Genomic DNA, 97,628 nt, shown 5'->3' on the forward strand with positions numbered 1-97,628 from the left:
TTGCTCTTATGAGCTTTTAAATGAGTTTAAAATAGAAAAAAATAAACTTGAAGAAATATTTGATCATAAAAATAGACTTTGGGTAAATGATACTAAAGCGACTAATCTTGATGCTAGTTTAGCTGCTCTTAAACGCTATAAGGATAAAAAAATTCATCTTATCATAGGTGGGGATGATAAGGGAGTGAATTTAAGTGCTTTATTTGCTTTTATGAAAGAGCTTGATATAGAGCTTTATGCCATAGGAAAAAGCACCAATAAAATACTTGATTATGCTAAAAATGCTAATTTAAAAGCACATTTTTGTGAGTTTTTACCTAAAGCGGTAGAAAAAATCAATCAAAACTTAACTAATGATGAAGTAGCCCTACTAAGCCCTGCTTGTGCAAGCTTAGATCAGTTTAAATCTTATGAAGAAAGAGGAGAGCTTTTTAAAAAATGTATTCAAGAATTAAGCTAAATCTTTTTGAATGCAAAATTTTAAAAACTCACATAAATTTATAAATTTATTGCTTGGTTCTTTATTTTTATGATAAATCAAGCAAAGCTCTCTTGAAATTTTAAAATTTTTTAATCTTACTTCAAATAAACTTTTAGCTTCAAGCTCTTCTTTAACACTAAATTTAGGTAAAACTGCTAAAAATTTACCTTTTTTAACCAACTCTTTTATCATAGCAGTTGAGTTTAACTCATAAACCAAATTAAGCTTTACATCTTTAGGTAAAGCATTTAAAAACACTTCTTTTGCACCTGAACCTTGCTCGCGACTTAGCCATTTAAAATCCTTTAATTCATCTATGAAAAATTCTTTTTTCAAGTCATTTTTACTCACTACAATAAGCTCATCATCACAAATTTTAATCTTTTTTATATCCTTATCTTTGCAAATTCCTTCAATCAAACCTATATCTATTTCTTTATCTAAAATATCTTTGATAATATTTTGACTATTATCCAAAGACAAATTTAACTTGATATTTTCTGCCTTTTGATCTAAAAAAGTTCCTAGTAAATAAGTGCCTACATTTTGACTAACTTTCATACTTATTTCATAGCTTTGATCATCTTGCATTGCTTTTTCTATGCGTTCAAATTCTAAAATCAAAGGAGTGATTTGTTTTAAAAACACTTTTCCTTTTTCATTTAAACTTAAAAATTTAGCATTTCTATCAAAAAGCTTGGTGTTTAAACTTTTTTCAAGTTCAAATATAGCTAAAGACAAAGCAGATTGAGTTATATTTAATTCTTTAGCACAAGCTCTTAAATTTAAATTTCTACACAAGGCTTGAAAATATTTTATTTGTTTAAAAGTCATAAGCACTCTTTTGATAAATATTTTTAATCATTATATCAAATAAAATTAATTTTACTTATCACAAAAAAATCATTAAGATTACAAAAAACAAAAAAAGGAAAAATTCATGCATAAAAATATATATAAACATAGAAAATTTGAAGCTTTTTTACTGCTTTTTACTCTTGCTTTTTGTGCTTTTGCTATTTCTGAGCTTAATTTTTTTAAAAATCTTGGAATTTCAGCTTTAATCATAGCCGTGATTTTAGGAGCTTTAATAGGAAATTTAGCTCATCAAAATGCAAATTTACTCAAAAAATCAGGAGTTTTAGGCATAGCAACAAAAGAAATTTTAAGACTTGGAATTATACTTTATGGTTTTAGAATTACTTTTAATGATTTAGAAAAAGTTGGATTAAATGGGATTTTGCTAGCATTTTTAGTGGTATTTTCTACCTTTTTTATAGGGCTTTTGTTAGGAAAATTATTCAAACTTGATCTTAAAGAAAGCATACTTATAAGTAGTGGCTCAAGCATTTGTGGAGCAGCTGCTGTGATGGCTAGTGAAAGCATTGTTAAAGGTGGCTCTGCTAAAGTTGGCGTAGCAGTTTGCACTGTGGTTGTGTTTGGAACTTTAGGGATGTTTTTATATCCTTTGGCTTGGAATTTAGGTTGGTTTGATTTTTTTAATTTAAAGCAAATGGGGTATTTCATGGGAGCAAGCTTGCATGAAGTTGCACATGCTGTTGCAGCAGGTGAAGCTGTAAAAGCAGGAGATGGTGCTGTCATAGAAAAAATGATGCGTGTTTTAATGCTAGTGCCTTTTTTGATTTTCTTAAGTCTTTTTTCATTGAAATTTCTAAGTAAAAATAATGAAAAAATCTCCATTAAAGCAAATATTCCTTATTTTGCTTTGTGGTTTTTATTTGCATGTGGTATTAGCTCACTTGAAATATTAAATACAGATTTTGCGCTTAACTATATAAAACCAAGCATACAAACTATAGACACACTTTTGCTTTCTATGGCTATGGTAGCTTTAGGAGTAAATATCCATAAAAATGTTTTAAAAAATGCAGGTTTTAAACCATTTTTAATGGCATTTTTTCTTTTTATATGGTTAATCTTTATATCAATTAGTTTTATTTTATTATTAAATTTATAAATACATGAAAATTCTTCATGTATTTATTTTATAATCTTTAATCAAAATAAATTAATGTTAGCGAATCAACAATAAAGGTTTTTTAGCCTTAGTTAAAATATCATTTGTCAAACTACCAAATAAAATACTTTTTAACCAATGATGTGAATAAGCTCCCATGATCAATAAATCTATATCATTTTGCTCACCAAAATCAAATAAAGCTTGAGTAATCTCTCCATTTAAATATTGAGTTTGCACATTTAAATTTGCTTCTTTAAAAATTTGACTTACTTGAGCTAATAATTCACAAGAAGCTTTTTCATCTTTAGATACATTTACTACATAACGCTTTGCTTCTTTAAAAATAGGTCTTTTAATGGCTTGTTCTATAGCCTTTTTAGCTAAATTACTCCCATCATAAGCCATCATCACACTTTTAATCTCTTTAAAAGCAGAATTTACAAGCAAAATAGGCACATTTAAAGCTCTTACTAATTCTTCTGTATGAATACCTATTTTATTTTTCTTACCCCCGCCTTTTAAACCTGCTATGGCTAATCTTATTTGATCATTATATTCTTTTAAAACCTCTTCTAAGTCTCCATCTCTTTGCACACTAAAGCATTCTTTTACGCCTTGTTCTTTTGCATAAGCACAAAATTCTTCTAAAATTCTTTGCCCTTTTTTGCAAAGATTTTCATTTTTTTGGCTTTGCTCTTCTACTAAATCTTCAATCACACACCCACTAGCACCTATGCCAAAACTACAAGCTAATTCAGCATTAGTAAAATTTGGCTCTATAGTATATAAAAACATTAAAGGTAAATCTAGCTTTTTGGCTAAATACACCCCATAATGCAAACTTTCCCTACAAGGCTCTAAAACATCTACACAAACTAGAATTTTTTCCATTTAATATCCTTTTGTAGTATCAATCTTGCGCTTTTTGCGCTATTAAAACACCTTCTATGATTTTTTTAATATCCCCATCTAAGATATTATCAACCTGTGAAAAAGCTTCATTTGAGCGTGTATCTTTAACTTGTTGATAAGGAAAAAGTACATAAGAACGGATTTGATGACCCCAACCTATCTCACTTTTTTCACTTGAATTTGCTTCATCTTGTTGTTTCATAAGCTCAAGCTCATAAAGGCGTGATTTTAACATTTTAAAGGCTGTGGCTTTGTTTTTGTGTTGGCTTCTATCGTTTTGACATTGCACTACTATACCACTTGGCATATGAGTTATGCGCACTGCTGATTCAGTTTTATTAACATGCTGTCCACCCGCTCCGCTTGCTCTATAATAATCAATCCTTATATCTTTTTCTTCAATTTCTATTTCAATATCATCATCAAGTTCAGGTGAAACCATCACACTAGAAAAACTCGTATGGCGACGCCCTGCACTATCAAATGGAGAAGTTCTTACTAAACGATGAATGCCATTTTCAGCTTTTAAATACCCATAAGCATTTTCACCTTTTACTAAAAAGCTAACATCTTTAAGCCCTGCTTCTTCGCCTTCTTGAAAGTCAAGTGTTTCCACTTTAAAACCTTCTCTTTCACAAAATCTCAAATACATCCTATAAAGCATACTAGCCCAGTCATTACTCTCCGTTCCACCTGCTCCTGGGTGAATGGAAACTATGGCATTTTTACCATCATTTTCCCCACTTAAAAGCATAGAAATTTCAAGATTTACAATAAGATCTTCTAGCTTGTTTGCATCTTCAAATAAAGCTTCTATGGTGTCTAAATCATTTTCACTATTGGCAAGATCAAAAAGCTCGCTTGCATCATTTAAAGCATTATTTGCATTTTCATAATTTTTAAGTAAATTTGAAATTTTAGTTTTTTCTTTACCTATAACGCCTGCTTGTTTTACATCACTCCAAAAAGAAGGGGAATTTTCTAAATTTTCTATTTCTTTTAATCTTGCTTTTATCTCTTCAGGCTTAATGATAGAAGCGATATTTCCAACTTTGTTTTTTAATTTTTTTAAAAGTTCGCTGTATTCGTAATTATCCATAAAAATTTTCTTTCTAATTTTGATATAATTTAATCTTATAATTTTAGCAAAAAATAAAACATTTAAAGTGAGAAATATGCCAAAACTTTTTTTAATGTCTTTAGGTTGTAATAAAAATTTAGTTGATAGTGAAATCATGCTTGGAAGATTAAGTGATTATGAAATTTGTGATGAGCCAAGCTTAGCTGATGTTTTGATTGTAAATACCTGTGGTTTTATAGATAGTGCTAAAAAAGAAAGCATAAATGCGATTTTAGACTTACACGAGCAAAGAAAAAAGGACTCGTTGCTGGTTGTAACAGGATGTTTAATGCAGCGCTACCGCGAAGAATTAATGAAAGAACTACCTGAAGTTGATCTTTTTACCGGTGTGGGAGATTATGAAAAAATTGATGAAATGATACTTAAAAAAACTAATCTATTTTCAAATTCTACTTACTTACAAGATAAAAATACCAATCGTGTGATCACAGGATCAAACTATCATGCTTTTATCAAAATAGCTGAAGGGTGCAATCAAAAATGTTCATTTTGCGCTATACCAAGTTTTAAAGGCAAACTTAAATCAAGAAGCTTAGAAAGTATTATAAATGAAGTAAAAGAACTTGTTAAAAAAGGCTATAAAGATTTTTCTTTTATTGCTCAAGATACAAGCTCGTATTTGTTTGATCAAGGTCAAAAAGATGGACTTTTAAAGCTTATTGAAGCTATAGAAAATATCCAAGGTGTAAAGGCTGCTAGAATTTTATATCTATATCCAACAAGCATTAGTAAAGAAGTGATAGAAAAAATCATTCAGTCAAAAGTTTTTGTAAATTATTTTGATATGCCTTTGCAGCACATCAGTGATAATATGCTTAAAATCATGAAACGCGGAGCTAACAAAGCTAAATTAATCGAGCTTTTAAATTTAATGAAACAAGCTCCAAATTCATTTTTACGCACAGGTTTTATAGTAGGACACCCTGGAGAGAGTGATGAGGATTTTGAAGAATTATGCGCTTTTATAAAAGAATTTGGTTTTGATAGAATTAGTGTTTTTGCTTATTCTAAAGAAGAAGATACTGCAGCTTTTGACATGGAACAAATTCCTAGTAAAATCATCAATGCAAGATTAAAAGTGATAGAAAAAATCGTCGATGAATGCATAGAAAAAAGCTTTAATCAACAAGTTGGTAAAAAGACTTTAGCATTTTGTGAAGGTCAAAGCTCTGAAGGAGAATTTTTCATCGGTGCAAAAGATTTGCGTTGGGATAGAAATATAGATGGAGAAATTCTCATCAATGAAAGTGATTGTGGCGATTTAGAAATGGGTGAGCTTTATGAGTGTGAAATCACACAAAGTTTAGATAAAAAACTCATTGCAAAAGCCTTAAGAAAGTTTAATGATTGATAGCAAATATTTAAATCATTTAAAGCAAGGGAAAAATCTTTTAGCATTTTCACATGGGAGTGATTCTAGTGCTTTATTTTTCATACTTTTAGAAAAAAATGTAGATTTTGACCTTGCTTTTATAAACTACAAAACTCGCAAAAATAGCGATAAAGAAGAGCAAAGTGCCAAAGAATTAGCCAAGCATTTTCATAAAAAAATTTACATCAAAACTGCACCCAAGATAACAAAAAATTTCGAAGCCCATGCAAGAGCTTTGCGTTATGAATTTTTTGAAGAACTTTGCAAAAACCACTCTTATGATAATCTTTTACTAGCTCATCATTTAAATGATAAACTAGAATGGTTTTTAATGCAATTTTCCAAAGGCGCAGGACTTAGAGAATTACTTGGTTTTAAAGATATTGAAAAAAGAAAATATTTTACTATCATAAGACCCTTGCTTGAAATTCCAAAAGAAGAAATTTCAAACTACCTAAAAGACAACAATATCGCTTATTTTCATGATGAGAGTAATGACAATGAAAAATATTTTAGAAATTTCATACGCAAAAAATTTGCTAATGAGTTTTTAAAGCTTTATCCAAATGGAGTAAAAAAGAGCTTTAAATACCTAGAAAAAGACTTAAAAGAAGAAAATATTTGTGAATTTAAAAATATTTACATTACTCATAAAGATGAAAGTTTAATCGCAAAATGCTTTAAAAAACTTGGAATACTTTTAAGTGCTAAACAAAGACAAGAAGCTTTAAAAGGCGATGGAGTAATTTCGCATAAAATAGGCATTGTTTACATACAAGAAAAAGTTTTGATTTTTCCTTTTGTAAGTTGTGAGAAAATGCCAAAAGAATTTAAAGAAATTTATAGAAAAGCAAAAATCCCTAAACTCTTAAGAGCATATTTATACACAAAAAATATTGATGTAAAAGAACTTATGCAAGCTCTTTTATGATTTCTTCAAAAAGTTCTTTTACTCTTGTTTCTAAAAAGTCTTTAAATTCAGCACTTGTAGCTTCAGCACGCATGATAAGATATGGACTTGTATTAGAAGCACGCAAAAGCGCCCAGCCTTCTTTAAAGGTAATTCTAACTCCGTCAATTTTATTACAATCAAGCACATTTTCAAAAGCATTTGCTTTTACTTTTTCTTTAAATTTTTCTATGATTTGAAATTTATTTTCCTCACTAACCTTAAGCTTGATCTCTTCACTTGCATAAAGTTTTGGTAATTCTTTAACTAATTTTTCTATATCAAAACCATTTACCAAAAGCTCTAAGGTTCTTAAAAATGCATAAATTCCATCATCATAACCAAAATATCTATCTTTAAAGAAAATATGCCCACTAAGCTCTGCTGCTATGTCGATATTTTGCTCTTTCATCATTTTTTTAATATTAGAATGTCCAGTCTTACCCATCATGATAAAACCAAATTTAGCTACCTCATCAAAAAGGTTTTTAGAGCATTTTACTTCACCTAAAACTCTAGGATTTTTTATATTTTTAGCAAACAAATAGCAAAGCTCATCGCCCTTAAATACATAGTCTTTACTTGCTACTACTAAACGATCCCCATCTCCGTCAAAAGCAAAGCCCATTTTTGCATTTTCATTTTCTTTTAGCGCAACTTGCAATGCGTGTAAATTTTCAAGCTCTGTTGGATCAGGCGCGTGATTTGGGAAATTTCCATCAGGATTTTCAAATAAAATTTGCGCATTAAGATTTAATTTTTCCACCAAAGGCTTTATAATCACTCCAGTAGCTCCATTTGCACAATCAATAATGATTTTTTCTTTATAGCCCTTAAGATGTGAAAAATGTTTAGCTAAAAAGTCTATGTATAAGCTTTTAATATCATAATTTTCATATCTTAAATCATCATTGATTTCAAGTTCTAAACACTCTTGCACTTTTAAAGAAAGCTTTTTCAAATCAGCACCAAAAAAACTTTCTTTATTAATCGTTATTTTAAAGCCATTGTATTCTTTTGGATTATGCGAACCTGTTATCATGATGTTTGCATCAAAAATATCATCAAAAAACAAGCTAAAATACCCCATAGGAGTTGGTGCTAAGCCTATATTGAAAACTTGCATATTAGCTTTATTTAAACCGCTGATTAAATAGTTAAAAAGTTCATTTGCACTATATCTTGCATCATAGCCTACGCTTACTTTCTCACAACCCCTTGATTTCATTTCTAAACCCAAAGCATAGCCTATGGCTTTTACACTTTTTTCATTTAACTCACTTGGGTAAAGCCCTCTTATATCATACTCTCTAAAAATCAAATCTAACATTTTAATCCTTTTGTCTTCTAAGTTCTAATTTTGCTTGTTTTAAACTTTCTTCTATGTTTTCATTTTTGCTTGATAAACAAAGTTTAATTTCTAACTTTACATTCTGTTCTTTAAATTCAAAACAATATTTTTGCATAAAATTTTCAAGCATTTGAAGCTTGCTTTGCACAAAGGCTATATTTTCATTTTCAAATACAATAATAAAATAATCCTTATCATCTTTAAAAACCCTAGCATGTAAAGCTTTTTTTAAAATCCTAGCAAATTCATGCATTATAAACTCGCCCATTTTTGAGTCTTTTTGATGATAAATTTCATTGATATTTTTTACTTCAATCAAGGCTAAATGAAAATTTTCAAGTCCTTGGGCATATCTTCTTAAGGCCTTTAAATTTGGCAAATTGGTTAAAGTGTCAAAAAAGGCTATTTTATAAGCTTTATACACTAAAAATCCTATCAACACCAAAGAAGCAAATTCATAATAACCCAAATCAACACTATTGTAAAATAAAAATTGCACGCTCAAGCCCATATAAGCAAGTAAAAAATAAAAATCATTATTTTTAAAATATGAAAATAATAAAAATATCATTCCTACCCAAAACACACAAAAGCTTAACTCACTAATAGGCTTAAAAAATTGCGTTGAAAGGCCAAAAATTTCACTTGTAATGCTTGCATTAAAATTAGTACTTGTGCTAAGTATTAACGCTACAAAACCCATAAAGGCTAAATACGCAAATTTAATAAAATTAATTCTTTCAAAAACAAGCTTACTATCTTGCAAAAACACAAAAAGCACAAAAGAAAAAGGTAAAAATACCGAAATAAACAAATGCGCTTGATATTCACTTGCCACTAAAGATAAAGCCCTAGCGCATAAAATCAACAAAAGCAAGAAAAAAATCTTATTTTGCTTAAAAAAATAAGCTAAAAATAAAGCTAAAAATTCCAAAACAAAACTAAAAGAAGGTAAAAAAGATAATAAAACTAAACTCAATCAAATAACCTTAATTTAAAAATAATTTTAAAAATTATACAACAATTTTGAATTATTTTTTTAATACATATTATAAGTAAAATAAAAATAGAAATTAAAATAAATATGCCTGAAATATGCTTAGTAAAAAATAATGTAATTTATCTTAGATAGTTAAATTTCAAAGCAACAAATGATAACACGAAAAAACTTTTAAAATAAAACTTTATGAAATTAAAAAGCTAATAAATATATTAAAATCATTAAATTGTTTTTATTTAAATTTTGCAATTTCATCTTGTATGGTTTGATTTATCTCAAGTAGCTCTTCATAATTTTTTTTATTTTTTTCCAAAAGTTCATCAAATTTAAAGCCAAGCATAACGATGCGATATAAATTAGGTTTGTATTTTCTCCAATTATACAAAGTGCTAACATCAATATCTAATTCATATGCCATATCGCGTTTGCTCTTTTTTGCCATAAGCTACCCTAAATTTTTAAATACTTATGGGCTGATTTTACATTAAAAATTCTTTATTAAAAACAATTGAAATATTCTATGTTTTATTTAATTAATATTGATTATTTCAATATTAATTAAGCTAAATTGTGGAATAATTCAAGTTATCTTAAGTTAAGGAGCGAAAGAATGGATGCTACGAGTTTATTTTTATCAATAAAAAATAAATTACCAAAAGAATATGGATCTTTTAGAAAAAGAATAAGTCGAGGATATAAATATTCTGATCCTATTATGTCAAATGAAGATTTAAAAAAGAAATTTGAAACTTTAAGTTCTGATAAGTTGGATAAAGTATATACAAGACTTCAATACACCAAGCTCAAAAACCCAACTCTAGTCTTTTGGGTTTATAATTTTTTACTAGGTGGTTTTGGTGTTGCAAGATTTTATATAGGTCAAATTGGGTGGGGAATTTTTAGATTAGTTTTAACTTTGCTTGCTATGATAATTGGCTTTATTGCTGATTCCTCATATGATTCATTTTGGATAGCTACTTCAAATATAATCAATTATGGTAATTTTGGTATTTGGTTTATAGATTTGTTTATAGTTGGCGTATTGCTTAGAAATCAAAATCTTGAAAAAATTAACTTAATTATAGACGATATAAAATCTTAGTATATTTGTGGAAGAAAATATTCTCAATTTTTACTTATTTAAGGAGATAAAATGAATGAAAAACACGCACCTTTTGAAACAGAACCCACTTTGATTTATGAGAAAAATACTTTTAAAATTGTCGCTGGAAAAACATATACAAATAAAGATGAAAAATTTTGCATAGGTTTAAAATCAAATGATTTTCCTAAAAATTCTTATCTTATATTTCCGCCACAGCTTAGCTTAAATTTATTAAAAAATCTTTTAAGCCAAGATGGGGCTAATAATAGTGAAATTATCAAGTTTATTAAAATAATAACCAAATAAGCAATGAAAAATATTTTATTAAGTTTCATAATGGTTTTGTTATTTACAGGATGTTTTAATAATAAGCCAAAATGCGATGATGAGGTTGTTCAGCTTACATTAAAAAGTATTTTAGATGATGATGAGTGGGTTTATATTGAGTATGGGCTAAGTGAGCAGTCTTTAAAGGCCTTAAAAATAAGCTTAAATGGCATGGATATAAGGGATTTAGAGGCTATATTATCTACCGATACCATTGGAATTTTAAGAGCTCATTTAAAACCTATATTTGACTTAAAAGATTATGCTAATGAAGTGGGTTATACTTCTTTTAGTAGTTTTATAACTCAAGATAGTAATGATAAAAAAACAAGTTTTTGTAGAGCTAGTTTGAAATTAACTTACCCACAAATGCCAGATGATATGAGAGAAAATTATGCAAGAGGCACTTTAAAAGGAATTATATTTGATGGGGGAGAGCATGAAGTACAAATTTCATATAGTGCTCAATTTAGCGATGATAAAAAACAAGTTTTTGTAGAACTTTTGGATTATTAGTTTATTTTGGCAATGAAATTTTATTTTATTGCCAAGCAAAATTTATACTCAATTAATTTCAAGTCTTTTTTTGTTACAATTTCTTAAAAATTTTTATAAGTAAAAATTCTAAGGAAAATTATGGTAGAAGTAAAAAATCTCACTATGCGTTTTGCAAACCAACTTTTATTTGAAGATGTAAATTTAAAATTAAACCGTGGTGAAAGATATGGACTTATAGGTGCAAATGGCGCAGGAAAATCAACCTTTTTAAAAATTCTCTCAGGTGAAATAGAATCAAGCAGTGGAGAAATTTGCATAGATCCAAATTTAAAAATCGCAGTGTTAGGACAAGATCAATTTGCTTTTGAAAACTACACTATCAAAGATGCGGTAATGTGTGCAAATAAAAGATTATATGATGCACTAAAAGAAAAAGAAAAACTTTATATGAGTGAAGAATTTACTGATGAAATCAATGATAGATTAAGCGAGCTTGAAATCATAACAGCAGAAGAAGATCCAAACTATGATTGCGAACTTAGATGTGAAAAAATTCTTAGCTCTTTAAATATTAAAGATTTTAATGCTCTCATGAGTACTTTACAAAGTGCGGATAAATTTAAAGTTTTATTAGCTCAAGTATTATTTTTAGGTGCTGATGTATTATTTTTAGATGAACCTACAAACAACCTTGACTTAGAAGCTATTTCTTGGCTTGAAAATGAACTTTTAAGACATGAGGGAACTTTAGTAGTAATTAGCCATGATAGACATTTTCTAAATAAAGTTTGTACAAGAATTTTAGATGTGGATTTTAAACAAATACGCGATTTTGCTGGAAATTATGATGATTGGTATATGGCTTCAACCTTGCTTGCTAAACAAGCTGAACTCAAACGCGATAAAACCTTAAAAGAAAGAGAAGAATTAGAAAATTTCATACGCCGTTTTAGTGCTAATGCTTCAAAAGCCAAACAAGCTACAAGTAGAGCTAAAGCTTTAGAAAAACTTGAGCTTGAAGAGATTAAAACTTCAAGTAGGCGTGATCCTAGTATAGTTTTTAGAACAAATAGAGAAATAGGAAATGAAGTTTTAGAATTAAAAGGTATTAGCAAAGCTTATGATAAAACTTTATTTGAGAATTTAGAATTAAAATTAGAAAAAGGTGATAAAATAGCCTTAATCGGAGCAAATGGTGTTGGAAAAAGCACTTTAGCCAAAATCATTGCATCAAAATTAGAACCTGATAGTGGCCACATCCACCTTGGTGCTACCATAGAAATGGGATATTTTTCACAAGATACGACAAATTTAATCAATGAAAATTTGAAACTTTATGAATGGTTAATGAGTGAAAAATTCAAAGATTTAGATGAAATTCGCAAATGTCTTGGTAGAATGCTCTTTAGCGGAAGTGATCAAGAAAAAATGGCTTCTAGCTTAAGTGGAGGTGAAAAACACCGCTTAATGCTTTCAAGATTAATGTTAGAACGCGGAAATTTCTTGCTTTTAGATGAACCGGATAATCATTTAGATCTTGAAAGTATCATTGCATTAGGTGAAGCCTTGTATAATTTCAAAGGTTGTGTGATATGCATAAGCCACGATAGAGAGCTAATTAGTGCTTTTGCCAATCGTATATGGTTTTTAGAAGATGGGAAATTAACAGACTTTAAAGGAAGTTATGACGAATTTTTAGGAGGTTTAGAATGAATTCGTTTAAGATAAAATATGCAGCTGGTTTTGGACATTTTACTCAAAATCACAGAGGTTTTGGCCCAACTATTTATGTAGAAGAAAGTATTGATTTTCAAAGTGAAAAAGATTATTTTGACTATGTTGAATTTTATGAAAAATTCAGCAAAGAAGATGATACTTATTTTCACATTTCATTTTTAGAAGATCGCCCTTTAACTTCTCAAGAATTAGAAAGTAGAAATGCTTATAGAAAACTAAGAGATGAGCGCTGTAACAAAGCTAGAGAAGAGTTTATCAAAAACAATGAAATAGAAGCTGAATACTACCCAACTCATGGTGATTAAGGAATGATTTTTGCTTGTTTTTTCCTTGTAATATTTTGAAAGGAGAAAACATGCAAGTTAACCATGATAATTTATCGGTTAAAGAGTATGGATATGGTCAAAGTAGTGCCTATAAAAGCACTCAAGGAGCTAATGAAGACTTTATGTCTTTACTTAGTCAAAACAATAGCGAAAATTTAAACGAGCAAAGTATAAAACTTGATGAGCTTTTTTCAAAAGCCATGAGTCAAGATCAATTTAGCACAGGAATTTTTAGCTCAAATATGTCAAATATTTATAATTATCGTTTTAGAGGACAAAACGAAACTCCTATGCAAGCTAATATAGAAGAAAAACAAGAGCCCCAAAAAGATATGGTAAAAGATCTTTTAAATTCTTTATGAAAAGAAGTAAGCAAACGCTTACTTCCAAACAAGTCCGCTAAATTCAAACTCTTTTGCAAATTTTTTAAATTCCTCTTCTTCTTTTGTATTAACACTTAAAATCAATTCAACATTTTCTTGAAATTTTTTTTCATATGAAATGTTATTTTTATTTAAAAAATGCTCAAATCTTGCATAAAGATAAAAAGGAATGTTTAAACTTAAAATATTTTTAGCTTCAAATTCTAAAAGCATTGCATTTAAAATAGCTTCATTTGTAGCTTCACTATAAGCTCTTACAAGACCACCTGTACCAAGTTTAATCCCTCCAAAATAACGCACCACAATCACTGCGCAATTAATAAGCAAAGCCCCTCTTAAGACATTCAAACAAGGCGTAGCAGAAGTTCCTTTTGGCTCACCATCATCGCTTTTATCTTCTATGATTTGATCAAATTCATTTAAATACCTATAAGCATATACAAAATGCACGGCTTTTAAATGCTCATTTCTTAGCTTTTGCATTAAAGTTTGAAAATCTTCAAAAGGACATAAAAAAGACAAAAAAGTTGATTTTTTGATTTCTATTTTTGCTTGATAAATTTGATCAATAGTTTTCATTTTTTCCTTAAATTAGTTATAATATTTAAATAAAATTATAATCAAAACAACTTATAAAAATTTAAGGATAAACTATGCTTCAAACTTGTATTTTTCCTGCAGCAGGTTATGGTACTAGATTTCTACCTGCTACAAAAACTCTACCTAAAGAAATGCTACCTATACTAACTAAGCCTTTAATTCATTATGGTGTAGATGAGGCTTTAGAAGCTGGTATGGAAACCATGGGCTTTGTTACAGGGCGTGGAAAAAGAGCTTTGGAGGATTATTTTGATATTTCTTATGAACTTGAACACCAAATCGCAGGTACTAAAAAAGAATATCTTTTAAGTGAAATAAGAACACTCATAGATCGCTGCACTTTTACTTTTACAAGGCAAAATGAAATGAAAGGCTTAGGAGATGCGGTTTTAAAAGCAAAGCCTTTAGTGCAAGATGAAGCTTTTGGAGTTATTTTAGCAGATGATTTATGTGTAAATGAAGATGGGGTAAATGTCTTAGCTCAAATGGTAAAAATTTATGAAAAATACCGCTGCTCTGTTATAGCTGTGATGGAAGTTGAAGCTGATCAAGTTTCAAACTATGGGGTTATAGCAGGAAATGCTGTGGAAGAGGATTTGATCATGGTAAATTCTATGGTAGAAAAACCTGATCCAAAAGATGCTCCAAGCAACTTAGCTATCATAGGAAGATACATTCTAACGCCTGATATTTTTGGTATTTTAGAAAATACTAAAGCAGGTAAAAACGGAGAAATTCAACTAACTGATGCATTACTTTCACAAGCAACTAATAATATGGTTTTAGCTTATAAATTTAAAGGAAAAAGGTTTGATTGTGGAAGCGTAGAAGGCTTTGTTGAGGCGACAAATTATTTTTATGAGAAAAGTAAAAATGCTAAATAATACTTTATTTTTTAAAACCCAAGATTTTAAAAAAATTACCGCTTATGCAAATAGAATGAATGATGAGTTAGAAAGTGGTGATATAGGGTATTATCACTTAGTAGATACAAGCTTTGATTTAATCAAAGAAAGTAAAGAATTTATCGCAGCTAAACCTCATATAGAAAATATCGTTTTAGTGGGCATGGGTGGATCAAGTTGTGGGGTTAAAGCTTTAAAAGAGCTTTTATTTGATCAAGTAGAAGAAAAAAAACTTTTCATCATAGATAATACTTCCTCACATACTTTTACCCAAACTATGCAAAAAATAAATCCCAAAAAAACACTTTTCATCATAGCAAGCAAATCAGGTACAACTATAGAAGTGATTTCTTTATTTAAACTCATCATTGCTCATTTTGATTTTAAAAATGAAAATTTACACAAAAATTTTGTGTTTATTACTGATTTTGAGTCAAAACTTCACAAACTAGGAGAAGAATTAAACATAAAATGCTTTTTTATACCTAAAAATGTCGGTGGTAGATTTAGTGTTTTATCTGCTATTGGTATTGTTCCTTTGAGCTTTTGTGGCTATGATACTAAAGCCTTATTAGAAGGTGCAAAAGCTTGTTATGTGGATTTTTTTGAGAAAAAATGTGATCAAATTTTGCAAAAGGCTTATCATTACTGCACACATAAAAGTGCACATATTAATGTGCTTTTTTCTTATGGGGATGCTTTTAAAGGTTTTAATGAATGGTATATTCAACTAATTGCTGAAAGTCTAGGTAAAAAACAAGGCTTTAAACGCATAGGTTTAACTCCTATTGCTTTAATTGGTGCTAGAGATCAGCATAGCTTTTTACAACTTATCATGGATGGACCCAAAGATAAAACTGTTACTTTTTTAAAAATCAAAGATAGTCAAAAATCTCCTAGTATCCCAAATATAAGCTTTAATCATTTACAAAATTGTGATTTTACTAATGAAGTTAATTTACATAATCTTTTAAACGCGCAATGCGATGCAACTATGCATGCATTAATTGCTGAAAATTTAAGTGTTGATGTAATAGAACTTGAGAAATTAGATGCTTATCACTGTGGGTATTTGATGTATTATTATGAGTTATTTACTTCTGCATGTGGCATTATGCTTGGAATTAACACTTATGATCAACCTGGCGTAGAGGTGGGAAAATTAATACTCAAAAATATATTAAGTAAATAAATTTGCTTTATTGTAAAAAAAGAGTATAATGAAAATATAATAATTATTAACATTAAAATTTATTAGATAATAATAATTATTATTTAAGAATTTTATGTTATAATTTTAAAAATAAAAAAAGGAGATAACATGTCAGTAACAAAACAATTATTACAATTACAAGCAGATGCTCATCATTTATGGGTTAAATTTCATAATTATCATTGGAATGTAAAAGGTTTACAGTTTTTTTCAATTCATGAATATACAGAAAAAGCTTATGAAGAAATGGCAGAACTTTTTGATGATTGCGCTGAAAGAGTTTTACAACTTGGAGAAAAAGCTATTACTTGCCAAAAAGTTTTAATGGAAAATGCAAAAAGCCCAAAACTAGAAAATGGTAAAGATTGCTTTACTCCTGTAGAAGTTTTAGAATTTATTAGAGAAGATTATAAATATCTTTTAGCTGAATTTAAAAAATTAAATGAAGAAGCTGAAAAAGCAAGCGATACTACAACTGCAGCATTTGCTCAAGAAAATATCGCAAAATATGAAAAAGTTCTTTGGATGCTTAATTCAACTATCCAAAATACTTGCTCTATGTAAGAATTTATAATGTTTTTTGACTTACAAAGCTTTATTGCTTTAAGTCAAAAAACAAATTTAACTTCCCAAGAGAAACTACTCTTATAAAATTCCGAGTTCGCTTAAGTACTATTTTATAATTATAGTTTATAGCAACTCAATGTATTTTTAAACAAAAATATATCATTGAAAAATTATCATCACAAAATATTATTTAGATAAGTATTCAGTTCAAGCTTTTATGTAGGAATTTTCACTAAAAAAGCTAAATACTAAAAATCATTTTTACAATATCTATAGTTTAATTTAAAATCTACAACATGAGTTTTAAAATTCTTAACCCATAAGGGCTAAGAATTTAATGTAGATCTTCATTAAGTTTTACAGCTTTTTTGTTTAAAGCTGCTATCATCACTCCACTTTGAGAGTCTTGTCTAAAATGCAAGCCATTTAGCCCTGCTAATTCTAAACCTTTGTATATATCTTTGTCAAATTTAAAATCAGGATTGATTTTTTGAAGTTCTTCTTTATTTTTTAAAGCAAATTTAGTCCCTTCTAAAACAGCAATGCCTGCATCAACGATACAATTATCCCCTAAAGGAATTCCCGTAACCGAATTTGCACCCAAAAGACAAGCTTTACCAATGCTAATAGCATTACCACTTGTACCACTTAAAACACCAAGTATAGAAGCACCGCCTCCTACATCGCTACCTTCGCCCACAACAGCTGATGAACTAATACGCCCTTCTACCATACAAGCTCCAGTTGTACCTGCATTAAAATTCACATAAGCAGCCCCTGGCATTATAGTAGTACCTGCAGCTAAAACCGCCCCCATTCTTACTTTAGAACTTTCTAAAATTCTAGTATTATCCTCAGGAATAACATGAGCTAAAAATCTTGGAAATTTATCTACATAATCAATCCTTGGATACCTTCCACTCATTTTTAAATCAATCTCATTTTCTCTTAAAAAGTCCAAATCAATAGGCTTATTATCACTCCATGCAACATTTGGTAAAATCCCAAAAGCACCTGTTAAATTTAAACTCCTCAAAGGTACTTTTTTATTTGAAAGTAAGTAAAGTTTTAAATACACACTTTCTAAGCTTTTTGGTGCTTCATCTTCAAAAATACAAACAAAAGAAAAAGCATTTTCTCTAAAATTTTCCTTTGCTGCTTTGATTGCTTCTATATTTTTATGACCTTGCTCTTGTAAAAATGGCGCAAAGCATTCAAGTGCAAAGTCCAAATCCTCTTTAATCAAAGTAGCCACAAACTCACTTTCATTAAAATCAACATCAACCCCTCTTCTAAAAAAAGCTTCAAACATAACAGCTGCAGCAGCATAATTTTGCTCAAAATTAATCACACCAAAATTAGCTTGAAGTTTTTTATTAGGATCAACTTGACTTAGATCAAGTCTTGCTATAGCAAAAGCTTTAGGCTTTTTATAATTAATCCTTTGTTCGATTTGCTTGATTAAATTTAAAAATTCTTCTTTACTTTCTATTGGCATATTTTCCTCCTTATTGCGAGCACGCGCTTTTGCCATTCATTATAGGTTGAATAGCTGAATTATCTACTTTACCTTCTTGATTAACCTTTTCTATAAATTCCCAAATTTTTTCAGCAGCTTGTAAATATCTTTTTGAACTTACACTCTCAGGCATATAAAAACTTACAGGCTTACCGCTATCTCCACCTTCTCTTACACTCATTTCGATAGGAATTTGAGCTAAAACTTCACACTTATAAGCTTTTGCCATTTCTTCTGTGGTGCCTTTACCAAAGATATCATATTCTTTACCATTATCAGGACATAAAAAGCCACTCATATTTTCTATAATACCTGCAACAGGAATGTGCAATTTTTCAAACATATCTAGCGCTCTTTTGCTATCATCTAAAGACACTACTTGAGGAGTACTTACACACACACCCGCACTCACTGGTACGCTTTGAGCTAGGGTAATTTGCGCATCACCTGTTCCTGGAGGCATATCAAGCAATAATACATCAAGTTCAGGCCAAAGCACATCAGCTAAAAGTTGTTCAATCGCTTTCATGATCATAGAGCCACGCCACATTAAACCCTTGCCTTCTTCTATCAACACACCCATACTCATCATATAAACCCCATGAGATAAAATAGGACGAATTTTTTGACCTACAATTTCAGGTTTGCTTTTACTCTCACCTAGCATTCTTGGTATATTTGGTCCATAAATATCTGCGTCCAAAAGCCCTACCCTTTTACCCATTTTAGCCAAAGAAATCGCTAAATTTAAAGTTGTAGTACTTTTACCTACCCCACCTTTTCCACTTGAAATCATAAGAAAATTTTTAATTTGCGGAGCGATATTTTTACCACTTCTTGAATTGCTTTTTTCTTCAGGAATTTTTGGCTGTATGATTTCTAAATTAAGCTCTAAATTTAAATCTTTTAAAACATTTGCAATGTTTAGTCTAAGTTCTTGTGCAATTTGAGCATTAGCCGAAACGATTTCGACTACAATATGAGCTTGTTTTTCATTCAAATCAATCTTTTTTACAAAACCAAAACTTACTATATCTTTTTTAAATCCCGGATATATAACTTGTTTTAGTCTTTCTTCGATTTTTTCCTTCAATTTTTCTCCTTGTTGTTTAAAATGATTAATTCTACTAACTTAAATATAAATTTTGGCTTTTATGGTGTATAATATCGTAACATTAATAAAAAATTAAGGTGTAACAAATGTTAGATATTTCCTTGATTATGCTATCAGCAGGGGAGTCATCAAGATTTAATGCTCCAGTAAAAAAGCAGTTTTTAAGACTAGGTGAACATCCTTTATGGCTTTATGCAACTAAAAATTTAAGTTCTTTTTACCCTTTTAAACAAGTAATTGTTACTTCTGGTAATATTTCTTATATGAAAAGATTTGCACCTGAGTATCATTTTGTTAAAGGCGGTAATACAAGAGCACAATCATTACTTAATGCTTTAAATTTAGTACAAAGTGAATATGTTTTAGTTAGCGATGTTGCAAGGGTTTTGATCTCTAAAAACCTTTTTAATAATATTATAGAAAATTACGATAAAGCAGATTGTATTACACCTGTTTTAAAAGTAAGCGATACAGCAATTTATGCTCAAGAAGTTATCGACAGAGATAAAATAAAACTCATACAAACCCCTCAACTTTCGCGCACAAGTATGCTCAAAAAAGCTTTAGAGCAAAATGCAAATTTTACCGATGATAGCACAGCAATACAAGCTATTGGTGGTAAGATTTGGTATGTACAAGGTGATGAGTTAGCTAAAAAAATTACCTTTAAAGAAGATTTAAAAAGCTTAAATTTACCAAAACCATCTTGGGAAATTTTTAATGGAAATGGCTTTGATGTGCATGAATTTGGAGAGCAAAGAGCCTTACTTTTAGGCGGAGTAAAGGTACATGAAAACATGGGCTTGAAAGCTCATTCTGATGGAGATGTGCTAACTCATGCACTAATTGATGCGCTTTTAGGTGCAGCAGGACTTGGAGATATTGGAGAACTTTTTCCAGATAATGATATACAATATAAAAACGCAGATTCTATGCTTTTATTGCAAAATGCTTATACTTTGGTGCAAAATTATGGATTTGAGCTTGTGAACGCTGATATTACAATCATTGCACAAACGCCCAAGATGAAAGATTTTAAAGAAGATATTGCTTTTAATATAGCCAAAATATTAAAAGTAACACCAAATAAAATCAATATCAAAGCCACCACCACAGAGCATTTAGGTTTTGTAGGAAGAAAAGAAGGAATTGCTGTTTTAGTAAGTGCGAATTTAAAATATTTTGATTGGATGAAATTATGAAAGTTTTAATAGTAGAAAATGAATTTTATTTAGCCCAAAGCATAGGTTCAAAACTTAATTCTATAGGTTATGATTGTGATATTATTGCAAATGTTAATGAGCTTGCTCATCATGATTATGAAATCATTTTGCTTTCTACTAGTATGGCTAATTTTGAACATATTGTAGAAATTTTTAAGCATAAAATTATTATTTTACTCATATCTTATATAAGCTCAGATACAGTTTTAGCGCCACTAAAAGCCGGTGCGAGTGATTATATACAAAAGCCTTTTATGATAGAAGAATTAACGCGAAAAATCAAACATTTTCAAGAATTTAAGAAAATAAATATTTTAAATCATACTTATCAGTCTTATTTAAAACATAAATTTGAGACAGCTAAATTACCAACTTTTGATTATAAAAAATTCAAATTGCCTTTGATTTTAAAAACTAATAATCAAAATTTTGCAGATCATTTTGTATTTAACTATACCAATGAGCATAATGTCGCAAATATTTACATAGATCTTTCACATCAACAAAATTTAGATAAAATCTTTAAAGATAATTGTTTATACTATCTTGTAAATTTCCAAACTCTAAAATCATCAGACAAAGAAAAAGTGTTAAACCTTGCTTTAAAAAAAGCTGTTATTATACATACAAGTACAAATGTTGAACATAGTGATTTTCAAATTTTAGAACTGGGTGAGGATGAGAAAAACTTCGAAAGTAATGGAATTTTAACTATTGATGATTATGTTAAACATATTATCATTAGTTATCAAAATGTCTTTCCTGATACAGATTTGTCAAAAAAATTAGGAATTTCTAGAAAATCTTTATGGGAAAAAAGGAAAAAATATGGCATTACAAAGAAAAAATAGTATTACAATCTCAGAAGAAGAATACGAAGTTTTATGTTTTATCAAAGAAGGAGTTTTTGGTTCTTTTACAAAATTAATGAATCAAAAAGAAAGAGATGAAGTTATAGCCACAGGAATGATACATAAACAAAAAATTCCTTATACTCTTACCTTTGCACCTGCAAGTACAAAAGAAAATAATACTGCTTTAGAAAATGCAAAAGTTGGCGATAAAATAGACTTTATTTGCAATGATAAACCCATAGGACATATCATTTTAGAAAGCAAATTTGAAAATGATAAAAATAGCAATGATATTTTTAGACCTAATGCTTGCTTGATCCAAGATTTTGGAAAAATTTGTATAAGTGGCGAATTTGAAATTTATCACAATAATATCAAAGCCATTAAAGAAGATTTTGAAAAAATCAAAAAAAGATTAAATCCTTCTAATATCACAGCCATTGTTTCAAGTTTTGATCCTTTTCATAGAGCACATGAGAGAATTTTAAGATGGGCTATAGAACAATCTGATTTAGTGATTATTTTCCTTATAGAATCCTATGAAAACAACGGATTGAGCTTAAAACTCAAAAAGCGTTGTTTTGATGTTTTTGCGCAAAATTACTTACCATCTTCTAGGGTTTTACTTATACCTTTACATAATATCAAAATTTTTGCCTCGCATTTAAACCCTGTGCTTGAGTGTGCTTTGGCTAAAAGTTTTGATTGCAATAAACTTTTTGTAGGACAAAATCATGCAGGACTTGGGATGTATTTTAATCAAAACAGAACCTTTACCGTGCTTGATGATTTTGCAAAAGATTATAATATAGAAGTTACCATACTTCCTGAATTTGTATTTTGTGATGAATGTAAAATGGTAGTAAGTACCAAATCATGTCCCCATGGAGCTCATCATCATATGAAATACCATGGTGATTCTTTAAAAAATTTACTTAGACTTGGTATCATTCCACCAGCAGTTTTTATAAGAAGAGAAATTTCAGCTTTGATTTTATCTGAGCTTTTCCCAAATCGCTTTCATAATAAACAAAATATCTATAGTAATCTTTTCCCTACACATGGTATTTTAGAGTATCGAAGCGATAAAGAATTTTATGAGCAACTTATAAAACTTCATCAAATGTCATATATGGTGTAATCATGCAAAAATTATTTTTAACTTTTTTTTATTCAGGTAGTGTTAATAAAGCTCCAGGAACCTTTGGTACAATAGCAGCGCTAATCCCTGCTTTTTTTATTTTAAGGTATTTGGGTATAGGAACTTTGATCTTACTTGCAATTTTACTTTTTTTAATCTCTATAAAAATCATCGATCAATATGAAAAACAAACAGGCATACACGATGATAAGCATATTGTAATAGATGAAGTTGTTGGGGTATTTTTAGCCTTGGCAATTTGCGGACAGAGTGTTTTTACTTTTTTGCTTTCTTTTGTTTTATTTAGATTTTTTGATATCACAAAACCTTCTATCATAGGTAAAATTGACAAAAAAACAAAAGGTGGTTTGGGTGTAATGCTAGATGATGTTTTAGCAGGAATTTTCGCAGGATTATTTAGTGCAGTAATTTATGGAATTTTACTTAAATTTGATCTTTTATGGTTTGATATAAGCATTATGGAGATATTTTTAAACTAATAAAATACAATTGAAATATATCTTTTATTAAAAGATATATTTCTTATAAAAATTTTAGAATTTAGATATTAAACATTATCTTTAACCTGTAATTTCAATAGTAATCTGTATATCAAATATGCCACAAATAAATAAGCTAATATCTTTGGCAACAGATATACAAAGTATTCTAATGCTCCCACAAAAGAAAATCTATCCCAATCGGTTCCAAATCCATATTCGAGATAATAAGAAGGTCTATAATCATCTCTTCCTATAATCGCTTCTAAGTTGTAACCATCAGGATCATCACCAAAATAAAATATATTAGCCACACTTTGTATAAGATTTATAACACCACAAATAAAAGCACTATCAAATCCCATAGAATAGGTTCCTATATTTTCATCGGTAGTCATTCTATCTATTATATTATTCATAAGATTATCATAGCCTTGTATGGATTGTTGATACTTTTCTTGATACCTCTGTTCTTTAGCATCATAATTATTAGAACTAAAAACAACACTTATTAAAATGCATAATATTATAATTTTTTTCATTGACCAACTCCTAACATTAAATTTTCTTGATAACTAAATTGAGCAATAGAATTTTTTATTTCCATTAAGTTTTCTTGTGTTTCTTCTGTAAGAAATTTATAAATATCATCTTTAAAATTTTCCAAACAATTAAATCTAAAATTATTAAATTTCTTATCTTCTATATTTATTAGCGTAATACAAATTTCATTATTTTCAAGATATTTTATCTTCACTTCTTTTGTATTGATCGTGTCAAAAATTCTCTTTCTACCATTACTGATAATTTTCTTTATCATATTATTACCTCTTTAATTTATCCTATAGGATATATTTAAAAAAATTATATCTTTGTAAAGTTTAATTTCATATTAATCCTATAGGATAAAAAATGGAAGAGGACTTTAGCAATTCTAGCGAAGAAGAAATTTTAAATTTTTATAAAAAAGTATCATCAAATATAAGAAATTTTAGAGAGAAAAAAGGAATTTCTCAGCTTGAGTTAGCCTTAGATATAGGTATAAAATCCGTTGCATTTTATTCAAATTGTGAGTGCAATCGATATGGTAAACATTTTAATTTAGAGCACTTATATAAAATTTCTAAAAGTTTAGAAATTCCACTAAAAGATTTATTAGAATAAACACTACAACGCCAAAGGGGTGCAACCCTTTAGCTTTTTTATTTAATAAATCCGCTTGCAAGAACCAAATCTTTATCGTAAAATACTGCCATTTGCCCGCTAGCAAGTCCATAAACAGGCTCTTGTAAGATGATTTTTGCACTTTTATCTTCATTAATCAAAACTTTACATGGGGTCGATCTTGATCTATAGCGTATTTTTACTTCACAATCTAGCTCTTTAGCATCAACAAATAAATTAATATTATCAAGATTAAATTCACTTATCTTAAGTTCTTCTTTTTTACCTACTATGATTTCATTTTTTTTAGGATCAATTTTTAACACAAAATGTGGCTCATGAGCCCCGCGTACCTCAAAACCTCTTCTTTTACCTATGGTATAGTGCATATAACCTTCGTGTTTTCCTACTTCTTTACCACTACTATCTCTTACAATACCTGGAATTTTAGTATCCATAAACTGATCTAAAACTTGCACATAAGTATCTTCCACAAAACAAATTTCAGAACTTTCCTTTTGTGTTGCAAAAGATTTTAAAACATCAATTGTAGAAGCAAATTTTTTCACATCTTCTTTTCTCATCTCTCCAAGAGGGAAAATCAAATATTCCAAAGCCTCTTTCTCTGCATTTGCTAAAAAATAGCTTTGATCCTTACTCTCATCAACTGCAATTTTAATCAAACCATTTTCTATCCTTGCATAATGACCTGTGGCTAATTTCTCACAACCCAAACTCTTAGCAAATTCTAAAAGCTTGCCAAGCTTAATAAAGCGATTACACAAAGCACAAGGATTTGGCGTCTTTCCTTCTTTGTAGGTATTAACAAAAGGCATATAAACTTGATTTTTAAAATCTTCTTGTAAGTCTAAAATATGATATTTGATGTCTAAAAATTTAGCAACTTTTTCAACTTTTTGTATATTTTCTTCATGATAATTAGCTTTTCCATGAAGCTTCATATAACAACCTATAATCTCATGTCCTGCTTGCTTTAACTTATAAGCAGTTACAGTGCTATCTACACCCCCACTCATTGCAACAAGAATTTTCATCTTTTTCCTTTATCATTCTTATAATTTCATCTAAATCATCACTTATACTATACTTTAACTCATCATTTTTAGATATAGTTCCAAGTTCTAGTAAAGAAGTTTTGATAAATTCATCAAGAGGTTGCCAAAATTTTTGCCCAACTAAAATAATAGGAACATCTTTTTTAAAACTAAGTTGCTTAAGAGTAAGAATTTCAAAAAATTCATCTAATGTTCCAAAGCCGCCTGGGAAAATCACAAAAGCTAGACTCTTTTGGATAAGAGCCATTTTGCGAATGGCTAAGCTCTTAAAAGTGATATTATACTCTAAAAAGTCATTTGCTTTTTGCTCAAATGGTAAATGTATATTAAATCCAAAAGATTTCAAGTGCGAAGCTTGACTTTGCATAGCCCCGTAATTTGCAGCTTGCATAATACCACCGCCACCGCCACTGATGATGCTATAACCCTCATCAGCTAACTTTTGAGCTAATTTTGAAGTCAAAATACAATACTCATTGTCTTCTTTTAATCTTGCAGAACCAAAAAAAGTTATAGCATTTTTTAGGTTTGGCATGTTAGCAAATTTTTCTAAATCTTGGATTATTTTTTCATTCATTTTATAACCTTTAGTTAAAATAAATTCCATTCTAGCTAAATTTTTATAATAATCTTTTATGTAATTTTTAAATAATTTTCTTTTGCAAACTGCATTAAATTAGATTTTTTTAAATTTCTAAACTTTCAAATTCACACTTTTATATATTATACACACTTAATTATGAAAAGATTTTAGTAAATTCGTTATTATTTAAATCTTTACATCTATTTTAACACCAAAAAGAATTTTCAACTCATCGCTTATACTAAATTTACCTTCTAATAGTTTTTTTACAAGCTCGTTTCTTGTGCTATCATCTTTGTAAGTTTCTTTGTTTTTACTTTCTGCTTGTATAGGTTTAAAAGTTTCTTTGTTTTCTTGTATGCTAGTATCATTATTATCATTAAGTAACATTTTATCGCCCATAGCTATTTCAAATTCTTTTACAAACTCATCGTGTCTTTGTTTAAAATCAAGATATTTAGTTTTAAATTCCTCTAGAGTTAAATCTTCTTGCATAAGATTATTAAATTCTTTTCTAAAATTAGATGCTTTTTTAGTAATATCAGATCCAAGATTAAACATTTGAGAGTAAGAGGAAAAGTTCATCAATTTAATATCTTCATCTTTTATATCCCAACTATTATAATCTTTACCAAGATTTTTAAGTGAAGATTTTTCTATTTTATTTGGATCTTTTAAAGCATTTGACTTCATAAAGTTATTAAATTTTTTCATATCTTTTTTGCTAATACTTTTATCAAGTCCGAATATTTTAGAATTAAATTCAAATTTTTCCCGCGATAAATAGAATTTTCAGTCATTGTATTATTTGAAAATTTTTCATCTTCTTTCTTATTATTTAAATTTAAGATAGTGTGATGATGATTTAAATTGAAATTTATACCGTTTATCATTAACTTATCCTTTTTATTTTATAGAATAACCACCAAGAGCTAATTCCATATCATTCTTATATTTTGAACTTATTTCTTTAATTACTTTGTAATTGTTTAAAACAGTGCTCGATTTTACTCTATACCAACTACCTAATTGTTCGTTAATAACAGCTACACCATAGGAGAAATATACAAATCTTTTTCCTAAATTAGAAACACCAATATTTCTTTTTACAGTATATCCAATAAAATTGTGATAAGGATCATTTCCTACTATACTCATAGTTTCCAAAAGTCTTTGTTGATTTGTGTATGTATGTTTTCCATTAACTAAGCAATTTGTGGTATCTATACCGCACATTCCACCAAATCGGACAAGCCCTTCTCTATTCCAATAATATTGATCTCCGTTACTATCTTGAAATAAGGTTAATTCTGAAGTCCAACTAGGCTTAGCAAAAGCTAAAAGCTCATTATTCCTAACTAGCTTAAAGCTAGTTTGATACCCACCCTTAACTTGTTTCATTTCATCTACATTTAGAACTTTTACGCCTTGAGAATTATCACTTAAAGCACCATTACTAACTTTAGCTAAAAAATCCCCAGCAAAAGCAAAACTTACTAACAAAGAACCTAAAATTAAAGAACTTGCTAATTTTTTAAACATAATTTCTCTTTAATGTGATTTAAATTGTTGCATTTTCAAACTTTAATATCTATACTTTTTGGTGCAGAATTTAAAGAAAGAACTTTGTTAAATTCTCCTGCATCATCACTAAATTTCATACCAAAAAGAAGTTCTAATTCTTTACTTGTGCTAAATTTGCCTTCTAATAGTTTTTTTACAAGTTCGTTTCTTATATTATCATCTTTGTAAGTTTCTTTGTTTTTACTTTCTGCTTGTATAGGTTTAAAGGGTTTTTCTTTGTCTTCTTTTTGATTGTTTTTATTAGCTAAGAACCTATCTATATCTTCTTGAGTAAGTGACTTACCAAGTTCATTAAAAAATTGTTTTTCTCTTTGTGCCCTTTCAGCACCCCATATTTTCTCAAATTCATTCATACTTGTAAGAGTTTTTAAAAGATCAACTTTTCGTTTATGAAGTGCGGACAAATCTACGCCTTCTGTAAGATAGTCTGTGCCAAATTTATTAAGTATTTTTATTTCATCCTTGCTTAGTTTATCTTCCATATATCTTTTATATAAAGAGTTTTCTACTTCTTTTACATCAGAAGATCCATTATACCCTTGTTCTTCTTTGGTTTTTTCAGAGAAATTAAATTTTTTTATCACGGAATTAAAATAATTATCATCGTTTTTAAGCACAGATTTTTTATTGTTCGTGTTATTGCTTAGATAATTAATATTTGTATATTGAGTATCAAAATTTACCATAGAAAACCCTTTTTTTATGATATTTTATTAAAATAATCTTGGATTCCAACCACCCATGGCATCTTGTATAGAATTTTGATATTTATAAGCAATTTCTCTCATGATTGTATTATTATTTAACATAGGACTAGAATTATATTGATATATTTGTCCATTCTTTACATTATAAACACCGACTCCATAAGTAAATAAAACATAAGGCTGTCCTAAATTTGAGTATTTTATTTGTCTTTTTACCTTATATACAGGACGATATTCAGCAGGAGAATTAGCACTCGCTTGCAACCAAGAAATTAATCTATCTCTACTAGGGTTTGAGCATTTTTCATCTCCTGCACCACATAGACCCTTGTTAAGATTGCTAAGTTCGTATTCTGAAAAATCTGCAATTGCATAAACTTCTGAAATTAAATTTGGACGATCTTTAAAAAATTTAAAACCGACTAAATACCCACCCTTAACTTGTTTCATTTCATCTACATTTAGAACTTTTACGCCTTGAGAATTATCACTTAAAGCACTATTACTAACTTTAGCTAAAAAATCCCCAGCAAAAGCAGAACTTACCAACAAAGAACCTAAAATCAAAGAACTTGCTAACTTCTTTAACATAACTTCCTTTTTTAGCTATTTTTACTCTTTTTTAAAGAATATCACAAATTACATATTAAAATCAATTTGTTATTTGAAACATTTATTGTTTTAATGGAAAAAATCTAAAAATATTTAGAAAGGTAACAATGAAAAAGATTTTCTTAACATTTATGGTTTTACTTAGTTGTATTTTTGCTAGTGATGAACTAAGTATAGACAGTTTATTTAAAAAGCAAATAGGCTTAAGAAGTATCACAAGCTTTTCTTTGCTTAGTACAGGAAATGCAAATTCTTATGCACTTTATCCCAACATCATTGTAGGTAGAGATCCTACAATTTGGAATGATACAAAGCAAGTGTTTTTAACTCAAACTTTCATTTATACCCTAACACCCAAGTTCGATATACTTGTGTCAGGGAGCGGAAGTTATGCAAGAGCTGAATATACAAACTTTTTTACAAATGAGTATTCTAGTAAAAACAGAATATGTCTTGATGTTTATGGCTAGGTTTTATTTATACAGGAGATAGCATTGCAGATTTAATTCCACAAATTACCTTTCAAACTGCAGTCATTCAAAGAGAAAAAGCAATCAATCAAACCAAAAACTTTTATCTAAAATCACAAAGTCTACAAGCTAGTTTAAGGGGATATAGCGACCCTGTTGTATATAGCATTTATATCGGTTTTGGTTATAATTAATCAAGAAAATTTAAAACCCTTAAAATAGAGTATGGAAATAGTATTTATGTGGGTGGGGATTTATCTATCATACTAAGTCCTAAGATTACTTTGGATTTAGGAGCAGAGCAAAGATTTCAAACCGAGCAAAAAATCAATGGCTATCAAAATTCTGAAGTGCGTTCTATTCCAACTTTAAGTTTAGGCTCTACTTATAGCATTAATTCAGATACCGCAGTTTCTGTTAATGCTAGTTTTGGGGGAAGTTCTGCTTCGCCTGATAGTATATTTGGGATAAGCTTATGGAGAAAATTTTAAAAATTTTATTATTTTTATCCATTCTTTCTTTGAATGCAAAAGCAGAATGGGTAGTCAAGTCTTATCAAGAAATTAAAAACGAAAGAGTAATAAGACAAACTTACGAGCAATCTTGCGGGGCTTCATCTTTGGCAACTTTAATCAATATACTTGATGATAAAAAGTTTGATGAGCTTAAACTTTTACAAACCATGAGCGGACAAAAGCTTTATACGGATATGGTAAGCTTTGCAGATTTAAACGATGCAGTTAAAAAGCTAGGTTATGAAAGCAATTCCTATCAAATCAATAGAGAAAGCTTAGACAAGCTTGTAAATATTCCAATGCTTGTAAAAATTGAAGATAACCCACGCTTCCCACATTTTGTGGTAATTATTAATCACAAGGGGAATTATTTACAAGTGCTTGATCCAAGCCATGGAGAATACATAAGCTCTAAAAGTCAATTTTTTAGCATTTGGGATAGATATACTATGCTTTAATTGTTGCTCCTAAAAAAGAGTTAAAACCTTTCAAGCTAAACACTCCAAAATCTTTACATTTTGATTTTAAGCCTTTTAGCTTATATTGATTTTTATTGTTTTTTGATTAGAGAACTAATTTTTCATCTTAATTGCTCTAATCTTTCTTTTTTAGAGCCGATCTCAGTAATTTGTACTCCAAAATTTCCATCTACAATAACTACTTCCCCATAGGCAATCTTTTTATCACCTATTAAAATTTCTAAAGGATCATTAGCTAATTGATCAAGCTCGATAACTGAACCTATGTCCATAGTTAAAACATCCTTTAAAAGCATTTTTTTACTACCAATACGCACTCTTATAGGCAAACGCACATCCATAATCAAGCCGATATTTCTTAACTCTTCAACGCTTGCTAAGGTTTTATGGTCTTGAGTATGCTCTTCATGAGTTGTAACAATTTCTTCTAAATCAGTTTTAGTTAAAACTTTATAAATTTTCTCATCAAATACTAAGGAAATTTTCTCTTCTAAATCAGCTATTTTTACATTATATAAATATATTTTATGAAAGCCGCCAAGTTCTAGACTATCTGCAACAAATTCACAATTTTCTAAACTAAATTCCATTTTTGGAATTTCTTTTTGTGCACCTAAGGTTGTAGAAAATGCTGAAATGATATTTTGTATAGCTTCTTTAGCCGCGTCCATTTCATCTTCATTTAGCTCACTATTTTTAGAGATTTCTTCTTCTCCCATCATCCACTCACCAATTGCACTCATTAAAACCGCACTTGCTAAGATTTTGATTTTCATCTCATTATTGACACTAAAAGTAGCACTAACTAATGGCGGAGTCATAGAATCTTGAGAATTTACATCATACTCATAATACTCGCTAAATTCAGCACTTTTCCCTGTTAAGCCTTCTATTGTGCTTATGCACTCGTTGACAAATATGCCTAAAAAATCATTGATCATCTTCTTCCTCTTCTAATTCTTCATTTTCATCATAAGAATTTGCCTTTGCTCTTCTTTCATCTTCATATTTTTCAAGCATTTCTTTAATCTCATCTTTATCAGTTTTAATAAGTTCTAAGATTTTAATCGACTTTCTAAATCTATGAAGTCCTACTTGAGCTAAAAATACTTCTTTTTTATCTATGGCTACTATAGCTTTATCATCTGCACTTCTATCAAGTTTTAAAATATCTCCTTGTTTTAAATCTAAAAATTCATTTACATTGATAAAAGTTTTACCAAGCATAGCTTCATAAATCACTTCAGCACGACCGATCAAAGTTTTAAGTTCTTTGTTTCTTGACTTTTTAGCCGAAGTTTCACCCATCATAATATCACGATTTGCTAAACGGCTCAAAATACTTTCCAAATGCACAACTGGATAGCATATATTTACCATACCACTTGAATTTCCTATGATAATCTCCATTACCACCATGATAACAATCTCATTTTGAGAAACAATTTGCACAACATTTGGACTTGATTCTTTTGCTTCAACACTTGGATAAATTTCCGTAACATTCATCCAACTTTCTTTAAGCCTTTGCATAATAATACGCAAAATAGAATCAAGCAAGTTAAGTTCTATTTCTGTAAGCTCTCTTAAGGTGTCAAAACTTTCACCTTGACCACCTAAAAGTCTGTCTATCATAGGGAAAGCAATACTTGGATTGATCTCTAAAACACAATTTCCATCTAAAGGCTTAATAGAAAAAACATTAAAGCTTGTCGGTGAAGGTAAAGACATCAAAAATTCACCATAAGTCATTTGATCAACTGAGTGTAGTTTAATCTCAACTATACTTCTCATCATAGATGAAATTTGCGAAGCAAGATTTCTAGCTAATTTATCATGAATTCCTTTAATAGAACGAAGTTGTTCTTTTGAAACCCTATTTGGACGCTTAAAATCATATACTACAATATCTCTTTTATCTTCTATTTCTTCTAATTTTGAAGAAGCAGCACTATCATCGCTATCATCATCAACGACTTCTAAAAGAGCATCAATTTCTTCTTGGGAAAGTATTTCAGCCATTAAACTAGCCTTTCTCTAATCTTCTTAAGCAAACGCTTATGAATTTGTGAAATTCTTGACTCGCTAATCTCTAAAATCTCTGCAATTTCTTTTAAATTTAATTCTTCATAATAATAAAGCTGTATCACAAGCCTTTCTCTTTCTTTAAATTCTTCCAAAACCGCGTTGATTTTTTCTATTAATTCTTCTTTTTCTATTTGTTCTATAATATTACTATCATTAAAACAATTTAGCTGTTCATCCAAAGGCATAACAAGCGATATAGCATGAGCTGCTCTTGCTTCTTTTACCTTTTCTACTTCTAAATTTAATCTTTGTGCTAAATACTCATCATCAGGTTCTTTTTCATTTTCTTGATAAAACTCATCTATAATAGCGTCAATATCTTTGATGATTTTTCTATTGCTTCTACTCATTACATCAAGGCTTCTTAGATAATCAAGCATAGCTCCATTTACTCTTTTTCTTGCAAAACCCCAAAAATTGTCATTTTGTTCTTTATCATAGCGGCGCGAGAGTTTAATCATCTCTTCTACGCCAATACTAATTAAATCATTTACATCAATACTTGCAGGCAAACGCTCTTTAAGTCTAAAAGCCATAGCTCTTAATGCGGGCATATAAGAGATGACTAAGTCGTCTTGTTCTTTTTTTAGCGTAGAAGCATAAGCATTATGCGGCTGCATGTTTTACTTTTCTTTTTGAAGAGCTATCAAGTTTTTTAAGGTCTTCACGCTCTTCTTGAAGTTTTTCAAGCAAGTAATCCATTTTCTTTTCTCTTGCAGCTAATTCTGCTATAAAGCTATTATTTTCATTTTCATATTTTTCTTTATTAAAGCTTCTACCACTAATTTTATTTGCATCTACAAAAATCATAATTACTATATGGATTAACACATAAAATACAAAAGTAATCAAACAAGTATATACAACTATCTCTACTGCATCTTCTATATTAACTATGGTGAACATTAATCCTATAAAAAAACCGCAAACAGTAAAAAAAGCAACAAAATTTTCTGGTCTCATCTTTTTCCTTCAATCTAAAAACGATCCAAAAGCTTTTTGAAAAAACTCATAATGCTTTTATCTCCCACATTATTAAGCACTTTTTGTTCCAACCTATACAAAAGCTTAGAAGCTATGGCTTTTAACTCATCACTTGCATTTGTATCATCATCACTAAATAAAGTTCTTTTTTTAATACTAGAACTAATATCTTTACTTTGACCTAAAAATCCTAAAAATTCTAAATTTAAATTATGCTTAATGTTAATATCTGCTACTTTTTTAATATTATCAAAAATTCTTAAAGCCTCATTTTCATTTCTAACTACATTAAATACCATTAATAAATTCTCTTTAGTCTTTGAAGTAGTTTTTATAGTAGCATAAGCATCGGTAATCGCGGCAGGATCAGGTACAGTTATGACAATAACCTCATCAGACATTTCTAAGAAATTCCCTATATTGCCACCAATACCTGCTCCTGTATCAATGATTAAAAAGTCTAAATCATCTAAAATACTTGTTTGATTTAAAAATCTCTCATAAATATTTTTATCATTGTATTTTAAAATTTCATCGCCACTCTCACCTGGGATAAGCCATAAATTTGGCTTGACTTCTATTAGAATATCTTCTAGTGAGCATTCACCTTTTAAAACATGTAAAAGGTTTTTTTCTACACGCACATTTAAAATCACATCTAAATTTGCAAGCCCTATATCTGCATCAAAAAGCCCTACTTTATATCCATTTTTAGCTAGGATGTTGCCCAAATTTGCACTAAAAGTACTTTTTCCAACCCCACCTTTACCGCTAGTAACTGCGATAAAATGGGTATGTTTTACATTTGAGTTTTCATTTTTTACTAGATCTTTTAATTTTTCTGCTTGATTACTCATTTTCATCCCTTCTAAAACCTTCTAACACACAACGCACCAAAAAGTCGCTATTTGCTACTTCTATATCATCAGGCACTTCTTGACCTATGGAAAAAAAGCTCATCGGAGTGCTAGTTTCATAAAGCAAAGAAAACACATTTCCAAATACTTTTGTTTCATCAAATTTTGTAATGATTAAAGTGTCTATATTTAAAAATGAAAAATTATTATAAGTTTCTAATAAATCTTCATATTTTGTATTTGCTGAAAGCACTAAATTCACATCAATTTGCGCATTAGAATGCGATAAAAATTCTTTTGTTTTTTCAAGTTTTGCCTTATCATACTGTGAATTTCCGGTTGTATCTACTAAAATAACCTCACAAGTATTTAAACTTCTAATCGCATCATCTAAGTCATTTGGCTCTATACTATCAATAATAGGAAGTTTCATCATCTTAGCATATTGAAAAAGCTGCTCTACTGCGCCTATTCTATAAGTATCAAGAGTTATAATACCGGTTTTATAGCGTCTATCTCCATAAGCATAGCGAAAAGCAAGCTTTGCTAAAGTTGTAGTTTTACCTACTCCTGTTGGACCTACTAACATCATGATTTTTTGCTTTTTAATTTCACTTTCTAAACGACATGGAAGCATATTACGCAAAAGTGAGTAAAAATACCTTTGCACTGCTTCTTGATTTGCTTTCATAGTGCTTGGCATATTTTCAATAGTTGCTTTCATAATCGCTTCTAAATGCGCTTCTTGCATACCACTTGCTTTAGCTTGCTTATAAATACTTGCAAACTCAGGTGGTATAGCTAATTCTTTGCGTAAATCTGCCTTATCATCCCACATCATATCCACAAGCAAATTCATTTTATCATTAAGCTTGTTCATTTGTTTTTCAAAAGCTTCTATTTTTTTATCATAATTTGGATTTGGCATAGAAAAATCTTGATAGTTTGAAACCTTGCTAATTTCTGAACTAACTTGAGAAAGTTTGTTTTTTAAATTTAAAAAATTATCATCTTTTTTGCTTGTATTTAAATAAGGATTAATAGGTTTTTGCTTAGCTTTCGAAGAAAAATCAAGCACTACATCTTCTTCTTTTTTTTCATCTTCAAGTTTTGGAGCTTGAATTTTAGCCTCAGGAAAACTTGCTGTGTTTGGTTTTTTCTTTGGTGGCATAGGCAAATTATTTTGTTTTAAATGCTCTTCATAATCAGCTTCTTCAATCGCCACTATAACCTCATACAAAGGCTTTTGATTGATAGTTTTTGGACGAATTTGCTTATTAGTTACTATCAAAGCCTTATCGCCATAATCTTGCTTGACCTTAGGTATAATCTCATCTGTGCTTTCAACCGTAAAAGTATGAATCAATTGTCCCATATTTTTCCTTATCTTAACAAGCCCAAAGGCAAAGTTACGCTAATTCTATCATTTACCCCCACATGGGGCACTATGCAATACTCATCTTTACGCGCTTTTTTTGAAAAATACAACAAATCCAAATCAAGCGTTCTAGGAGCATTTTTAAAAGTTCTTTTTCTTTTGAATTTAAACTCATAAAAAAACAAAACTTTTAAAAGTGCTCTTGCATGCAAACTTGTGCTTACAACCATCACTGCATTAGTAAAGTCTTTTTGCTCTTCAAAGCCAAAAGCTTTATTAATCAAAAATGGCGATGTTTGCAATACTTGCAAGCGTTTATCTTGCATTAAAAGCCTAAATAAACCCCGAAAGCGTTTTTTTTCATCTTCTATATTGCTTCCAAGTCCTATAATGGCTATGTATTTTCCTTTTTTATCAGCCTTTGAATAAAAAGGAAAAAAACGAATTTTTTCTAACCTTCTAGCCCCTTTAATCAGCAAGTTATAACACCACTGCCTTTTCTTTATCAAGATAGACCATATCTTCTATCCTAATGCCAAGTTTATCTTTGATATAAATTCCAGGTTCAATGGTAAATACCATACCTTCTTTTAGCTCATAATCACTTCTTGGACTAATATTTGGCAACTCATGTATATCAAGCCCCACTCCATGCCCTAAGCTATGAATAAATTCTTTTTCAAAACCTGCGTTTTTAATCACTTCTCTTGCGATAAAATCAAGCTCACTTGATCTCATACCAACGCGTGCTTTTTCTATAGCTTGAAGTTGAGCTTGCTTAACCACTTCATAAATTTGCATAATTTCTTTATCTTTAAAATTTGGCTTATTTTTATCAAAAACTATACCATTCTCATCAAAACAAGCCGTTCTTGTGCGATCAGAACAATACCTTTGATAAACCACACCCGCATCAACTAATAACAAATCTCCATATTCTAAACATTTATCACTAGGTAAAGCATGTGCTTTAGCCGCATTTTCATTAATAGCTACAATAGGTGAAAAAGAAAGTTCTAAAGCACCTTTTTTTTGAAAAATTTCACATGCTTTAAAATGTAATTCTTTTTCGCTTTTTCCATGGCCTTCTTGGCTGATAAATTTAGCAAATTCTTCAAAACATTCTTTACCAAAATTTACAGCCTTTTGCAAAAGCTGTAATTCCTTGGCATTTTTTATAATGCGTTTGTTTTTACTTAAGTCTAATTTTTCTTCAAAAACGATATTTGCACTTTTACTAAGTTCTTTAAATTCAAAATAACTAAAGTCTTTTGGGTCAAAACACACCCTATCAATTCCTGCTTTTTCTAAAAGCTCTCTAGCACTAGCAAAAAGATCTTGTGCTAAAACCACCTTAGCATTTTTTATCATTTCGCTAGCTTCAAAGCTATATCTTGCATCAGTGATGAAAAAAGCTTTATCTTCAAGTTTTAAAAACAAAGCATTATCGCAAGAATAGCCACACTCATAAAAAAGTGCATTTTCGTTTTTTAAGATAAAATTCATTGATTTGCTTGTTGTGCTTTTGCTTGAGCTGCTTTATATGCATTGATTTGATCAAAAATTTGGAAAAGCCCCATTAGAGCCATATGATAACCAAAAGGACCAAAACCTACCACGCTACCTGCACAAACTGGTGCTATCATGCTTTTTTGTCTGAATTCTTCTCTTCTGTAAGTATTGCTAATATGCACTTCAATCACAGGCATATTAATCGCTGCGATCGCATCGCGGATTGCTATAGAAGTGTGTGCATAAGCAGCTGGATTAATAATCACTCCATCTACACTGCCTAAGCATTCTTGAATTTTATCAACTAACTCACCTTCAAAATTACTTTGAAAAAACTCAATCTCCACATTAGCTTGTTTTGCGGCTTGTTTCATTTGCTCGTGGATATCTTCCATTTTCATATTACCATAAATGTGAGTTTCTCTTACACCAAGCATATTAATGTTTGGTCCTTGTATCACCATAACTTTCATAATCTAACCTTTATTTAGTAAAATTTACTATATTATAACACTTTAAAGCTAAATTTTAGCTACAATTTACCTTTTTAAAGGATGGAAAATGTTTATAATAGCACCCAAAATCATCCTAACTTGTGATGATAAATTTAGTATTTTAGAAAAAAAAGCTATTCTTTTTGATGATAATATTTTAGAAATTGATAGCTTAGAAAATTTACAAAAATCCTATCCGAAAGCCAAGCTTATACCAACTCCAAAAGATACCTTACTTTTACCTGCTTTTATCAATCCACACACGCATTTAGAATTTAGTGCAAATAATGGAAATTTAGTCTTTGGAGACTTTTTAAAATGGCTTGATAGTGTTTTTAATAACCGCGAGCAATTAAACGAAAAAGCCAAAGAAAAATTAATCTCACAAAATATTCATAAAATGCTAAAAAGTGGCACTGCTACTATAGGAGAAATTTCAAGCTTTGGGGGCGATTTAAACCCTTGTGTAAATTCACAAGCTAGAGTGATATTTTTTAATGAAATTTTAGGTTCAAATGAAAATTTTATCCAAGCAAAAAAAGAGGAATTTTTAACTCGTTATGAAAAAAGCATGAGCTTTAAAACTTCTAAATTTATCCCTGCTATTTCAGTGCATGCACCCTACTCAACCCACCCAGAGCTTGCTAAATTTGCTATAAAACTTGCTAGAGAAAATGATCATTTACTAAGCACACATTTTCTTGAAAGTAATCATGAAAACAACTGGCTAAGATTTAAAAAAGGTGGTTTTAAAAAGAGCTTGGCTAAATTTAGCAAAAATCCTATGCCACTTTACACTCCGCAAAGCTTTTTAGAACTTTTTAAAGATCAAAGGACTTTATTTACACATTGCGTGTATTTTAAAGAATGGAATTTGCTAGATAAAAATCTGCACTCAATCACGCATTGTGCTTTTTCAAATAGGCTTTTGAGTAAAAATACTTTTAAATTAAAATCTGCTTTAAAAAATGGTATTAATATCCATCTAGGAACCGATGGCTTAAGTTCAAATACTTCTTTAAGCATGCTTGATGAAATGAGAGCAAATTTACTTATACATGATGATTTAGAGTTAGAAAATTTTGCCAAAATGTTACTTTTAATGGCAACAAATAAAGCCGCAAAAGCCTTAAATTTAAACCTAGGTCAAATTCAAAAAGGCAAAATAGCTGATTTTAGTCTTTTTGCTTTACCAAATAGTGCAAATTTAAAACAACTTCCTTTGCAATTTATCTTACAAAGCAAAGAAGTGTTAAAACTTTTTATAGAAGGAAAAGAAATAATATAAATATCTTAAACAAGAGTTTCTAATCAAAATTAAAATATTTCTGTTATACTTAAAAATTATAAGAATCTTTAATAAAATTTAAGAAAGTCATATGAAAAAATATTTAATAATATTTATTTTTATAACTCAAATTTTAGCTTTAAATGATTTTGAAGTTATTAATGTTCATAAAGCACACGATCTTAATATCACAGGAAAAAATATAAATGTAGGTATTATAGATTCTGCTTTTAATGCAAATCATCCTAGTTTGCAAGGACAAATCATAGAGCAACAATACTCAACAGTAAATAATAAACCTTATACTCCTGATCTAACAGTAGACACTCACGGATCACATGTAGCAGGAATTATACTTGGTAATTTTAAAAACATTAAAGAACCATATGGGATTGCTTACAATGCGAAAATGTATGGAATTCAAATTTTTGGCTATAACAATGGAAGTCAAAAAATAATTCCTTATAATATTTATGATTATTTTAAAGATAAAGAAATAAAAATAATCAATAATAGTTGGAATACGCAATTATATCCAATAGTAGGAATGAGTCAGCTCGGGTGGTATGTATCAGATCTTAAAAAGCAAAATTCTAATTATTTTTTAAATTTAGCAAACAACAATAAACCGCTTGATGGGATTATAAAGTTAGCAAAAGAAAAAAACATTCTAATACTATTTGCAGCTGGAAATGAGGGTATAGTATCACCTGGATTTAATGCTACTCTTCCTTATTATGATGAAAATTTAAGATCATGGCTTAGCATTGGAGCCATTGATTCTTCTAAAATTACAAAAGATGAAAATGGAAAACTTATATTATCCTCTAAAGCTATAGCATCGTATAGCAATGGATTAAAAGGAGTTGAAAATTTTTCATTAGTAGCACCTGGAAGTTTTGTTAATTCAGTTAATGCTGCTTATAATATACAACCCATTTTTGGAAGACCTGATAAAAATTTATATGTTAAAATGAGTGGTACTTCTATGGCAACTCCTATGGTAAGTGGAGCTGCTGCTTTAGTGTCAGAAAAATTCCCTTTTTTAAATGGAAAACAAATAGCTGATGTTTTATTAAGTACAGCAAATAAAAATTACAAAACTCCAAAACTAACAGTAAAAGAAACTCAACTTCTTAATACTTCCAATGGAAGAAAACAATCCTATTATACTATTATTTATATAGATACGCCTATCCCTGATGATAAAAATAAAATAAAACAAGATTTGATAGATGCTGGATATTGGAGTTTTGAAGCAGATAAGATATTAAACAATCTAATCGACAAATATCCACTTATGCAAAATGCCAATGAAGACTACAAAGGAATACAAACTCTCAAAAAAGAACAAATCTTAGGACAAGGCATTCTAGACATTGAAAAAGCCGTAAATGGTATAGGAATTTTAGATGCAAATAGATTAAATTCACAAGATATTACCGATACTTATGGCGAAAAAGAAGCTTACTATACTATAAATACTCAAGGATATAACGCGACTTTTAGCAATGACATATCTCAAAAAAAATGGGATGATAGTTTACATAGACTCGATGCTTTAAATTCTCCAAAAGATGAAATACAAAATTTAAATATTGGATTTATCAAAGATGGTCAAGGGAGGTTAATTTTAAGTGGAGAAAATACTTATCTTGGTAAAACTATAGTAAAAGAAGGTGAGCTTTCCCTAATAAAAACACAAAATAATAAAGGAATTATAAGTGGGGAGGTTAAAGTTTTAACTAATGGTAAATTTAGCGGAAATGGTTTAATAAAAAATAATTTATACAATCAAGGAATTGTGAGACCTGGAAATCAAGACTTAAGCGATTTAATTGTAGAAGGTCTATATAACCAAAAAAACAATGCTATTTTGCAGCTTGATTTTGGAAATAATGGTAATTCTAAACTTATAGCAAATTCTTATCAAATAGAAGGTGGTAAATTACAATACATACCATTACCTATGTTTTACACTAGTGGCAATATAATTACTATAAATTTAGCTGGATTAAAAAATAATATAAATGACTTTGAAAAAGTTGAAATATCAGGAAACAATAGTATTGATTTTGTTGCTGTATTAGATGAAGATAAAGTTAGTATTAATAAGCCCGCGCCTGAACCAAAACCTGAACCAAAACCTGAACCAAAACCTGAACCAAAACCTGAACCAAAACCTGAACCAAAACCTGAACCAAAACCTGAACCAAAACCTGAACCAAAACCTGAACCAAAACCTGAACCAAAACCTGAGCATGATAACTCTCAAATAATAGTCAAGCCTATTATAAAAAACAATGCATATAATACTCAAAATAGCACCATAGGACAAGCATTAAGAAGCATTAGAATGATGGATAACTTAAATGAAAACTATAAAAATTATTTTATTTTACTAGATAATGCAGATAAAAAAATCGTTCAAAGTAGTCTAAAAAGCTTGGAATCAAATGATTATTTATCCAATTCAATCCAATTATTAAACACCTACAGTAATTTCGGACAAAATAACATGCTCTCGACTCTTAATCCAACTTTCATAAATACACCTATGGAGGATATTAGATTAGCTAGTAATACTTATCCGACAAATTTATTATATCAAAGTGATGTAGCTAATTTTAATTTTTATGATAATCAAACATATATCTTCCAAATGGGACCTAGTTTTAAAAAAATATATGGTAATGATTTTCATGGAAGCTCCTATGGACTCAATCTTAGCGTAGGAAAAGAAATTAATTCTTCAATGTTCGTAACGCATTTAAGTACTTCATATTCTAATGTTGATTTTTCAACATCTAATATCAAAACAAAAAACGCAAATTTATCAAGCAATTATATTTTGAATTTAGAAAATTTTAAAATTTTAAGCGGTATTGGCATAGGATTATACTCAAGCAACATGCAAAGATATATACTAAATTCAGATACTTTAAAAGGAACATATAATGGATTGATAACTTCTACCCAATTAGGTGTAGCAAAAGAATTTAGTTATAATAAAAATTTAAATTTAACTCCTTTGGTATATTTTAATTACAATTATTTTCAACAAAATGCATTTAGTGAAAGCGGTGGAATTTTTTCAAAATCTTACGATAGCATAAAACACAACAGCACATCTTTAGTTTTAGGGATTACTTCTTCTTATGTATTACCAAATTTAGATAAAAATAAAAATACTATAACAGGTTCTATATTGTATGAAAAAAGATTAACAGGAAAAAAGATAAGCAATAATGCAAATTTTATTGATTTTAAAAATCAAAAATTTAAACAATACTATGATTTAGATACTAACTTACTCAACATTAACCTTGGACTAAATTTCAAACCAAATAAAACATTCTTTTTTGATATAAAATTATTAAATGAAATTTATAAAAATCAGTATAATGTTAATTTGGTGTCAAATTTTGGATTTAATTTTTGATTAAACAACTTAAAAAGGAAAAGAATGCAGATTATAAAATCATTTTTTAAAGGAATCGGAAAAACCATTTCTTATATCAACACTTATTTTAAAACCTTTGTGTTTTTATTTATCGTGTTTTTAATCCTTACTCCAAGCGGGGATAATGCCAAACTTTCTAATGCAAACCTAGCTCAAATTAATCTTAAAGGCGAAATTAGTGATGCGAGCAATCTTTTAGAACAAATTTACAAAGCCAAAGACGATAAAGCTATAAAAGGAGTTTTGCTTTTTATAGATAGCCCTGGTGGAGCTTTTGCACCAAGCATGGAAATAGCTTTAGCTATACAAGATCTTAAAGCTAAAAAACCTGTGGTAGTCTATGCAGGTGGAACTATAGCAAGCGGAAGCTACCTAAGCGCGGTGGGAGCTGATATGATCATCGCTAATCCTGCTAGCTTTGTAGGATCTATTGGGGTAATTATGCAAGGTTTTGAAGTAAGTGAGCTTGCACAAAAACTTGGTATAAATGAGCAAACCATCAAAGCAGGAAGCTATAAAGAAGCAGGAACTTTCATGCGTAAATGGAGTGAAGATGAAAAAAACTTTTTGCAAAATTTAGCCAATCAAAGCTATGAACTTTTCACACAATTTGTCGCTAAAAATCGCAAGCTAGACTTAAACCAAACAAGCTCATGGGCTGATGCGAAAGTATTTTTAGCAAATGAGGCTTTAAAATTAAAACTCATTGATAAAATAGGCAATTACGAGCAAGCCAAAAAAGAGTTAGAAAAACTAGCCAAAGTGCAAAACCCTATCTGGCAAAAAGAAGATGCTATAGATAAGTTTTTAAAACGATTAGAAGAGCAAAGTGCTAGCTTTTTTGCTAACACTTTAGCGCAATTTTTCACACAAGTAAGCTCACAAAAAATCTACTAAGATTTAATAATCTCATAAAACCCATAAGTATCATTTTCTAAAAAGCCTTTGTATAAAGGCTTTAGCTTTAAATCTAACTTAACATTTTCAAAGGTATTTAAATTCGAGCTTGAAAAAATCAAAAGCATATCTAACTCATCTTTAAAGGCTTTTAAAAAGTTCTCCCCACCCTCATACATGATGAGCTTAGCTTCACTAGGAATGCTTGTAAAAATTTCTCTTTTGGGCACGCTAAATAAAGGAATGTTTAAATCAAAACTTTCTAAATTTTGACGGCTTAGTATGCATAAATTTGGTGCTTTAGCTTGAACTAACCTTGCATCTAAAATAGGCCTATCATGCCTTATAGTTTCTCCACCTACTACTAGCAAATCAAGCTTTGAGCGCAATGCATGAGCGTAAGTTCTACTTGCTTTAGAACTTACGATTTTGCCATAAGCAGAGCCATTTAAAGAAAGAGCTAGTTTAAAAATTTTAAAACTTGATTTTTGCCATTTTAAAAAAGGCTTTAAAAGCTCTTTGGCTCTTTGCTCACAAATTCCCATGTGAACTTTTATGCCCTGATCTTTTAAAAACTCTGCCCCACCACTTGCAAGCTTATGCTCATCCTTAGTAGCGATAAAAACTTCACTAAAACCAAGTGTGCTAAAAAGCTTTGCACAAGGTGGGGTTTTACCCTGATGATTACAAGGTTCTAAACTCACATAAGCACTAGCGCCTTTTAACAACCCCTGATGATTTTTGCAAATAAACTCATGCAAATCGTTTGCATTTTGTGGTAAATCTAAATTTGGATTAAGCACTTTTAAGGCTTTACTCACTGCTTCAAGCTCTGCATGAGCCTTACCTGCTTCTTTATGCGCTTCTATACTTAAGATTTTGCCATTTTTATCTAAGATCACACAGCCTACGGCTGGGTTTGGGTAGGTTAAAAGTTGATATTTCCAAGCTTTATCTATAGCTAAATTCATATAAAATTCGTGATTCATATTACTTCCTAAAAAGGTAAAGGTGCAAAAAATACCTTAAGCTTTACATGTTCATCGCAAGCTTTTAAAAAACCTTGTGCTAAAAACTTAATATCTTTAGTTTTTAATTTCTCTCTTAAGTCAAAAGTTCTCTCACATAGAGGATAAATAAGATAAATTTCCTTTATCTCGTATTTATTTGCATAAGCAAACATTTGGTATAAATCGCTTTGCGATATGCCATGCTTTTTCTCATCTTCACTATCATCTGGAATTTTCCATTTGGCATCCAAGATCATTTTATTTTCTATATATAAATCAGGCTTTAACATAAAACATTTTTCATCATTTTTTGAGATTAAATACTTTCCACTACTTTGGGTTTTTATATTTTCACTAGGATTAGCAAGTTTAAACATATAAGCCACATAGTTTTCAAAAAGTTTTTCCATAGGAAAAAGTAAAGCAAAGGCTTCGTTTTTGCCTTTATATGGAGCAAAACTTTGATTTTGCAAAAATATCTTACACCAAGAAAGTATATTTTCATAATAATCAAAATGTCTTGAAATTTTAAAACTAAAATCTTTTTCATAATTTGTAGAAAATTCTACCTCATCAAGCATTTGCATAGCTTTGATGATTTTAAATTTATTCAAGCTTGTTTTGGATTTTAAAAAATTTAATGTTGATTTTATCAAACGATTTGGTGCTATGTCTAAAACAAATTCATCGCTACTTGTGAAAAATCTTTCTATGTGTATTAAATTTGATTTTATATGCTCATTGAATAGTAATTTTCCTTTTAAGAAAGCTCTGTTTTCTTCGCTACTTACATAAGATCTCATCAAACCTTTTTTATACACACTATCAAATTCATCTAAAAACATCGTAATAAACACTTCAAACAAAGGTATTTTAGCAATTTGCAAAGATGAAATTTGAGACTTTTTAAAGGGAGAATTTTTTAAGGTTTTTAGCATGTTGATTAAAAGAATACTAGGATCATTTTTAAGATCTTCTTCACTAGAATCATCATTTTTAGAGATATTTTCTAATTCGTAGTATTTTTTTAATTTTTCTTTATCATAATTTGAGGATTTATCTTCTTTTTTATAGCTATCCAAATTCGTACATTTTGGCAAGATTTCTAAAACACCGTTTTTAGTCTGTATAATGCCGACATAATTTTTAGCTTTTAAGGTATTTTTGTTTTTAAAGCCTAGAAGACTTTCATTGTTTTTTGCGAAGTCTTCTAGCTCTTTATAAAATATTTCAGCTTTTTCTTTGAAAATTTCTTTTAAATCTTCTTTAGAAAAATCTTGGTATTCGATGATAGAAAAGGTGTTATTCATTTTCGTTTTTTGTTTTATTTGTTATTTTATCATCATATATTGCTTGATATGTTTTTATATCGTTCCAAATTTCATCATCAAATGGAGCGATAGTATAAATATTTCTCTCATTATCAACATTATATAAATTCTTTATTTTTTGAATATATATATCATCTTTTTTATCTTCAAAAATCATACCATTATCATTTAAAACTGCATTTATCAAAGCATAATCATTGTAAAAATACTCTTGCAATAGCGGGATAATTTTATTTTGAAAAATACTTTTTAATTTTGAAATACTCAAAACATACCAATCTTCTTTATATTTACCTGGTTTGATCCAATTATTTTTATCAAATTTAACAGCTTCACTTATAAAAAATGCATGCCCTATCGTTTTTTCTCTATCTAATAAAAACTCAATTCTCTTGTTTATACTTATCAAGATTTTTTGAAGTATTTCTGCATCGCCTTCTGTTTTACGATCATCGCCCAAATAATCTTCATCTTTATTTGGATTTTCAACATTTTTACACACAAATATATTATAAAGCAAATTAGGTTTAGGCATCATCTCTACAAATTCAAAGCGTCTTCGCAAAGCTGTATCAAGAGAAGTTATGCTTCTATCAGCTGTATTCATAGTGCCGATGATATAAACATTTTTAGGCACTCCAAATTTTTCACCGCTACAAGACAAAGTAACTTTTAATCCCTCGCTTTCACCTATTCTTTTGCTAGGTTCTATTAAAGTGATAAGCTCACCAAAAATCTTACTTACATTTCCACGATTAATCTCATCTATGATGATTATGTAAGGTTTTAGAGAATTATCGTTGTTTTTCTTGTTTTCATTCTTTGCGGTTGATTGTTTTTCATATGCTTTAAATTTTTTCACTAAATTAAAATAATAAGTATGAGTTCTATCGGTATAGTCTCTATCAAATACTTTTTTAAACATTTCAGCAGCATTATTAAATTCATCTTTATGTTTTAATAACTCCGTAAATATAGATATACTTAAATTAAAATTTCCATCAAATCTCTCTACTCCTTCACTATAAATCATAACCGTTTTATCATTGATATCAACAACAAAGAAATTTCCACCCTTTGTTTTACTAATAGGCTCATTTGTTTCCAAAAGCCAATTTAAAAAATTTTCAACTTTTTCCTTTAATTCCATTTTTTTATTTAACTCATCTGTATTTAAGATACTATTCTCATAATTATCTAAAGCTTTTTCACAAAGTTCTTTAAAAATTCCCTTTTCTATTTTATATTTTACTTCTTGAAAATTTTCCGCTGTTTTATTGATATCAGGCTTTATACCTTCTACAAATTCTTCATATCCATAGCTTTGATGAAAAGTAGTAAAAACTATTTGCCCTTTTTTTACATATTCATCAAATAATTCTTTTCTATTTTTTCTATCATCTTTGCTTGGAATTTGTATTTTTTCTACTTTTGATATAATCTCTAAAGTCTTATCTATCGTATGATAAGTTTTTCCTGTCCCTGGAGGCCCATAAAGAATTTGATTTAAATGTGGATTTTGATTTTCAAAATTTAATTGTTGATTTTGTATTTTATTGCTTTCATTAATTTCAAAATCACTTTCATTTAAAGAATTAAAATAACTCATCATTTCTAAAAAATCTTTTACTAATTTATCTTTTTCGTTTAAATTATAGGTAAAATTAAACTTTTGCAGATATCCTTCATGCTCCATTTTATCTACTGCTAAACATCTAGATTTGTTTATATTATTATCTGGAAAATCAAAATATATTTTCAAATGTTTTTTATTATCAAAATATCCACTATATCCTATAAATATATAAATACCTTTTTTGGCAGTAAATTTTTCACTATTAATGTAATTTTTATTTAGCAATTCTTTTCTAACAAATATAATCCATGCATCTTTACTTAAAGTTCCACCTGAATTTCCTATTTGTTGTTTAAAAAGATAATTGTATTTTTCTTTAAGAAATTTCAAATTACTTTCAATTATTTTACAGGTAGTTCCTTTGCTGCTGATCTTTCCATTTTTAGTTTTTTTATTTCTATCAATACAATCATCTACCTGCTTTATTAATTCATCTATTGCTTTTATAAAATTTTCTCTTTCCTCATTAGAAAATTCAATCATGATAAAACCTTCCTAATCCACAATTGCAAAAAATTTACAATTTTTATAATATCTATGAAAATATTCTCCATCTTTGTGCATATTTTTTAAATAACCAAAAATAGGAATTTTCCATTTATAACCTCGACTTTTTGTATGAAATTCATCTATTAACTTATCATCTTGATAAACATACACACTCATGCCACCATTTTTTACAACCGCTTCTTTAAACTCATCGCTATCTTTTGGAAAATGATAATACACATTGCCATTTTTGTCTGCTTTACTGATTTTATAATCATATCTATTTTCAAGCATTATACGCCTTTTTATTTTCGTATTTAAATTTAATTATACAAAAGATGAGTAAAAATTTAGATTTCTAAATTTTTACCATTGTATGAAAGTTTTAGCTTTTCTTATGTCGCTAAAATTTAAAGTAGTTTTTTCTTGAGTTTCTAAATTTTCTAAAGTGATATTTTCATCATCTACGGCGATAATTTTTGCTTCGATTTTTTCTTTTTCACTAGTTGTGATTTTTACAAGTTCGTTAATGCTTTTTGCAAAATGCTCAATTTTGCTAAGTTTTCTCTCAAGCCCACAGCTTGATACTTCTAAAAAATACTCCCCGCCCACAGGTGGCTCTACATCAAAAATAGGTGATAAAATCTCACTAAGCTTAGCACAATCATCAAGATTTACCCCGCCTTCTTTTTGCACATAAATTCTATAAATCTTTCTACCATTTTCACTTACTAGCTCATCATCATAAAAGCTAAGCCCTGCTTCTTTACAAAGTGCTTCAAGATTCATTTTGTTCCTTTTTGATTTTTTCAAATAAAGCATCCATATGATTTTGATACTCTAATCTATCATCAAATTTAAAGTGAAAATTCGGACATCTATACCACCCTTGCTCACTCATGCAGTAATTTTGCAAAGCACGGGCGGCTTTTTTGAGTTGGTTGAGTATGATTTCTTGCTCTTGGGTATTAAAAAACATTTTATCTAAATACACAAAAGCATCATATCTGCCTTTTTTACACTCCACATCCACTACGCACAAATTTTTTAAAGCTTCGTTGTCTAAATTTGCTAAAGCTTCTGGTATAAGTTCTTTTAAAATGCTTTCTGTGCGTAGCTTTTTGATTTCGGCTGAGTTCATAGGCTTACTTGTTCCTCAACTTCTTTGTAACTTTCTATATAATCCCCCACTCTCATATCATTACAACCTTCTATGCCTACACCGCATTCATAGCCTTTTGCAACTTCTCTTACATCATCTTTAAAGCGTTTGAGCGAGCTTACATTACCTTCAAATACCACAACCCCATCTCTAATGAGCCTGATTTTCGCACCACGATTGATTGTGCCTTCTGTCACCATACAACCTGCGATTTGTCCTAGTTTTGGCACACTGATCACTTGGCGAATTTCAGCTTGACCAAGTTGTTCTTCAGAGATAATAGGGCTCATCATACCACCTAGCAAGGCTTTTACATCATCAAGCAAGTTATAAATAACATTATAAGTTTTTATCTCTACACCTTTATCTTTGGCACGCTCTTTGATCTCACCAGTTGGGCGTATATTAAAACCTAAAACGATAGAGTTTTCACTCGCACTTGCAAGCTCTATATCACTTTGAGTAATCCCACCTACCCCACTATGGATGATATTAACCTTAATCTCATCGTTTTTAAGTTTTTCTAAACTAGCCTTAATCGCTTCAAGTGAACCTTGCACATCTGCTTTTAAGATCACAGGAAGGGCTTTTAAATTGCCTTCTTTGATTTTTGCACCAAGCTCATCTATACTTACTTTAGTAGATTTACTTAGTTCTTTTTGGCGGTTGTATTCATGGCGTTTATTAGCATATTCTCTTGCTTGCTTATCACTATCTACAGCTATTAGAGTTTCTCCTGCGTCAGCTACTTCACTAAGACCTATGATCACCCCGCACTCACCTGGACCTATTTCTTTTAAAGCTTTGCCTTGATCATCGCTCATAGCACGCACTTTACCATAAGCTTCCCCTGCTACGACTGTATTTCCCACTCTTAAAGTACCATTTTGCACGATGATAGTAGCCACAGGACCTCTACCTTTTTGCACTGAAGATTCTATAATACTTGCTTTAGCATGGGCTTTTGGATTTGCTTTAAGTTCTAAAATATCAGCTTGTAATAATACAATTTCAAGTAAATCCTCTATACCATCACCTTTTTTAGCTGAAACTGGCACAAATTCATGGCTTCCGCCCCATTCTACTGGCATGATGTCCATTTCTGCTAGTTGGGTTTTTACCATGTCAGGATTTGCGTTTTCTTTATCCATTTTATTAATAGCAATGATGATAGGCACATTAGCTGCTTTTGCATGATTAATCGCTTCTTTAGTTTGTGGTTTTACCCCATCATCTGCAGCTACTACGATAATAACAATATCCGTTATACTAGCTCCCCTTGCACGCATAGCAGTAAATGCCTCATGGCCTGGAGTATCGATAAAAGTGATTTTTCTACCATTTTTTTCCACCATATAAGCGCCAACATGCTGAGTAATCCCACCTGCTTCGCCACTTGCAATGCGTGATTTTCTTATATAATCAAGCAAAGAAGTCTTACCATGATCAACATGCCCCATAATAGTAATAACCGGAGCTCTTTGGCTTAAATTTTCTTCTGTTTGATTTTCATCATAATCTTTTACATAATCAAACTCATCAGCCTCATCAATGATATTAATCTCCACTCCAAATTCAGCAGCAAGAATTTCTATAGCATCCTCATCTAAAAAGTCATTTTTAGTTGTCATCATACCAAGCATGAAAAGTTTAGAGATAACTTCTCCGGTGTTTTTACCAAGTTTTTCAGCAAATTCATACACACGAATTTCTTTAGGTATGCTTACACTTGTTATAGCTTCACTTTCTTTTTTCTCTACCTTTTTAGGTGGTTTTTTACGACTTCTTCTTTGTATACCACCCTCGCCAAATGGGTTGATAGAGTTATTTAAAGATTGCTTTAAAATATTTGGTTGTTTTTTGTTTGCTGGTTGTGCTGGTTTGTTTTCTTTTACACTAAAATCAGGTAAAACTACCATATCATCATCTTCTAAAGAAATATCAGCAAAGTCTTTATCTCCTAAAAGATCCATTTTAGTAGTGTTTTCTTTTTTACTTGTCGCAGGATGATTTTTCTTTTCTTTTTTCTTTCTTTTTAAATTCTCATCTGAATTTGAAAAAATCATACTAAGGCTCAAGCCTTGAGTATTTTGTATATTAGATTTTTCTTCATTGTTTGTTTGGTTTTCTTTGCTTTCTTCTTTTTTCTTTTTAACGATAACTAAACCTCTTCTTTTAGCTAAATTTAAATTAGAGCCTAGTTTTTCATCGAATTTAATTTCTTCTTTTTTTTCTTCTAATGCTTCATTTTTAATAGGATTTTCAGGTTGCTTTTCTTCTTTTTTACTTTCTTCTTTCTTTTCATTTGTTGTTTTAACAGGAGTTTTTGTTTCTTTTTTAGTAGTTTTTTTCTCTTCTTTTTTGCTTTCTTCTTTTTTAGTAGTAGTTTTTTTAGTCGCACTTTCTTTTTTAGGTTTGGCCACTTTTTTTACCACATCTAGTATTTCGCCTGATTGCACATATTGATAAATCGCTTCTGCGATTTCAGAAGATACTTTTTTGTTAGGGGATTTTATATCCTCTAAGCCTATTTCATTGGCTTTTTCTATAATTTCTTTACTAGTATATCCTAACTCTTGAGCGATTTCGCTAATCTTTACATCTGTCATTAAAAAATATCTCCTTTAAATCCTGCTGATTTATACTGCCATAAAAATTGCCTTTGCAAGCTCTCATAAAAGCTTTTTGCAATGTTTTTTCATCTTTTTCAAAACATGGATTACAAATATATAAACTCCTACCAAATTCCACTTTAGTGATAATTTGAGAATTTTTTATTTGAAATTGATGCAAACTTTGCTTTTCATAACGACCTTTGCAAACAATGCACATTCTAATGGGTATATGGTTTTTCAAAATTATATCTTTTTTTTGGAATTTTTAGCAAATTTTAAAGCCCTCATCATCAAATTCTAAAAGCTCAACTCTAAATTTAGCAAATTTATTTTTGATTTTTTCTTTGATTTGTTTAGCATCATCTTTATAAGCTAGAGTGAAAAAACTCGAACCTGAACCTGAAAGCGTGCTCATGAGAGCATTATTATCTAAAGCTAATTTTTGTACTTCAAAAAGCTCAGGTAAAAGTTTCATTCTTTGGTTTTGATGAAGTTTGTCTAAACTTGCATATTTTAATAAATCATATTTTTTCTCTAAAAAGCAAGCAGTTAAAAATGAAGCATGACAAAGATTAAAAACAGCATCTTCTAGATTAATTTTTTTAGCTAAAACTGTTCTTGATTTTTGAGTATTCATCGCTACATTTGGTATAGTTATAACAGCTTGTAAGTCTTTATCTACTTCTTTTTTTATAGCTAAGACTTTTTGATTGTGATTTAATGCACACACAAAACCTCCAAGAGCTGCTGGAGCTATGTTATCTGGATGATTTTCATATTTTAAAGCTTCATTTAAAATGATATTTTTATCTGCTTTAAATCCGCTTAATTCATAAGCACAAGCAATAGCTCCAATTATTACAGCAGAAGAACTTCCCATACCTCTTGCTAAAGGGATATTATTTTGAAAAACAAAACGAAAATTATCTTTTTTACCGCTAAGTCTTTGATAAATTTCATAAAAAATATTAACAAAAGTATTATTTTTTTTAAGATAGATATTATTTTCACCTTCTCCATGTATGTTAATACTAAAAAATTTAGATTTTTCAACTATAGTTTGATTAAAATGTTTTAAACTCAAACCCAAACAATCAAAACCAGGACCTAAATTTGCACTTGTCGCAGGAACTAAAATTTTCATTTTTTACCTTAATTAATTGCATCTAAAACATAAAAAGGTGTATTTTCTTTGCTTAAATTTAAACCTTTTAAACTTTGAGGCATAAAAAAACTTCCTGCTTGTGTCTTTTCTAAAATAATTTCACCATTGTCTTTTTTTACAAAACATAAATGTTTGTTTGCAGGTATAGGAGTGTTGTTATTTAACTCAAAAGCACTGATTGCTTTTAAAGGAATGTTTTTGACTATGGCTAATGTCTCAAAAGAAACATAAGAAATCTTTATACCCATGTAAGAACCTGGCCCATGTACATAAATAAGCTTTTCAAACTCATATTGCGAAAGTAATTCTTGCAATATTTTTGGTAAAACCTCGCTAACTTTTAAATCACTTTCAATGGTATTTAACAATAAATCATTTTCATAAATACCAAGCATTAAAGGTTTTGCTATGGCATTTAAAAGCAAAGTAACCTTTTTTATGCAAAAACCTTTTCATAAACCTTATGTGTGCTTTTTTCTAAGCTTACTACCTCATATGTACTAGGATCTTTTAAAAGTTCTTTAGTTAAAAGATGATTAAGCTTGTGTGAACCTGCATAAGAAGTATAATCTCCAAAAACTCTACATCCAAGCAAGGTTAAATCCCCAATAGCGTCTAAAATTTTATGACGCACAAATTCATCCTTAAAGCGCAAACCTTCAGGGTTTAAAATACGATTATCATCAATCACAACAGCATTTTCTAGGCTTCCACCAAGACCTAAATTCATAGCTCTTAAAGCTTGAACATCCTTTAAAAACCCAAAGGTTCTTGCTCTTGCTATTTGCTCTATGTAGTTTTGTTTGCTAAATTCAAAACAATAATTTTGTTTGCCTATAATAGGATTATCAAATTCGATTGTATAGTTTATAATAGGCATATCCGTAGGACTTAAACGCACAAATTTATTGCCTTCTTTTACTTCTACACTTTTTTTAATCACTAAAATTTTTTTTGCCGCTTCAAGCTCTTTTATACCTGCTTCTTCAAGCATCATACAAAAACCTATACTGCTACCATCCATTACAGGAGCTTCGTTTGCGTCTAAAACTATACGCACATTATCAATACCATAAGCATTAATCGCACTCATTAAATGTTCTATAGTAGAAACATAACCCCTATGATCGCCTATTACAGTAGCCATTTGTGTATCGATGACATTTTCAGGCTTTGCTTCATAAGAAATTCCCAAATCACTTCTATAAAACACTATACCACTACCAGCTTCTAATGGCTCTAATTTTATACTAATAGGCTCACCCTTGTGCAAACCTATACCAACACCTTTAACTTCTTTTGCTATTGTTGTTTGATTCATTTTTATTCACTCAAAATTCTTTTTTTGCTTGATTCTAATACATTATAGATATTTTCTTTTATCCATTTTGCATCTTGCCATTGCTCAGGACGCACTTCAACACCTTGCACCAAAACACCAAAATGCACATGATCTCCAAGCGCTAAGCCTGTAGTGCCTGTAGTGCCTATAACATCACCCGCTTTAACTCTATCGCCCACATTTACATCCACATTAGTGCAATGTCCATAAAGAGTATAAATCCCAAAACCATGATAAATAATAATATTTAGTCCATAAATTCCATTTTCTTGTACAAATACCACTTCACCATCGTTATTGCTAATGATAGGCGCTTCTTTTACGCTTGCTAAATCAAGTCCCATATGATAAGAACTACTAAATGCTTGATTATTATAAGAATAAAATCTATGGTCAGCATAATCAGCTACTTTTTGGCCATTTTTTAAAGGCTTGAAAAGATTGACTTTAAAATTATTAATCATAGTATCAGGAACTTTACTCGTAATATCATGAATGATAACTTCATTAGAAGCTCTTAAGTCCTCATTAACAAATTTAAATTTTTCAAGCCTGCTTAACTCTCTATCTTTTGGAGCATATTTTTGTGCTAAAAATTCAATCTTTCCATCTAAAAATCTATCACTTACTTTTATATTTGATACACGGTATTTTTTATTGGTAAAATAATATCTAATTCTTTGCTTGTTTACATTACCTGCTTTATCCACTGCCACCACATAAGCTCTAAAATGCTCATCAGTTGCCTCCCAAGGAATCAAAGCAGCATAATATCCTTCTTTCACATAAGGAGTTGCTTTAAAAATTTTATCTTTATCAGTTGTGATATAAACTTCTTGCAAATTCTCATCACTTGCTTTAAATACTACACTACCTACTCCACCTTGTTCGATTTGATAAGAATTGTCTAAAATTTCTACAAATGGTTTTTTAGTATCAATGATAACTTTCACTTCTTTAAGCGCTTGATTTCCTAAAAAGAAATTCCAAAAACTACTATCACTTGCTTCTATTACAAGCTTATAAGAATCAACATTTTCTTTATAAGCTGGTTTTGGTAGTTTTAAATCAAAATGGACACTTTTTTTATTACCTTTAACATGTTCATTAACAAGCATTTCACCATTTAATTCATTTGCTTTAAATAGTGTGACTTTAACATCTTTTAAAACGCTTTCATCGCTTATTTCTATAGATATAGGATCTGTTAAATTGCTATAAATAATATCTGATTTTGTTTGGATTAATGGAGGATTTTTTTCAAACAGCTTTGTATTTAACACAAAAACCCCAAAGGCTAAAAGTATTAAAAAAACTAGAAAAATCCATTTTTTATTTGATCTTTTACGCGTAAAAACCATATTCTCCACTTTCATTGTATAATTTTTGTAAAAATATATTATGCTTTAGCAAATTAAGAGTAAATTATAAAAAATTTTACAAAATTTCTCTTAACTTATTTGCACTTTTAATCCAAGCTTCAAGTTCATTTATATCACATTTTTCTATCATTTTTTTACACTCTTGTAATTCTTTTTGAAATAAATCAATAGAATTTAATAAATTTTGTTTGTTTTGTTCAAAAATACCACTCCACATTTGAGGGTTTGATTTTGCAATTCTACACATATCTTTAAAAGAAGGACCTCCTAGGTGGGCTATATTTTTTTTATTTTCTTCTTTCATCACAAAATTTGCCAAAGAAAAACTAATCACATGCGGTAAGTGTGAAATGATAGAAGCATGATGATCATGCGCGATACTATCCATAAATACAAGCTTCATTCCTAAATCTGAAAAAATTTCTATAGCTCTTTTTTGATGGATATGATCAGCATTTTGCACATCACATAAAACACAAACTGCATTTTTATACAAGTCTTTTATAGCTGCATTTGGACCACTATTTTCAGTTCCTGCCATAGGGTGAGCTGCGATAAATTGACTTTGTAAATCAGATGGTAAATTTTTAATAATTTCTTCTTTTGTACTTCCAAGCTCAATGATAGTGCAATCTTTAGAAATATCTTGAAATTCTTTTAAAATTTTTACAATAGCTCTTACAGGGATAGCTAAAAAAATCACATTACATTTTTTTAACTCTTCAAATGAAACAATTTTATCTATTAATTTTCGCTCTAGCGCGATTTGTTCAAATTCTTTGTTTATATCATATCCGCAAACTAAATCTATTAATTTATTCTCTCTTAAGCTAAGGCCCAAAGATCCACCTATTAAGCCAAGTCCGACTATACCTACTTTCATAAATTTTCCTTAAAAAGCATTAGTTAAAAATATTTTGGTATTATAACGATTTTGTATATAAAAATTTAGGTAAAATGATGAAAAAATGGTTTGTTTTCTTTGCACTCTCAAGTTCTTTATGTGCAGCTACGATTAAAGATATAAAATTTGAAGGCTTATCGCAACTTTCTAAAGAAAGTGCTATTGCGATTTCTAAATTAAAAATAGGACAAAAAATCGATCCTGCTAGTATAGATACAGCAATTAAAAATCTTTTTGATAGAAATTATTTTAAAGATATAGTAGTAGAAGAAAAAAATGGGGTGCTAATTTTTAAAGTAATAGAAAAACCTTCCATTGGAAAAATAGACATTCAAGGTATAGCAAGTAATGATAGAAAACAAATAGAAAGTCTTGTTGGTTTAAAACCTGGAATTTTATATGATGAAAATTCAGCTAAAGACGCAGCTGAAAAAATCAAACTTTTTTATCAAGCCAAAGGTTTTTATGATACTGTTGTAGAAATCAAAGATGAAAAATTAAGTAATTCAAGCTCATTAAAACTTACTTTTGTTGTAAATCGTGGGGAAAATATCATCATAGAAAAAGTACATTTAAGTGGTGCAAAAAATTTAAGTTATTCAGATATTGAACCTGCGGTAGCAAATAAACAAAGAGAAGCCCTAGGCTGGATGTGGGGCTTTAACGATGGTAAGCTTAAAATCTTTGATCTTGCAAATGATAGCTCAAGAATTTCAGATGTATATTTAAAAGAAGGTTATCTTGATGTAAGCGTATCTCCTGCTTTTTTAAATACTTATACAGATACTTATCAAGCTGATTTAACTTATTTTATCAACGAGGGCGAGGTTTATAAAGTTAAAGGGATTAAAATTTTTAATCCTATTTTTAGTGATGAAGAAAATGAAGCTTTAGTAAATGATTTAAAATTAAGTGTTGGAAAAATAGTTAATATAGAAAAACTAAGAGAAGATATAAAAACTATAGAAACAAAGACGGCTGATTTGGGTTATGCTTTTGTACAGGTTATACCTGATATACAAAAAGATAAAGAAAACCATGAAGCTGTGATTATTTTTAAAGTCATACCTAATGAAAAAGTATATGTTAGAAATGTTGAAATTTCAGGTAATACTAAAACAGTTGATAGGGTTATTCGTAGAGAGCTTTATCTAACCGAAGGCAATCTTTATAATAGAACTGATTTAATAGACTCAAGAAATGCTCTAAGAAGAACTGCATATTTTGAAAATGTAGATATTAAAGAACAAAGAGTAGATGATACACATATTGATTTGATAGTAGAAGTCAAAGAAGCTTCAACTGGAGCTATTTCAGGTGGTATTGGTTATGGAACTAGTGATGGAATTTTACTTAGTGCTTCATTATCTGATGCAAATATCTTAGGCTCTGGCATGAAAGGAAGTGTAAGTATAGACAAAGGCGATGATACACTTTCAGGTAGAATATCTTTAAGAAATCCTAGAGTAAATGATAGTGATTATTCTCTTGGAGGATCATTATATTCAGATCGTTTAGAATGGGATAGTTATGATGAGAGAAACTATGGTTTTGATATAAGTGTTGGTAAAACTTTGGGAAGATATACAAGTATAGATTTAACTTACAATCTTGAGCAAAGTGATATTTATCATTTGAGTGATCGCTTAATCGCTCAAGGATATAAACTTGGTAAAACTTACAAAAGCTCTATCACTCCTTCAATAGTATTTAACAATACAGATGATTATTATCTACCAAGATCAGGTTTTATCGCTTCAACCTCACTTGAATATGCAGGCTTAGGTGGAGATCAAGAATTTATAAGCTCTACTACTAAATTTAATTATTATCAAGGCTTAGAAGAATTTATAGGCTGGGATTTGATTTATCGTTATAAAGCAAGTTTTTATAAGGTATGGGATCAAGGTTATTTACCTATCAATGAGAAATTATACCTTGGAGGCATAGGAACTATTAGAGGTTTTGATAGAAGAAGCGTGAGTCCTAAAAACGAATGGGGTGATGAAACAGGTGGTACAGTGGCTTTTGCTAACTCTGTAGAGCTTAGTTTTCCAATCTTTGATAGAATCAAGCTAAGAGGAAGTGTATTTTTTGACTATGGTGCCATAGGTGAGAGTTCTTTAAGTCAAATTCAAAGATGGAGTACAGGTGTTGGCTTTGAGTGGCTAACCCCACTAGGTGCTTTAAATTTAGTTTTTGCTAAACCATTTAACACTAATTCAAAAGACGACTTAAGCAAATTCGAGTTTATGTTGGGTGCAAGATTTTAAAAATACTAAAATCTTGCTATAATTTTGAAATTTTATTTTAGGTAGAGATAATGAATTTTTTAGATATTTTTTCTAGTATAAGACGCAAACAAGCCGCTCCAAGCGAAGCTCCAAATCACTGGGTAAAATGTAATTCTTGCCATGCGTTAATGTATTATAAAGAAATAGAAACTTGTTATAATGTTTGTCCTAAATGTAATTTTCATATGAGATTAAATCCTTTAAAACGCATCGAGCTACTTAGTGATGAAGATACTTTTGTAGAAATGGATAAAGATTTACATGCGATTGATCCGCTTAAATTTGTTGATAGTAAATCATATAAAAAAAGATTAGCAGAAAATGAAGAAAAAACAGGAAGAAAAAGCGCTATAATAAGCGGCGAGTGCAATATAGATGGCATTAAAACTCAATTAGTTGTTTTTGATTTTTCTTTCATGGGTGGAAGTTTGGGCTCAGTAGAAGGTGAAAAAATTCTTAGAGCGATTGAAAGAGCGATTGAAAAAAAAACTCCTGTTGTTATAGTGAGTGCAAGTGGTGGAGCTAGAATGCAAGAAAGCACTTATTCTTTAATGCAAATGAGCAAAACAAGTGCGGCATTAAAGCTATTAGCAGAAGAAAAGCTTCCCTATATTTCTGTCTTAACTGATCCAACTATGGGTGGAGTGAGTGCATCGTTTGCTTGGCTTGGAGATATCATTATGGCTGAACCTGGTGCCCTAGTAGGTTTTGCAGGAGCTAGAGTTATCAAACAAACTATAGGTACTGATTTACCAGAAGGCTTTCAAAAGGCCGAATTTTTACTTGAACATGGATTAATTGATGCTATTGTAGAAAGAAGTGAACATAAAAAATTTATAGCAGATTTTTTAAGATTTTTTTCTAAAAATTAAAAATGCATATTAATCTTTTAAGCATTCAAAAAAACAATAATAATGAATTCAGTAAAATAGATGAGCACTACACCAAGCTCATCAAAAAATTTTGCAATTTTAATGATATTTGTATTTTTAACAGTAAAATTAATTTAGCACAAAATACCAATACCATAGAAGCAAAAAAATCTTATACAAACGCGCTAAATCCTTATAAAAAAGGTTTTTGCATAGCTTTAGATGAAAATGGTAAAGAGCTTACAAGTGTAGAATTTGCTAAATTATTACAAGATAAAAATGAAATTTCTTTTTTTATAGGCGGTGCTTATGGCCTTGAAAAAGAATTCATCGCACAAATGCATACAAGCATAGCTCTTAGCAAAATGACTTTAGTGCATAAATTTGCTAAAACTATGCTTTTAGAACAAATTTATCGTGCATTTTGCATTAATACAAATCATCCATACCACAAATAGGAGCATTTATGCAAGAGTTAAATCTTGAAGAATTTAAAAATATATTACTTCAAAGACAAAAAGAAATTTTACAAGAACTTCAAGGTAATATAGACAATATCCATGATCTGCAAGATAGTGAACCAAGAGATGAAGTTGATTTACAACAAATTGACAACAGCTCACATATTGACTTAAAAATCAATGAAAATTTAAAAACAGAATTAGAAGAAATTAAACATTCATTAAGCAAAATAGATAACAATACTTATGGAATTTGTGAGTATTGTGATGAAGATATACATCCTGAAAGACTCAAAGTAAAACCTCACGCAAAATATTGTATAAATTGTCGTGAAAACTTAGAAAAAAGGAAAGAATTATGAAAGTAAAATTATTTTTCTTTGCAAGTTTAGTTTATCTTTTAATCGTAGCAGCCTTAGTTTATAATCTAAATTTGGGAAATTACACTTTCACAATTTCTACTTTTGAGCTAAATTTACCTATCAGCTTATGGGTAATTTTACCTGCATTTATTTTGATGATTTTAGCTTTATTACATATGAGCTTTTATGGTTTTTTAAAACATTTACAATACAAAAATCTTATTAAAGATAGCAAAAATTATGAAAATTTTTTAATTGATGTATTTTTGAAAAAAATAAGTAAAATTAAATTTAAAACTCAAGAATTTCAAGATATAGCCAAAAACACTCAAGCTCTTTATTTTAAAGAAAAAAATCAAAATACAAAAATAGATGATATTATAAATATTTTAGAGCAGTTAGACAAAAAGGAATTTGTGGAATTAAAAAAATACAAACTCGATCCACATAATGAAATTTTCATTTTAAATGAAAAAAATCACTTCCAAAAAGATAATGACTATGCTTTTTCTTTTATTAAAAATAAAGAAATTCTGACAAATGAATTAGAAAATTTTGCTTATAAAATGGTATTAGATAATGCACCTTATAGCCAAATTAAAACACTAAAAATACAAAAAAATCAAGATGATATTTTATTACTTTTGGATAGATTTGAAAAAGAAAATTTGGAATTAAATCATGCTGAAATCGAAGTTTTGCTTAGCATGAATACCTTAGATGATAAGTCATATTTACAATGCACAAAAATACTTTGTAAAAAAATAGAGCCTCAAATATTAATTGCTTTATTTAAAAAGTTAAAAGATAGTCATTCTCAAGCTTTAAGAGCTTATCTTTATACTTTAGCAGAATTTGGTATGTATGATGAATTGCTTAATGAATTAGGAAATGATCAAAACGAACATAAGGATTTTAGACTCTTGCTCTTTTTAAGAGAACATAATAAAAAAATAGAACTTGAAAAATTTATACAATGATAGATTTTAGTAAAAAACCTTTGTTTTTAGCTCCTATGGCAGGTTTTTCAGACTTGCCTTTGAGAAATTTAGTTAAACAATTTGGGGCTGATGTAACAATTAGTGAGATGATAAGTTCTAATGCTTTAGTGTATGAAAGCTCAAAAACTCTTAAAATGTTAGAAAAAGCTGAACTTGAGAATCCTTATATAGTTCAAATTGCAGGCTCGGATGAAAGTGTGATTCAAAGAGCGGTAGAAATATTAAATCGTTTTGATTTTATAGATGGGATTGATTTTAATTGCGGCTGTCCTGTAAATAAAGTTATAAAACAATGTGCAGGCAGTGCTCTTTTGCAAGATCTTGATAAATTGCAAAGAATTTTAGAACTTATCAAAAAAACAAGCAATAAAAAGCTAACTAGTGTCAAAGTAAGATTAGGGTTTGAAAAAAAAGATCCTATTGCTATTGCTAAAGCATGTGAAAATGCTGGGGTAGATTTTATCAGTATGCATGGTCGCACTAGAAAACAAATGTATAGTGGAAATTCTGATTATGAAGCTATAGCTTTAGCTAAAGAAAATATCAAAATTCCTTTAGTTGCAAATGGCGATATTAGCACAGAAAATGCTAAAGAAGTTTTTAAAATAACAAATTGTGATGCATTGATGATAGGGCGTGCAAGCATAGGAAAACCTTGGATATTTCACGAGGTAAAAACTGGCAAAAAAATCGATAAAACTTTAAAAAACAAAATCATCTTTACACATTTTGAAGAAATGCTAAAACATTACAAAGAACAAGGTATAAGCATATTTAGAAAGCACTTACATGAATATTCTAAAGGCTATGAAGATGCTTCAAATTTTAGAGATTGTGTTAATCGCATTAATGATGCAGAAATTATGCGAAAATATATGCAAGAATTTTTCAATAAGGAATGATTTTTGCTTGTAAATTTCTAAGCAATATGAATGAAGAGATACCATAAAACAAGGAAGGTTCATGGCAGCTCATATCAATTCAAAAGGGATTTACAAAGCATTAGGTGGCATTAGAACAAGTGCAAATAATCTAGCAGCACATGCTTCAAAGCTTAACAATCATAGTTTAAATTTCGAGCAAGTTTTACAACAAACACAACCAAAATGTATAAGCACTTGCTTACAAAGCTCCCAAAAACAACTTGGAAATTTGCTTGAAGATATTAAAAATAGTAAGGAAGCTATTATAAAAAATACACATATTGATAGTGCAAATATCATCGCAAAATTAAGACAAGAGGCTATTATGATGTATGATATTACTCTTAAAAACCCTCTTTAATGATTTTATATAAATTATCAATATATTCATCGCTAAAATGCGATGAATTAAAATTTTCATAAAACCTCACAAGATCTTCAGCTTTAAACTCATAGCCAAAAGCACATTTTTTATGTGCAGGCAAAAAAGCCCTTATCAATACAATATCTTCTTTTATACACTCATCACATAAAAAGCAAATAAAATCCTTATGCAAGCGCCCTTCAAAGCTTATAATCTTTAAATAAGCATCCACAATCACACGCTTGCAATCTTGTTTTTCAAAACGCTTAGCACAATCTTCTAAAAGCTCAAAATAAAAACTATCAATCTCCTCAACATCTTTTAAATGCCAATAAAAAAGCCTGATAAATTCTTGCCAAAAAAACATTTTTTCTCTATCTAAAACCCAAGAAAATCCAATATGTAAAACATCTTTTAAGCGCGGTAAAAATCTAGAACTTTCTTCAAGTTCAAAATCAATCTTATATCCATTTAGAATATTAGAATGTCTCATTCCGTAAAATCTATAACTTTTAATAACTTTTTTGGCACTTAAAAGATAAACAATCAAATCCTCATCTTTTACGCTCTGAGTGTGCAAAATAAAGCCTTGCATCTATAAAAGCTCTATGCCATAAGCTTGTAAAATTTCATAAGCACTATTTTCTAAAGATTCATTAAAACTTGCAGTAGCATTTTTATGTAAAATAATTTTAGAATTAGGCGTGGCGCTTTGAGCTAAAATAATATTACTAAATACACAAATATGCGAAACTAAGCCACAAAATTCTATACTTTCATAATGATTTTGTTTTAAAAAATTAGCCAATTCTAAACTACCAAAAGCATTCTTATAAAAGATTTTTTTTGCATTTTTTAAATACACATCAAAATCGCTTGGCATTTGCCAACCAAAAGTATCTTTAATACAATGATAAATAGGCAGTTTTTTTCCTTCTTGGGTTTTTAAATAATTCTCATCATGCGTATCAAAAGTAAAAACAACATCACCTTGATGATTTTTTAAAAGAGTAAGAATATTATCTTTTATCTTGGTAGCTTTTTCAAAACCTAAGCTACCATCGATAAAATCATTTTGATAATCAACTATAATTAAAAGTTTAGTCATTATCCTTAACCATGAAAAAACTATCCGTGTGGATATTTTCAAATGCAGTTTTTAAGCTCGTAAATAATTTTGGATTTTCTTTTTCTAAATTTGCTAAAAGCTGTTTAGCTTCTTCTCTAGCATGAGGAAATTTTACATTTTTTTCACTTAATTTCATACCAGGACAAAATTCATTACCAATTACTTCTAATTCATTATTAATAGCATTTTCCCTTAATTGTCTTTCTCTTACAAAAATCAAAGGACGGATGACTTCTATATCTCTTTTACTTTTATATTTTGGCGCTAAACTTCTAAGAGCACCATTATAAATGAAATTCATAAAAAAACTCTCTACTGCATCATCTAAATGATGAGCTATGGCTAATTTATTAAAACCATTTTCTAAGGCGTAAGTATATAAAGCACCACGCCTCATTCTTGAAAAATAGCTACAAAAGCTTGAATTTTTTCTAATGGTATCACCTGAAATTTCATAAATATTAGAATCAATAACCTCATGGTCAATACCATGTTCTTTACAGTGATTATGAAGTTTGGTGTAATCTTCACCCATGCCATAACTTAAAGTTACTGCTTTAAGTTCAAATTTAAAAGGTGCATGTGCTTGCATACGCTTTAAAAGATGAGCTAGAGCTAGAGAGTCTTTCCCGCCACTAAGTCCTAATAAAACTTTATCATTATCTCCTATTAAGGAAAACTTAGCATTTGCTTTTGCAACTTCTCTGATTAGTCTTTTGCTAAGATTTATCATAATTTCTCACAAATTTTTAAAACAAAATTAGCTGAAATTTTAGCGGATTTTTCTACAAACTCATCAAAGTCAAATTCAGCTTTTTCACCTGCCTTATCACTCATTGATCTTAAAACCAAACATGGAATTTTTAAAGCATCACATACCAAAGCCACACTAGCTCCTTCCATTTCACAAGCATCTGCATTAAAAATTTCTCTAATTTTTGCTTTTTTATTCTCATCACAAATAAATTCATCACCCGTAGCGATAATACCTGATTGTAATTTAACACCAAGTTCTTTAGCAACCTCTATGGCAAGATTATTAAGCTTATCGTCTGTTTTTATAAAAATTTCATTACCAGGAACATAACCAAGCGGATGTCCAAAAGCTGTAATATCTAAATCATATTGAGCTAATTTTGTAGCATAGATTAAATCCCCTATTTCCAAACTAGGATTAAAAGCACCAGCCACTCCTGTAAAAAGCATAAGTTCAGCTTTAAATTTTTCTATCATAATAGTCGCGCTAAGAGTGGAATTTACTTTCCCTATCTTAGAATAAGCGATGATTAATTCATGATTTTTGTATTTTGCAATATAATAAGTATTATTTGCATATTCAATTGTTTGATATTCTTTTAATGTTTCGAGTAAAGGAGTAACCTCTTCGGGCATAGCTCCTAAAATAGCTATTTTCATTTAATCACCTTTAGAATTTCATCAATATCTTCTATTTTACTTAAAGCATAAGTTTCTTTTTGAGTGATTTTTTTATTTAAGCCCTTTAACACGCTCGCACCAAATTCTATATAAAAATCCACTTCATTGTCTATTGTTTTAATGCTTTGTTTATAAAGAACAGGCTTTATAAGTTGCTCACTTAAAAGTGTTAAAGCTTGAGTTTTATCACTATATATTTTTGCATTTACATTTGAAACTACACTTTTAAAATCATCTTTTAACACAAGCTCTAGTTCTTTTGTAAGTTTTAAAGACGCATTTTTTAATAATGGACAATGGCTTGCAACACTCATATTCAAAAGCATAGCTCTTTTGGCTCCTGCATTCTTAAACTCACTCTCATAAGAAGCTAAATCAGGCTTTAAGCCCGCTACTACAATCTGTCCTTCACAATTATAATTAGCTGCAAAAATACTTTTTTGCTCACTTAATGCCTTTTGACAAAGTTCTTCTACTGCTTTATCTTCAAGTCCTAAAACCACCATCATACCAGCTTCGATTTTAGAGCAATCCTCCTGCATAAATTGGCCACGCTTGTTAACAAGTGCTATAACACCTAAAAAGTCAAATGCACCTTGAGTCGCTAAAGCACTAAATTCTCCTAGTGAATGGCCTAAACTATACTTAGCTTCTATACTAGCTTGCTCTTTTAAAGCTTCATAAGCCATTAGTGAGTTTAACACTATGGCCATTTGCGTAAATTCACTTTTATTTAAATTTTCATTTTCCTTAAAAAGCAAATTTTTAAAATCAATTTTACAATAATCACTTGCACAATCTAATAATTCTCTTGCTTTAAGTGAATTCTCATAAAAACTAAGCCCCATACCAACACTTTGAGAGCCTTGGCCTGGGAAAATAAATGCACTATTCATTAGTGTCCACCGCAGCAACCGCCACCACCATGTCCGTGGCCACCACAACATCCACCACCATGTCCGTGATGATGATCATGATGATGTCCTCCGCCACCACATCCACAACTTCTGCTACCTGCAATAATTCCTGTTAAAATTTCATCTTCACTTGCAGCTCTAACATCTACAATATTAATTGAAAATAACAAGTCTTTTCCTGCGTAAGCATGATTATAATCAATAGTAACTTCATTCTCAGTAATTTCTCTAACAATTACTCTTACTGTATTACCATCTTCGCCTTCGCCAAAAAGCTCCATACCAACTTGCAAATCAATCCCTGCAAATTGTTCTTTTGGTAAAGTTTGCAATGCATTTGCATCATATTCACCCAAAGCATTTTCTTTTTTTATCACAATATCGGCATTACATGGGGCATCAAGTTTTTGAATTTCCTCTTCTAGTCCTTCTAAAATTTGACCCTTACCTAAAATAAAAGAAATAGGTTCAGCATAAATATTTGATTCTAAAACTTCATTTGTGTTTGCATCTTTTAACTCATAAAACATTGAAACTACACTATTTTTTTCTATAGCCATTTTATCTCCTTTTTTATTTTCTATCTGGCGAAACTTTTGCTTCAGGACTATCAGGATAAGCTGTCTTTAAAGCTTTGTAAAATTTATTAGCACTTTTTGGATCCCCAACTTTATCTAAGCTAATAGCCGTATGATAAAGTAATTTTGGCACATAATCACCCTTGGTGCTTATAGCAGAACTTTTTTTGTAAAATCCCAAAGCGCCTGCATAATCTTTTTGTTTATATCTTATCTCTCCAAGCCAAAAAGTAGATCTAGCAGGTTTATAATGGATACTAATTAAATGCTCAAATTTTTCTTTTGCATCATCAAATTGATTTTTATTGGTTTCATCAATAGCTTTTTTTAAAATTTCGCTAGATTGCAGTTTTTTCCAACTATCATCTTTCACTTGAACAATTTCTTTTTCCAAAGTCGTATTTACTTCTTTAATGACTTCTTGGGTTTTATTGCTTTCACTAGCAATAGGAACAACTTGGATATTATTTGTTTGATTTTGCACTCTAGCTATTTCCGATTGAAAAAAAGTTATGGTTTGGTTCATATCTTCTTTAGAAACATAATCATCATTAATTTTATTGATCAAAGTTGTTATTTCGCTCAATACTTTTTGAATTTCTTGGTGATTTTTTTCTTGAATTTGCCTATTTTCTTCTACATAAGCTCTTAAATTTTGAATTTCTTTTGTGATATTTGCATCAAAATTTTGATAGTTTTCTTCTAGTGAAAGTAATTTTGTATTTGCTTTAGAATATTGAGCATTTAAACCCTCGGTTACACTTTGTAAACCTTCTATATTTTCTACAGCAGTATTTATCTTACTAGTCAAATTAGTATAATATTCATTTAAAGCTTTTAAGCGTTCTTGATTTTCGTATTGTAATTTTTCATTTTGAGTTAAGCCATAAGGTGTTTTTGTATCTACTTTTCCTGCATCAAATGCTGAAATTTCAGCGTATAAAAAAGTAGCTCCTAAAAGAGCTACTGATAATAATTTGATTTTCATTTATTTAAAACTTATTTTGATAATTTAAATTCTGCACGACGATTTTGCGCATCACAAGCTTTTGTTCTTTCAGTACATACAGGATTAGTTTCTCCATAACTTTTTACGCTTATTCTATCTGCGCTAACACCTTGAGCTACTAAAGATTCTTTAACAGCTTTAGCTCTTTTTAAACCTAGAGCTTGATTATATTCATCAGTTCCCCATTCATCGCAGTTTCCCTCAACTACAATTGCAGCATTCGCGGCTTCTTTGTTGAAAATTTCAGCATTATCTGCAACAACTTTTTGCATATCTTTTCTAACATTAAATTTATCAAAATCAAAATACACATTTGCAATAGAATTTAAAGATTCAAGATTTTCAAATCTATCAGAACCACCACTACCTTTTGATCCATCTACACTACTTGAACTGCTTACACTAGTATTTTTTGTAGCACAACCACTTACAATAACAGCAAATGCAGTAATTGAAGCAAAAATGATTTTTTTCATTGCTTTTCCCCTTTTTTATTTAAAAATCATGTTTAATTATAACAAAAAAAATACAATTTTGATATTTTACCAATCAATTGATTGAATTTTACCCACCTTTAAACCATAATGAAAAGCCCTATTTGCATTAATTCTAATGACTCCTAAGGCACTTTGTGAACCTAAATATTTAATAAATACTACACTTTCTCCATCACTTGAAAATCTTGGAAAAAGATTTTTACCATTTGCAGTGAGTTGTCTTATATAATCACTTTTGGTTGACATTAAATAAAGATTAAAAACCCCACTTTGATTTACCTCCCTGCTAGAATAAACCATATAATGTTTATAGGTAGAAACTGAAGAATTATTTTTACCATGAAAAACTACTTGTTCTGTTAAATTAGAATCTAAATTTTGCATAAAAATATTTGGATAACCTAAACGATCTGATACAAATACGATTTTTTTATCATCATCTACAAAGTTGCCATTTACATCAATACCCGTATAATTTGTAATCTGTTTTAAATCTTTTGTATCTGTATCATACAAATACACATCTGGCTGATCTTTTGGCGCCATAGTAAGTAAAATTTTTTTACCATCATCGCTAACATCAGAAGCAACCATCATACCCTTACTAGCAATGATTTTTGTGATGTTTTTATTTTTCATATTATATTTATAAAGTGTTGGAATTTCATCTTCATAAGCAGTGAAATAAAATGCATCTTGTTCTTTATTTGCCCATTTGGGAAATAAATTTAAACCTTTTGATATTAATATCTTTTGATAAGTTAAAGTATAATCTGCTAACAAAATATCACTTTGCTTATTACCTTGAGTTCTAGCTATTAAAATTTTATGATCCATCCAATCAACCGGTGCAAAACCTAATTTTCTATTCATTTGAGCGACACTTCTATGTGCTAAAAATGGATATTCTTCAATGGAAAGAATTTGCTCATAAAATCTCGTTTTTGTTTCATTTGCAGCTAAAATTTCAACATCAATATCCAAAAGCTTACCATTTTTATTTAAAACATAAGAAAAAATATAATCACCTTGTTTTTCATCTTGAGTTAATTCAAAATTTGAACTCACTTTTATATCATTAACAAGCATATTATAAAAGCTTTTTTTAAGATCTAAATCATTCAATCTTGATTGATCTTTAATATAAATTTTAGGTAATTGCATACCTTTATTTACAACAGATATTGTCGCATCTTGCCCAAATAATACTGAACAAAAAAATAAAAACGCTAATATTTTTTTCATCACTTCTCCGTTTTAAACTCAATTATATCACTAAGTTTCATTTTAATTTTTCTTATTTTACCATTTGGAGGTAAAGTTATGTATTTTCCTTCTAAATTTTGTAAAAATTCTTTTGCCTTTTTATCAAAATTATCACTATGTGCGCTAGTGGTACTTAACAAATAAAAATATCCGTTATTATCAATTACAAATTCTACTTCTATACTTAAATTACCACTAGGATTGTATATTCTCCATCTATCTTCAAGATGTTTTCTAACAGCACCTAAAAATTGATCATAAACTCCTATTTTTTGTTCTATAACAGATTGTCCTAGTTCTTGATTAATTTGTAGATTTTCATTTAATTGCTTAGAAAAATCATTGATTTTTTCTCTTTGAGTAAAAGTGGGTTTTTTCGATGGCATTGAAGATTGCACTTTTGTAGTTTTTTCTTCTTGATAGTCTTCTATTTTGCCAAATAACTCATTGAAAACACTAGCTTGTTGTTCTACATTTTGAGTATTAACATTTTTATTTGTAGTGTATTTTTGCAAAAGATTCTCTTCAAATAAACTTTGCAAATTTTCCTTTTGTAACTCTTGTATCATATTTACTTGATTTTGATTTATACTATCTCCAAGTTCTATATTAATAAAACTATTGGGATCATTGGTATATTCAATAGCTTTTGGCTTATATTCGACTAACTTAAAAAATACTAAAAAAACAACAAAAAAATAAACTAAAATCGCATAAGTAAAAGCTTTAAAATTATATGTAGAATTTTCTTCCATTTTTTACTCAGTTTGCAAAGCAACTTTTTGAAAACCCAAATGCTTCATTGTTCTTAAAACACTCATTACATCATCATATTTTAAATTCTTATCCGCTCTAATGAAAACTGTTTCTTGAGTATTATATTGCACTTTTAATGCATTCATATTATCCGCAAAACTTAAAAAATTAAATTTATCTTTTCCTATAAAAATTTCTTTTTTTGCATTAATTGTTATAATTAAACTTTTGATATTTGGAGCACTTGAAGTTTTTTGTGAACCTTGAGGAAGTTGAACTTTTTCTTCATATGTAATACTTGGTGCTGTTACCATTAAAATAGCAAGCAATACAAGCATAATATCCACTAAAGGTGTAATATTTAGTTCGGGTTTTTCTTCTAAAAACATCAATTAAACCTTTGCTGAACTTACTAATACTTTTATCTCACTATCTAAAATATTAATTAGTTCATAAGCTTTGCGTTTGATAATCAAATGAAAACTATATGCGGGAATTGCCACTAAAATTCCACAACCTGTAGCTACCAAAGCTTCACTAATTTTTGGCGCAATAATACTCAAAGAATTTTGCATTTCTAAACCACCAAAAGTTTCAAGTATAGAAATAACTGTACCAAAAAGACCTATAAAAGGAGAGGTTGAAGCAATAATACTAAGCCAAGTTAATCCAATTGTGGCTTTTTTTTCAACAGAATTTTTATAAATATTCATCTTAGTTTCATCAATCTCAATACATTTTTTTAAAATTGATGCACTTTGGCTTAAATCCCTCTCTCCTCTCATCAAAGCTTCTAAAGCCTGACTTTCATCTTGCATCCATTTATTAATAAGCATTAATCTTGAAAATAAAATACTAAAACTAAGTATAAAATACACCGAAAGCCAAGCCAATACAATATAAGTAATTAAGCTTGTATTTTCAAAAAAATGAAAAATTGATTGAAAATCCACTATTTTTGCCTTACATTATTATCCATCTTAGCAAAAGTAGAAGCTAAAGCAACACTATCACTACTCATAGATTTGATTAAATCTTTTGCATCTGCTAATCTTTTTGCTATTTCACTATCACTATTTCCTCCAACCCACACAGCACCTTTTGCTAAAACGCTTACTTTCGTTTCAGAAACTTTCGCATGACCTGAATCAATAGCAACTAACTCATGAGTAGAATCTGATTTTTCTATATCTATAATCCCTGCCCTTAAAGAAGAAATTAAAGATGCATGTCCTTTTAAAACACCAAATTCACCTTCACTTCCAGGAAGAACAATAGATTTTACATTATCATTGTAAATCATACCAAGAGGCGTTACCACCTCTATATGTATTAAATTATCCATTATTAAGCCTTAAGTTTTTCTGCTTTTTCAATAACTTCATCAATTCCACCTACCATATAGAAAGCATTTTCAGGTAAATGGTCATATTTTCCTTCTAAAATACCTTTAAAACCTGCTATTGTATCTTCTAAACTAATATATTTACCAGGACTTCCTGTAAATACTTCAGCAACGAAGAATGGTTGAGATAGGAATTTTTCAATTTTTCTTGCTCTTTCAACGATCAATTTATCTTCTTCACTCAATTCATCCATACCTAAAATAGCAATAATATCTTGCAAATCTTTGTATTTTTGAAGTACTGATTGTACTCCACGAGCTACTTTATAATGCTCTTCACCAATAATTTGTGGATCAAGCATTCTTGAAGTAGAATCAAGCGGATCAACAGCTGGATAAATACCTTTTTCAGCAATTGATCTATTTAAAACCGTAGTTGCATCTAAATGCGCAAAAACAGTTGCAGGAGCAGGGTCTGTTAAATCATCTGCTGGCACATAAACTGCTTGAACTGAAGTAATAGAACCTTTTTTAGTTGAAGTAATTCTTTCTTGGAATTTACCCATTTCGCTAGCTAAAGTTGGTTGATAGCCAACGGCTGAAGGAATTCTTCCTAAAAGTGCCGACATTTCAGAACCTGATTGTGAAAATCTAAAGATATTATCAATAAACATCAACACATCAAGTCCCATTTCATCTCTAAAATACTCAGCCATAGTAAGACCTGTTAAAGCAATACGATTTCTTGCTCCTGGTGGTTCATTCATTTGACCATAACATAATGCAACTTTATCTAAAACATTACTTTCTTTCATTTCATTGTAAAGATCATTACCCTCGCGAGTTCTTTCACCAACACCTGCAAAAACAGAATAACCACTATGTTTAAATGCAACATTGTGGATTAACTCCATAATAATAACGGTTTTACCAACACCTGCACCACCAAAAAGTCCTACTTTACCACCTTTTGCATAAGGAGCTAACAAATCAACTACCTTAATACCTGTTTCAAAAATTTCACTTTTTGTACTTTGCTCTTCAAATGGAGGTGGATCTCTATGGATTGACCAATGTTTATCAAAATTGATCTCTTCACCCTCATCAATCAAATCACCTGTTACATTGAAAATTCTTCCAAGTACTTTTTCGCCCACTGGAACGCTAATTGGGTTTCCAGTCGCAACAGCCGTTAAACCCCTAACAAGACCATCAGTCATATCCATAGCGATAGTTCTTACTTTATTATCACCCAAATGCGCAGCTACTTCAAGCACTAGCTTGCATTCTTTTCCTTCTAATTCATAATTTACAATTATAGCTTCGTTAATTTGTGGAAGATATTCTTTAAATTCAACATCAACCACTGGTCCTAAAACTTGAGAAATAAAACCTTGCATCATCACTCCTAAATTTATTTCATTGACTCAACACCACTGATAATTTCTATCAATTCGGTGGTAATAGATTCTTGTCTTGCTTTATTATAAGCTAAATTGAGTTGTTTAACTCTAGCTTTTGCATTATTGGTTGCATTATCCATAGCTTGCATTCTTGCACTATGCTCAGCCGCCAAAGAATCAACTAAAGAAAAATACATATTATATTCAAAATAAGTTTTTAATAAATCATTTAAAATTTCTTCATCTTCAGGTTCTAAATCCATTAAAGATTGAGACTCTTGTTCTTCTTTGCTCGCAATAGCTTGCACTGGTAATAATTCATTAATACGAATTTCTTGTGAAATCATATTTTTATAGCCATTATGTACAATTACAACCTTATCTGTAACTTCATTTATAAAATCATCAACTGCATTTTTAATAATAGCACAAGCTTTTTCATAATCAGGGCTAGAGCTTGTGTCTAAATATTTTTCTAAAATTTCAATATTTTGAAAATTAAAATACTCTATACCTGTTTTACCAATAGCTCTTAATCTTACCTTGATTTTTTTTGCTTTACAATCTTCAAGCATTTCATTTACTGTTTTAATAGTTTTAATGTTAAAACCACCGCATAAACCTTTATCAGCAGTAATGAAAATAATATCCATTTTTTCAACATTGTCTTTTTTTCTAAAAAACGGAAGTTTATCATCAAGTCCTTCGTATTGATTAATCTTGAATGCAATTTCAGATAAAACTTCATCAATTTTTTGAGCAAAAACTTTTGACTTTTTAGCTGCCTCTTCTGCCTTTCTTAATTTGGCAGTAGAGACAAGCTTCATAGCATTAGTTGTCTTTTGTGTATTATGAACACTTTTTATTTTTCTTTTTATTTCTTTTAAATTAGACATTTAAAAACCTTATATATGGTTTGCTTTAAACTCACTCAACGCTTTAGCTAATTTTTCTTCCAAATCTTTATCTAAAGCTTTTTTAGTTCTAATTTGCTCAAAAATTTCTGGATATTTAGCTTCAATAAATGGATATAAGGCTGCTTCAAATTCTCCTATTTTTGAAACTGCAATATCATCTAAATATCCTTTAGTTCCTGCATAAATCATCACTACTTGATTTTCAGCTGAAAGCGGAGAATATGGAGGCTGCTTTAGAACTTCAACCATTCTTTGTCCACGCTCAAGTTGTTTTCTACTTGCTTCATCTAAATCACTTGCAAATTGCGCAAAAGCTTGCAATTCTCTATATTGAGCTAAGTCAAGTCTTAAGGTACCTGAAACTTGTTTTGTTGCTTTAATTTGTGCAGCACCACCAACACGAGATACAGATAAACCAACATTAATCGCAGGACGAATACCTGAGTTAAACAAATCTGTCTCTAAGAAAATTTGACCATCGGTAATTGAAATAACATTGGTTGGGATGTAAGCTGAAACATCCCCTGCTTGAGTTTCAATAATAGGTAATGCTGTTAAGCTTCCTGCGCCAAGTTCATCACTTAATTTACTTGCTCTTTCAAGCAATCTTGAATGTAAATAAAATACATCCCCTGGATAAGCTTCACGACCCGGAGGACGACGCAAAATCAAAGACATTTCACGATAGGCAACAGCATGCTTACTCAAATCATCATAAACAATCAACGCATGTCTTGAGTTATCTCTAAAATACTCACCCATAGTTACACCTGTATATGGAGCAAGATATTGCAATGCAGCAGGATCTGAAGCACCTGCATTTACCACTATACTATAATCCATTGCGCCGTATTCTTCAAGCTTTTTAACTACTTGAGCCACTGTGCTTTGTTTTTGACCAATTGCCACATAAATACAAATAACATCTTTACCTTTTTGACTAATAATCGTATCTATTGCAACAGTAGTTTTACCCGTTTGTCTATCACCAATAATTAGCTCTCTTTGTCCTCTACCAATTGGAACTAAAGCATCAATAGCTTTAATACCCGTATGTAATGGTTCATGAACACTTTTTCTAGCCATAATACCTTTTGCTTTTTCTTCCACAAAGCGATATTCACTTGTTTCAATAGCTCCCTTAGCATCAATTGGCTCACCTAAAGCATTCACAACACGGCCTATCAACGCATCACCAACTGGAACCTTTAGAAGTTTTTTTAATCTTTTTACAGAACTTCCTTCTTTTAAGCCAAGTCCCTTTCCTAAAATAACAATACCAACACTTGATTCTTCAAGGTTAAGCACCATTCCCTTTTCGCCATTTTCAAATTCAACCATCTCACCGGCCATAGCATTTTTAAGACCATAAACCTTAGCAACACCATCAGCAACTGAAATAATCTTACCGGTTTCTTCTATTTCAAGATTAAAATCAAATTTTTCAATTCTTTCTTTTATAATAGAACTAATTTCATCTGCTTTAAATTTCATCAAGTCTCCTTAAATTGCTTTTAATATATATTCATTCATTTTAGCTTTTAAGCTTTGCATTGAAAATGAAATTTCATAACCAAGTCCATCTAAGCTAATTTTTACACTGTCATTATCACTTATTTTACTATCTAATCTAATCTTTGCGTTGAATTTAAGACTAAGTTTTTCTTCTAAATTTTTAATTTCTTCTTCACTTAATTTTTCTTTTGAATAAACTTGCCCTAAAAATTCATTTTCTTTTAATGCTTTTTGTTCACTCAATTCTTTAGTAATGCTTGGAATTAACATCTCTCTATTGTTGCCAACAACTAAGCTCATAAAATTTTTAAAAGCATCACTTGGATTATCTAATAAAGAAAGTATAAAATCTAATTTTTTTTCTTGTTTAAGCTCATAAGCATTTAAAATACTTACAAATTTATCAGAAGCAAAAGCTGAACTAAGTTGTAATAAATTTGAATAAAAATTTTCAAAATCTTTTCTTTCTAATATAGCTTTTGCATAGGTTTTTGCAATTACACTTTCCATCAAGACACCTTTTTCATCATGATATTTAAAATTTCTTTTTGCTGAAGCTGTAAACTTTGATCTTCAAAAATTTCTTCTAAAACCGCTTGCACAACTTCTTTTTCCATTCTTCTTATTTCATATTCTTTATGTTCTTCATAAGTTTTTTCTAAAGCCTTAATCTCCATTTTTGTTTCAGCTTCTATTTTATCTGTAATGATTTCTGCTTCTTTTTTTGCAAGAGCAACTGCATTAATTGCTTCTTGTTTAGCTAAATCTAATTTTTTCATCATTTCTAATTTATGATTTTTGCTTGCAATAAGTTTTTCTTGTATTTCATTCATCCTAGAGGCAATTTTTGCAATTCTTCCGTGGTAAAAATTCTTTAAAGGTGTTGCTATAAAATAATATAAAATAGCAGCAAACAAAACAAAATTAACTGCTCTTGGGATAATATCATACTCACCACTTCCATTACCTGCTGCAAAAGCATAAAAAGGAAGCACCAATAATAATGTAATTTTTTTCAACATTTATCTTCCTTAAATTTTACTCAAGCTATCTTTAAAGCTTTGCTTAAATTCTGGCATTTTTAACCGCATCTCTTCTTTTAATTCTTTTTCTTTTTCTCTTAGACTTTTTAGAAAAACATGCATTTGTTCTTCTAATTCTTTTTTCTTTATTGATAATTCTTTTTCTTGTTTTATTTTAGCTTCTTCTACTGCTTTTACTTTGATTTGATTAATCTCATCTCTTGTTTGTATATGAATTTTTTCCAACTCATTTTCTACATTTGAAACATCATCAGAATTTTTTTTCATTTTTTCTTCGTCATTTTTAATGGTCAAATCTCTAGAATCCATAAATTTAATCAAAGGTTTATAGAGTATAGAATTTAAAATTGCTATCATGAGCAAAAAAATGACACCAGTAGCTATCATGATGGAAAAATGTACATCATTAAACATTAATACTCCTAAATAAATCTAAATAAAACGCGCAATTATACCAAAATATACCTAAAAGCATATTTAATCTAGTATTTTTAAAAATTTTAAAATCTCATTTTCGTCAGAAAAATTAACAATAATTTTTAAATCTTTCACCACTGTCTTAAATCCAAAAGATTCTATTTTTTCTTTTAAATTTAATATAGATTGATTTTGCTTATTTAAATTTGTATTTTTTTCTAAATTATTTGAATTTTTAAAATTTTTAATCAGTTTTTCTGTATCTCTTACATTAAGTTTTTGACCTATTATAGTATCAACTATCATTTTTTCTTCTTCTTTTTCAAGTCCTACTAAAACTTTTGCATGACCTTGTGAAATTTTACCTTCTATAATGAAATTTTGTGTTTGCTCATTTAAATTTAAAAGTCTTAAGGTATTAGCAATTTGTGGTCTTGACTTGTGAATAAGATCTGCTAATTTTTCTTGAGTTATGTCATGAATTTCCAATAATTCTTTATAAGAATGTGCCAATTCTATAGGATTTAAATTTTCCCTTTGGATATTTTCAATCAAAGCAAGCTCGCGTAATTTTATATCATCCACATTTAAAACTACGGCTTTAATCTGTTCTTTTTCTAAAAGCTTACATGCTCTAAATCTTCTCTCGCCAGCTATTATAATATAATCAAATTCATCTTTTTTAAAAACTACAATAGGCTGAATTAAACCATATTCTTTAATAGACCCCGCAAGCTCTTCTAAAGCTTGTGTATCAAAATTTTTCCTTGGCTGATAAGGATTTGGACTAATTAAATCTATATCAATTTCTTCTATTTTGCCTTCTTTTGATCCTAATTCTTTTTCATAAACCTCATCAATATCAGCCAAAATACTACTTAAACCTCTTCCTAATGCACTTTTTTTTGCCATTTTTTATCCTAATATAGAATGTGCTAAATTTTGATATGCTACTGAACCTGGGGATTTTATATCATAAAGTATAATAGGTTTTCCATAACTTGGACTTTCAGCAAGTTTTACATTTCTTGGTATGATAATAAAATCATCTTCATTATCACCTGTTCTAAATAGCTTTTGCTTGAAATTTTGCTTTAAATCCTCCACAGTATCTTTTGAAAGATTATTTTGTGAGCTATACATAGTTGGTAAAAAACCTTTTATTTTTAACTTTGGATTGATAGTTTTTTTCACAAATTTTATGGTGTTTAAAACCATCGCAACACCCTCAAGCGCATAAAATTCACATTGTATAGGGATAATAACACTATCGCTTGCTGCAAAAGCATTTACCGTAATACTTCCAAGTGCAGGAGGTGAGTCTATGATAATAAAATCATAATCTTTAGCAATTTCTTTAATTTTTTCTCTTAAAATCGTTCTATATTCTCCGCTTTCTTTTACTACTTCTTGTTCAATTCCAACCAAAGAAATATTTGATGGAGCTAAGTATAATTGTGGAAGTTCAGTTTTTAAAATGATTTCAGAAAGTTTTTTCCTGCCTATAAAAACATGGTAAATATTATACTCATAATTACTTCTATTAAAACCAAGTCCTGTTGTAGCATTAGCTTGTGGATCAATATCTATCAAAAGAACCTTTTTTTCAGCTACTGCTAAAGAAGCCGCTAGATTAATAGCGGTAGTAGTTTTACCTACCCCACCTTTTTGATTTGCAATAGTTATTATCTCACTCATCTTAAACTATATATCCTTTTATTATCTAACAATATAGAACCATCTTTATACAACAAAGCATCTTTTAAAGATAAAATCTTACCTTCATTATGTATAAAAAAATTTCTTGATTTTTCAAATTCTAGCATATACTTGCTAAAAATATTCTTCCATAAAATTTTCTCATCTACATAAGAAAAATACTCATTTAAAAGTTTTGCTATATCTACTTCTATATCTAAAATTTCAGCATTAAATGGGGCATATTTAAGATTAATCCCTATTCCTACAACCAAAAAATCATTGATTTTAGAACTCATCAGACCGCCTATTTTTTTATCTTCTATATAAAAATCATTGGGCCATTTAATCCATACTTTCGAATTTTTTCTTTGCAATACTTCTTTCATTAAAAATGCAAAATATATACTAGCAGAAGCCAAAGGAAGATCTTGTGCTAATTCTTGAGTTTTTATGCAAAAAGATACATGTAAATTTCCTTGCTTACTTTGCCAGGCATTGTCCCTACTACCTATACCAGCACTTTGGATAAAAGCACAAATGGCTGTATTGTTAGTAATTTCTCCACTACGAATTTTATCACTTAAATAAATTTGAGTTGATTCAAGCTCATCAAAATAAACTATCTCCAAGTTTTAACCTTTTTCCATTTAAATAAGTCTTAGCATCTAAAGCCTTTTTTCCACTTTCTTGTAAATTTTTAATCCTTAAAACACCTTTTGTACATGAAAGCAAAAAGCCTTCCTTCTCTATTTGTAAAATCACACCTGATTTTTGAGTTTTTTCACTATCGACTAATTCTATATCTAAAAATTTCACACCATTTTCTAAAAAAATTCCAGGCCAAGGTGTAAAAGCTAGAAATTTTTGATAAATTTCACTTGCATTATCCAAATTAATCAACCCATCTTCTTTTTTGATTTTTTTACAATGTGTAACTAAATTTTCATCTTGCTTTTTTGGGATAATTTTTTCAAAATTCAAAAGTGTAGAAACAGTAAGCTTAGCTGCTAAATTTGAAAGCATAATAAACACTTCAGCTGAATTTTTACCTTCTATATCACATTCTATACTTTCTAAAATTGCACCACTATCAAGCCCTTCTTCCATAAGCATAGTGCAAACCCCGCTTATTTTATCCCCATTTAAAATAGCGCTTTGTATAGGTGAAGCACCACGATATTTAGGAAGTAAGGAAGCATGTAAATTGATACAAGGGGCAATATCTAAAATTTCTTTTGGTAAAATCTTCCCATAAGCAGCAACAACTATGAAATCAGGTTTTAAACTTTTTATTCCATTGATTATATTTTCATCTTTTAAGTCTTTTGGAGTGAAAATTTCTATATTTAAATTATTTTCTAAAACAAATTTTTTAGTATCACTTGGAGTTAGAATTTGCTTTCTACCCACAGGTTTGTCAGGTTGAGTAAATAAAGCTTGGATATTAAACCCTTTATCAACAAGCTCTTTTAAAATACAAGTTGCATAAGATGGAGTTCCCATAAAAATGATATTTTTCATAATACCACTATCCTTTTTTTATAAGTTTTTATAGCTTTTTGATATGAAAGCTCAAGATAATCTTTAAAAATTTCAAAATTTTTTCTAGAAGGGTTGTTGATGCAAATATATCCCATATAAGCATAAATTGGATGAGGCATGATAAAATCAAGCATAGAAAAATCATAATTTAAACTAACAACCTCACCCTTTAAAGCTTTTTTAGGTTTTTTACCAAAAAGATTTTGGTAATCTTGATCACAAAGAGAGCAACTTAGACGAAATACACCTTCTCTATTTAAATTCGAAGCTTTATCATTTATGCCATCATTTTCTTTAATAGTGCAAAAATAAACTCCGTTTTTTAAAACCTTATCGGGATTATAAAAAAAGCTATGTTCTTTATAAGTAAATTTATATACCAAGCCTTTAAAATTAGACTTGATATATTCTTGAATAAAATCTATAGTTAAATTTTCACTCATCAAAGATTATTTTGACTTCTAATTTTTTTAACTTCTTCTAAAAGCATAAATTTAAGCTCTTTAAGTCCAGTTTTTTCAAGGCTTGAAACCTTGATGAAAAAACTTTGCGGATTATTTTGACTTTGCAAATAAGCTTTTAGCTCATTATAATCATCTTCTATTTTTTGTGCAAATTCTTCGCCTAAATTTACGCTATCACTTTTTGAAAGCATTAAGCCAAAATTTCTTGCATAAAGCTTGCTTGAAAATTTTTCCAATTCTTTTCTTAAAATACAAAATTGCTCTTTTAAGCTCATATCTCTTAATGGATCAAGCACAAAAAGCAAAAAAGAAGTTCTTTCTATGTGTCTTAAAAACTCAAGTCCCAAACCCCTACCATCGCTTGCGCCTTCTATAATACCTGGGATATCTGCCATCACAAAAGAATTATAATCATCTACTTCAACCATGCCAAGTTTTGGAGTTAAAGTAGTAAATTCATAATTAGCTATTTCAGGTCTTGCATTAGATACTACGCTTATAAGAGTGGATTTTCCTACATTTGGAAAGCCCACAAGTCCAACATCTGCTATGAGTTTTAATTCTAAGCGCACACTTAAGGTTTTTCCTGCCACACCCGGTTGGGCATAATCTGGGCGTTGATTAGTAGAGTTTTTAAAATGAGTATTACCAAGACCACCTTTACCGCCTTTTAAAAATAATTCTTTTTGGCCCTCTACTAACATATCAAGCAAAACTTCCCCACTTTGTGCGTCAATTACTTGAGTGCCTTGAGGAACGATTAATTCTAAACTCTCCCCTCTTTTGCCGTTTTTATTACGACCTAAGCCTGGCTGGCCATTTTGTGCTTTAAGTTCTTTCTTACCTTTAAAGTGTGCTAGCGTATGGGTATTATTGTCACATATAAAATATACATCGCCGCCATTTCCACCATCGCCACCATCAGGCCCACCGAGTGGAACATGTTTTTCACGGCGAAAACTCACAGCGCCTTTGCCACCATTACCTGAACTTAAAACTAATTTCACATTATCTATAAACATACAATCACCAAAATATAAATTTTTAAAATGATATTATATTTTTTTTAATATATTAAGATTAAAAAGAAGAAAAAGGCTACAAAGTAGCCTTAAAATTATGCAGGATAAACAGAAACTTTTTTTCTATTTTTATCTTTTCTTTCGAATTTTACAAAACCATCAATTAAAGCAAAAATTGTATGATCTTTTCCTATGCCTACATTATTACCCGCATGAGTTGCTGTTCCTCTTTGGCGGATGATGATGTTGCCAGCACGAACAAATTCTCCACCAAATTTTTTAACACCTAGACGACGACCTATAGAATCACGATTATTCTGAGTTGAACCTTGACCTTTCTTGTGTGCCATTCTTTACTCCTTAAGCTTTAATATCTACTACTCTAACGCGAGTAAATTGTCTTCTAAAACCGCGTTTTAATTTTGAGTCTTTTCTGCGTCTTTTTTTATAAATCACAACTTTTTTGTCTTTTCCATGAGCAATCACTTCTAAAACAACTTTTGCACCCGCAACAAACGGCGCACCTACCTTTAATTCTTTATCGCATATAGCAAGAACTTCACTTACTTCTATGCTTGATTTTGCTTCAGCTTCAAAACGATCTAGTTTAAGCTCATCACCTTGGCTTACTCTGTATTGTTTTCCACTGTGTTTTATAATAGCATACATACAGCTATCCTTTCTTAAAATATTTTGGTAGCACCATAAAGCATTATGCATAAACATAAATTTAGAAAGCTTTAATGGCTAAAAGCAGTAATTATATCTTGATTTTATATAAAGTAAGCTTAAGACGCAAAAAAGCGTCTTAAGATTTAAATTAAAGCTCTGGTTTTGGAGTTTTTTCAGTTGCTTTTGGAAGTTGAGGGTAAGTAATGCTTGGTTTTTTACCTGTTAGGGCATGTAAGAAAGTTTCTATAGAAGCTGCTTCTTTATCAGAAATTTCTATGCCAAGTTGCACACTGCCCATTTCTTTGATTGCTTCTTGTAAAGACCAAATAGCACCATTGTGAAAATACGGAGCAGTTTCAGCAATATTTCTTAAGGTTGGAGTTTTAACTAAGCCATTTGCATCACCTTTAAAATCACCTACATTTGCAAATTTATATTTAGCTGCTACTTGGAAAGCCTGCATACTACCACCTAAATTTACCCCTGTATGACAAGCTGTACAGCCTTTATCGATGAAAGTTTTCAAACCTTCTTTTTCTTTTTTATTTAATGCTTTTGTATCACCTTCTAAGAATTTATCAAATTTAGATGGAGTTAAAAGTGTTCTTTCAAATGTAGCAATAGCATCTGCAATATTATCAAAAGTTACTCCACTGCTACCATAAACTTTTTTAAATTCTTTTACATATTCTGGCATAGAAGCTATTTTTTCTACTGCTAATTTAGCAGGAGTTGCCATTTCAGGTTCTGCTTCAATTGGTCCTTTTGCTTGATCTGCTAAAGTTCCTGCTCTACCATCCCAAAATTGAGTTGAATTTAAAACTGAGTTATAAACTGTTGGCGAATTTAAATGATGAGGATTAGCTGTCCATTTATGTCCTACAGCAGCCGCTATACCATCAGTACCACCCATACCTAAATTATGACAGGTATTACAAGAAATCAAACCACTTTTAGAAAGTCTTGGCTCAAAATACAGCTTTTTACCAAGGTTAGCTTTCTCTTTAGAGAATTTACTAGCTTTAATACCCATTTCTTTTAATAGTTTTTCAACACCTGTCTGATCTTTTGGTAAAGGTGCCAAACCTGCAGCTTTTGCTTCATCAAGCAAAGCTTTATCGTTAGCAAAAGCAGTTGATGCAACTAATAATGATGATGCAACTAATAATGAAATTTTTTTCATTATCTACTCCTAAATAAGATAAAATAAAGCCTATTTAAAATAAACTTATTGAAAATATATCTATAATTTTCTTTAAATAATATAAAAAATTTATATTTAACAATAAAAATTATTATAGGAGAAAATATCTCTTAAATATTTATTTCAGGGTTTTTTGCTATTATTACAGAGTTTTACAAAAATCTTAGGGAAAAGTAAATGGAAAATTTAATAATCTATCTTTTAGCTTATCTCATAGGCGCTATACCATTTGGGCTTTTACTAGCTCAAATCTTTGCTAAAACAAACATTAAAAATATGGGCAGTAAAAGTATAGGCGCTACAAATGTTTTAAGGGTAGTAAAAGAAAGCGATCCTAAACTAGCTAAAATACTTGCTATTGCAACCGCTATTTTAGATGCATTAAAAGGAATCATACCTATATTAGTGGCAAAATTTATGGGCTATGATGAAAATATCTTATGGACTATGGCTGTTTTAGCAGTATTTGGGCACTGCTTTTCTCCTTATTTAAAATTTGAAGGTGGCAAAGGAGTGGCTACAGGGGCTGGGGTTTTAGCAGTATTTTTACCTTTTGAAATAATATCTGCGGTTTTAGCTTGGTTTATCATAGGAAAGGTATTTAAAATTTCAAGCTTAGCTTCATTAGGAGCTTTAATTGTTTTAATAGCTACTTCATTTATTTTTCACTATAACATGCCTGTGATCAACACCCATGCACCAATTTTTGTTATTGCATTTATAGTAATTTATAAACATATACCAAATATTTTAAGGCTTATTGGAAAACAAGAATGCAAAGTCATATAAAAGTCAGTTTAGAATTTAAATGTATTATAGGGCTTTTGGATTTTGAAAGAATTCAAGAACAAAAAGTTATTATAGAACTAGAAGCTAAAAGTAAAAAATTTTTAGATTATGCAAAACTTTGTATTAGAATAGAAAAAATTTATAAAAAGAAAAAATTTAAAACTATAGAAAAATCTTTAAAATACATATGCAAGGATATTAAAAAACATAATAAAAAGCTTAAATTTATAAATATCACTTGTTACAAACCTGATATTATCAAAAATGCATGCGTTGGAGCTAGTCTGAGTAAAAAATATTAAAATTTTTTTAAAGAATTTTGAACATTTGCTTAATTTGTGTTATACTTTTGCACTAAAACTATCTTCAAAGGAATAAAATGCGTATTTTAGTTGTAGAAGATGAAGCATCACTTAATAAAACTCTATCAAATACCTTAAATGAGTTTGGCTACCAAAGTGATACTTCAGAAAATTTTAAAGACGCTGAGTATTTTATAGGTATTAGACACTATGATTTAGTATTATCAAATTGGACTATTGGCAATAATGACGCAAGTGATTTAATTAATGCCATTAAGCAAAAATCTCCAAGAACCGCTATAGTTACAATATGCGCAAAAGCAGATAAAGAAAATGAAATCAAAGCTTTGAAAGCTGGAGCAGATGATTATATAAAAAAACCTTTAGATTTTGAAATTTTAATGGCGAGAATTGAAGCTAGACTTAGATTTGGCGGAACAAATGTGATCAAAATCGATGATTTAGTGATTGATCCTGATGAAGAAAAAATCACTTATCAAGGAAAAGATATAGAATTAAAAGGAAAACCTTTTGAAGTTTTAACTCATTTAGCTAGACATTCAGATCAGATTGTGTCAAAAGAACAACTTTTAGATGCTATTTGGGAAGAACCTGAACTTGTAACTCCAAATGTTATAGAGGTTGCAATCAATCAAATAAGACAAAAAATGGATAAACCGCTTAACATCTCTACCATAGAAACCGTGCGTCGTAGAGGGTATCGTTTTTGTTTTCCTAAAAAAAACTAACTAAAATTTTAGAATGATTTAATCATTCTAAAAAGTAGATTTTGTTTTTTCTTTCATTTTAAATTACCTATAAGTTTTTATATAGTATAAGTTTGCTTTATTACTTATAAAAAGGAAAAAAATATGTCACTTTTAATCACTAGAGAATGCATATCCTGTGATGCATGTAGGGAAGAATGTCCCGATGAAGCAATCTATGATAATGATCCAATTTATGTCATAGATCCTGATCTTTGTACTGAATGTGTGAATGAATTTTCAGAACCAGCTTGTATAGTAGCTTGTCCAGTAGATTGTATCATACCTGATCCTGATAATGTAGAAAGCATTGATGAGCTTCGCTTAAAACATAAAAATAAAGATATTTAATGGCTAAAAAAACAGCAGTAATTGACCTTGGCTCTAATTCCGTTCGTATGGTAGTTTTTGAAAAAACCTCAAGATATGGTTTTTTCATTTGTAGTGAGCACAAAAAGAAAGTAAGACTTGGAGAAAATGCTTACAATAATAATAAAATTCTTCAAGAAGAAGCCATGCTTAAAGCCGAAAAAGCTTTGACTTATTTTAAGGAAAAAGCTTTAAAAGAAAAATGTAGAAAAATTATTGCTGTTGGAACTTCTGCATTAAGAGATGCACCCAATGCTAAAGATTTCATAGCTAGAATAGCAAAAAATGTAGGTTTAAATATAAAATGTATTAATGGAAAAACAGAGTCATTTTTAGGTGGGCTTGCTGCGCTAAATTTACTATCAGATATTCAAAATGCCACCACTATAGATATAGGTGGAGGATCGACTGAGCTTTGTTTAATCAAAGAAGGTAGGATTGTAGATTGTATTTCACTTGATCTTGGCACAGTAAGATTAAAAGAAATTTTTTACGATACAAAAAAATTTAATGCACTAGACCAATTTATACAAGAAGCACTAAAACAAGTTCCAAAGCATTTTCAAAATGAAAATATCATTGCCATAGGTGGAAGTTTAAGGGCATTGTCAAATTCTATAATGAAAAAAAACTCTTACCCGTTAAAAATGATTCATAATTTTAGTTATAGTTTTGAAAAAGAAAAAAATCACATAGAAAAAATTCAAAATGCCAAAAATTTAAATGATTTTAACATAAAAAAAGATCGTTTTGATACTATAAAAGAAGGATGTGTGATATTTTTAGCACTAGCAAAAAATTTAAAAGCTAAAAATATCATCACCTCTGCAGTGGGTGTTAGAGAAGGTGTATTTTTATCTAATCTTTTTCAAAAATATACTAAAATAAAAAATGAAACAACGGATTTTTCAAAATTTAATGCCAAATTTCCTCCGAATTTCAATCCAAGCTTAAAATCTATACAAGATCGTTTTAGTATAGATTATAATGATAAAAGTGCTTATTTTGCAAATAAATTATTTGATGCCCTTTTACCTATCCATAAAATTAATCTTGCTTTTAAAAAAGATCTTATAAATGCTGCAAAATTATCGCATATAGGCGAAAGAATTAATTTTTATTTTGCCAATGAACATAGTGCTTATATAGCTCTAAATAGCCTGCATTTTGGTTTTTCACATAAAGAAATTTTATTAATTTCTACTATTTTAAAAGCTAATGGAAAAAAAATCAATCCATTTGCGATAGAAAATATAAAAGATTTACTACCAAATAATCACATATTAGCTTGGCTTAATTTTATTTTAGCTTTATCAAAAAAACTTGCAAAAGACACTGATGAGAATCTTGATTTCACGCTAAAAAATCATACTTTGTATATATACTCGACTAAAAAACAAATTTATTTTTCGAAAGAAGAAATCAAAAAAATTTCAAAGCCAAAACTTATCATTTTGGCTTTTAATCAGCAAAATTAATTATTTTGTTTTAAAAGTAAATTTTGCAATCTTTGTTTATTTTCTTCAAAATAAGAGTCAAAATCTTTTTCTTTTGGCTTTTGAGGTGCTTTGTTTTGTTCTTCATTTTTTATCAAAGCTTCATTTGTTTCTAATACTACATTAGAATTTCCTATAATCATAGTATAACGCTTTAAACCATATTCAAAAACTACAAGTTGATTGTGTCTATCAAGTGGTCTTTGAAAGATTAAATTAAAATTCCTATCTAAAGGGTGTTTTTGTCTTAGATATATTTTTAAAAACCAAAGTCCAACAAGCAAAAGTATCAAAACGCTTACAACTAAAATATAATTTGTAAAATCATATTCTTGCATTTTTATTTCCTCATTTTTTTCCTCTAAGCTTTTTTTAGTACTTAAATTTACACCTTCTTTTTGAGCACGCAATCTTAAACCATATTCACCAATCGCATCAGCGGTAATTTGTATTTTATCACCTACACTTAAAGCTATAAAAGTTTTTTTATCTTCTGAAAAAATTTTAATTTTTTTTATAATATCAGAATTTAACGCTCTATCTTCCTCTTTTGCACTTTTAGCATTTAAAGTAAAAATAATAATACCATCTTTTTTCTTTTGACTAATACCTTCTTTATAAGGAACATCAAATGAAAAAGTAATATCCACCCTATCTTCTCTTGGATAAATATTGTAATCAAGAATTTTTGCCCCAAAAAGAGGTAAAGCGAGCAATAAAATCCAAATAAATTTCATTGCAATTCTTTTTTGAAATACTGCAATACTGATTTAGAATCCAAAATTTCATTAATCCTTATAGCAAGGTTTTTCTCATACACCATTACCTCACCTTTTCCAAAAATTCTTCTATTTAAATAAAGTTCCACGCTTTCACCCGCTGGCTTTTCAAGGTCTATCACAGAACCAACTTCTAGCTTTAAAAGCTCTCTTACACTCATATTAGTAGTACCAAGCTCACTAACAAAATCAACGCTAATATCTAAAATATCTTCATAAGATTGCAACAATCCTAAATGATCTTCTATCATAATTTTTTATAACCTATTCTAAAACGAGCATTTTTCATTTCATAAGTAAATTTTTCTTTGAGTTTGATTTTTGAAAATCCGTCAATACGTCCTAAATATTCAGGAACACCCAAACGATACTCATCTTTGCCATTAGTGTCATTAAGTAATTTTTTGGCATAACCTATAATTTGATTAGCTACTTCTTTTACTAAATCTGCTAGATCATCTTCTTTTAACTCTTCATGCAATAAAAATTGCGCAATCTCATTAAGAGCCTTTTTTTGAAAAAACAGATAAAAACTATATTCTTCATCTTTAAAATACAAAGGTATAGAAGCCCCATAAAGCTCGCCTCTAATCACGCTTGTTGGTGTAATTTTAAGTTTTAAAATGTGTTCACAAAAGTGATAAATCGAATATTCTAGTGTTTTAGTCATAGTTTTTTCCTTAGATAACTTTATAATAAATTTATTTTACTAAATAAACCTTTAATCATAATTAATAATTAAAATATAAAATATAGTAAATTTTTATTTAAATTAAAAAAGGTTTTTTAATGTTTATAGAAAATTTTAACACAAATGAAAAAGTTTTCATCATCGCTGAACTTTCAGCCAATCATGCAAATAATCTTGAAATAGCTTTGAAAACTATACAAGCAGCCAAACAAGCAGGAGCTGATGCTATAAAAATTCAAACCTATACCCCAGATAGCTTAACACTAAATTCTGACAAAAAAGATTTTATTATTGAAGGTGGTTTATGGCATGGACGCAAATTATATGAGCTCTACGAAGAAGCTAAAACTCCTTATGAGTGGCATGAAAAACTTTTTGAATGTGCTAAAAATGAAGGTTTAATTTGCTTTTCTAGTCCTTTTTCTAAGGAAGATGTAAATTTTTTAAGGCAATTTAATCCCCCAGCTTATAAAATCGCTTCCTTTGAAGCAAATGATTATGATTTTGTGCGTTATGTAGCAAAAGAAAACAAACCTACTTTAGTTTCTACAGGCATAGCCTATGAAGAAGAACTTGAAATGATTGTTAAAATTTTTAAAGAAGAAAACAATCCGAATTTGATTTTGCTTAAATGCACCTCGGCTTATCCTTCACAAATTTGTGATTTAAATTTAAATGTCATAAAAACTTTACAAGAAAAATTTAACACTATTATTGGTTTAAGTGATCATAGCGAGGGATTTTTAGCACCAACTTTAGCCGTAGCTCTTGGCGCAAGAGTCATAGAAAAACATTTTATATTAGACAAAACTTTAAATAGTGCTGATGCTAAATTTAGTCTTGATTTTGAGGAGTTTAAGCAAATGTGTTCTATGGTGCGTTTAAGCGAGCAAGCTTTAGGAAACAAAGAATTTAGCATGGATGAAAAAACTTTAAAAAACCGCCATTTTGCAAGAAGTTTATACGCAAGCAAAGACATCAAAAAAGGTGATATTTTCACACAAGAAAATATAAAAAGCGTAAGACCAAGCCTAGGTTTGCATCCTAAATTTTTACCTATCATGCTTGGTAAAAAAGCAAGTTGTGATATAGAATTTGCTAAAGCTTTAGAAGAAAAACATTTCAAGGAATAATCATGGAAAAACATATTTTTAATAAAAATTTAGAAGCTTTAAAAAATAAAAAATTAAAAGAAAAATTAGAAAATTTTAAACCCCAAAATTTCCAAATTCTACAAGGAAAAGACTCCCTAGATATTAATTTTATACATCATGGGGGGGGGTATACACTATATAGCAATACTCTTAATGAGTTAAATGAAAAACTAAACTTATATAATGATAAATATCTTTTATATCCTGTGCTTTATTTTTATGGTTTTGGTAATGGAATTTTATATAAAGCCCTTTTACAAAACAAAAATAGACAAAAAATAGTTATTTTTGAAAAAGAAATAGAATTTATTTATCTAAGTTTTCAATGTATAGATTTTAGTGAGGAATTAGAAAATAATTCTTTGATTATTTTAGATACCAGCGCGATCGATGTTAATATTTTTGAAGAAATTTGTTCAAATAGTCCTTTTTTTAATTTTTTAAGAACATATTTTTTAGATTTGCACTGCGATTATTATGAAAAATATCAAGAAGATATTATACAAACCAATAAAAACATGCAAATATACATAAAAAAATCTATTTTCAGATATGGAAACGATTCCATTGATGCCTTACAAGGTATAGAAAATTTTGTTTACAATCTTCCTGATATTATCTCAAATTATTCTTTCAAAGAATTACTTTTAAAAAGAAAAAAACAAGCAAAAAACGCAATCATAGTTTCTACAGGACCATCACTAATAAAACAACTTCCTTTATTAAAGCAATATGCTAATTATGCTAGTATATTTTGTGCTGATAGTGCTTATCCTATACTAGCAAAACACAATATAAAACCTGATTATGTATTATCTTTAGAAAGAATAATAGAAACTTCAGAATTTTTTAATAATGATTTTGGTGATTTTGATAAGAATATAGTGTTTGTTTTAAAATCTTTAATCCATCCTATTACATTTAAACATCTTAAAAGCAAATATAGAAAAACAACTTTAATTAATTATTATACTTTTTTTACACACTTTATAGGGCTGCATAATTTTGGCTATATGGATATGGGGCACAGTGTAGCGACTATGGCATATTTTTTAGCCCTAAATTTAGATTTTGAAAACATTATATTTATAGGCCAAGACTTAGCTTATGCTGATGATGGAGCTTCACATCCTGAAGAATATTACTATGGAAAATATGATACTTATGATCCTCAAGAAATTGATTATAGCTTAACAACATTAGCTTACAATGGGAATCATTATGTAAAAACAAATGAAATTTGGATACTTTTTAAAACCCAAATAGAAGAAGCTGTTTTTAATGCAAAGAAATTTCTTAATATCACAACCTATAATTGCACCGAAGGTGGAGCCAGAATTAATCATACCATAGAAAAACCATTTAAGCAAGTATGCAAAGAACTACTAATAAAAGAACTCAAAAAACCTTTTGCTAAACTTGAAAAATTAAATGAGAACAAGCAAAAAGAATTAATGTTAAAAGCATTTTACAAAATTCATCAAGTTTTAAAACTAAGCCACACTTTAATCAAAGAATGCATTCACTTATCAAACAAACTAAATTTTATAGGAAATGATGAAAAGAATTTTTCATTATTGATTAAAGAATTAGATTGTTTTAAAACTAAATTTGAAAAAATAAATGTTTTAAAAGAATTAGTTAATCCTTTAAACACTCAATTTGAGCTTAATCTTGCCAGAATTTATGTACTTAACCCAAAAACAAAAGAAGATGTTTTTAACAAAAATTATCTTTGGATTAAAGAACACTTAGAATGGTTAGAACTTATAATAGGCCATATAAAAAAATTACAAGAAAGTCTAGAAAAAAATATTACAAATTTAGAAAAAGAATTGATAAATAAAAATCTCCAAAAACAAATTTCAAGGATAAAAAATACCTTGTTTTAATGTTTTTATAAAATATAGTAATTTTGATATAATAAAATAAAAATTTGGACTTTAAATGAATAAAGAATTATTTTTAAAAAACACCCAAGCTCTTTTTGAAGTAGATCAAATACTAGCTTATGAGTTGAGAAAAATCACTCAAAATCATAAATTTAAAATCATAGAAAATAAAATTTTTGATTTGCAAAATCAAATTTTTTTAGATGAAAATCATTCTTTTGATTATGATAAATTTCAATTATATCCAGTATTATTTTTTTATGGTTTTGGCGATGGAAAATTTTTTATAGAACTTTTAAAAAATCAGAATTTAAAACATATTGTTATTTTTGAAGAAGAATTAGAAATTTTATATCTAGCTTTTCATATGATTGATTTTACCACACTTCTTAGAAAAGAAAAACTTATTTTGTTTTTTACACCAAATATCAACACCGCTCAACTTAAAGTTTTATTTAATTATCCGCAAATCAAACATACGCTGAAAATTTTCAATTTTCATTTTTATAATGATTTTTATATTAATTTTTATACACCCAATGCTCAAAATGTGATGCAAATTTTATTAAATCTCATAAAAACACTAATGCTTGCTCGTGGAAATGACCCAAAAGATGCTTTGCTAGGAATAAAACATAATATTATAAATTTAGAAAAAATCATCGCTCATACGCCTTTTAAAAATCTAATAAAAGATAGAAAAGCAAAAGCAAAAAATGCCATTATAGTTTCAACAGGTCCTTCTTTGATGAAACAACTTCCGCTTTTAAAAAAATACCAAGAAAATGTTGTGATTTTTAGTGCTGATAGCTCTTATGCTATCTTAGCCAAAGAGGGAATTAAGCCTGATTATGTCTTTTCACTAGAAAGAGTAGATTTTACTAGCGAATTTTTTAATAATGATTTTGGAGAATTTGATAAAAATATATTATTTATCATAGCTTCTTTAACTCATCCTAAAACCATAGAATATTTAGAAAAAAATAATAGAAATTATATGCTTGTTTTAAGACCTTTGTTTTTTGAAAGCAAACTTGGCTTAAATGAATATGGTTTTTTGGGAAATGGGATGAGTGTTGCTAATATGGCTTATGAGTTAGCTGGAGCTTTAAGATTTGAAAATATTATTTTAATAGGGCAAGATCTAGCTTATAGTGATGATGGAAAGTCTCACCCAAAAGAACATTTATATGGTGATCAAGGAGATGAAGAAGTTGTTTATAAAACAATCTGTGCATATGGAGGCAATAAAGAAGTAAAAACACAACTCACATGGTATTTGTTTTTAAAAAGTTTTGAAAAAGATATAGCTCTAGCTAGAGATATATTAAAAATCAAAACTTATAATGCCACAGAAGGTGGGGCAAGGATAGAAGGGACTATAGAAAAACCTTTTAAAGAAATTTGTGAAGAGTTTTTAAAAGAAAAAATTGAAAAAAATATTATTTTAACAAAAGCAAAAAATCCACAAAAAAAACTAAAACAATGCAAAGAAAAACTCAACAAACAAATAAAACAAAGTGAAATTTTTATCAATGAATGCAAAAAAGCTATTAAAGATAAAAGCTTAGAAAGATTAGAAAAACTAAGACTTAAGCTCCCAAAAAGTGAATTTTTTTCAGATATTTTACAAGCTAGATGCTTTCAAAATGAATGTGAGGTTTTAAAATACAAAGTTGAAAAAGAAAAAAATACAAAATCTTTCTTAGAACAACAAATCGATTTTTTTGATGAGATTATTTTATATCTTGAAAATTATAATAAAACTATAAAAGAAAATTTAAAGGTATAATTATGAATCATGAGCTTTTTAAGAAAAATATCCAATCCCTTAATCCATCTTTTCAAAAACTTTTTAAAAGCATCAAAAAAACACCATATAAAATAATACAAGGAAACGATTCTTTAGATATTAATATTAAAGATAAACAAGGAAAGATAATTTATGAAAATCCTATTTTAGAATTAAATACTATGCTGGCAAAATATGATCAAATGTATAAATTATATCCTGTGCTTTATTTTTTTGGATTTGGAAATGGAATTTTATATAAAGCTCTTTTGCAAAATCCAAATTTAAAGCATATCATAGTTTTTGAAGACAACTTGGAATTAATATATAGCTTGTTTTTTCATATAGATTTTTCAAAAGAATTAAAAACAAATAAACTAATTTTAGCACAATGCAATATGCCAAATTCTGCATTACTTTCTTTAATGTCAAGAAATCCTTTTAGAGAATTTATAAGAACATATTTTTTAGAAATACATTCTAGATACTATGAAAGATTTGCAAATGATATCTTAAATTTAAATCAAAAAATACTCTCTTGTATAAGATCTATTGCAACTATAAAAGGAACAGACACTAAAGATACTTTACAAGGGATAGAACAATTCATGGAAAATATTCCAAAAATGCTTTCAAAACCTTGCTTAAAAGAATTGCTAAATAAAAGAAATACATTGAGTAAAAATGCAATCATAGTATCTACTGGACCATCTTTAAGCAAGCAGCTACCTTTACTCAAACAGTATCAAGATAATGTGGTAATTTTTTGCGCTGATAGTGCTTATCCTATTTTATATCAAGAAAATATCAAGCCTGATTATGTTTTTTCTGTTGAAAGAATAGATTTTGCAAGTGAATTTTTTAATAATAATTTTGATGATTTTGATAAAGATATTTTATTTATTATTGCTTCACTAACTCACTCAAATACCATAAAGTACCTAGACAAAAATAAGCGAAAATATGTTTTTTTCTCAAAAGAAACTTTTGAAACTTATTTTGGTTTAAATGCTTTTGGTTATGTTGATTTAGCGATTTCTGTTGCACATTTAGCTTTTATATTTGCCAATCTATTAAATTTTAAAAATATATTCTTTATAGGACAAGATTTAGCTTATAATGACATTGGAGAATCTCATCCTAAAAACTATCTATATACCGCTACTAGTGATAGTAATTTAGAAAAGATAAATATTATGGCTTATGGTGGCAATAAACACATTACTTCAAATACAACTTGGGATATGTTTAAAACTAATCTTGAATATTTAATCACAAATTCAAAAGCAAAAATTTACAATGCCACAGAAGGTGGAGCAAGGATAGAAGGAGCTATAGAAAAACCTTTTAAAGAAATTTGTAAAGAGTTTTTAAAAGAAAAAATTGAAAAAGATTTTCCTATTTTAGAAAACTTTACCCCGGATAAAAAACAAGAATATTTGCTAAAGACCTATCATAAATTAATTAAATTATTAGAAGATATAGAAAAATACTTAAAAAAGTATCAAAATATAATCAATTTTATCAACAATTCATCTGATGCAAATATTACATTGCAATATCTAGACGAGTTTGATCTTGATGATTTTAAAGATAATGCTTTAATAAGACTTTTGCTCGCTTGTTATTTAGATCAACTACGCTTTCATCTTGCAAAAATTTTTGTAATAATCCCAAAAAGCCAACAAATGCAAAAAGAAAAAAGTAAATTTTGGATCAACTCTCATTTAGAATACTTTCAACTCATTATTATCACCCTAAAAAAATTAGAAATAATTCTTTTAAACAAAAAATGTTTTATAAAAGACATTCTGACTAAAAATAATTTAGAAAAATATATTAAAAAATGACGATATTATTTTTTTAATCAAAAAGGATAAAAATGAAAACAGAGATTTTTAAAAAAAATTTAAAAGCCTTAAAAGGAAGTGAATATCAAACACTAGAAAGAAAATTAGGTAGAATAAAAGAAGCTAAAGATTATATTTATGTTTTTGATAAAGATCCTTTAAATTGTAATATATGTTATAAAAATATAAAAAATTTATATATAAATCCTTTAAAAGAACTACAAGAAAAAATTGAGTTATTTAATAAAGAATACTTAAGATACCCTATACTTTTTTTCTATGGATTAGGCAATGGTATATTTTACAAAAGTTTGCTTGCAAATAAAGAACATAAAAAAGTTATTGTATATGAAAAAGATATTGAGTTAATATTTTTAGTTTTTAATATGATAGATTTTTCCAAAGAACTTTTAGAAGGTAGATTTATTTTAATCCATACAAAGGAATTTAACTATACAAAAGCTGATACTTTATGCTCTTTTTTAAATTTATTTTTAAAAACTTACACTCTACATATTCATTGTGAATTTTATGAAGAAAGACAAAAAGAAGAAATTAAAAACATAAATGATTTAAATTCCAAAGTTATTAAAAATATTGCCTTAAGAAGAGGAAATGACCCAATTGATGCTATGCAAGGCATAGAGCAATTTGTTCTAAACTTACCTAAAATGCTTACACATCCAAATTTTAACGAATTTAAGAAAAAAAGATCAAATAAAAGCAAAAATGCTATATTGGTAGCTACTGGACCTTCTTTAAAAAAACAACTTCCTTTACTTAAAAAATATGCTAATAAAGCTACTATATTTTGCGCTGATAGTGCTTATCCTATCTTAGCAAAGGCAGGTATAAAACCTGATTATGTTTGTATGCTAGAAAGAGATGATGTGGTGTCAAAATGCTTTGATAATGACTTTAAAGAATTTGATAAAGACATTACTTTTATTTTAGCTTCGTTAGTATATAAAGATAGTATAAAATTTTTAGAAAAAAATAGAAGAAAATATATTTTAGTTTCAAGATCAATGCCTTTTGCTTATTCTTTAGGATTACATGATTTTGGCTATGTAAGTGGTGGAATGAGTGTAGCACATTTAAACTATGAACTAGCACTTTTGTTAGGACATGAAAATATCGTCTTAATAGGACAAGATTTAGCTTATAGTGATGATGGAAAATCTCATAGTGAAGGATTTTTACATGAAAGTTATCACGAAGGAGATTTTGAACGCGATCATGGAAAATTTGAAACCTTAGCTTATGGCGGAAAAACTTATGTGCAAAGTTCAGAGGTTTGGATGTTATTTAAGCAAATTTTTGAAAGTTTATTTCATAAACAAACAAAGGCAAAAATTTACAATGCCACAGAAGGTGGGGCAAGGATAGAAGGAACCATAGAAAAACCTTTTAAAGAAATTTGTAAAGAGTTTTTAAAAGATGAAGTAAAAAAACCTTTTCCAAAGCTAAATCCGCCAAAACGCAAAGATAGCCAAGAGCTTATGCTAAAAGCTTACAAACAAATCAAACAAAATATAAAAGCTAATGAAAAATTCTTAAAAATTTGTAAAAAATTACATAAAGAATTAAACTATCAAAGCAAAACACACTATACCTTACATGAGTTAAATGCAAAAATAGATCAACTAAAAGAGACTATAGAAAGCAATAAATACATTTTCTTAAGAGAAGTTTTAAGTCCTTCTTTATTTCATCTTGAAAGTTCTTTTTCAAAAATTTATGTTAATCCTATGCGCAATGATAGCGATAAACAAAATAAACTTGTTGCTTGGATTACAGCACATAAATCTTGGCTAGAAGAAATCAGCGAGTTAGCTTTAGTCCAAGAAAAAGCTTTAAAAATAGCCATCATACCTTTACAAGATATTTTAGAAAAAAGAAATTTAATATAAGGCAAAACTGCCTTATATTCTTTGGATTTATTGTAAGAGTTTTAAAACATTTTGTTGCACAGCATTAGCCTGACTCATAGCATAAGATCCACTTTGAGCTAAGATGTTGTATTTAGAGAAATTTGCACTTTCTGCTGCAAAGTCTACATCCCTGATGTTTGATTCAGCTGATTTGATATTTACTTGGGTTACACTGATGTTATTTAGTGTAGCTGTAATTTGATTTTGCACCGCACCAATATCAGCTCTAATGGCATCTAAATTTGCTGTAGCAGTTTCTACTATATCCATCACAGCCATAGCACCTTTAAGAGTAGTAACGCCTGGAGTTTGATCA

At 29.2% G+C, this 97,628-nt stretch carries 110 protein-coding genes and 2 pseudogenes (1 of these 112 cut by a window edge); 40 read left to right on the forward strand and 72 right to left on the reverse strand.

What is annotated here, in order from left to right; genetic code table 11:
- Positions 1-460, forward strand: partial view of a UDP-N-acetylmuramoyl-L-alanine--D-glutamate ligase gene (gene murD / locus L8X33_RS00840; RefSeq protein ID WP_263669731.1) — the 3' portion only. It extends 740 nt beyond the left edge of the window; only the last 460 of its 1,200 coding nucleotides appear in the window; its start codon lies off the left edge, out of view; its stop codon occupies positions 458-460.
- Here murD and L8X33_RS00845 read toward each other — a convergent pair.
- Positions 452-1,315 (reverse strand): LysR family transcriptional regulator, encoded by an 864-nt coding sequence (locus L8X33_RS00845; RefSeq protein ID WP_263669732.1) that lies wholly within the window; start codon positions 1,313-1,315, stop codon positions 452-454. The genes murD and L8X33_RS00845 overlap by 9 nt on opposite strands.
- A 106-nt stretch (positions 1,316-1,421) precedes the next feature.
- Here L8X33_RS00845 and L8X33_RS00850 point away from each other — a divergent pair, with 106 nt between their 5' ends.
- Positions 1,422-2,459: a YeiH family protein gene (locus L8X33_RS00850; RefSeq protein WP_263659430.1), complete on the forward strand. Its 1,038-nt coding sequence runs from the start codon at positions 1,422-1,424 to the stop codon at positions 2,457-2,459.
- Positions 2,460-2,516: 57 nt separating this feature from the next.
- Here L8X33_RS00850 and L8X33_RS00855 read toward each other — a convergent pair whose 3' ends face one another.
- Both L8X33_RS00855 and prfB read right to left on the reverse strand, forming a co-directional pair.
- Positions 2,517-3,353 (reverse strand): universal stress protein, encoded by an 837-nt coding sequence (locus tag L8X33_RS00855; RefSeq protein ID WP_263669733.1) that lies wholly within the window; start codon positions 3,351-3,353, stop codon positions 2,517-2,519.
- Between the two features lie 19 nt (positions 3,354-3,372).
- Positions 3,373-4,473 carry a peptide chain release factor 2 gene (gene prfB, locus L8X33_RS00860; RefSeq protein ID WP_039617474.1) on the reverse strand — a complete coding sequence of 367 codons (1,101 nt, stop codon included), beginning with the start codon at positions 4,471-4,473 and terminating at the stop codon, positions 3,373-3,375.
- A 76-nt stretch (positions 4,474-4,549) separates the two neighbouring features.
- Between prfB and rimO the strand changes: the two genes are divergently transcribed.
- Positions 4,550-5,866 carry a 30S ribosomal protein S12 methylthiotransferase RimO gene (gene rimO / locus L8X33_RS00865; protein WP_263669734.1) on the forward strand — a complete coding sequence of 439 codons (1,317 nt, stop codon included), beginning with the start codon at positions 4,550-4,552 and terminating at the stop codon, positions 5,864-5,866.
- Complete coding sequence (gene tilS, locus L8X33_RS00870; protein ID WP_263669735.1) at positions 5,859-6,818, forward strand: tRNA lysidine(34) synthetase TilS; 960 nt, start codon at positions 5,859-5,861, stop codon at positions 6,816-6,818. Before rimO ends, tilS begins: the two co-directional genes overlap by 8 nt.
- On the opposite strand, the gene L8X33_RS00875 is transcribed toward tilS, so the two are convergent.
- The 3 genes from L8X33_RS00875 to L8X33_RS00885 all read right to left on the reverse strand — a co-directional run bounded on the left by L8X33_RS00875 (position 6,799) and on the right by L8X33_RS00885 (position 9,629).
- The gene (locus L8X33_RS00875) at positions 6,799-8,166 is read right to left on the reverse strand and encodes a phosphomannomutase/phosphoglucomutase (RefSeq protein ID WP_263669736.1); all 1,368 of its coding nucleotides are present in this window, start codon (positions 8,164-8,166) and stop codon (positions 6,799-6,801) included. The two genes, tilS and L8X33_RS00875, sit on opposite strands and share 20 nt — an antisense overlap.
- A 1-nt stretch (position 8,167) precedes the next feature.
- Entirely contained in the window at positions 8,168-9,166 is a 999-nt protein-coding gene (locus tag L8X33_RS00880; RefSeq protein ID WP_263669737.1) for a GGDEF domain-containing protein, read from the reverse strand.
- Positions 9,167-9,419: 253 nt separating this feature from the next.
- Complete coding sequence (locus L8X33_RS00885) at positions 9,420-9,629, reverse strand: hypothetical protein (protein WP_039662706.1); 210 nt, start codon at positions 9,627-9,629, stop codon at positions 9,420-9,422.
- A gap of 168 nt (positions 9,630-9,797) precedes the next feature.
- Between L8X33_RS00885 and L8X33_RS00890 the strand changes: the two genes are divergently transcribed.
- The 6 genes from L8X33_RS00890 (at position 9,798) to L8X33_RS00915 (ending at position 13,542) form a co-directional block, all read left to right on the forward strand.
- A complete protein-coding gene (locus tag L8X33_RS00890) occupies positions 9,798-10,289 on the forward strand; it encodes an NINE protein (RefSeq protein ID WP_220566796.1) in 492 nt (163 codons plus the stop codon).
- Between the two features lie 51 nt (positions 10,290-10,340).
- Positions 10,341-10,598 carry a hypothetical protein gene (locus L8X33_RS00895; RefSeq protein WP_263669738.1) on the forward strand — a complete coding sequence of 86 codons (258 nt, stop codon included), beginning with the start codon at positions 10,341-10,343 and terminating at the stop codon, positions 10,596-10,598.
- Positions 10,599-10,628: 30 nt separating this feature from the next.
- Positions 10,629-11,135 (forward strand): hypothetical protein, encoded by a 507-nt coding sequence (locus L8X33_RS00900; protein ID WP_263660686.1) that lies wholly within the window; start codon positions 10,629-10,631, stop codon positions 11,133-11,135.
- Positions 11,136-11,255: 120 nt separating this feature from the next.
- Positions 11,256-12,830, forward strand: a complete 1,575-nt coding sequence (locus L8X33_RS00905; protein ID WP_258107840.1) for an ABC-F family ATP-binding cassette domain-containing protein — start codon at positions 11,256-11,258, stop codon at positions 12,828-12,830.
- Positions 12,827-13,159 carry a hypothetical protein gene (locus tag L8X33_RS00910; protein ID WP_039617462.1) on the forward strand — a complete coding sequence of 111 codons (333 nt, stop codon included), beginning with the start codon at positions 12,827-12,829 and terminating at the stop codon, positions 13,157-13,159. Before L8X33_RS00905 ends, L8X33_RS00910 begins: the two co-directional genes overlap by 4 nt.
- A gap of 50 nt (positions 13,160-13,209) precedes the next feature.
- Positions 13,210-13,542, forward strand: a complete 333-nt coding sequence (locus L8X33_RS00915; protein ID WP_039627883.1) for a hypothetical protein — start codon at positions 13,210-13,212, stop codon at positions 13,540-13,542.
- Positions 13,543-13,560: 18 nt separating this feature from the next.
- Here the strand turns inward: L8X33_RS00915 and L8X33_RS00920 are convergent, their stop codons facing one another.
- Positions 13,561-14,142 carry an IMPACT family protein gene (locus L8X33_RS00920; RefSeq protein ID WP_263669739.1) on the reverse strand — a complete coding sequence of 194 codons (582 nt, stop codon included), beginning with the start codon at positions 14,140-14,142 and terminating at the stop codon, positions 13,561-13,563.
- A 74-nt stretch (positions 14,143-14,216) separates the two neighbouring features.
- On the opposite strand from L8X33_RS00920, the gene galU reads away from it, so the two are divergent.
- The 3 genes from galU to L8X33_RS00935 all read left to right on the forward strand — a co-directional run bounded on the left by galU (position 14,217) and on the right by L8X33_RS00935 (position 16,845).
- Positions 14,217-15,047, forward strand: a complete 831-nt coding sequence (galU, locus tag L8X33_RS00925) for a UTP--glucose-1-phosphate uridylyltransferase GalU (RefSeq protein WP_039667975.1) — start codon at positions 14,217-14,219, stop codon at positions 15,045-15,047.
- Positions 15,037-16,260: a glucose-6-phosphate isomerase gene (locus tag L8X33_RS00930; RefSeq protein ID WP_263666343.1), complete on the forward strand. Its 1,224-nt coding sequence runs from the start codon at positions 15,037-15,039 to the stop codon at positions 16,258-16,260. Before galU ends, L8X33_RS00930 begins: the two co-directional genes overlap by 11 nt.
- Before the next feature lie 129 nt (positions 16,261-16,389).
- On the forward strand, positions 16,390-16,845 hold the full coding sequence (locus L8X33_RS00935) for a Dps family protein (RefSeq protein WP_133319614.1): 456 nt from the start codon (positions 16,390-16,392) through the stop codon (positions 16,843-16,845).
- 337 nt (positions 16,846-17,182) lie between these two features.
- On the opposite strand, the gene L8X33_RS00940 is transcribed toward L8X33_RS00935, so the two are convergent.
- Entirely contained in the window at positions 17,183-18,346 is a 1,164-nt protein-coding gene (locus tag L8X33_RS00940) for a tetrahydrodipicolinate N-succinyltransferase N-terminal domain-containing protein (RefSeq protein ID WP_133319615.1), read from the reverse strand.
- Positions 18,347-18,356: 10 nt separating this feature from the next.
- On the reverse strand, positions 18,357-19,460 hold the full coding sequence (locus tag L8X33_RS00945) for an Mrp/NBP35 family ATP-binding protein (RefSeq protein ID WP_133319616.1): 1,104 nt from the start codon (positions 19,458-19,460) through the stop codon (positions 18,357-18,359).
- A 107-nt stretch (positions 19,461-19,567) separates the two neighbouring features.
- Here L8X33_RS00945 and L8X33_RS00950 point away from each other — a divergent pair, with 107 nt between their 5' ends.
- Genes L8X33_RS00950 through L8X33_RS00965 form a run of 4 tightly spaced genes read left to right on the forward strand, consistent with a single transcriptional unit; the run spans position 19,568 to position 23,199 of the window.
- The gene (locus L8X33_RS00950; RefSeq protein ID WP_220566788.1) at positions 19,568-20,683 is read left to right on the forward strand and encodes a bifunctional 2-C-methyl-D-erythritol 4-phosphate cytidylyltransferase/2-C-methyl-D-erythritol 2,4-cyclodiphosphate synthase; all 1,116 of its coding nucleotides are present in this window, start codon (positions 19,568-19,570) and stop codon (positions 20,681-20,683) included.
- A complete protein-coding gene (locus tag L8X33_RS00955; protein ID WP_220566787.1) occupies positions 20,680-21,555 on the forward strand; it encodes a hypothetical protein in 876 nt (291 codons plus the stop codon). The genes L8X33_RS00950 and L8X33_RS00955 overlap by 4 nt, the downstream gene beginning before the upstream one ends.
- Positions 21,533-22,699 carry a sulfate adenylyltransferase gene (locus tag L8X33_RS00960; protein ID WP_133319619.1) on the forward strand — a complete coding sequence of 389 codons (1,167 nt, stop codon included), beginning with the start codon at positions 21,533-21,535 and terminating at the stop codon, positions 22,697-22,699. The genes L8X33_RS00955 and L8X33_RS00960 overlap by 23 nt, the downstream gene beginning before the upstream one ends.
- Positions 22,700-22,701: 2 nt before the next feature.
- Positions 22,702-23,199: a phosphatidylglycerophosphatase A gene (locus L8X33_RS00965; protein WP_043019364.1), complete on the forward strand. Its 498-nt coding sequence runs from the start codon at positions 22,702-22,704 to the stop codon at positions 23,197-23,199.
- A gap of 68 nt (positions 23,200-23,267) precedes the next feature.
- Here L8X33_RS00965 and L8X33_RS00970 read toward each other — a convergent pair whose 3' ends face one another.
- Both L8X33_RS00970 and L8X33_RS00975 read right to left on the reverse strand, forming a co-directional pair.
- Positions 23,268-23,618, reverse strand: a complete 351-nt coding sequence (locus L8X33_RS00970; protein WP_263666331.1) for a hypothetical protein — start codon at positions 23,616-23,618, stop codon at positions 23,268-23,270.
- Positions 23,619-23,737: 119 nt separating this feature from the next.
- Positions 23,738-24,019: a hypothetical protein gene (locus L8X33_RS00975; RefSeq protein ID WP_263666332.1), complete on the reverse strand. Its 282-nt coding sequence runs from the start codon at positions 24,017-24,019 to the stop codon at positions 23,738-23,740.
- A 92-nt stretch (positions 24,020-24,111) separates the two neighbouring features.
- On the opposite strand from L8X33_RS00975, the gene L8X33_RS00980 reads away from it, so the two are divergent.
- Positions 24,112-24,363 (forward strand): helix-turn-helix domain-containing protein, encoded by a 252-nt coding sequence (locus L8X33_RS00980; protein ID WP_039640720.1) that lies wholly within the window; start codon positions 24,112-24,114, stop codon positions 24,361-24,363.
- Positions 24,364-24,401: 38 nt separating this feature from the next.
- On the opposite strand, the gene mnmA is transcribed toward L8X33_RS00980, so the two are convergent.
- From mnmA to L8X33_RS01015, 7 genes are all read right to left on the reverse strand, one after another.
- The gene (mnmA, locus tag L8X33_RS00985; RefSeq protein ID WP_133319621.1) at positions 24,402-25,418 is read right to left on the reverse strand and encodes a tRNA 2-thiouridine(34) synthase MnmA; all 1,017 of its coding nucleotides are present in this window, start codon (positions 25,416-25,418) and stop codon (positions 24,402-24,404) included.
- On the reverse strand, positions 25,381-26,016 hold the full coding sequence (locus tag L8X33_RS00990) for a TIGR00730 family Rossman fold protein (protein WP_263666333.1): 636 nt from the start codon (positions 26,014-26,016) through the stop codon (positions 25,381-25,383). The genes mnmA and L8X33_RS00990 overlap by 38 nt, the downstream gene beginning before the upstream one ends.
- Before the next feature lie 192 nt (positions 26,017-26,208).
- On the reverse strand, positions 26,209-26,736 hold the full coding sequence (locus L8X33_RS00995; protein ID WP_263666334.1) for a hypothetical protein: 528 nt from the start codon (positions 26,734-26,736) through the stop codon (positions 26,209-26,211).
- On the reverse strand, positions 26,733-26,915 hold the full coding sequence (locus L8X33_RS01000; protein ID WP_052823866.1) for a hypothetical protein: 183 nt from the start codon (positions 26,913-26,915) through the stop codon (positions 26,733-26,735). Before L8X33_RS01000 ends, L8X33_RS00995 begins: the two co-directional genes overlap by 4 nt.
- Before the next feature lie 13 nt (positions 26,916-26,928).
- Positions 26,929-27,564: a hypothetical protein gene (locus tag L8X33_RS01005; RefSeq protein WP_263666335.1), complete on the reverse strand. Its 636-nt coding sequence runs from the start codon at positions 27,562-27,564 to the stop codon at positions 26,929-26,931.
- Between the two features lie 35 nt (positions 27,565-27,599).
- Complete coding sequence (locus L8X33_RS01010) at positions 27,600-28,292, reverse strand: hypothetical protein (protein WP_263666336.1); 693 nt, start codon at positions 28,290-28,292, stop codon at positions 27,600-27,602.
- A gap of 27 nt (positions 28,293-28,319) precedes the next feature.
- Complete coding sequence (locus L8X33_RS01015; protein ID WP_263669740.1) at positions 28,320-28,904, reverse strand: hypothetical protein; 585 nt, start codon at positions 28,902-28,904, stop codon at positions 28,320-28,322.
- A gap of 128 nt (positions 28,905-29,032) precedes the next feature.
- Here L8X33_RS01015 and L8X33_RS01020 point away from each other — a divergent pair.
- Positions 29,033-29,886, forward strand: a pseudogene (locus tag L8X33_RS01020) (hypothetical protein).
- A pseudogene (locus L8X33_RS01025) lies at positions 29,871-30,457 on the forward strand (C39 family peptidase). Before L8X33_RS01020 ends, L8X33_RS01025 begins: the two co-directional pseudogenes overlap by 16 nt.
- 33 nt (positions 30,458-30,490) lie before the next feature.
- Here the strand turns inward: L8X33_RS01025 and fliY are convergent.
- The 9 genes from fliY to aroQ are packed head-to-tail and all read right to left on the reverse strand — an operon-like array spanning position 30,491 to position 37,681.
- A complete protein-coding gene (fliY, locus tag L8X33_RS01030) occupies positions 30,491-31,330 on the reverse strand; it encodes a flagellar motor switch protein FliY (RefSeq protein ID WP_133319624.1) in 840 nt (279 codons plus the stop codon).
- Complete coding sequence (gene fliM, locus L8X33_RS01035) at positions 31,320-32,411, reverse strand: flagellar motor switch protein FliM (protein WP_133319625.1); 1,092 nt, start codon at positions 32,409-32,411, stop codon at positions 31,320-31,322. Before fliM ends, fliY begins: the two co-directional genes overlap by 11 nt.
- Entirely contained in the window at positions 32,411-33,097 is a 687-nt protein-coding gene (locus L8X33_RS01040; protein ID WP_133319626.1) for an RNA polymerase sigma factor FliA, read from the reverse strand. Before L8X33_RS01040 ends, fliM begins: the two co-directional genes overlap by 1 nt.
- Complete coding sequence (locus L8X33_RS01045) at positions 33,084-33,440, reverse strand: hypothetical protein (RefSeq protein WP_133319627.1); 357 nt, start codon at positions 33,438-33,440, stop codon at positions 33,084-33,086. The genes L8X33_RS01040 and L8X33_RS01045 overlap by 14 nt, the downstream gene beginning before the upstream one ends.
- 14 nt (positions 33,441-33,454) lie before the next feature.
- Positions 33,455-34,318: a flagella biosynthesis ATPase FlhG gene (flhG, locus tag L8X33_RS01050; RefSeq protein ID WP_133319628.1), complete on the reverse strand. Its 864-nt coding sequence runs from the start codon at positions 34,316-34,318 to the stop codon at positions 33,455-33,457.
- Positions 34,311-35,693: a flagellar biosynthesis protein FlhF gene (gene flhF, locus L8X33_RS01055; RefSeq protein ID WP_039667960.1), complete on the reverse strand. Its 1,383-nt coding sequence runs from the start codon at positions 35,691-35,693 to the stop codon at positions 34,311-34,313. Before flhF ends, flhG begins: the two co-directional genes overlap by 8 nt.
- A gap of 8 nt (positions 35,694-35,701) precedes the next feature.
- Positions 35,702-36,175, reverse strand: coding sequence for a 2-amino-4-hydroxy-6-hydroxymethyldihydropteridine diphosphokinase (folK, locus tag L8X33_RS01060; protein ID WP_263669741.1), 474 nt, complete (start codon positions 36,173-36,175; stop codon positions 35,702-35,704).
- A gap of 1 nt (position 36,176) precedes the next feature.
- A complete protein-coding gene (locus L8X33_RS01065; RefSeq protein ID WP_263660679.1) occupies positions 36,177-37,202 on the reverse strand; it encodes a M24 family metallopeptidase in 1,026 nt (341 codons plus the stop codon).
- The gene (aroQ, locus tag L8X33_RS01070; protein ID WP_133319632.1) at positions 37,199-37,681 is read right to left on the reverse strand and encodes a type II 3-dehydroquinate dehydratase; all 483 of its coding nucleotides are present in this window, start codon (positions 37,679-37,681) and stop codon (positions 37,199-37,201) included. The genes L8X33_RS01065 and aroQ overlap by 4 nt, the downstream gene beginning before the upstream one ends.
- An 88-nt stretch (positions 37,682-37,769) precedes the next feature.
- Here aroQ and L8X33_RS01075 point away from each other — a divergent pair, with 88 nt between their 5' ends.
- From L8X33_RS01075 to sppA, 3 genes are all read left to right on the forward strand, one after another.
- The gene (locus L8X33_RS01075) at positions 37,770-38,990 is read left to right on the forward strand and encodes a metal-dependent hydrolase (RefSeq protein ID WP_263660678.1); all 1,221 of its coding nucleotides are present in this window, start codon (positions 37,770-37,772) and stop codon (positions 38,988-38,990) included.
- A gap of 91 nt (positions 38,991-39,081) precedes the next feature.
- The gene (locus tag L8X33_RS01080; protein WP_263669742.1) at positions 39,082-42,432 is read left to right on the forward strand and encodes a S8 family serine peptidase; all 3,351 of its coding nucleotides are present in this window, start codon (positions 39,082-39,084) and stop codon (positions 42,430-42,432) included.
- Positions 42,433-42,456: 24 nt separating this feature from the next.
- Complete coding sequence (sppA, locus tag L8X33_RS01085) at positions 42,457-43,350, forward strand: signal peptide peptidase SppA (protein ID WP_263669743.1); 894 nt, start codon at positions 42,457-42,459, stop codon at positions 43,348-43,350.
- Here sppA and ribD read toward each other — a convergent pair.
- From ribD to L8X33_RS01150, 13 genes are all read right to left on the reverse strand, one after another.
- Positions 43,347-44,339 (reverse strand): bifunctional diaminohydroxyphosphoribosylaminopyrimidine deaminase/5-amino-6-(5-phosphoribosylamino)uracil reductase RibD, encoded by a 993-nt coding sequence (gene ribD / locus L8X33_RS01090; RefSeq protein WP_263669744.1) that lies wholly within the window; start codon positions 44,337-44,339, stop codon positions 43,347-43,349. The genes sppA and ribD overlap by 4 nt on opposite strands.
- Before the next feature lie 8 nt (positions 44,340-44,347).
- Positions 44,348-45,670 carry an McrC family protein gene (locus tag L8X33_RS01095; RefSeq protein ID WP_263661630.1) on the reverse strand — a complete coding sequence of 441 codons (1,323 nt, stop codon included), beginning with the start codon at positions 45,668-45,670 and terminating at the stop codon, positions 44,348-44,350.
- Positions 45,663-47,810 (reverse strand): McrB family protein, encoded by a 2,148-nt coding sequence (locus tag L8X33_RS01100; protein ID WP_263661631.1) that lies wholly within the window; start codon positions 47,808-47,810, stop codon positions 45,663-45,665. Before L8X33_RS01100 ends, L8X33_RS01095 begins: the two co-directional genes overlap by 8 nt.
- A gap of 12 nt (positions 47,811-47,822) precedes the next feature.
- Positions 47,823-48,110, reverse strand: coding sequence for a hypothetical protein (locus L8X33_RS01105; RefSeq protein ID WP_263661632.1), 288 nt, complete (start codon positions 48,108-48,110; stop codon positions 47,823-47,825).
- 72 nt (positions 48,111-48,182) lie between these two features.
- The gene (gene rimP, locus L8X33_RS01110) at positions 48,183-48,605 is read right to left on the reverse strand and encodes a ribosome maturation factor RimP (protein WP_133319638.1); all 423 of its coding nucleotides are present in this window, start codon (positions 48,603-48,605) and stop codon (positions 48,183-48,185) included.
- Positions 48,595-48,957 carry a 30S ribosome-binding factor RbfA gene (gene rbfA, locus L8X33_RS01115; RefSeq protein ID WP_263669745.1) on the reverse strand — a complete coding sequence of 121 codons (363 nt, stop codon included), beginning with the start codon at positions 48,955-48,957 and terminating at the stop codon, positions 48,595-48,597. The genes rimP and rbfA overlap by 11 nt, the downstream gene beginning before the upstream one ends.
- Positions 48,954-51,587, reverse strand: a complete 2,634-nt coding sequence (gene infB, locus L8X33_RS01120) for a translation initiation factor IF-2 (RefSeq protein WP_263669746.1) — start codon at positions 51,585-51,587, stop codon at positions 48,954-48,956. Before infB ends, rbfA begins: the two co-directional genes overlap by 4 nt.
- Positions 51,568-51,834, reverse strand: a complete 267-nt coding sequence (locus L8X33_RS01125) for a DUF448 domain-containing protein (RefSeq protein ID WP_133319640.1) — start codon at positions 51,832-51,834, stop codon at positions 51,568-51,570. Before L8X33_RS01125 ends, infB begins: the two co-directional genes overlap by 20 nt.
- Before the next feature lie 24 nt (positions 51,835-51,858).
- Entirely contained in the window at positions 51,859-52,737 is an 879-nt protein-coding gene (gene thrB, locus L8X33_RS01130) for a homoserine kinase (RefSeq protein WP_133319641.1), read from the reverse strand.
- Positions 52,738-52,745: 8 nt separating this feature from the next.
- Positions 52,746-53,153 carry a tRNA threonylcarbamoyladenosine biosynthesis protein TsaB gene (locus tag L8X33_RS01135; protein ID WP_263660747.1) on the reverse strand — a complete coding sequence of 136 codons (408 nt, stop codon included), beginning with the start codon at positions 53,151-53,153 and terminating at the stop codon, positions 52,746-52,748.
- Between the two features lie 41 nt (positions 53,154-53,194).
- A complete protein-coding gene (gene lpxC, locus L8X33_RS01140; protein ID WP_220566489.1) occupies positions 53,195-54,079 on the reverse strand; it encodes a UDP-3-O-acyl-N-acetylglucosamine deacetylase in 885 nt (294 codons plus the stop codon).
- 2 nt (positions 54,080-54,081) lie between these two features.
- Positions 54,082-55,461, reverse strand: a complete 1,380-nt coding sequence (locus L8X33_RS01145) for a M23 family metallopeptidase (protein ID WP_263659727.1) — start codon at positions 55,459-55,461, stop codon at positions 54,082-54,084.
- A gap of 76 nt (positions 55,462-55,537) precedes the next feature.
- Entirely contained in the window at positions 55,538-56,365 is an 828-nt protein-coding gene (locus L8X33_RS01150) for a prephenate dehydrogenase (RefSeq protein WP_263669747.1), read from the reverse strand.
- Between the two features lie 77 nt (positions 56,366-56,442).
- Between L8X33_RS01150 and bamA the strand changes: the two genes are divergently transcribed.
- From bamA to L8X33_RS01185, 7 genes are all read left to right on the forward strand, one after another.
- Positions 56,443-58,659 (forward strand): outer membrane protein assembly factor BamA, encoded by a 2,217-nt coding sequence (bamA, locus tag L8X33_RS01155; RefSeq protein WP_263661929.1) that lies wholly within the window; start codon positions 56,443-56,445, stop codon positions 58,657-58,659.
- A gap of 50 nt (positions 58,660-58,709) precedes the next feature.
- A complete protein-coding gene (gene accD / locus L8X33_RS01160; protein WP_263661930.1) occupies positions 58,710-59,552 on the forward strand; it encodes an acetyl-CoA carboxylase, carboxyltransferase subunit beta in 843 nt (280 codons plus the stop codon).
- Between the two features lie 2 nt (positions 59,553-59,554).
- Positions 59,555-60,010 carry a 23S rRNA (pseudouridine(1915)-N(3))-methyltransferase RlmH gene (locus L8X33_RS01165; protein WP_263661931.1) on the forward strand — a complete coding sequence of 152 codons (456 nt, stop codon included), beginning with the start codon at positions 59,555-59,557 and terminating at the stop codon, positions 60,008-60,010.
- An 8-nt stretch (positions 60,011-60,018) separates the two neighbouring features.
- A complete protein-coding gene (dksA, locus tag L8X33_RS01170) occupies positions 60,019-60,375 on the forward strand; it encodes an RNA polymerase-binding protein DksA (RefSeq protein ID WP_133319649.1) in 357 nt (118 codons plus the stop codon).
- Positions 60,372-61,355, forward strand: coding sequence for a hypothetical protein (locus tag L8X33_RS01175; protein ID WP_263661932.1), 984 nt, complete (start codon positions 60,372-60,374; stop codon positions 61,353-61,355). Before dksA ends, L8X33_RS01175 begins: the two co-directional genes overlap by 4 nt.
- Positions 61,352-62,278, forward strand: a complete 927-nt coding sequence (locus tag L8X33_RS01180) for a tRNA dihydrouridine synthase (RefSeq protein ID WP_263669748.1) — start codon at positions 61,352-61,354, stop codon at positions 62,276-62,278. Before L8X33_RS01175 ends, L8X33_RS01180 begins: the two co-directional genes overlap by 4 nt.
- 61 nt (positions 62,279-62,339) lie before the next feature.
- Positions 62,340-62,660, forward strand: coding sequence for a hypothetical protein (locus L8X33_RS01185; protein ID WP_133319652.1), 321 nt, complete (start codon positions 62,340-62,342; stop codon positions 62,658-62,660).
- On the opposite strand, the gene recO is transcribed toward L8X33_RS01185, so the two are convergent.
- The 28 genes from recO to L8X33_RS01325 all read right to left on the reverse strand — a co-directional run bounded on the left by recO (position 62,644) and on the right by L8X33_RS01325 (position 83,476).
- Positions 62,644-63,258, reverse strand: coding sequence for a recombination protein RecO (recO, locus tag L8X33_RS01190; protein WP_263669749.1), 615 nt, complete (start codon positions 63,256-63,258; stop codon positions 62,644-62,646). The two genes, L8X33_RS01185 and recO, sit on opposite strands and share 17 nt — an antisense overlap.
- On the reverse strand, positions 63,259-63,771 hold the full coding sequence (locus tag L8X33_RS01195; protein ID WP_220566498.1) for a cysteine hydrolase family protein: 513 nt from the start codon (positions 63,769-63,771) through the stop codon (positions 63,259-63,261).
- The gene (locus L8X33_RS01200) at positions 63,764-64,525 is read right to left on the reverse strand and encodes an ATP-binding protein (RefSeq protein ID WP_263669750.1); all 762 of its coding nucleotides are present in this window, start codon (positions 64,523-64,525) and stop codon (positions 63,764-63,766) included. The genes L8X33_RS01195 and L8X33_RS01200 overlap by 8 nt, the downstream gene beginning before the upstream one ends.
- Positions 64,522-65,208, reverse strand: a complete 687-nt coding sequence (locus tag L8X33_RS01205) for a 5'-methylthioadenosine/adenosylhomocysteine nucleosidase (RefSeq protein ID WP_133319656.1) — start codon at positions 65,206-65,208, stop codon at positions 64,522-64,524. Before L8X33_RS01205 ends, L8X33_RS01200 begins: the two co-directional genes overlap by 4 nt.
- Positions 65,205-66,125, reverse strand: coding sequence for an ACP S-malonyltransferase (gene fabD, locus L8X33_RS01210; protein WP_263661642.1), 921 nt, complete (start codon positions 66,123-66,125; stop codon positions 65,205-65,207). Before fabD ends, L8X33_RS01205 begins: the two co-directional genes overlap by 4 nt.
- Positions 66,125-66,706, reverse strand: coding sequence for an FKBP-type peptidyl-prolyl cis-trans isomerase (locus L8X33_RS01215; protein ID WP_263659718.1), 582 nt, complete (start codon positions 66,704-66,706; stop codon positions 66,125-66,127). The genes fabD and L8X33_RS01215 overlap by 1 nt, the downstream gene beginning before the upstream one ends.
- 13 nt (positions 66,707-66,719) lie before the next feature.
- Positions 66,720-67,712, reverse strand: coding sequence for a tetratricopeptide repeat protein (locus tag L8X33_RS01220; protein WP_220566502.1), 993 nt, complete (start codon positions 67,710-67,712; stop codon positions 66,720-66,722).
- 11 nt (positions 67,713-67,723) lie between these two features.
- A complete protein-coding gene (pal, locus tag L8X33_RS01225) occupies positions 67,724-68,209 on the reverse strand; it encodes a peptidoglycan-associated lipoprotein Pal (RefSeq protein ID WP_133319660.1) in 486 nt (161 codons plus the stop codon).
- Between the two features lie 66 nt (positions 68,210-68,275).
- A complete protein-coding gene (gene tolB, locus L8X33_RS01230; protein ID WP_263661935.1) occupies positions 68,276-69,475 on the reverse strand; it encodes a Tol-Pal system protein TolB in 1,200 nt (399 codons plus the stop codon).
- Positions 69,475-70,251: a TonB C-terminal domain-containing protein gene (locus L8X33_RS01235; RefSeq protein WP_133319662.1), complete on the reverse strand. Its 777-nt coding sequence runs from the start codon at positions 70,249-70,251 to the stop codon at positions 69,475-69,477. Before L8X33_RS01235 ends, tolB begins: the two co-directional genes overlap by 1 nt.
- Before the next feature lie 3 nt (positions 70,252-70,254).
- Entirely contained in the window at positions 70,255-70,644 is a 390-nt protein-coding gene (locus L8X33_RS01240; protein WP_133319663.1) for an ExbD/TolR family protein, read from the reverse strand.
- The gene (locus L8X33_RS01245) at positions 70,645-71,205 is read right to left on the reverse strand and encodes a MotA/TolQ/ExbB proton channel family protein (protein ID WP_220566504.1); all 561 of its coding nucleotides are present in this window, start codon (positions 71,203-71,205) and stop codon (positions 70,645-70,647) included.
- Positions 71,205-71,597, reverse strand: coding sequence for an ATP synthase F1 subunit epsilon (atpC, locus tag L8X33_RS01250; protein ID WP_133319665.1), 393 nt, complete (start codon positions 71,595-71,597; stop codon positions 71,205-71,207). Before atpC ends, L8X33_RS01245 begins: the two co-directional genes overlap by 1 nt.
- A 2-nt stretch (positions 71,598-71,599) precedes the next feature.
- Positions 71,600-72,997: a F0F1 ATP synthase subunit beta gene (gene atpD, locus L8X33_RS01255; RefSeq protein ID WP_133319666.1), complete on the reverse strand. Its 1,398-nt coding sequence runs from the start codon at positions 72,995-72,997 to the stop codon at positions 71,600-71,602.
- A 14-nt stretch (positions 72,998-73,011) separates the two neighbouring features.
- Complete coding sequence (gene atpG, locus L8X33_RS01260) at positions 73,012-73,896, reverse strand: ATP synthase F1 subunit gamma (protein WP_263666800.1); 885 nt, start codon at positions 73,894-73,896, stop codon at positions 73,012-73,014.
- A gap of 9 nt (positions 73,897-73,905) precedes the next feature.
- The gene (gene atpA / locus L8X33_RS01265; protein WP_133319668.1) at positions 73,906-75,411 is read right to left on the reverse strand and encodes a F0F1 ATP synthase subunit alpha; all 1,506 of its coding nucleotides are present in this window, start codon (positions 75,409-75,411) and stop codon (positions 73,906-73,908) included.
- A gap of 9 nt (positions 75,412-75,420) precedes the next feature.
- Complete coding sequence (locus tag L8X33_RS01270) at positions 75,421-75,942, reverse strand: F0F1 ATP synthase subunit delta (RefSeq protein ID WP_133319669.1); 522 nt, start codon at positions 75,940-75,942, stop codon at positions 75,421-75,423.
- A complete protein-coding gene (locus L8X33_RS01275; protein ID WP_263659715.1) occupies positions 75,942-76,454 on the reverse strand; it encodes a F0F1 ATP synthase subunit B in 513 nt (170 codons plus the stop codon). The genes L8X33_RS01270 and L8X33_RS01275 overlap by 1 nt, the downstream gene beginning before the upstream one ends.
- A 9-nt stretch (positions 76,455-76,463) precedes the next feature.
- Entirely contained in the window at positions 76,464-76,889 is a 426-nt protein-coding gene (locus tag L8X33_RS01280) for a FoF1 ATP synthase subunit B' (protein WP_263661938.1), read from the reverse strand.
- A 63-nt stretch (positions 76,890-76,952) separates the two neighbouring features.
- Entirely contained in the window at positions 76,953-77,804 is an 852-nt protein-coding gene (locus L8X33_RS01285; protein WP_263659714.1) for a ParB/RepB/Spo0J family partition protein, read from the reverse strand.
- Positions 77,805-77,807: 3 nt separating this feature from the next.
- Entirely contained in the window at positions 77,808-78,590 is a 783-nt protein-coding gene (locus L8X33_RS01290) for a ParA family protein (protein WP_012660935.1), read from the reverse strand.
- Positions 78,587-79,222 carry a biotin--[acetyl-CoA-carboxylase] ligase gene (locus L8X33_RS01295; protein WP_263659713.1) on the reverse strand — a complete coding sequence of 212 codons (636 nt, stop codon included), beginning with the start codon at positions 79,220-79,222 and terminating at the stop codon, positions 78,587-78,589. Before L8X33_RS01295 ends, L8X33_RS01290 begins: the two co-directional genes overlap by 4 nt.
- Positions 79,203-80,114, reverse strand: coding sequence for a methionyl-tRNA formyltransferase (gene fmt, locus L8X33_RS01300; protein WP_263659712.1), 912 nt, complete (start codon positions 80,112-80,114; stop codon positions 79,203-79,205). Before fmt ends, L8X33_RS01295 begins: the two co-directional genes overlap by 20 nt.
- Entirely contained in the window at positions 80,111-80,578 is a 468-nt protein-coding gene (locus L8X33_RS01305; protein ID WP_133319675.1) for a DUF6194 family protein, read from the reverse strand. The genes fmt and L8X33_RS01305 overlap by 4 nt, the downstream gene beginning before the upstream one ends.
- Positions 80,578-81,621, reverse strand: coding sequence for a GTPase ObgE (gene obgE / locus L8X33_RS01310; RefSeq protein WP_133319676.1), 1,044 nt, complete (start codon positions 81,619-81,621; stop codon positions 80,578-80,580). Before obgE ends, L8X33_RS01305 begins: the two co-directional genes overlap by 1 nt.
- 95 nt (positions 81,622-81,716) lie before the next feature.
- A complete protein-coding gene (gene rpmA, locus L8X33_RS01315) occupies positions 81,717-81,971 on the reverse strand; it encodes a 50S ribosomal protein L27 (protein ID WP_039649045.1) in 255 nt (84 codons plus the stop codon).
- 10 nt (positions 81,972-81,981) lie between these two features.
- Positions 81,982-82,290 (reverse strand): 50S ribosomal protein L21, encoded by a 309-nt coding sequence (gene rplU / locus L8X33_RS01320; RefSeq protein WP_263659711.1) that lies wholly within the window; start codon positions 82,288-82,290, stop codon positions 81,982-81,984.
- A gap of 151 nt (positions 82,291-82,441) precedes the next feature.
- Positions 82,442-83,476: a cytochrome-c peroxidase gene (locus L8X33_RS01325; RefSeq protein WP_133319678.1), complete on the reverse strand. Its 1,035-nt coding sequence runs from the start codon at positions 83,474-83,476 to the stop codon at positions 82,442-82,444.
- A gap of 198 nt (positions 83,477-83,674) precedes the next feature.
- On the opposite strand from L8X33_RS01325, the gene plsY reads away from it, so the two are divergent.
- From plsY to L8X33_RS01350, 5 genes are all read left to right on the forward strand, one after another.
- Complete coding sequence (gene plsY / locus L8X33_RS01330; protein WP_263669751.1) at positions 83,675-84,286, forward strand: glycerol-3-phosphate 1-O-acyltransferase PlsY; 612 nt, start codon at positions 83,675-83,677, stop codon at positions 84,284-84,286.
- Entirely contained in the window at positions 84,271-84,588 is a 318-nt protein-coding gene (locus L8X33_RS01335; protein ID WP_133319680.1) for a dihydroneopterin aldolase, read from the forward strand. Before plsY ends, L8X33_RS01335 begins: the two co-directional genes overlap by 16 nt.
- A 77-nt stretch (positions 84,589-84,665) precedes the next feature.
- Positions 84,666-85,337: a homeostatic response regulator transcription factor HsrA gene (gene hsrA / locus L8X33_RS01340; protein WP_263669752.1), complete on the forward strand. Its 672-nt coding sequence runs from the start codon at positions 84,666-84,668 to the stop codon at positions 85,335-85,337.
- Positions 85,338-85,460: 123 nt separating this feature from the next.
- Positions 85,461-85,706 carry a YfhL family 4Fe-4S dicluster ferredoxin gene (locus tag L8X33_RS01345; protein ID WP_012660922.1) on the forward strand — a complete coding sequence of 82 codons (246 nt, stop codon included), beginning with the start codon at positions 85,461-85,463 and terminating at the stop codon, positions 85,704-85,706.
- A complete protein-coding gene (locus tag L8X33_RS01350; protein WP_263669753.1) occupies positions 85,706-87,202 on the forward strand; it encodes a Ppx/GppA phosphatase family protein in 1,497 nt (498 codons plus the stop codon). The genes L8X33_RS01345 and L8X33_RS01350 overlap by 1 nt, the downstream gene beginning before the upstream one ends.
- On the opposite strand, the gene L8X33_RS01355 is transcribed toward L8X33_RS01350, so the two are convergent.
- From L8X33_RS01355 to L8X33_RS01365, 3 genes are read right to left on the reverse strand one after another with little or no spacing between them, the layout of a single operon-like run.
- Positions 87,199-87,957 carry a hypothetical protein gene (locus L8X33_RS01355; protein WP_263659706.1) on the reverse strand — a complete coding sequence of 253 codons (759 nt, stop codon included), beginning with the start codon at positions 87,955-87,957 and terminating at the stop codon, positions 87,199-87,201. The two genes, L8X33_RS01350 and L8X33_RS01355, sit on opposite strands and share 4 nt — an antisense overlap.
- On the reverse strand, positions 87,954-88,250 hold the full coding sequence (gene fliN / locus L8X33_RS01360) for a flagellar motor switch protein FliN (RefSeq protein WP_133319684.1): 297 nt from the start codon (positions 88,248-88,250) through the stop codon (positions 87,954-87,956). The genes L8X33_RS01355 and fliN overlap by 4 nt, the downstream gene beginning before the upstream one ends.
- Positions 88,247-88,669 (reverse strand): chemotaxis protein CheX, encoded by a 423-nt coding sequence (locus tag L8X33_RS01365; RefSeq protein WP_133319685.1) that lies wholly within the window; start codon positions 88,667-88,669, stop codon positions 88,247-88,249. Before L8X33_RS01365 ends, fliN begins: the two co-directional genes overlap by 4 nt.
- Positions 88,670-88,788: 119 nt before the next feature.
- On the opposite strand from L8X33_RS01365, the gene pseI reads away from it, so the two are divergent.
- From pseI to L8X33_RS01390, 5 genes are read left to right on the forward strand one after another with little or no spacing between them, the layout of a single operon-like run.
- Positions 88,789-89,823, forward strand: a complete 1,035-nt coding sequence (gene pseI / locus L8X33_RS01370; RefSeq protein WP_263659705.1) for a pseudaminic acid synthase — start codon at positions 88,789-88,791, stop codon at positions 89,821-89,823.
- Between the two features lie 2 nt (positions 89,824-89,825).
- Positions 89,826-91,736 carry a motility associated factor glycosyltransferase family protein gene (locus tag L8X33_RS01375; RefSeq protein WP_263659704.1) on the forward strand — a complete coding sequence of 637 codons (1,911 nt, stop codon included), beginning with the start codon at positions 89,826-89,828 and terminating at the stop codon, positions 91,734-91,736.
- Between the two features lie 55 nt (positions 91,737-91,791).
- Entirely contained in the window at positions 91,792-93,528 is a 1,737-nt protein-coding gene (locus tag L8X33_RS01380; RefSeq protein WP_263669754.1) for a motility associated factor glycosyltransferase family protein, read from the forward strand.
- A 2-nt stretch (positions 93,529-93,530) separates the two neighbouring features.
- Positions 93,531-95,378: a motility associated factor glycosyltransferase family protein gene (locus L8X33_RS01385; RefSeq protein WP_263669755.1), complete on the forward strand. Its 1,848-nt coding sequence runs from the start codon at positions 93,531-93,533 to the stop codon at positions 95,376-95,378.
- A gap of 32 nt (positions 95,379-95,410) precedes the next feature.
- Complete coding sequence (locus L8X33_RS01390) at positions 95,411-97,291, forward strand: motility associated factor glycosyltransferase family protein (protein ID WP_263669756.1); 1,881 nt, start codon at positions 95,411-95,413, stop codon at positions 97,289-97,291.
- Between the two features lie 27 nt (positions 97,292-97,318).
- Here L8X33_RS01390 and L8X33_RS01395 read toward each other — a convergent pair.
- Positions 97,319-97,628: flagellin (locus L8X33_RS01395; protein ID WP_259443331.1), on the reverse strand; the 310-nt coding region annotated here is incomplete at its 5' end.

It is taken from the genome of Campylobacter sp. CNRCH_2014_2849 (assembly GCF_025772845.1).
GTDB lineage: Bacteria > Campylobacterota > Campylobacteria > Campylobacterales > Campylobacteraceae > Campylobacter_D > Campylobacter_D lari_D.

What these genes read in the sequence shown, in the direction of transcription:
- mnmA (WP_133319621.1), bottom strand. Translation starts at nt 25,418, where the DNA reads ATGAAAATTCTTGTTGCAATGAGTGGGGGTGTAGATAGCACTGTAACT.
- L8X33_RS01195 (WP_220566498.1), bottom strand. Translation starts at nt 63,771, where the DNA reads ATGACTAAACTTTTAATTATAGTTGATTATCAAAATGATTTTATCGAT.
- L8X33_RS01145 (WP_263659727.1), bottom strand. Translation starts at nt 55,461, where the DNA reads ATGGTTTTTACGCGTAAAAGATCAAATAAAAAATGGATTTTTCTAGTT.
- L8X33_RS00990 (WP_263666333.1), bottom strand. Translation starts at nt 26,016, where the DNA reads ATGAATGAAAAAATAATCCAAGATTTAGAAAAATTTGCTAACATGCCA.
- L8X33_RS01065 (WP_263660679.1), bottom strand. Translation starts at nt 37,202, where the DNA reads ATGAATTTTATCTTAAAAAACGAAAATGCACTTTTTTATGAGTGTGGC.
- L8X33_RS01275 (WP_263659715.1), bottom strand. Translation starts at nt 76,454, where the DNA reads ATGTTGAAAAAAATTACATTATTATTGGTGCTTCCTTTTTATGCTTTT.
- tilS (WP_263669735.1), top strand. Translation starts at nt 5,859, where the DNA reads ATGATTGATAGCAAATATTTAAATCATTTAAAGCAAGGGAAAAATCTT.
- atpD (WP_133319666.1), bottom strand. Translation starts at nt 72,997, where the DNA reads ATGCAAGGTTTTATTTCTCAAGTTTTAGGACCAGTGGTTGATGTTGAA.
- flhF (WP_039667960.1), bottom strand. Translation starts at nt 35,693, where the DNA reads ATGGGACAATTGATTCATACTTTTACGGTTGAAAGCACAGATGAGATT.
- fabD (WP_263661642.1), bottom strand. Translation starts at nt 66,125, where the DNA reads ATGAATAGTGCATTTATTTTCCCAGGCCAAGGCTCTCAAAGTGTTGGT.
- L8X33_RS00875 (WP_263669736.1), bottom strand. Translation starts at nt 8,166, where the DNA reads ATGTTAGATTTGATTTTTAGAGAGTATGATATAAGAGGGCTTTACCCA.
- L8X33_RS01010 (WP_263666336.1), bottom strand. Translation starts at nt 28,292, where the DNA reads ATGGTAAATTTTGATACTCAATATACAAATATTAATTATCTAAGCAAT.
- L8X33_RS00960 (WP_133319619.1), top strand. Translation starts at nt 21,533, where the DNA reads ATGGCATTACAAAGAAAAAATAGTATTACAATCTCAGAAGAAGAATAC.
- L8X33_RS00890 (WP_220566796.1), top strand. Translation starts at nt 9,798, where the DNA reads ATGGATGCTACGAGTTTATTTTTATCAATAAAAAATAAATTACCAAAA.
- L8X33_RS01100 (WP_263661631.1), bottom strand. Translation starts at nt 47,810, where the DNA reads ATGATTGAATTTTCTAATGAGGAAAGAGAAAATTTTATAAAAGCAATA.
- prfB (WP_039617474.1), bottom strand. Translation starts at nt 4,473, where the DNA reads ATGGATAATTACGAATACAGCGAACTTTTAAAAAAATTAAAAAACAAA.
- L8X33_RS01305 (WP_133319675.1), bottom strand. Translation starts at nt 80,578, where the DNA reads ATGAGTGAAAATTTAACTATAGATTTTATTCAAGAATATATCAAGTCT.
- L8X33_RS00885 (WP_039662706.1), bottom strand. Translation starts at nt 9,629, where the DNA reads ATGGCAAAAAAGAGCAAACGCGATATGGCATATGAATTAGATATTGAT.
- L8X33_RS00900 (WP_263660686.1), top strand. Translation starts at nt 10,629, where the DNA reads ATGGTTTTGTTATTTACAGGATGTTTTAATAATAAGCCAAAATGCGAT.
- L8X33_RS01270 (WP_133319669.1), bottom strand. Translation starts at nt 75,942, where the DNA reads ATGGAAAGTGTAATTGCAAAAACCTATGCAAAAGCTATATTAGAAAGA.
- L8X33_RS00850 (WP_263659430.1), top strand. Translation starts at nt 1,422, where the DNA reads ATGCATAAAAATATATATAAACATAGAAAATTTGAAGCTTTTTTACTG.
- rimP (WP_133319638.1), bottom strand. Translation starts at nt 48,605, where the DNA reads ATGAATCTTGAAGCACTTTGTAAAGAAGCAGGGCTTAGCTTTTATGAT.
- L8X33_RS01335 (WP_133319680.1), top strand. Translation starts at nt 84,271, where the DNA reads ATGCAAAGTCATATAAAAGTCAGTTTAGAATTTAAATGTATTATAGGG.
- rplU (WP_263659711.1), bottom strand. Translation starts at nt 82,290, where the DNA reads ATGTATGCTATTATAAAACACAGTGGAAAACAATACAGAGTAAGCCAA.
- L8X33_RS00965 (WP_043019364.1), top strand. Translation starts at nt 22,702, where the DNA reads ATGCAAAAATTATTTTTAACTTTTTTTTATTCAGGTAGTGTTAATAAA.
- L8X33_RS01005 (WP_263666335.1), bottom strand. Translation starts at nt 27,564, where the DNA reads ATGTTTAAAAAATTAGCAAGTTCTTTAATTTTAGGTTCTTTGTTAGTA.
- rpmA (WP_039649045.1), bottom strand. Translation starts at nt 81,971, where the DNA reads ATGGCACACAAGAAAGGTCAAGGTTCAACTCAGAATAATCGTGATTCT.
- L8X33_RS01355 (WP_263659706.1), bottom strand. Translation starts at nt 87,957, where the DNA reads ATGAAATTTATTTGGATTTTATTGCTCGCTTTACCTCTTTTTGGGGCA.
- rbfA (WP_263669745.1), bottom strand. Translation starts at nt 48,957, where the DNA reads ATGAACTCAGCCGAAATCAAAAAGCTACGCACAGAAAGCATTTTAAAA.
- L8X33_RS01280 (WP_263661938.1), bottom strand. Translation starts at nt 76,889, where the DNA reads ATGTTTAATGATGTACATTTTTCCATCATGATAGCTACTGGTGTCATT.
- L8X33_RS01380 (WP_263669754.1), top strand. Translation starts at nt 91,792, where the DNA reads ATGAATAAAGAATTATTTTTAAAAAACACCCAAGCTCTTTTTGAAGTA.
- L8X33_RS00980 (WP_039640720.1), top strand. Translation starts at nt 24,112, where the DNA reads ATGGAAGAGGACTTTAGCAATTCTAGCGAAGAAGAAATTTTAAATTTT.
- L8X33_RS01180 (WP_263669748.1), top strand. Translation starts at nt 61,352, where the DNA reads ATGATAGATTTTAGTAAAAAACCTTTGTTTTTAGCTCCTATGGCAGGT.
- L8X33_RS01235 (WP_133319662.1), bottom strand. Translation starts at nt 70,251, where the DNA reads ATGGAAGAAAATTCTACATATAATTTTAAAGCTTTTACTTATGCGATT.
- L8X33_RS01205 (WP_133319656.1), bottom strand. Translation starts at nt 65,208, where the DNA reads ATGAAAATAGCTATTTTAGGAGCTATGCCCGAAGAGGTTACTCCTTTA.
- L8X33_RS01000 (WP_052823866.1), bottom strand. Translation starts at nt 26,915, where the DNA reads ATGATAAACGGTATAAATTTCAATTTAAATCATCATCACACTATCTTA.
- L8X33_RS01185 (WP_133319652.1), top strand. Translation starts at nt 62,340, where the DNA reads ATGGCAGCTCATATCAATTCAAAAGGGATTTACAAAGCATTAGGTGGC.
- L8X33_RS01165 (WP_263661931.1), top strand. Translation starts at nt 59,555, where the DNA reads ATGCATATTAATCTTTTAAGCATTCAAAAAAACAATAATAATGAATTC.
- L8X33_RS00975 (WP_263666332.1), bottom strand. Translation starts at nt 24,019, where the DNA reads ATGATAAAGAAAATTATCAGTAATGGTAGAAAGAGAATTTTTGACACG.
- L8X33_RS01015 (WP_263669740.1), bottom strand. Translation starts at nt 28,904, where the DNA reads ATGTTAAAGAAGTTAGCAAGTTCTTTGATTTTAGGTTCTTTGTTGGTA.
- L8X33_RS01220 (WP_220566502.1), bottom strand. Translation starts at nt 67,712, where the DNA reads ATGAAAATCAAATTATTATCAGTAGCTCTTTTAGGAGCTACTTTTTTA.
- galU (WP_039667975.1), top strand. Translation starts at nt 14,217, where the DNA reads ATGCTTCAAACTTGTATTTTTCCTGCAGCAGGTTATGGTACTAGATTT.
- L8X33_RS01325 (WP_133319678.1), bottom strand. Translation starts at nt 83,476, where the DNA reads ATGAAAAAAATTTCATTATTAGTTGCATCATCATTATTAGTTGCATCA.
- fliN (WP_133319684.1), bottom strand. Translation starts at nt 88,250, where the DNA reads ATGATAGAAGATCATTTAGGATTGTTGCAATCTTATGAAGATATTTTA.
- hsrA (WP_263669752.1), top strand. Translation starts at nt 84,666, where the DNA reads ATGCGTATTTTAGTTGTAGAAGATGAAGCATCACTTAATAAAACTCTA.
- L8X33_RS00905 (WP_258107840.1), top strand. Translation starts at nt 11,256, where the DNA reads ATGGTAGAAGTAAAAAATCTCACTATGCGTTTTGCAAACCAACTTTTA.
- accD (WP_263661930.1), top strand. Translation starts at nt 58,710, where the DNA reads ATGAATTTTTTAGATATTTTTTCTAGTATAAGACGCAAACAAGCCGCT.
- L8X33_RS00950 (WP_220566788.1), top strand. Translation starts at nt 19,568, where the DNA reads ATGTTAGATATTTCCTTGATTATGCTATCAGCAGGGGAGTCATCAAGA.
- thrB (WP_133319641.1), bottom strand. Translation starts at nt 52,737, where the DNA reads ATGAAAATTTTAGTTCCTGCGACAAGTGCAAATTTAGGTCCTGGTTTT.
- fliM (WP_133319625.1), bottom strand. Translation starts at nt 32,411, where the DNA reads ATGGCTGAAATACTTTCCCAAGAAGAAATTGATGCTCTTTTAGAAGTC.
- L8X33_RS01215 (WP_263659718.1), bottom strand. Translation starts at nt 66,706, where the DNA reads ATGGCTATAGAAAAAAATAGTGTAGTTTCAATGTTTTATGAGTTAAAA.
- dksA (WP_133319649.1), top strand. Translation starts at nt 60,019, where the DNA reads ATGCAAGAGTTAAATCTTGAAGAATTTAAAAATATATTACTTCAAAGA.
- obgE (WP_133319676.1), bottom strand. Translation starts at nt 81,621, where the DNA reads ATGTTTATAGATAATGTGAAATTAGTTTTAAGTTCAGGTAATGGTGGC.
- L8X33_RS00910 (WP_039617462.1), top strand. Translation starts at nt 12,827, where the DNA reads ATGAATTCGTTTAAGATAAAATATGCAGCTGGTTTTGGACATTTTACT.
- L8X33_RS00930 (WP_263666343.1), top strand. Translation starts at nt 15,037, where the DNA reads ATGCTAAATAATACTTTATTTTTTAAAACCCAAGATTTTAAAAAAATT.
- infB (WP_263669746.1), bottom strand. Translation starts at nt 51,587, where the DNA reads ATGACAGATGTAAAGATTAGCGAAATCGCTCAAGAGTTAGGATATACT.
- flhG (WP_133319628.1), bottom strand. Translation starts at nt 34,318, where the DNA reads ATGAGTAATCAAGCAGAAAAATTAAAAGATCTAGTAAAAAATGAAAAC.
- lpxC (WP_220566489.1), bottom strand. Translation starts at nt 54,079, where the DNA reads ATGAATCAAACAACAATAGCAAAAGAAGTTAAAGGTGTTGGTATAGGT.
- atpG (WP_263666800.1), bottom strand. Translation starts at nt 73,896, where the DNA reads ATGTCTAATTTAAAAGAAATAAAAAGAAAAATAAAAAGTGTTCATAAT.
- L8X33_RS00915 (WP_039627883.1), top strand. Translation starts at nt 13,210, where the DNA reads ATGCAAGTTAACCATGATAATTTATCGGTTAAAGAGTATGGATATGGT.
- L8X33_RS01345 (WP_012660922.1), top strand. Translation starts at nt 85,461, where the DNA reads ATGTCACTTTTAATCACTAGAGAATGCATATCCTGTGATGCATGTAGG.
- fliY (WP_133319624.1), bottom strand. Translation starts at nt 31,330, where the DNA reads ATGATCAATGATTTTTTAGGCATATTTGTCAACGAGTGCATAAGCACA.
- L8X33_RS01045 (WP_133319627.1), bottom strand. Translation starts at nt 33,440, where the DNA reads ATGAGACCAGAAAATTTTGTTGCTTTTTTTACTGTTTGCGGTTTTTTT.
- bamA (WP_263661929.1), top strand. Translation starts at nt 56,443, where the DNA reads ATGAAAAAATGGTTTGTTTTCTTTGCACTCTCAAGTTCTTTATGTGCA.
- L8X33_RS01105 (WP_263661632.1), bottom strand. Translation starts at nt 48,110, where the DNA reads ATGCTTGAAAATAGATATGATTATAAAATCAGTAAAGCAGACAAAAAT.
- L8X33_RS01080 (WP_263669742.1), top strand. Translation starts at nt 39,082, where the DNA reads ATGAAAAAATATTTAATAATATTTATTTTTATAACTCAAATTTTAGCT.
- L8X33_RS01075 (WP_263660678.1), top strand. Translation starts at nt 37,770, where the DNA reads ATGTTTATAATAGCACCCAAAATCATCCTAACTTGTGATGATAAATTT.
- recO (WP_263669749.1), bottom strand. Translation starts at nt 63,258, where the DNA reads ATGCAAGGCTTTATTTTGCACACTCAGAGCGTAAAAGATGAGGATTTG.
- L8X33_RS01350 (WP_263669753.1), top strand. Translation starts at nt 85,706, where the DNA reads ATGGCTAAAAAAACAGCAGTAATTGACCTTGGCTCTAATTCCGTTCGT.
- aroQ (WP_133319632.1), bottom strand. Translation starts at nt 37,681, where the DNA reads ATGAAAGTTATGGTGATACAAGGACCAAACATTAATATGCTTGGTGTA.
- pal (WP_133319660.1), bottom strand. Translation starts at nt 68,209, where the DNA reads ATGAAAAAAATCATTTTTGCTTCAATTACTGCATTTGCTGTTATTGTA.
- ribD (WP_263669744.1), bottom strand. Translation starts at nt 44,339, where the DNA reads ATGAATCACGAATTTTATATGAATTTAGCTATAGATAAAGCTTGGAAA.
- tolB (WP_263661935.1), bottom strand. Translation starts at nt 69,475, where the DNA reads ATGAAAAAAATATTAGCGTTTTTATTTTTTTGTTCAGTATTATTTGGG.
- L8X33_RS01175 (WP_263661932.1), top strand. Translation starts at nt 60,372, where the DNA reads ATGAAAGTAAAATTATTTTTCTTTGCAAGTTTAGTTTATCTTTTAATC.
- L8X33_RS00920 (WP_263669739.1), bottom strand. Translation starts at nt 14,142, where the DNA reads ATGAAAACTATTGATCAAATTTATCAAGCAAAAATAGAAATCAAAAAA.
- L8X33_RS01365 (WP_133319685.1), bottom strand. Translation starts at nt 88,669, where the DNA reads ATGACTAAAACACTAGAATATTCGATTTATCACTTTTGTGAACACATT.
- atpA (WP_133319668.1), bottom strand. Translation starts at nt 75,411, where the DNA reads ATGAAATTTAAAGCAGATGAAATTAGTTCTATTATAAAAGAAAGAATT.
- L8X33_RS01390 (WP_263669756.1), top strand. Translation starts at nt 95,411, where the DNA reads ATGAAAACAGAGATTTTTAAAAAAAATTTAAAAGCCTTAAAAGGAAGT.
- plsY (WP_263669751.1), top strand. Translation starts at nt 83,675, where the DNA reads ATGGAAAATTTAATAATCTATCTTTTAGCTTATCTCATAGGCGCTATA.
- L8X33_RS00855 (WP_263669733.1), bottom strand. Translation starts at nt 3,353, where the DNA reads ATGGAAAAAATTCTAGTTTGTGTAGATGTTTTAGAGCCTTGTAGGGAA.
- L8X33_RS00895 (WP_263669738.1), top strand. Translation starts at nt 10,341, where the DNA reads ATGAATGAAAAACACGCACCTTTTGAAACAGAACCCACTTTGATTTAT.
- L8X33_RS01040 (WP_133319626.1), bottom strand. Translation starts at nt 33,097, where the DNA reads ATGCAGCCGCATAATGCTTATGCTTCTACGCTAAAAAAAGAACAAGAC.
- L8X33_RS00935 (WP_133319614.1), top strand. Translation starts at nt 16,390, where the DNA reads ATGTCAGTAACAAAACAATTATTACAATTACAAGCAGATGCTCATCAT.
- pseI (WP_263659705.1), top strand. Translation starts at nt 88,789, where the DNA reads ATGTTTATAGAAAATTTTAACACAAATGAAAAAGTTTTCATCATCGCT.
- L8X33_RS01150 (WP_263669747.1), bottom strand. Translation starts at nt 56,365, where the DNA reads ATGAAAGTAGGTATAGTCGGACTTGGCTTAATAGGTGGATCTTTGGGC.
- L8X33_RS01290 (WP_012660935.1), bottom strand. Translation starts at nt 78,590, where the DNA reads ATGAGTGAGATAATAACTATTGCAAATCAAAAAGGTGGGGTAGGTAAA.
- L8X33_RS00940 (WP_133319615.1), bottom strand. Translation starts at nt 18,346, where the DNA reads ATGCCAATAGAAAGTAAAGAAGAATTTTTAAATTTAATCAAGCAAATC.
- L8X33_RS01375 (WP_263659704.1), top strand. Translation starts at nt 89,826, where the DNA reads ATGGAAAAACATATTTTTAATAAAAATTTAGAAGCTTTAAAAAATAAA.
- sppA (WP_263669743.1), top strand. Translation starts at nt 42,457, where the DNA reads ATGCAGATTATAAAATCATTTTTTAAAGGAATCGGAAAAACCATTTCT.
- fmt (WP_263659712.1), bottom strand. Translation starts at nt 80,114, where the DNA reads ATGAAAAATATCATTTTTATGGGAACTCCATCTTATGCAACTTGTATT.
- L8X33_RS01200 (WP_263669750.1), bottom strand. Translation starts at nt 64,525, where the DNA reads ATGATAAATCTTAGCAAAAGACTAATCAGAGAAGTTGCAAAAGCAAAT.
- L8X33_RS01135 (WP_263660747.1), bottom strand. Translation starts at nt 53,153, where the DNA reads ATGCTTGGTATTTATGAAAATGATTTATTGTTAAATACCATTGAAAGT.
- rimO (WP_263669734.1), top strand. Translation starts at nt 4,550, where the DNA reads ATGCCAAAACTTTTTTTAATGTCTTTAGGTTGTAATAAAAATTTAGTT.
- L8X33_RS00995 (WP_263666334.1), bottom strand. Translation starts at nt 26,736, where the DNA reads ATGAAAAAATTTAATAACTTTATGAAGTCAAATGCTTTAAAAGATCCA.
- L8X33_RS00970 (WP_263666331.1), bottom strand. Translation starts at nt 23,618, where the DNA reads ATGAATAATATAATAGATAGAATGACTACCGATGAAAATATAGGAACC.
- atpC (WP_133319665.1), bottom strand. Translation starts at nt 71,597, where the DNA reads ATGGATAATTTAATACATATAGAGGTGGTAACGCCTCTTGGTATGATT.
- L8X33_RS01285 (WP_263659714.1), bottom strand. Translation starts at nt 77,804, where the DNA reads ATGGCAAAAAAAAGTGCATTAGGAAGAGGTTTAAGTAGTATTTTGGCT.
- L8X33_RS01385 (WP_263669755.1), top strand. Translation starts at nt 93,531, where the DNA reads ATGAATCATGAGCTTTTTAAGAAAAATATCCAATCCCTTAATCCATCT.
- L8X33_RS01095 (WP_263661630.1), bottom strand. Translation starts at nt 45,670, where the DNA reads ATGAATAACACCTTTTCTATCATCGAATACCAAGATTTTTCTAAAGAA.
- L8X33_RS00845 (WP_263669732.1), bottom strand. Translation starts at nt 1,315, where the DNA reads ATGACTTTTAAACAAATAAAATATTTTCAAGCCTTGTGTAGAAATTTA.
- L8X33_RS00955 (WP_220566787.1), top strand. Translation starts at nt 20,680, where the DNA reads ATGAAAGTTTTAATAGTAGAAAATGAATTTTATTTAGCCCAAAGCATA.